Origin of the sequence: Micromonospora echinospora (genome assembly GCF_014203425.1) — a bacterium.
Taxonomy (GTDB): Bacteria; Actinomycetota; Actinomycetes; order Mycobacteriales; family Micromonosporaceae; genus Micromonospora; species Micromonospora echinospora_A.
The window spans coordinates 2,382,498-2,496,940 of the sequence record NZ_JACHJC010000001.1; the positions used below are offsets into that span (position 1 = coordinate 2,382,498).

Sequence of the window (114,443 nt, forward strand, 5' to 3'; positions counted from 1 at the left end):
GACATGCCGCTGCAACAGGGGCGAAATGGTCAACCGGCAGGCTGGGCCCCAGCCTGTCGGCCGCCCGGCCGGCCCGCCGAGCGGAGGGGATCAGACATGCTGCTGAGAGTTCGGGTGACCCTGCCGGACCGACCGGGCACGCTCGGCCAGGTGGCCCGGACACTCGGCGTCTCCGGTGCCGACATCGTGCAGGTGGTGGTCCTGGAGCGGCTCGGCGGCCGGGCGGTGGACGACTTCACAGTGGTGTGGCCGGGCGCGGCGCGGGTGGAGCGGATGCTCGCCGGGCTGGCCGCGATCCCCGGCGTGCGGGTGGACGGCGTGTGGCGGGCGATCGGCGCGCCCACCACCACCGGGCAGGACGCGGAGCTGCTCGCCCAGGTGGCCGCCAACCCGGCCGACGGGGTGGCCACGCTCGTCGACGCGGCCCCCGGGCTGCTCGCCGCCGACTGGGCGGTGGCCGCCGTCGTACCCCTGGACTGGGCCTCGCGCAGCGGCGAGGCGGGCGTCGCCGCGATCGGCCACGCGAGCTGGCGGGCGCCGACGCCGCCGCGGCTGCCCGAGGTGACCCCGCTGCGGGCGCGGTCCATCACCAGCCCGGAGGGGCACCACTACGCGGTCGCGCCGTTCGGCCGGGCCGGCCTGGTGCTGGTGGTCGCCCGCGACCACAGCGAGCCACTGGCCGCGGCCGGGTTCCACTCCACCGAGGTGGACCGGCTCGCCCAGATCGTCCGCGCCAGCGCGGTGATCCTCGGCGACCGGCTGGACCTGGTCGGCGCGCCACCCGTGACCACCGTCACCTGACCGGACGGGCCGCGTCACCGCGGGGCAACGGGCCCGCAACAGGGGCACGGCATGGTCGGTGTCGAGGAAGGGAGACAACCATGGCGCTGTGGCGGATCCGAGCCACCGTGGACGACCGGCCGGGTTACCTGTCGGTGCTCACGGCGAGCCTCGCGTTGCGCGGGGTCAACATCCTCAGCGTGCAGGTGCACACCACCGAGGCCGGCGCGGTCGACGACTTCCTGGTCGACGCCCCCGAGCACGTCACCGAGGCGGAACTGCGGGCCGCCGTGGAGCGCGGCCGGGGCCGGGACTGCTGGGTCGCGCGCAGCGAGGCGCGCGGGCTGGCCGACGAGCCGACCCGGGTGGTCGGGCTCGCCGGGCGGCTGGTCCGTGACCCGGAGGCGACCGGCGTGGCGCTGCGCACGCTGCTCGGCGCCGACACCGTGACCTGGCGTCCCACGCCCGCCGCCGCGCCGGGCGGGGTGGGCGGCACGACCATGGCGCTCGCGGACCCGGCCGGCGGCGCGTACGAGCTGCGCCGCCGGGAGCCGAGCTTCACCCCGGCCGAGTACGCCCGGGCGCAGGCCCTCGTCGAGCTGGCGGCGATGCTGGCCCGCCGGGACACCGACCGGGTCACGCTGGTGCTGCCCGACGGCGGGGAGGTGTCGGTGCGGGCGGCGACGGCCGAGGACGTCCCCGGCGTACGTGAGCTGCACGCGGCCTGCTCGCCGCAGAGCCGGCAGCGGCGTTACCTGAGCGGGGCTGCCGACCCGGCGCCGGCGCGGCTGCGCCGGCTGCTGGAGCCGGCCCGGGGCGTGACACTGCTCGCCACGGCGGGCTCCGGCGGGGCGGCGGAGCCGGTCGTGGCGATGGCGAACCTGCTCGGTGAGGGCGACGAGGCCGAGGCGGCGCTGCTGGTCCGCGACGACTGGCAGCGCCGGGGCCTGGGCTCGGCGCTGCTGCGCCGCCTGCTCGGCCACGCCGACCGGGCCGGGTACGCCGCCGTGCTGCTGCACGTGCAGGCCGAGAACACCCCGATGCTGCGTACGCTGCGCCGCCTGGACCGGCCGGTGGCGATGGAACGTGACGGCGCGGTGCTGACCGTGACGCTTCCGCTGGTTCCCGCGCCGCCGACGGGCGAGCCGGCGTCCGGCGGTGACGTGGTGACCGGCGGACCGGCGGTGGCCGGTCACGGCGCGCGTGCCGGCGCGGTCGTGCCGGCGCGGCGGCCAGGATGAGCTGACGGCCGTCCGGCCGGATCACGGAGGTGAGCCGCAACGGCGCGGCACGCCCGAGGGATCCGACCGGAGGGCCGCAACCGGCGCGTTCGCGCGCCACCCGGACCGACCTCCGATGCGGGGGACGGTGACACGGCGGGGCCCCCGATGCGGGGGCCCCGTCCGTGTTCGCGGGATCAGGTGGCGGGGTAGCTGCTGTAGTCGGGGAAGTTGCCGTAGAGCCGGCCGTCGCCGCCCACCGTCACCGCCTGCACCAGCAGGTCGCCGCCGACGAACGCGCCCTTCCAGGAGGCGCCCCGGCCGCCGAACGGCTCGTCCCGGTCGCCCCGGGAGCGCGGCTTGTTGATGCCCACCTTGAACGCCTGGAGGTCCACCGCCAGCTTGCCGGCGAGCTCCTCGTCGTCGCAGGCCAGCGACGCGACAAGCGCGCCGTTGGAGGCGTTCATCGCCGCCAGCAGCTCGTCGGTGGTGTCCACCACGACGATGGTGTCGACCGGGCCGAACGGCTCGGCGTGCATCAGGCGGGACCGGCCGGGCGGGGCCAGCAGCACTGCGGGGGCCACGTACGCGGACGTGTCCTGCCCGTCGAGGAACGGCGCGCCGTCGAGCTTGCCCCGGTGCAGCGGCACGGCGCCGCCGCGTACCGCCTCCTCGACCTTGCGGCGCAGCTCCTCGGCCTTGGCGGCGCTGATCAGCGGCCCGAAGTCCAGCTCCGGCAGCGGGTCGCCGGCCCGCCACGTCTCGTCCACCGCAAGTGGATGGCCGAACCGGATCGAGCGGACCACCGGCAGGTACATGTCGAGGAACTCGTCGACCAGGTCGCGCTGGACCACGAACCGGGGGTACGCGGTGCAGCGCTGCTTGCCGTACTCGAAGCCCTTGCGCAGGTGCGCGGCGAGCGAGTCCCACTGGGAGAAGTTCCAGATGCCCCAGGCGTTGAGGCCCTCCTGCTCGATGAAGTGCCGCTTGTCGCAGTCGAGCAGCGCGGCGGCGACCTTGCCGCCGTTGGAGCGGCCGCCGACGAACGCCACCGCGCCGATCTCCGGCGCGCGGACGAGCACCTCGGACAGTTCCTCGCCGCTGCCGGACAGCAGGGTGGCGGGCAGTCCGGCGCGGCGCATCAGCGCGTGGGCGACGGTGAGGCAGACCGCGCCGCCCTGGGACGGGGTCTTGGCGATCACCGCGTTGCCGGCCAGCAACTGCACCAGCTCGGCGTGCACCAGCACGCTCATCGGGTAGTTCCAGGAGGCGATGTTGCTGACCGGGCCGGGCAGCGGCTCCCGGCCGTCGGCGAGCATCCGCTCGATCTCGCCCACGTACCAGCGCACGCCGTCCAGCGCCCGGTCCACGTCGGCGCAGGCCAGCCGCCACGGCTTGCCGATCTCCCAGACCAGCAGCAGGGCGAGCAGGTCGCGGTGCTCGGTGAGCGCGTCGAGCGCGTCGGTGACCCGGGCGATGCGCTCGGGCAGCGGGGTCCGCGCCCACTCCCGGTGCGCCGCCGCGGCGTGGGCGACAGCGCCGCGCGCCGCCTCGGCGTCGAGCCGGGCCAGGTGGATGAGGACCGTGTTGTCGACCGGGGTACGGACCGGAGCCGGTGTGCCGAGCGCGCGCCACTGCCCCTGGACGAGATTGTGGAGCGTGGGTACGCCCTCGGGTGTGGTGTCGAATGCCTCGGGTGTGGCGGCCACCGCCCGGGCGAGCGTGTCGGACCAGGAGGTGCCCTCGGCGAGTCGTAGAGCCATCGCGATCTCCTCAGGGTTGTCCGGGGAGCGGCGGCGTCGATGGCACCGCAGGTGAGGCGTACTGTCGCGCGGTGCCGAGCGGGCGGGCAACCGTACGCTCGTATGCCAGGACGGCGGCGGCCCGGACGGGGCCGTCAGCGGTGCGTTCGTCGCCACCGCGATGCCGCTGAGCTGGGAACGAGCCGCCTCAATATCGATGCACATCGATGTTGTGATCCAGCTCCCGTTGGTTACCCGCCAGTACGTCCGGCGAGGTCCACCGGCGACGGCCTTCCCAACGTGTTGCGTGCCCATTACATTGTCGCTTATCCATGGGAGCGCTCCCGAGGCTCCTGCGGTCACCCCACCACCACTGCCTCGCGGCAGCCGGAGCCTCAAGCGCCGTCCCCGCTCCGGCTGTCGCGCGGCGCCAGCCACAGGAGCTCGCCATGCCCCGTCCGATACCGCCGCCCGGAGGCCGGTCGCGGCTGCGCCGGCTGCTCGCCGCCGGCGCCGCGCTGGCCGTCGGCCTGGCCACGGCCGTCGCCGCCGCGCCGCCCGCGTCGGCCATGGAGGTACCCGCCGCCGCGCAGGCCGCGGCCACGTTCAACTACGCCGAGGCGTTGCAGAAGTCGCTGTTCTTCTACGAGGCGCAGCAGTCCGGCCGCAAGCCCTCGTGGAACCGCGTCTCCTGGCGCGGCGACTCGGCGCTCACCGACGGCGCCGACGTCGGCGTCGACCTCACCGGCGGCTGGTACGACGCCGGTGACCACGTGAAGTTCGGCTTCCCGATGGCGTTCAGCGCCACCATGCTGGCCTGGGGCGCGGTCGAGTACCGCGACGGCTACGTCGCCTCCGGGCAGCTCACCCACCTGCTGAACAACCTGCGCTTCGTCAACGACTACTTCGTCAAGGCGCACCCCGCGCCGAACGTCCTCTACGGACAGGTGGGCAAGGGCGACGACGACCACAAGTGGTGGGGCCCGGCCGAGGTGATGCCGATGGCGCGGCCCGCGTACAAGATCGACGCGAGCTGCGGCGGCGCGGACCTGGCGGGGGAGACGGCGGCCGCGATGGCCGCCTCGTCCATGGTGTTCCGCCCCACCGACGCGACCTACGCGGACAAGCTGCTCGGCCACGCCAAGCAGCTCTACACGTTCGCCGACACCGTGCGGAAGAACTACCACGAGTGCATCACCGACGCGACGAGCTTCTACAAGTCGTGGAGCGGCTACCAGGACGAACTGGTCTGGGGCGCGATCTGGCTCTACCGGGCCACCGGTGACGCGACCTACCTGGCAAAGGCGGAGAGCGAGTACGACAAGCTCGGCACCGAGCCGCAGTCCACCACCCGCTCCTACAAGTGGACGATCGCCTGGGACAACAAGCAGTTCGGCGCGTACGTGCTGCTGGCCAACCTGACCGGCAAGCAGAAGTACGCCGACGACGCCAACCGGTGGCTGGACTACTGGACGGTGGGCGTCAACGGGCAGCGCGTGCCGTACTCGCCCGGCGGAATGGCGGTGCTCGACTCGTGGGGCGCGCTGCGGTACGCCTCCAACACCGCGTTCGCCGCGCTGGTCTACAGCGACAAGACCACCGACACCACGCGCAAGGCGCGCTACCACGACTTCGCCGTCCGGCAGATCAACTACGCGCTCGGCGACAACCCGCGCAACTCCAGCTACCAGATCGGCTTCGGCGCGAACTCGCCGCGCAATCCGCACCACCGCACCGCGCACGGCTCCTGGTGGGACAGCCAGACCGTGCCCACCGAGACCCGGCACGTGCTCTACGGCGCGCTCGTCGGCGGCCCGTCCTCGGCCAATGACGCGTACACCGACAGCCGGTCGGACTACGTGATGAACGAGGTGGCAACCGACTACAACGCCGGCTTCACCTCCGCGCTGGCCCGCCTCGCCAACGAGTACGGCGGCAGCCCGCGCGCCGGCTTCCCGTCCGCCGAGACGCCCGACATGGACGAGATGACTGTGGAGACCACAGTGATGCAGGCCGAGCCGCGCGCCACCGGGCTCAAGGCGATCATCTACAACAAGTCGGCGTTCCCGGCCCGGGCGCTGACCACCGGTAAGTTCCGGTACTTCTTCCGGCCCGACGGCACCGGACCGGTGACCGTCACCCCCGGCTACACGCAGGGCTGCCCGTCGCCGTCGACCGCGAAGCAGTTCTCCGGCGACATCTGGTACGTCGAGGTCGACTGCACCGGCTACACCATCGCGCCGGCCGGGCAGTCGCAGCACCGGATGGAGGTCCAGTTCAAGATCGGGGTGCCGGAGGGCGGCACCTGGGACCCGACGAACGACCCGTCGTACCAGGCCACCGCCGGGCCCAACCCCAAGGTGCCGCTCTACTCCGGCGGCGTACGGGTCTGGGGCGAGGAGCCCGGACCGGTCACCCCGGACACCACCGCGCCCACCGTGCCCGGCACCCCTGTCGCGTCCGCCGTCACGTCGAGCGGGCTCACGCTGACCTGGGCCGCGTCCACCGACACCGGTGGCAGCGGACTGGCCGGCTACGAGATCACCCAGTCGCAGACCGGCAGCGACGCGCTGGTGCTGCGCACCGCCACCACCAACACGCTCGCGGTGACCGGGCTGCTGCCCGAGCGGACGTACCAGTTCACAGTGCGGGCGCTCGACGGCGCCGGCAACCGCTCCGCGTCGTCGGCGGCGGTCAGCGTCACCACGCCGGCCGGCCCGGCGCCCGACACCACCCCGCCGACCGCGCCCGGCACCCCCACCGCCTCCGCGATCGGCCCGACCGGACTGACGCTGACCTGGGGTCCGTCCACCGACGCGGTGGGCGTCACCGGCTACCGCGTCTACCGGGGCGGGAACGTCCTGGTCGGCTCGGCCACCGGCACCACGCTGGCGGTGACTGGGCTGACCGCCTCCACCACGTACACCTTCACTGTGGTGGCGGTGGACGCGGCCGGAAACGTCTCTCCCGCCTCGCCCGGCGTCACGGTGACCACCACCGCGCCGCCTGCCGGCGGGAACTGCGCGGTGACCTGGACGGCGAACACCTGGGACACCGGGTTCACCGCGAACATCACCGTCGCCAACACCGGCACCACGGCGATCAACGGCTGGACCCTGGCGTTCACGTTCGGCAACGCCGGGCAGAAGGTCGGGCAGGCATGGTCGGCGAACGTGACCCAGACGGGCGCGGCGGTGACCGCGTCGAACCTGTCCTACAACGGCACGCTGGCGCCGGGGGCGTCGACGAGCTTCGGCTTCAACGGCACCCACACCGGCGCCAACCCGAGGCCGGCGAGCTTCACGCTGAACGGGACCGCCTGCACGGTCTCCTGACCGTCGACGTGGCGTGGCCGGCACCGCACCCCGGGTGACCGGCCACGCCGCACCGGGCGGCGCGCGGCCAAAAACGTTCCGAAACTTTTCCGAAACACCATTGTCCCCGTCGATGCGTGGTGGAAGCATCGACAAAGCTAGATACCCAACCGAAACGTCCAGTCGTCCCGCCCCGACGGCCTGGGTGTTGGCCAGCAAGGAGGCCAAGATGGCAATGAGCCCATCCGTTCATCGCGGCGGGAGTCGGCGACGGCGATCGCCCGCCGTCCGAGCGCTGCTCGCCGGCGCGGTCAGCGTCGTGACGGTGGCCGCCGTCGCGGTGATGATGCCGTCGGCGAACGCGGCCGCGAGCACGCTGGGCGCGGCCGCCGCGCAGTCGGGCCGGTACTTCGGCACCGCCATCGCGGCGGGCCGGCTCGGCGACTCGACGTACAGCACGATCGCCGGGCGTGAGTTCAACATGATCACGGCCGAGAACGAGATGAAGCCGGACGCGACACAGCCCCAGCGGGGCCAGTTCAACTTCAACTCGGGCGACCAGATCTACAACTGGGCGACCCAGCGGGGCTTGAAGGTCCGGGGGCACACGCTGGCGTGGCACGCGCAGCAGCCGGGCTGGATGCAGAGCCTGAACGGCAGCAACCTGCGTCAGGCGATGATCGACCACATCAACGGCGTGATGGCCCACTACAAGGGCAAGCTGGCCGCGTGGGACGTGGTGAACGAGGCGTTCAACGAGGACGGCAGCCGCCGCAGCTCCAACCTCCAGGGCACCGGCAACGACTGGATCGAGGTCGCGTTCCGCACCGCGCGGGCGGCCGACCCGTCGACCAAGCTCTGCTACAACGACTACAACATCGAGAACTGGTCGTACGGCAAGACGCAGGGCGTCTACAACATGATCCGGGACTTCAAGTCCCGGGGCGTGCCGATCGACTGCGTCGGGTTGCAGACCCACTTCACCGGCGGCAGCTCGCTGCCGGGCAACTTCCAGACCACGCTGTCCAGCTTCGCGGCGCTGGGTGTGGACGTGGCGCTGACCGAGGTGGACGTCACGAACTCCTCGACCAGCCAGTACGCCGGGTTGACCCAGGCGTGCATCAACGTGCCGCGCTGCATCGGCATCACGGTCTGGGGCGTGCGCGACAGCGACTCGTGGCGTTCGAACGAGAACCCGCTGCTGTTCGACGGCGGCGGCAACAAGAAGGCCGCGTACAACTCGGTCCTCAACGCGCTCAACGCGGCCGCCCCGACCTCGGGGCCGACCACGACCCCCACCACGGGACCGCCGCCGAGCGGTGGCGCCGGCCGGATCGTCGGCGTGCAGTCGGGCCGGTGCATCGACGTGCCGAACGCCACCCAGACGAACGGCACCCGGGTACAGCTCTACGACTGCAACGGTCAGTCGAACCAGCAGTGGACGTACACCTCCAGCAAGCAGCTGATGGTCTACGGCACCAAGTGCCTCGACGCGAACGGCGCGGCCACCGCCAACGGCACCGGAGTCATCATCTGGGACTGCAACGGCCAGTCCAACCAGCAGTGGAACATCAACTCCAACGGCACGATCAGCGGCGTGCAGTCCGGCCGCTGCCTGGACGTCTGGGGCACCGGCAACGGCCAGCAGATCCAGTTGTACGACTGCCACGGACAGACCAACCAGCAGTGGCGGACCGACTTCGGTGGCACCACGCCCCCGACCACGCCGCCGCCGACCACGACGCCCCCGCCGGGCGGCTGCTCGCTCCCGTCGACCTACCGGTGGTCGTCCACCGGCGCGCTGGCCAACCCGCAGAACGGCTGGGTCTCGCTCAAGGACTTCACCAACGTGGTCTACAACGGCAAGCACCTGGTCTACGGGTCGTACGTCAACAGCAGCGGCCAGTACAGCTCGATGAACTTCAGCACGTTCACGAACTGGTCCGACATGGCCTCGGCCGGCCAGAACGGAATGAGCCAGGGCACCGTGGCGCCCACGCTGCTGTACTTCGCGCCGAAGAACATCTGGGTGCTGGCGTACCAGTGGGGACCGACCTCGTTCAGCTACAAGACGTCGAGCGACCCGACGAACGCCAACGGCTGGTCCTCGGCGCAGACGCTGTCCACCGCCACCCTGCCCGACGCCCCGTACGGCGTCATCGACCAGACCCTGATCGGTGACGACCAGAACATGTACCTGTTCTTCGCCGGGGACAACGGCAAGATCTACCGGTCGAGCATGCCGCTCGGGAACTTCCCGGGCAGCTTCGGCTCGAACTACACGACGATCATGACCGACTCGACGAACAACCTGTTCGAGGGCGTCGAGGTCTACAAGGTGGCGGGCCAGAACCAGTACCTCATGATCGTCGAGGCGATCGGAAGCCAGGGACGCTACTTCCGGTCCTTCACGTCCAACAGCCTCGGCGGCTCGTGGACCCCGCAGGCCGCCACGGAGAGCAACCCCTTCGCGGGCAAGGCCAACAGCGGCGCGACGTGGACCAACGACATCAGCCACGGTGACCTGGTCCGCACCAACCCCGACCAGACCAAGACCGTCGACGCCTGCAACCTGCAGCTCCTGTACCAGGGCAAGAACCCCAGTGCGGGAGGCGACTACAACCTGCTGCCGTGGCGGCCGGGTGTGCTGACCCTCCAGCGCTAGGCGCCACACCGTTCGAGGAAAGCGTGCCCGGCACCCGTGCGGTGCCGGGCACGCCCTTTCCGGTGGGCCGGCCCGGCCGGCGCGCGGACGGCGGCGAGCCGGGGCAAGCTGGGGCGGTGGAGCGCGAGCTGCTGACCGTCGGACACGGGGCCGCCCACCGCGACCAGCTCGGGGACCTGCTGGCCGGCGCGGAGGTCGCCCTGGTCGTGGACGTGCGCCGCTACCCGGCCAGCCGGACCAACCCGGACGTCCGCCGCGAGGCCATGGAACGCTGGCTGCCGGAACGCGGCATCGGCTACCGCTGGGAGCCGCGCCTCGGGGGCCGCCGGCACGTCCCCGCCGGTGAGCCGGAACCGGACACCTGGTGGACGGTCGCGGCCTTCCGGGCGTACGCCGCGTACACCCGCACGCCCGACTTCGACGCCGCACTGGACGAGGTGCTGGCCGACGCCGCGCTGCGGAGAACCGCTGTGATGTGCAGCGAGAGCGTCTGGTGGCGCTGCCACCGGCGGCTGATCGCCGACGTCGCCGTACTCGGCCGCGGCGTGCCGGTGTCGCACCTCATGCCGGACGGCCGGCTCAGCCCGCATCGGCCCGCCGAGGGCGCCCGCCGGCTGCCCGACGGGCACCTGCTCTGGGCCGGCTGACTCAGCCCGCCAGATCCTCGGCGAGCAGATCCATCAGCAGCGCGTCGTGCCAGCGCCCGTCCGCCCCGCGCTCGTAGCGGCGCATGATGCCCACCGGACGGAAACCCACCTTCGCGTACGCGCGGATCGCCGCCGTGTTCGCCGCCGCCGGGTCGATGGTGAACCGGTGGTGGCCGTACTCGTCGATCAGGTGCCGGACCAGCGTGCGGACCGCGTCGCCGCCCAGCCCGGTGCCGCGTACCGCCGGGTCGAGGAAGACGTCCAGGCTGGCGTGCCGGTAGTCCGGGTCGGTCTCGGCGTACCACTGGATCGCGCCGACCAGCCGGCCGTCGTGCTCGACGGCGTAGACGGTCAGCTCGTCGTCGGCCAGGTCGGCCCGCACCGACTCGGCCAGGTCGTCTCCGCCGCGCCACCAGCGGCGCACCTCGGGGTTGGCCCGGATCGCGGCCAGCGCGGGCACGTCGGCGTCGGTCACCGGCCGCAGCGTCACCGCCCGCCCCCGCAGCACGCCTCAGCCCCGCCGCTCGCCGTGCTCGACGCAGACCGCCGACCAGCCGGCCGGTACGACCTGCACCTTCATCCGCCGCCGGCAGGACGCGCACCAGCGCGGCGGCTCCCACGCCCGGGCCGCCTCGCACGCCGGATGCGGTCCGGCCGCCACCGACTCGCCGCACCTGTCGCACCAGAGCGCGGCGAGGGCGGCCGGGGCGGGGGAAAGATCGGTCACCGCTGCCTCACAGGGTCGCCGAGAGCGCCTTCACCGGCATCTTCAGGTCTTCCAGCAGCTTCAGGTCGGCCGTCGCCGGGCGACCCAGCGTGGTCAGGTAGTTGCCGACGATCACCGCGTTGATGCCGCCGAGCAGGCCCTCGCGGGTGCCCAGGTCACCGAGGGTGAGCTCGCGGCCGCCCGCGTACCGCAGGATGGTGCGCGGCATGGCCAGCCGGAACGCGGCGATCGCGCGCAGCGCGTCCTTGCCCTCCACCACCGGGCGGTCACCGAGCGGGGTGCCCGGCCGCGGGTTGAGGAAGTTCAGCGGCACCTCGTGCGGATCCAGCTCGGCGAGCTGCGCGGCGAACTCGGCGCGCTGCTCCACCGTCTCGCCGAGCCCGAGGATGCCGCCGCAGCAGACCTCCATGCCGGACTCGCGGACCATCCGCAGCGTCTCCCAGCGCTCCTCCCACGAGTGCGTGGTGACCACGTTCGGGAAGTAGGAGCGGCAGGTCTCCAGGTTGTGGTTGTAGCGGTGCACGCCCATCTCGACCAGCTCGTCGACCTGCTCCTTGGTGAGCATGCCGAGCGACGCGGCGACCTGGATGTCGACAGCGGCCCGGATGGCGGCCACACCCTCGCGCATCTGCTTCATCAGCCGGGCGTCCGGGCCGCGCACGGCAGCCACGATGCAGAACTCGGTCGCCCCGGTCGCGGCGGTCTGCTTCGCGGCCTCGACCAGCGCCGGGATGTCCAGCCAGACCGACCGGACGGGCGAGGTGAACAGGCCGGACTGCGAGCAGAAGTGGCAGTCCTCCGGGCATCCGCCGGTCTTCAGCGAGACGATGCCCTCGACCTCGACCTCCGGACCGCACCAGCGCATCCGGACCTCGTGAGCGAGCTGGAGCGCGGCGGGCAGGTGTTCGTCGGGCAGGTTCAGCACCGCGAGGACACCGGCCTCGTCGAGGCCGACACCGTTGCCCAGCACCCGGTCCCGGGCCTGGTCGAGGATCTCTGGCATGGCTCGTAACCTAACAGGCCACCGAGGGCCCGGGAAACCGCCGCCAGCAGCCCCGGCGAGCCGGGACCGCGCCACGCCGGGGCCCTCGGGACGGGTGGTAACTTCGCCCCGCGGAAGCGCCCGGCGGGGCGGGGGGTCGGCGGGAGGGGACGGCACGGTGGCGGACTGGCTGGCGGCCCTGGACCGCCGCGCCGAGCTGCGGGCCCGGGCGGGGCTGACCCGCACGCTGCGTCCCCGGGCCGCCGACGACCCGGTGGTCGACCTGGCCGGCAACGACTACCTCGGCCTGGCCACCCACCCGGAGGTCACCGCCGCCGCGGCGACGGCCCTGTCCGCGTACGGGCTGGGCGCCACCGGGTCACGCCTGGTGCGCGGCTCCACCGACGCGCACCACGCGCTTGAGGACGACCTGGCCGACTGGCTCGGCGTCGACCGGGCGCTCGTCTTCTCCTCCGGCTACCTGGCCAACCTCGCCGCCGTCCGGGGACTGACGCAGCCGCGTACGCTGCTCGTCTCCGACGCCCACAACCACGCCTCGCTGATCGACGGCTGCCGGATCTCCGGCGCAGAGACGCTCGTGACGCCGCACGCCGACGTCGCAGCGGTGGCGGCGGCGCTCGCCGCCGCGCCGGGCCGCCCGGCCGTGGTGGTGACCGAGTCGGTCTTCTCCGTCGACGGCGACCTGGCCCCGCTCACGGAGCTGCACGAGGTGGCCCGCCGCCACGGCGCGCTGCTGCTCGTCGACGACGCGCACGCGCTCGGCGTCACCGGCCCGGCCGGGGCCGGCGGGGTGGCCGCCGCCGGGCTGGCCGGCGCGCCGGACGTGGTGGTCACCGCGACGCTGTCCAAGGCGCTCGGCGGTGCCGGTGGCGTGGTCGCCGGGCCGGCGGAGTTCGTCCGCCACCTGGTGGAGACCGGCCGGACGTTCATCTTCGACACCGCGCCGCCGCCCGCCGTGGTGGCCGGGGTACGCGCTGCGGTGCGCCTGGCCCGCGACGGCGACGCGCTGCGCGCCGAGCTGGCCGACCGGGTCGCGACGGCGGTGCGCCGGCTGGGCGGTGCGGGACTGCCCGTCTCCGCCCCGGACGGCGCCGTGATCTCGGTGACCGCGCCCGGCCCGGAGGCGGCGACCGCCTGGGCCGCCGCCTGCCGGGAACGGGGCGTGGCGGTCGGCTGCTTCCGGCCGCCGTCCACGCCGGACAGCCGTTCCCGGCTGCGCCTCACGGTCAGCGCCGGGGTGCGGCGGGCCGACTTCGAACGGGCCCTGGACGTGATCGTGGAGTGTGCGCGGGAGGTCTCATGAGTGACGGCTGGACCGGGCCGGTGCTGGTGACCGGCACGGACACCGAGATCGGCAAGACCGTGGTGACCGCCGCCGTCGCCGCCGCCGCGCAGGCCGCCGGACTGCGGGTCGCGGTGGTCAAGCCCGGCCAGACCGGTACGGCCACCGGTGAGCCCGGCGACGTCGACTCGGTGACCCGGCTGGCCGCCCCGCTGACCGGCCGGACGCTCGCCAGCTACCCCGATCCGCTCGCGCCGCTCGCCGCGGCCCGGGTGGCCGACCTGCCGCCGCTGGAGCTGTACAACGCCGTCGACGCGATCCGCGAGGAGGCCGACAAGCACGACCTGGTGCTGATCGAGGGCGCGGGCGGTCTGCTCGTACCGATGGGGTTGCGCCCGTCCGGCGAGCCGTGGACGGTGGCCGACCTCGCGGTGTCGCTCGGCGCGCCCGCGGTGGTGGTGGCGCGGGCCGGGCTCGGCACGCTCAACCACACCGCGTTGACGCTGGAGGCGCTGGAACGGCGGGCCGTGCCGGCCGGCGTGGTGATCGGAGCCTGGCCGGCCGAGCCGGAGCTGGTGCACTGGCTCAACCTGTCCGAGCTGGTGCCGAACCTGCTCGGCGCGGTGCCGGCCGGCGCGGGCGGGATGGACCCGGGCGTGTTCCGCCGGTCCGCGCCGGGCTGGCTCACCCCCGCCCTGTACGGCGTGCTCGACGACTGGCGCGCCTGGGCCGAGGAGACCTGACTTTCGTCGGTGCCCGGCCCGGCCGGGCGTGGGTAGCGTGACCGCCGTGGAATCCCGCGAACGACAACGCCGGGCCGGTGACCTGCTGGTCTGGGCGGTGCTCGCGACGCCGGTGACGGCCGGCCGGATCAGTCCGCCGTGGCAGGCGCACGACCTGCCGCTGTACGGCGTCGTGCTGGCCCTGCTCGCGCTGGCCGTGGCGGTGAGCCGCCGATGGCCGCTGGCGGCGGTGCTGGTCGTGGTCGCCGGTTCGCTCGTCGACGGAAACGTGGTCTTCGCCATCCCGGTCTTCGGTTACCTGGCCGGGCTGCGCAGCGCCCGGGCCGCGCCGGCCGCTGTCGTCTTCGCCGCCATCGCGGTGACCGGCACCGTGCTCAACCTCGGGCTGCTCGGCACCGACCCGGCCACCTGGTTCATGCTCGCCTCGGTGCTGCTGTTCGCCGGGGTCTTCCCCTGGCTGCTGGGCCGGCTGCGGCGCCAGCAGCAGGCGCTCGCCGACGCCGGGCGGCGGCACGCGGAGGACGAACGGCGGGCGGTGGTGGAGCGCGTGCGCCTGCGGGAGCGGGCCCGGATCGCCCAGGACATGCACGACTCGCTCGGCCACGACCTGAGCCTCATCGCGCTGCGGGCCGGGGCACTGGAGCTGGCGCCGGACCTGTCCCCGGCACATCGGGCGGCGGCGGGGGAGCTGCGGGCCAGCGTGGCCGCCGCCTCGGAACGGCTGCACGACGTGGTCGGTGTGCTGCGCGAGGAGCACACGCTGCGACCGCCGGGGGAGTCGGTCGCGGACGTGGTCGACGGCGCGCGCGACGCCGGGATGGCGGTCGAGCTGCGTGCCGACGCCGCCGAGCTGCCGCCGCTGGTGGCGCACGCCGTGCACCGGGTGGTCCGGGAGGCACTCACCAACGCCGCCCGGTACGCCCCGGACGCCCCGGTCGTGGTCGAGGTGACCCGGGCCGCCGACGCGGTGACCGTCGCGGTGGTCAACCCGGCGCCGCCGGCCGGCCCGCTGCCCGGACCGGCGTCGCACGGCTCCGGCCTGGTGGCGCTGCGCGAGCGGGTACGCCTCGCCGGCGGCGTGCTGGACGCCGGCCCGCGCGACGGCGGCTGGGCGGTCACCGCACACCTCCCGCTCACCGACGCGGGCCGTCCCGCCACGCCGCCGCCCGGCCGCGCGGACGCCGGTTCACCGGTCGCCGGCCCGATCCGGGCCTCCGGGACGCCGGCCCTCGCCGACGCGGGTCCGCCGGTCACCGGCCTGGCTGACGGTTCCGGGGCCGCCGCCCCGAGACCCGGCGACGACGACCTCACGGAGATCGACCCGCTCGGCGCCGGACGCGTCGGCGTACGCGGCCGGGACGGACGCGGGGACGCGGAGCGCCGGCTGCGGGAGGCCCGTCGGCGGCTGCGGCGCAGCCTGCTCGTGGCGTTCGGCGCGCCCGCCGGACTGGCCCTGGTGCTGACCCTGGTCTACTACCCGCTCGCCACGGCCGGGGCGGTGCTCGACCAGGCGGGCTTCGAACGGCTGCGGCTGGGCGAGCCGCGCGACGCGCTCGAACTGCCCCGCCGCCAGGTCGATCCACCGGGGACCGGTGCCCTCCCGGGCTGCGAGTACTACACCGACCGCAACTTCCCGTTCGCCCAGGCGACCTGGCAGCTCTGCTTCGCCGACGGGCGGCTGGTCAGCAAGGAGCAGATCGCACCATGAGCGACGAGCGCGGGCGTCCGGTGCGGGTGGTGCTCGCCGACGACGAGGCCCTGGTCCGGGCCGGGGTCCGGACGATCCTGGCCGCCGACCCCGGCGTCGAGGTGGTCGGCGAGGCCGAGGACGGCCTCGCGGCGGTCGAGCTGGTCCGCGCACACCGGCCCAGGGTGGCGCTGCTGGACATCCGGATGCCCCGCTGCGACGGGCTCAGCGCCGCGGCGCAGATCCGCCGGCTGGTGCCGGAGACGGCGGCGGTCATGCTCACCACGTTCGGCGACGACGACCTGATCGCCCGCGCGCTCGGCCACGGCGCCGCCGGGTTCCTGCTCAAGTCCGGCGACCCGCGGGAACTACTGGCCGGGGTGCGGGCGGTGGCCGACGGCGGGGCGTACCTGTCGCCGCGGGTCGCGCGCCGGGTGATCGAGCTGAGCGGCGGCCGGCTCGCCCGTGGCCCGTACGCGCGGGACCGACTGGCCGGACTCACCGACCGGGAACGCGACGTGCTGGCGCTGGTCGGTGCGGGACTGTCGAACGCCGAGATCGCCCGCCGGCTGCACCTGGTCGAGGGGACCGTGAAGAGCTACCTGACCAGCATCTTCACCCGGCTGGACGTGCGCAACCGGGTGCAGGCGGCGATCCTCGCGTACGAGGCGGGGCTGGTCCCGCCCGCCGGCTGACCAGCCCTGCCCCGCTCAGGCGTCGCGCCGTGCCAGCGCCCACCGGCCCAGCGCCAGTGCGGCGGCGCTCCAGGCGGCGAGCACCAGCAGGCCCACGGCCGCCGGGTACGGCGCGGTGTCCCCGGCCAGGAAGTGGTTGCCGGCCACGCCGGGCAAGGCGTCGGAGATCCGGGTGAGCACGGTGATGTCCGGCTCCCGCAACGACAGCGGCACGATCATCAGCAGCGCGAACAGCACTGTCAGCGTGAGCACCGCGCCGCGCAGCGCGCACGCCAGGCCGAGCGCCAGCACACCGGCCAGCGCCAGGTACGCCGCGGCGGCCACCACGTCGGCCACCGTGCCGCCCAGCGGGGCGCGGCCCCACTCGCCGAGCACCGGCCGGGCCGCCGCCGCGCCGACGACGCCGAGCAGCAGCCCGAGGCCGAACGTCACCGCGCCCACCACTATCGCCTTGGCCGCCAGCACCCGCCCCCGCGATGGGGTGCACCGCAGCGTGGTGCGGATCGTGCCGGTGGTGAACTCGCTGGTGATCGCGAACAGGCCGAGCGCCAGCACCACGTACTGGGTCAGCTCCAGTGACCCGGCAACGATCTCGCCGACGTCGAGCACGCCCGGGTTGTTCGTCGGATCGTCGTCGGTGTTGGCATTGCGCGCGTAGATGGCGAGCTGGGCGTTGCTCGCCGCCATGGTCAGCACCGCCGCGAGCAATGTCCACCAGGTGGAGCGCACCGACCAGAGTTTGGTCCACTCGGCGGCCACCGCCCCGGCGAGCGGATTTCCGGCCGGTGCGGGCCGGGTGGTCCGCCGGGCCGGGTCGAGCGTGGACGGTGCGGTCATCGCGTTCCACCTCCGGTCGGGCCGGCGGCGTACTCCACGCTGTCGGCGGTCAGCTCCAGGAACGCCTCCTCCAGGGAGGGGGCGACGGGCGTCAGCTCGTGCAGGCGTACCCCCATCTCGTGCGCCAGGTCACCGACCCGGCCGGCGGTGCTGCCCGCGACGGACATCCCGCCCTCGTCGGCGGTGACAGTCGCGCCCTCGGCGGCCAGCCGGTCGCCGAGCGCGGCGAGCGCGGCCGGCTCCGGCCCGCGTACCCGCACCGACGCGGCGGGCCGGGCGGCGATCAGCTCGGCCAGCGGCGCGTCCGCCACCAGCCGGCCGCGCCCGAGCACCACCAGCCGGTCGGCGGTCTGCTGCATCTCGCTCATCAGGTGGCTGGAGACGAGGACTGTGCGTCCCTCGTCGGCCAGGCGGCGGGTGAACCCGCGGATCCACCGCACCCCGTCCGGGTCGAGCCCGTTGACCGGCTCGTCGAGCAGCAGCACCGGCGGGTCGCCGAGCAGCGCGCCGGCGATGCCGAGCCGCTGCCCCATGCCCAGCGACAGCGCCCGGCCCGGCTTACCGGCGGCGCGGGCGTCCAGACCGACCAGGTCGAGCACCTGCGCCACCCGCCGCTCCGGTACGCCGTTGCTGCGCGCCATCGCCCGCAGGTGCGCCACGCCGGAACGGGCCGGGTGCACACCTGTCGCGTCGAGCAGCGCGCCCACCTCGTACAGCGGGTGCCGCAGCGTGCGGTAGTCCCGGCCGTTGACGAGCGCCTGCCCCGCGGTGGGCCGGTCCAGGCCGAGCACCATCCGCATGGTGGTGGACTTACCCGCGCCGTTCGGGCCGAGGAACCCGGTGACCTGGCCGGGGCGGATCTCGACGGTCAGGTCGTCCACGGCGGTGACCCCGCCGAACCGTTTCGTCAACCCACGAAGTGTGATCATGCGGCGACGCTATTGCGCGGCGGTGCCGCCGCACTGCCGTCGAACGGCAGCCCCCCACCCTGACTTTCGTAAGGAAGGGCCCCTTATTAACGCCTCCGGTAGAGGAAGGGCCCCCTGTTAACACCCGCAGGGCTCAGGCGCGGCGGACCACGAACGCGTCCGGCATCCGGAACGTCAGGTTGTCCGGGCACCACGGTGGACGGACCACAGTCACGCCGTCCAGCAGCGCGGTCGCCTCGGCGACCACCACTGCGGCCTCCATCCGGGCCAGCTGCGCGCCGACGCAGCGGTGCGGCCCGGCGCCGAACGCCAGGTGCCGCCGCGAGCCGGGCTGCCCGGGGCGGAACTCGCCCGGCGCGCCGACCACGGCCGGGTCGCGCCCGGCGCGGGCCAGCCACGCCACCACGCTGGTGCCCGCCGCCACCGGCAGCTCGCCGAGCGTCGTGTCCACGGCTGCCACCCGCCGCCAGGTGACGATCGGCGGTTCCAGCCGCAGCCCTTCCTCGACCACGTCGTCCACCGCCACCGTGCCGGCGCGCAGCCCGGCCCGTACGGTCGACTCCCCGGCCAGCCGGTGCAACAGCAGGGTGAGGAACTGCGAGGTGGTCTCCTGACCGGCGACCAGCAGGAAGAACAGCGCGCCGACGACCACGTCGGGGGAGTGCCCGGCGTCGCGCAGCCGCGCGGCGAGCCCGCCCCCGGTGGCGGCGAACTCGCGCAGCACGGTGTGGAACCGGCCGACTTCGGCGGCGAGTGCGAGCTGCCGGGAGGAGTCCAGCGGCGCCCAGAACAGCTCCAGCGCGGCCCGGGCGAAGTCCTTCACCGCGCCGACCGGGGCGTCCGGCAGCTCGACCAGCCGGGCCAGCACCAGCAGCGGCAGGTCGGCGGCGAGACCGGCGTACAGGTCGACCGGGCGGCCCGCGTCCAGCGCCGCCGCCAGTGCGGCCACCCGCTGCCGGACCAGCCCGGTCAGCCACTGGCGCTGCGCGGCCACCCGGTGCGGGTGCAGCGCGTCGGCGACGATGCCGCGGATCTCCGGGTGGCTGGCGCCGCCGTTGTTCGCCAGCGTCGGCGGCAGCCGGAACCGGTGCCCGGCGAGCACCCGCAGCGCGGCCACCGGGACCGGGGTGACCGCGTCGAGCGCGTTGTCCGGCCGGAACGTCACCGGGTCGGTGAGCACCTGGCGTACGAGCGCGTGCCGGGTCACCACCAGGTGCGGCACGCCGATGTGGTCGACAACCGTGGCCGCGTCCGGCCACTGCTCGTCGACGGACTCCCCCCAGCCCCGGAACAGCACGCGGTAACGCTAGCGGCGGGCGCCGGGCGGGTTCGGGTCCAGCTCCCACACGGTGGTGTGCTTCACCCGTACGCTCTCCAGCGCCTCGGACACCGGCACGTCGTACGCGGCCAGCTCGTGGAACCGTTCGCGGGGAAGGAACACCCGGCCCGGGTCGCCCACCAGCACCCGGGCGCCGGAACGGGCGGCCCGGAGCAGGAAGCGCAGCATCCGGCGGGCCATCGCCTCGCTGTAGAAGACGTCCCCGGCCAGCACCACCTCGGCGTCGCCCGCGTCGGAGTCGAGGATGTCGCCGAGTTCGGCGTCGACGCGTACCCCGTTGGCCCCGGCATTGAGCGCGACGGCCGCGACGGCCCGCTCGTCCACCTCGACGGCCCGGACGCCGGCCGCGCCGGCGCGGGCGGCGGCGATGGCGACCAGGCCGGAGCCGGAGGCCAGGTCGAGCACCCGGCGGCCGGCGACCACCTCGGGGTGGTCGGTCACGTAGCGGGCCAGACCCTGCCCGCCGGCCCAGGCGAACGCCCAGAACGGCGGCGGCTGGGCGCTGCGGAACTCGCCCTCGGTCAGTTCCCACAGGCCGATCGGCTCGTCGGCCTGGTGCAGCAGCACCTCGGGCACGAACGCCACGGGGGCGAGGCGGGCGTGCAGCCGGACGAACGCGGCGGACAGCTCGGACACCGGAGAATTGTGTCCCACCCGGGGTCTCGGCCCGCATCCCGGGCGTGTCGCGGTGAGGTCGTGACCGGTTCACCACGTTCGGTGAAATGGCCCTCGTGTTGTGGCGTTGGATGCGAACACGCCCGTCTACCGGCGTGCCCGGCGCGCTCCTAGCGTTGCCTGTGGATACGACCGAGGGTGAGGAGGCGTGGTGAGCGAGTGGCGGCACGCGCTGCGGATCGGACTGGTGCTGACCTTCGTGGCCGGGACCGGGTACGGCGGAGCCCTGCCCGCCCGGGCGGCGGCCGCCTTCTCCACCGAGCTGAGCGGCCTGCCGGACGAGTTCACCGCAGGGAACCGGGTGGAGACGCTGTCCGCCGTGGTCTCCCGCTCCGACGGGGGCGGCTGTGTCAAGGTGCGCTGGTCGATGGTGGTGCGGGTGCAGGGCCTGCGCCTGGACCAGCTGAAGGTCGACCGGGTGGAGGACAGCGGGTCGTTCCCGCTGGAGATCCGCACCGAGGGAGACACCGCCCGGCTGACCGACAGGCAACTCGATCCGGGTGTGCTCTGCCCGGGCCGTACGGTGACGGCCCGATACCGGGTGGCGTTCGCCGAGGACGTGGCGCGCGGGCGGGTGAGCTTTGCCGCCGAGGCGTACGACCCGCAGTTGCGCCTGCTGGCCCGGCGGACCGCCACCCGGCAGGTGGTGGGTGAGTCGGCCGAGCCGACGCCGAAGCCGTCGCCGACCAGCGCGGAGCCCACGGAGGTGCCTTCGGAGGAGCCCGCCGACGATCCGGTGACCGACGAGCCGACCGACGCGGCAGTGGTGGAGCCGCCGCCCGGGGGTGTTGCCGGTCGCCCGGTCGCGGACAGCGGTGGCTTCGGCCTCGTGCAGGCCGCGTTCCTGCTGGGTGGTCTGCTGCTGTTCCTCGGCGCCGGGTTGCTGCTGCGGATGCGCCGCCTGCTGCGCCCCGCCGCCGCCACCGAGCCGGAGACCCTGCCACCGCCCTTCGAACGCCCCCGCCCGACCTGGCCCTGACCGGCGGGCGCGGTCAGTCGAGCTGGCTCGGTTCTAGGCCCAGTTCGCGGGCGGCGACGAGGCGGATCCACTCGGCGATCTGGCGGCGCGTGATCACCCGCTCGTGCACCGCGAGCTGGACCGCGAGGCCGTCCATCACCGCGCTGATCCGCCAGGCCGCGCCGGCCGGGTCGGGGCAGTCGAACGTGCCCTCGGTGACCCCGTCCGTGATTACTGCGGCCAGGTCCTGCCGCCATCGCAGGTCCAGCCGCCGGGAGAGCTTCTCCAGTTCCGGGGTGCGCAGCGACTCCGCCCAGCCGTCGATCCACATGGACCAGGAGGTGGCGCGCCCGGTCGGCGCGTACAGGCGCAGCATGCGGCGCAGTTTCGCCAGCGGCGGCGCGGAGGAGCGGAGCACCGCGTCGAGTCGGGTCAGGTCCTGGTCGACGGCGTACGCGAACGCCTGGGCGAGTAGCCGGTCCTTGGTGGCGAAGTGGTAGAACACGAGCGCCTGACTGACCCCGGCGGCCTCCGCCACGTCGGCCGTGCGGGTGTTGGCGAGCCCTCGTTCCGCGATCACCTCGCAGGCCGTACGCAGCAGCGCGTCCAGGCGGATCTCGGCGGCTCGTCTCGTCACGGCGTTACGGTAACCCATCCGGATGACCACGGGGAGTTACCGAGGCGGCTGGTCGGCGGTCGGACAGTCGGATGCCGGACACTCGACTCGCCGGTCTGCTTCCGCAGGTGGGAGCGCTTGCCAATGCCCTCGGGAGCCAACCACCCAGGCTCCTAGGAAGCTGAGGGCGAGCGCCGCCCGCCACCGTCGGACGCGCCGGAAACGGGACCCGATTTGGCAACCGTTCCCGGGCTCGGCTAAAGTTCTCATCCGTCACCGGATAACACCGGGGGCGTGCGGACGTAGCGCAGCTGGTAGCGCATCACCTTGCCAAGGTGAGGGTCGCGGGTTCGAATCCCGTCGTCCGCTCGGAGATGCCGCCACGCAGTTCGGGGGCAACCTCGGTGGAGTGGCCGAGAGGCGAGGCAACGGCCTGCAAAGCCGTGTACACGGGTTCAAATCCCGTCTCCACCTCGGCAGTAGACGAGGGCGATTGGCGCAGTGGGAGCGCGCTTCCTTGACACGGAAGAGGTCACTGGTTCAAACCCAGTATCGCCCACCAGCGGAAAGGCCGTGTCGATCATTCGACACGGCCTTTCTCGTCGTCATCGATCAGTCCAGTGCCCCGCCGCTGGCCATTGCCGCGCCCGCGCGGCCGCACCCAGACTGGCCCGGTGGACGATCAACAGACCCGAGCCCAGCGGTTCCGCGCCCTGCACCGGCCCGGTGAGCCACTGATCCTGGCCAACGCCTGGGACGCGGTGAGCGCCCGGCTCGTCGCCGCGGCCGGCGCCCGCGCGATCGCGACCACAAGCGCCGGCGTCGCCTGGAGCCGCGGCGCCCCGGACGGCGACCTGCTGGCCCGGGAGACCGCCGTCGACGTCATCCGCCGCGTCGCCGACGCGGTCCGCCTTCCGGTCACCGCCGACATCGAATCCGGGTACGGCGACAACCCCGAGCAGGTCGCCGAGACCGTCACCGCCGTCCTCGCCGCCGGAGCCGTCGGCGTCAACGTCGAGGACGCCCGGCACGACGGCGGCGGTCCGCTGCGCCCGGTCGACGAGCAGGTCGCCCGGCTCGCCGCGGTCCGGGCCGCCGCCGACCGCGCCGGCATCCCGCTGTACGTCAACGCCCGCGTCGACACGTACCTGCGTGGCGCCGGAGGCGTACCGGAGACGGTCGCGCGCGCCGAGGCGTACCTGGCCGCCGGCGCGGACGGGATCTTCGTCATCGGGACGGTGGAGCCGGAGACGGTGGCCGCGCTGGCGGCGGCGATCCCGGCCCCGCTGAACGTGCTGGCCGGGCCGGGCGCGCCGCCGGTGGCCGAGCTGGCCCGGCTCGGGGTGGCCCGGGTGAGCCTCGGACCGGCGCTGGCCGAGTCGGCGTACGCGGTGGTCCGGCGTGCGGCGGCGGAGGTGTTCGGCGCCGGGACGTACGAGGCGCTCGCGGGCGGGCTCGACTTCGGCGAGCTGAACGAGCTGATGCGGGACTGACCCTGCCGCACGGGCCGGCCGGATCACCCGATCCGGCCGGCCCGGTTCCGGGACCGATCAGCTCCGTCGGCCCCGCTCGCGATCACATCGGCGGTGCGACGTCCCGGCGCTCCTCGACCCGGCGGTACTCCACCGGCTCCTCGGCGGTGGTGGCGACCACCGGACGGCGCCGGCCCCAGACCAGCGTGGTCATGATCAGGCCGAGGACGCCGGCCGCCATGAGGATCCAGCCGACGACGTCGAGGTCGACCCCGCCGACGCTGGCGTTGAGCGCGAACGTGAGGATCGCGCCGACCGCGATCAGGAAAATGCTCGTACCGATACCCACGACAGCCTCCTTCGGGGGGATGGTTGTGCTGTCACCGGCCTCAATACCCCGGCGGCGAGCGGCGCAACCACCTGCCGCCCGGCGCGGCGGGGGCCTGGCGCGCGGCGATCTTGGCATCGGGTAGAGTCTGCTGTGTCGCCGGTGCGAACCGGCGGCACGCGGACGTAGCGCAGCTGGTAGCGCATCACCTTGCCAAGGTGAGGGTCGCGGGTTCGAATCCCGTCGTCCGCTCGCGGTTGCCCGGGCGATTGGCGCAGTGGGAGCGCGCTTCCTTGACACGGAAGAGGTCACTGGTTCAAACCCAGTATCGCCCACCGAGAGTCACCACGCCGCCGGTCGACAGGCGGTCGTCTCCCACCGGACAGCCGGCACCGGCTACATCGGTCACCCAGGTCCACCGTGCGGATTATTCTGCCGCTGCCACCGCGCGTGCCACTGTGAGGCCCGATGCGCAGGGAGGCGGTCACATGGCAATGATCGAGCGGGGACGGTGGCGGCGGACGGCCGCGCGATTAGGGGTGGCGACCGTCGTCGCGGCGGCCGGGGTGACGGTCTTCGCCGCGCCCGCGCAGGCCACCGCGACGCGGACGGTGGCGTTCTACAGCATGGACGAACCGGCGTCGTCGTCGACGGTGCTGACCGACTACAGCGGCAACGGCCGCCACGGCACCATCGGCGGCGAGGTGGCCACCGGCGCGCTCTACGCCGGGGCGACCGGCCACCGCTTCGCCACCCACCTGCCCACCGACCAGGAGTACGTCCCGGGCCACGTCGACCTGGTGCCGCACACCACCGACTTCAACCCGGACGCCGGGGACTTCTCGGTGACCATCCGTTACCGGACCACGTACTCCTTCGGCAACATCCTCCAGAAGGGACAGGGCAACACGGCCGGCGGCTACTGGAAGTTCGAGGCGCCCAACGGCAAGCCGAAGTGCCTGTTCCGGGGCGCGGACGGCGCCTCCCGTACCGGCTACACCGATGTGCCGATCTCCGACGGCCAGTGGCACACGATCACCTGCAACCGCACCTCCGCGTACGTGGAGATGTACGTCGACGGCGTGCGGACCAGCCGCCTCAACGGGCCGACCGGAACCATCGCCAACACCTGGCCACTGTCCGTGGGCGGCAAGAGCCAGTGCGACGGTACGAAGGTCACCTGCGACTACTTCGCGGGCGACATCGACTACGTGAAGATCCTGAAGGGCTCGGGCGGCCCGGCGAACCAGGCGCCGGTGGCCGCGCTGACGCCCACCTGCTCCGGGCTGGTGTGCACGTTCACCGGCGCGGGCTCGACCGACGCCGACGGCGCGATCCAGGACCACAGCTGGAACTTCGGCGACGGGGACACCGCCGGCACCGCCTCCGTACCGACCACGTCCCACACGTACGCGGCAGCCGGCACCTACCCGGTCACGCTCACCGTCACCGACGACCGGGGCGCCACCGGGGCCGCGACTGTCGAGGTGACTGTCGCGCCCGTACCGGAGCGGATCTCGTTCGTCGGCCAGGCCACCGCGAACGCCAACTGGACGAGCCACACGGTGACCGTCCCGGCGGGCGTGCAGGCCGGTGACATGCTGCTGCTCCTGCTCAGTCAGAACACGCACACCGGCACCGGGGAGCCGACCGGCGTGACCGGCTGGAGCAGACTCGACCGGCTCGACGGCGGCTTCGCCACCACCTCCGCCTGGTGGAAGACGGCCGGCGCCGGTGACGCGGGCACGGCCGTCCGGGTGACACTGGACAGTCAGGCGAAGGGCAACCTGGTGCTGGCCGCGTACCGGGGGGTGGCGCCCGGCGCGCCGGTCTTCACCCGGGCCACCGACCCGGCGAGCACCGCCACCCGCATCACGCCGTACGCGCCGGTGACCACCGCGCAGAGCTGGGCCGTGTCGTACTGGCTGCACGGCGACAGCACCTCCACCGCGCTCACCCCGCCGGCGGGCGTGGCGGTGCGCAGCAACACCTCGCAGACCGGCGGCGGACGGGTGACCGGCCTGCTCGCCGACTCGGCGAGCAGCGTGCCGACCGGCAGCTACGGCGGGCTCACCGCCACCGGCGCCGCGGCCAGCACGACCACCACCACGTGGACGTTCGTCCTGCCCCCGGCCTGACCCATCGGGTACGCGGAAAGGCCGGCACCCCGTCTTGGGGGTGCCGGCCTTTCACGTGTGTCTGTTACTTGTTCCAGTGTTCGGCGACGAGGTCGGCGGCCTGCTGCTCCCACTGGGCGTAGTGGTCGGGGTAGGCCGAGACCTGGACGGTCTGGGCGGCCTTGGTCAGTGGCATGTCCTGCCAGCCGTCGACCTGCTTCAGGCCCTTGAGGAACGCGGTGGTGGAGTATTCGGGGTCGGTGATCTGCTCGACCGTGCCCCACCCGCTGGAGGGGCGCTGCTGGAACAGGCCCTGCGAGTCGTGGTCGTTGCGGTCACCGAGGTGGCCGAGGTTTTCCAGCTTCGACTCCTGCAGGGCGGTGGCGATGGAGACGACGGCGGCGCGTTCGTCCATGCCGGCCTTCTTCGTGGCCGCGATGATCGCCTTCACATTCGTGGTCTGCTCGTCGTTCAGCTCGATGCGCGACTGGTTGCCCTGCACACCGTGCGGGATCAGCTTGTCCGACTGGACGGTGGCCGTGACCGGCTTGGCGTTGGCCGTGGTGTCAGCCGCGTGGGCGGCGACCGGGCCGGCGAACACGCCACCGGTGAAGGCCAGACCAGCAATACCCAGGACGCTCTTACGCAGAATCGTGTTCATGATGGGGCTCCATTCGGGGGATCGACGCCCACACCGACAGGGGGTTCGGCGCGGGTGCGAGCACCGTCAGGCGCTCAAGAAAAGTCTTCGCGGGGGTTTCCGGCTGCTCGCGGGGCGCGGGGGGCCTCGGCGCGGCGCCGGAAGGATGTCCAACGACCCGCGGCCCGGCGTCATTCCCGGGGCGCCTCGCGCCACCGGCAAGGCGGCGCGGGTTCACGTCGTCGGAACCATACTCAACGACTGACCGGGCGAGATGATTCCCGGCGGCTCACGCCGCCGGAACCATGCTCAACGACCGGCAGCCCCCGGACTGTTTCCCTACCCGGGTGCCACCGCCTCGAGTGGCGTGGCCTTGCTCGGTCGGTCACCTGATTACAACGCCACCGGCCCGCCCACGATTCCGCCACCAGAGTGCCGCCGACCACCCCCGAACCGGACACCTACGCCCACACCCCCCACATCCTCACCGCGCCCCAGCTGGGCACGTCGCTCTGCGGCCCCCGTGATCAAGGAGTTTGCGGCACCTTCCGGGCGCCCGCGAGACCACAAACTCCTTGATCACCTCTAAAGAGGCCCTCCCCGGGCACCCACCACAGGGTTGATCATGACGTTAGCGGCGGCAAAACGGACACCAAGCGCCGCCAAGTTCATGATCGACGCGCTCGGGGGCGGGCCGAACCGGAGGCCGAACCGTGGGGCGGAGCGAGAGGTGGAGCGAGGCGGCGCCGATCTTGCAGTTCGAGCCCTGCGGGTGTCCCATTCGCGCGTTATGCGGGGCACAGAAGTGCAAGATCGCGGGCGACTCCGGGGAGGGCTGTTCGGGGGTGCTCGGAACCCGCCCGTGATCTTGCTTGAGCCCGCCGATCTTGGAGTTGTGGCACCTCGCGAAAGGTGTCAACCGGGCATCCTGGGCGCCACAACTCCAAGATCGGCGGTCAGGGGCGAGGGGCCGTGGAGCCCGGCAGCGCGGCAGCTCCTCCGGTCACTGCGTGCAGCCGCAGGCCCGTCCGCGCAGCGCGGCCGGCTGCCGACCGCGGGGTTCTGCCGTTGGCAGATCCGCTGACCGTGAACAGGGCACGCCGTACCCGACACGGGGCGGCACTCTGGGACGCATGCGACTCCTGATGCTTGGCGGTACGGGCTTCGTCGGTGGTGCCGTGGTGGCCGAGGCGGTACGCCGCGACTGGCAGGTGACAGTGTTCAACCGGGGCGTACACGGGCAGGCGCCGCCCGGCGTACACCGGTTGCGGGGTGACCGGACGATGCCGGACGGGCTGGCCGCGCTGGCAGGCGGCGAGTGGGATCTGGTGGTGGACACCTGGGACGGCGCGCCCCGGGCGGTCCGGGATGCGGCACTGGCCCTGGCCGGCGCGGTGCCGCACTACGTCTACGTGTCCAGCGGCTCGGTGTACGCGCCACCCGTCGAACTCGGCACCGGCGAGGAGGCGCCGACGGTGGCGGCGGACCCGGACGCCGACGACGGCGACTACCCGGCGAACAAGGCGGGCGGGGAACTCGCCGCGACCCGGGTGTTCGGTGACCGGGCGCTGCTCGTGCGCGCCGGGCTGATCCTGGGGCCGGGGGAGGACATCGGGCGGCTGCCGTGGTGGCTGCACCGCATCGCCCGGGGCGGGGACGTGCTGGCGCCCGGGCCGCGTGACCTGCCGATCCAGTACGTGGACGTCCGCGACCTGGCGAACTGGCTGCTGGACCGTGGGGCTGAGGGCGTCGGCGGGGCGTACAACGTGATCGGTCGCACCGGGCACGCGACGATGGGCGAGCTGCTCGACGCTGCGGTGGCGGCGACCGGATCGGACGCGACGCTGCGGTGGACGGCGCCGGAGCCGATCCTGGCGGCCGGGGTGGTGCCGTGGAACGACCTGCCGGTCTGGGTGCCGCGTGGGCACGAGTACCGGTGGTTGCAGGAGCGGAACGTCGAGCGGGCGTACGCGGCGGGGCTGGTGTGCCGGCCGGTGACCGAGACGGTCGCCGACACCTGGCGGTGGCTGCGCGAGGTGGGGCGCGTGCCGGACCGCGCGGGGCGGCCGGCGCGGGCCCCGGTCGGCCTGGAGCCGGAGCGGGAGGCCGCGTTGCTGGCCTCGCTCCCCGCCTGATCAGGCACCGGGCCGCCGCCGGTACGCGGGGCCATGCGGTCGGCCTGACCTGCGGAGGGATACGGGTCAGGCCGGCACGACCGGCAGGTCGAGCACCTCCTCGACCGAGCGACGCGGGGTGGCGCGGCCCGGCTGGCCGTACCCGATCCGCATCACCATCTGCGGAGTGCCGAACCGGCCCAGCGACATCCGCAGCGCCTCCCGCGCGGCCGGCACCTCGATCGGCTGGGACAGCATCGACGCGCTGAGCCCGGCGTCGGTGGCGGTGAGCAGCACCCGCTGCAACGCCTGCCCGGCGAGGATCTGGTCGGCGGAGGTGTTGCCGGCCGAGCCGAGCACCGCGACGAGCGGCTCCGGCTCGAAGTCCCGGCCGGGTGCGCGGTTGCGGCCGCCGAAGCCGCGCTGGGGCAGCAGGTCCTGCGGCTCGCTCTGCGGTCCGCCGGCGACGGCGGGCACGCCGTCGGCGGCCGGCTCGGAGCGGATCCACTCCGTCCGCTCGGCCACGTACGCGGGGTCGCGCTCCAGCACCCGGTGGGCGCTGCGGGCGACCTCGGCGACCGCGTTCACCGCGCTGGTGCCGATCACCAGCTCCAGCCAGCACTGCTCGGCCCGGGCCGCCTCGCCGAGCCGCCAGCGGGCCTCGGCCGGCACCGGGTCCGGCCAGAACGGCGCGCGGTTGCTGAACCGGCGGCTGATCGCCCCGTACAGGCTCTGCTCGGTCGGGGTGGGGCGGCGCGGCACGTCCGGCACGAGCCGGGCCACGACGTCCGGGTCGGAGGGGTACGGGCGCAGCCGCACCGTGGCCGGGGTGCCCGCCACGGCGAGCGCGAGGCGCAGGTTGAACAGCGCCGCGCCGGCGGCCATGCGCGCGCCCCACCCGGTCGGGTCGGTGGCGGGCAGACCGCGCAGCGGGTCGACGGACACTTCGATGCCGCCGTCGACCACCCGGAACCGCCACGGCTGGGTGTTGTGCAGCGACGGCGCCCGGACCGCGTCGGCGACCGCGGCCCGCAGGTCCGCGGTGGTGTATTCGGTCGTCATGGTGGGCTTCCTCTCGTGCGGCGCCGGCTCCCCCGTCCGGTACGTCACTAACGGTGCGTCAGCGGGCCGCGCCCTGAGCAGGGCCGGAGGTCCCCACCTGGGCCCGGCCGTCGGTCCTGGCCGGCGCGTGCAGGACGGGACTTTCGACCCGTGCTATTGAGGCGGGAAAGCGGGTAGAAAGGACTGATGATCCGGGTGTTCCTGCTCGACGACCACGAGGTCGTCCGTCGTGGCCTTGCCGACCTGCTGCAGAGCAGCGGCGACATCGAGGTGGTCGGCGAGTCCGGCCTGGCCCAGGAGGCGGCGCGCCGCATCCCCGCGCTGCGCCCCGACGTGGCGATCCTCGACGCCCGGCTGCCCGACGGCAACGGCATCGACGTCTGCCGGGACGTCCGCGCCGTGGACTCCTCGATCAAAGGGCTGATCCTCACCTCGTACGAGGACGACGAGGCGCTGTTCGCGGCGATCATGGCGGGCGCCGCCGGGTACGTGCTCAAGCAGATCCGCGGCACCGACCTGGTGGACGCGGTCCGCCGGGTGGCGGCCGGGCAGTCGCTGCTCGACCCGGCGATCACCACCCGCGTGCTGGAGCGCATCCGCAGCGGCGTGGAGCAGCCCCGGGAGCTGAAGTCGCTCACCGAGCAGGAGCGGCGGATCCTGGAGTACGTGGCGGAGGGGCTCACCAACCGGGAGATCGCCGGGAAGATGTTCCTGGCCGAGAAGACGGTGAAGAACTACGTCTCCAGCGTGCTGGCCAAGCTCGGTCTGGAGCGGCGCACCCAGGCGGCGGTGCTGGCGACCCGGCTGCTCGGCAAGAACACCTGACGCCGGTCAGTCGAGCGGGACGCTCCAGCGCAGCTCGGTGCCGCGCGGCTCGGCCCGGCGCAGCGAGAACTCGCCGCCCAGCCGCTCGGCCCGCTCGCGCAGGTTGACCAGCCCGCTGCGGGCCGCCTCCGGGTCGCACCCGACCCCGTCGTCGGTGACGGTGATCTCGACCCGGCCGGAGTCGACGCGGACACACACCCAGACCCGGCCGGCCTGCGCATGGCGTACCGCGTTGGACAGCGCCTCGCGCAGCACGGCGGTGAGTTCGGGGCGCATCTGGTCCGGGACGGCGCTGTCGATCGGGCCGACCAGTTCCAGGTCGGGCCGGTAGCCGAGCGACTCGGCGGCCACCTCGATGGCCTCGCGGATCTCGGTGCGCAGCGCCGCGCTCATCGGGGTACGCAGCTCGAAGATGGTGCGGCGGATGTCGCGGATGGTGGCGTCCAGGTCGTCCACGGCCTGGTTGATCCGCTTGGCTGCCTCGGGGCGGGCGTTCATCGCGCCGCTCTGCAGTTGCAGGCCGGTGGCGAACAGCCGCTGGATCACCACGTCGTGCAGGTCGCGGGCAATGCGTTCGCGGTCCTCCAGGACGACAAGCAGTTCCCGCTCCTCCTGCCCGCGGGCCCGTTCCATGGCGAGCGCGGCCTGTCCGGCGAAGCTGGCCAGCAGCGCGAGGTCGTCGTCGGCGGCGGGGCCGTGGTCGGGCCGGTAGCCGATCACCAGGACGCCGTGCAGCGTGTCGGCGGCGGCGAGCGGGGAGACCACGGCCGGCCCGGCGACCACGGGCCGGGGCCAGGGCGCCGCGGCGGCGAGGTTCTCCACCTGGTCGTGCCGGCCCGACGTGGCGGACGCGGCGAAGCTGGTCTCGGCGGCCGGCAGCACCACGCCGACCAGTTCCCGGGTGACCGGGTCGGCGCCGTCGACCACCTCGACTGTGAACTGTGCCTCGTCCTCGTCGTAGAGCAGCACCAGGGCCAGCTCGGCTTCGGCGACCTCGCGGGCGCGGCGGGCCACGAGGGTCAGCGCGTCGGTGCGGCGCACCTCGCCGAGCAGCACGGAAGTGATCTCCGCGGCGGCGGCGAGCCAGCGTTCCCGCCGGTGCGCCAGCGCGTAGAGGCGGGCGTTCTCGATCGCCACGCCGGCCGCGGCGGCCAGCGCCACCACGATCTCCTCGTCGTCCTCGGTGAACTCGGCGGCGCCCTGCTTCTCGGCCAGGTAGAGGTTGCCCCAGACGTGGTCGCGGATGCGTACCGGCACGCCGAGGAAGCTGTGCATCGGCGGGTGGTGCGGCGGGAAGCCGTACGAGTTGGGGTGCTTGGTGATGTCCGGCATGCGTACCGGCTTCGGCTCGTCGATGAGCAGACCCAGCACGCCGCGGCCGTGCGGCAGCTCGCCGATCTTCTCGTGCAGTTCGGGGCTGATGCCGTGGACGATGAAGTCGTGCAGCATCCGGTCGGGGCCGATCACGCCCAGCGCGCCGTAGCGGGCGCCGGCCAGCTCGCACGCCGACTGCACGATCCGCTGCAGCGTGCTGCGCAGGTCGAGGTCGGAACCGATGCCGACGACGGCGTCCAGCAGCGCCCGTAGCCGCTCGCGGCTGGTCACCACCTCGCCGACGCGGTCGAGCATCTCCTGGAGCAGTTCGTCCAGGCGGACGCGGGACAGCGGGGTCAGCCCGAGCGACGGCGCGACGTGCTCATGCTGGGGCTGGGGTGCGGCGGCCACCGGGCGATCGTATCGCCCGGTGGCCGCCCTGATCGAGACCGGTCAGGTGAGCCGGTCGCGGACCGCCGAGGTGTCGACGGTCTCGGTGACGTCCAGCCGGGGGGTGTGCGGCGGTCCGGCGTGCGTCGGGTCGGCCATGCCGAGCCGCATGCTGATGTACGGGAAACCGAGGCCGGCGAGCATCTGCCGCAGCACCTCGCGGGTGCCCTCGACCTCCACCACGCCGGACAGCGGCACCAGCGACACCCCGTGCCGGGTGGCGGCGAGCCAGGCGGCGGAGAGCGCCTCACCGGCGCGCAGCCAGCTCATCAGCTCGTCGTCGGCGCCCCAGAGGATCCCGTACACGGCGGTCTTGTCGTGGCCGGGGCCGATCGGCAGCGAACCGGCGCGGCCGAAGTCGCGGGCCGGAACGGTCGTCTGCGGGGCCTGCTCGGGCAGCACCTCCGGCGGCAGCCCGGTGCCGGTGCCGGCCCGGCTGGTCCAGTACGCCAGTTCCTCGCGCAGCTCCGGGCTGTCCGCCTCGACGGCGGCGGCCTGCTGGGCGGCGCTGGCGAGCTGGATCTTCTGGGTGTCGTCGAGCAGTTGCAGGTTCACGCCCTCGAGCGTGGCGGCGCGGTCGATGTCGCCGAGCGCGGCGGTCGGGATCTGCTCGTCGCTGACCGGCCGCCGGTCGGTGTGCCGGACCTGCATGCACTGCACGACGCGCATGGCGTCGGGGTCGGCGCCGGTGTGCTTCAGGCTGGTGATCCGGGCCAGCAGGTCGGGTTCCTTCGGGTCGGGCAGCCGCTCCACCACCGGGGTCCAGCCCTCGGCGGCCAGCGCCACCCGGGCGTGGTGCAGCGCGGCGCCGCAGCTCACCACCAGCAGGTGACCCTCCGGGTCCATGGCGCTGAGGTGCCGCTCGCGTACCACCCGCAGCTCCAGCGCGTCGGGCAGAACCGTCCAGTGCCACGGCTGCGTGTTGTGCACCGAGGGGGCGTGGCCGGCCATTCCGGCGGCCTCCGCGAGCGCGGTGGTCAACGGGCGATCGCCGGCCGGCGTCTCGTGGCTCATCGTCACGACCTTTCCTGTTTTCCCCATCGTGCCCCACGCCCGGGACGCCCGGGTGGGGGATGCCGCTCCATCCTCGGGCATGCCCGGCCACCCCGCAGGCGTCCCTCGCCGCTCGGATCGCCAGCGTCGTCCCGCCCGGACTGGGACGATTCTCGGGTGGGAACCGAGCCACGCGAGTGCGTACCCGAGCAGCCGGCCCGCGCCCGGCGGTGGGCGTGGACCGAGTGGGCGCCGTTGGTGCTGCTCACGGTGGCCGTGCTGGCCGGGGCGGCGCTGTGGTTCGCCGGCGCGCACGACGCCGCCCGGCTGCTCTGGGCGGCGGTCACACTGGTCGCGCTGGTCCCGGCCGCGTGGACCACGCTGCGCCAGCTCTGGCTGCGGCAGTTCGGGGTGGACGTCATCGCGGTGCTGGCGCTGCTCGGCGCGCTGCTGGTGCGGGAGTACCTGGCCGGCGCCGTCATCGCGGTGATGGTCGCCACCGGGCGGGCGCTGGAGGAGTACGCCCAGCGCCGCGCCACCCGCGACCTGCGGGCGCTGCTGGAACGCGCGCCCCGGCAGGCCCGCCGGCGAACCCCGGACGGCGGGATCGAGGTGGTGCCGCTGGACCGTGTCGCGGTCGGGGACCGGCTCCTGGTCGGGCCGGGCGATGTGGTGCCTGTCGACGGCGTGGTCGAGGAGGCGGCCACGCTCGACGAGTCGGTGGTGACCGGCGAGTCGCAACTGGTCACCCGCGCGGCGGGGGAGCAGGTCGCCAGCGGCGTGGTCAACGCGGGCGCCGGGTTCGGGCTGCGGGCCCGCCGCAACGCGGCGGAGAGCACCTACGCGGGCATCGTCCGCCTGGCCGGCGAGGCCACCGCACGCAAGGCGCCGATGGTACGGCTCGCCGACCGGTACGCCGCCGCGTTCGTGCCGTTCACGCTGGTGCTGGCGGGGCTGGCGTGGCTGCTGTCCGGCGAGTTCACCCGGGCGGTGGCGGTGCTCGTGGTGGCCACCCCGTGCCCGCTGCTGCTGGCCACCCCGATCGCCGTGGTCTCCGGCCTGTCCCGGGTGGCCCGCCGCGGCGTGCTGGTCCGTGACGGCGGCTCGCTGGAGCAGCTCGGCCGCGCCCGTACGCTGCTGCTGGACAAGACGGGCACGCTCACCGCGGGCCGGCCCCGCGCGGCCGAGGTGGTGACGGCGCCGGGCGGCGACCGGGACGAGGTGCTGCGGCTGGCCGCGTCGGTCGAGCAGCTCTCCCCGCACGTGCTGGCCGCCGCGCTGGTCCGGCAGGCCCGCGAACGCGGGCTGCCGCTGGCCGAACCGACCGGCGTCACCGAGGAGCCGGGGCACGGGGTGAGCGGGCGCGTGGACGGGCGGACGGTGCACGTCGGGCAGCTCGCGGGCGAGCCGCCGGAGTGGGCGGGCCGGCTCGGTGAGCGCGCCGAACGGGCCGGGCGCTCCGCGGTCTGGGTCAGCGACGACCACGGGCCGCTGGGCGCGATCCTGCTGGAGGACCCGGTGCGCCCGGATGCCCGGCGGACCGTGCGGCGGCTGCGCGAGGCGGGCCTGACCCGGCTGGTCATGGTCACCGGCGACCGTCCCGGCACGGCCCGCCAGGTGGCGCAGATCGTGGGCGTGGACGACGTGATCGCGCGCTGCTCGCCGCAGGAGAAGGCCGAGCGGGTACGCCAGGAGTCGGCGCACGCGGTGACGGTGATGGTCGGCGACGGCGTGAACGACGCCCCCGCGCTGGCCGAGGCGCACGTCGGGGTGGCGATGGGCGCGACCGGGGCGACCGCCTCGGCCGACGTGGCCGACGCGGTCCTCACCGTGGACCGCCTGGACCGGCTCGCGGACGCCGTCGAGATCGCCCGGTACGCCCGCCGCATCGCGGTGCAGAGCGCCACCGTCGGGATGGGCCTGGCGGTGCTGGCGATGCTGGTGGCGGCGGCCGGCCGGCTGCCACCGGTGGCCGGCGCGTTCCTCCAGGAGGGCATCGACGTCCTGGTGATCCTCAACGCGTTGCGCGCGCTCGGCGGCGGCCTGCGGCGGCGGGACCTGCCCCCGCACACGGTGGAGCTGATCGACAGGTACGCCGGCGAGCACGGCGGCGTGCGCGACGTGCTGGCCCGGCTGCGGGACACCGCCGACCTGGTGGCGACCCGCCCGGACGACCCGGAGTGCCTGCCGGCGCTGCGGGAGGTGCACCGCCGCCTGGTCGACGAGGTGCTGCCGCACGAGGCGGCCGAGGACCGGCAGCTCTACCCGGCGCTGGCCGGGCCGCTCGGCAGCGACGAGGCGACCTCCACGATGAGCCGGGCGCACGTGGAGATCGTGCGGCTGGTGGAGCGGATCGGCGGGCACCTCACGGCGCAGCCGGACGGCCGGCTGCGCCGTGACGAGGTGCCCGACCTGCTCGCCGCGCTCTACGGCCTGGACGCGGTGCTGCGCCTGCACCTGGCGCAGGAGGAGGAGGACTACTTCTCGCTCAACCCGGAGGAGGGCTCCACCGCGTCCGGCCGCTGAGGGCGGTCAGCGCTCGCGTACCACGGCTACCGGGCAGTGCGAGTGCTGGATGAGCTGCTGACTGACCGAGCCGAGCAGCATGCCCCGCAACCCGCCCCGGCCCCGGCTGCCGACCACCACGAGCTGCGCCGACCGGCTCGCCTCCACCAGCAGCGCCGACGGGCTGCCGGGGACGGCCTCGACCTCCACCGGCACGTCGGGGAAGCTCTCCCGCCAGGTGACCAGCTCCGCCTCGGCGGCGGCCCGCTCGGCGGCGGCGGTCTCCTCCGGGTCGAAGTCCGGCGACACCCACCTGTCGCCGGGCGGCTCCCAGACCCGCAGCACCCGCAGCGGCACGTCCCGCTGGGCGGCCCGCTCGACCGCGAAGCCGAGCGCCCGCAGCGCCGTTTCCGAGCCGTCCGAGCCGACCACCACCGGCCCGGACGTGGCGGGCTGACCGTCGCGGACCACCACCACCGGGCAGTGGGCGTGCGCGGTGACCGAGACCGCCGTGGAGCCGGCGAGCAGCCCGCCGAAGCCGCCGTGGCCCCGGCTGCCGAGCACCAGCATCCCGGCCTCGGCGGAGCGCTCCTGCAGCACCAGCGCGGGCGGGCCGTCGAACACCTCGCCGTGCACGGTGAGGCCGGGCCGGTCGGCGGCGGCGTCCGCCGCCGCCCTGCGGACCAGTTCCTCGACCTGCCGGCGGGCGGCCTCGTCCGGCCACACCCCCGGGGCCACCCCGGGACCGATCCAGCCGGTCACCGTCAGCCACTCGAAGACGTACGCCAGCCGCACCGGCCGGCCCGAGCGGCCCGCCTCGTCCAGCGCCCAGTTCAGGGCGACAGCCGCGTCAGCGGAGCCGTCGTACCCGACGAGGATCTCCTCCTTCATTCGCCACTCCTTACCGCCGGATCGTTCTCGCGGACCCAGCGCCACTCGGCGACCCGGGGATCGTCCTCGCCGTGGCGCCGGGTGTAGTCGCGGCAGGACTGGCGGGCGTCCACCATGTCCTGACGCAGGTGCGCGGCCCTCGACCGCAGCCCCGGCACCCGGTCGATCACGTCGATGACCAGGTGGAAGCGGTCCAGGTCGTTGAGCATCACCATGTCGAACGGCGTCGTGGTGGTGCCCTCCTCCTTGTAGCCGCGGACGTGCAGGTTCTCATGGTTGGTGCGCCGGTAGGTGAGCCGGTGGATCAGCCACGGGTAGCCGTGGTAGGCGAAGATGACCGGCTTGTCGCGGGTGAAGATGGTGTCGAACTCGTTGTCCGGCAGGCCGTGCGGGTGCTCCGACGGCGGCTGCAGGCGCATCAGGTCGACCACGTTGACCACCCGCACCTTCAGGTTCGGCAGGTGCCGGCGCAGCAGATCGGCCGCGGCGAGCGTCTCCAGCGTCGGCACGTCGCCGGCGCAGGCGAGCACCACGTCCGGCTCGGCGCCGTCGTCGCTGCTGGCCCAGTCCCAGATGCCCAGGCCGCGGCGGCAGTGCTGGACCGCCTCGTCCATGGTCAGCCAGTTCGGCGCGGGCTGCTTGCCGGCCACCACCACGTTGATGTACTGCCGGCTGCGCAGGCAGTGATCCATGGTGGACAGCAGCGTGTTGCCGTCCGGCGGCAGGTAGACGCGGACCACTTCGGCCTTCTTGTTCATCACGTGGTCGATGAAGCCCGGGTCCTGGTGCGAGAAGCCGTTGTGGTCCTGCCGCCACACGTGGCTGGACAGCAGGTAGTTCAGCGAGGCCACCGGCTCCCGCCACGGGATGTGCCGGGTCACCTTGAGCCACTTGGCGTGCTGGTTGACCATCGAGTCGACGATGTGGATGAACGCCTCGTAGCTGGTGAAGATGCCGTGCCGGCCGGTCAGCAGGTAGCCCTCCAGCCAGCCCTGGCACAGGTGCTCGGAGAGCACCTCCATCACCCGGCCGTCGGGGGAGAGGTGGTCGTCGCCGGGGACCTCCGCGCCGACGAACGCCCGGTCGGTCACCTCGAACGCCGCGCCGAGCCGGTTCGAGGCGACCTCGTCCGGGCCGAACAGACGAAACGTCTCGGGGTTGCGCGCGATCACGTCGCGTACCCAGGGGCCGAGCACGCCCGTCGCGCCGGCCATCGGCTCGCCCGGCGTCGGTACGTCGACCGCGTAGTCGCGGAAGTCGGGCAGCTCCAGGTTGCGCAGCAGCCGGCCGCCGTTGGCCACCGGGTTCGCGCTCATCCGGCGGTCACCCGTCGGCGGCTGCCCGGCCACCTCGGCGACCGGCCCGCCGGTGGCGTCGAACAGCTCCTCCGGGCGGTAGCTGCGCAGCCAGCGCTCCAGCTCGGCCAGGTGCTCCGGGTTGTCCCGGACCTTGGAGATCGGCACCTGGTGGGCGCGGAACGTGCCCTCGACCTGCTTGCCGTCGACCCGGGACGGGCCGGTCCAGCCCTTCGGCGTGCGCAGGATGATCATCGGCCAGCGGGGGCGTTCCACGCGCCCGCCGGAACGGGCGCGGCGCTGGATCTCACCGATCTCGTCGACCGCCCGGTCCAGCGTGGCGGCGAGCAGCTGGTGCACGGTCCCCGGGTCGTCGCCCTCCACCACGTACGGCTGGTAGCCGAAGCCGCGCATCATGTCCCGCAGATCCTCGCCGGGGATCCGGTCCAGTACGGTCGGGTTGGCGATCTTGTAGCCGTTGAGGTGCAGGATCGGCAGCACCGCGCCGTCGCGGGCCGGGTTGAGGAACACGTTCGACAGCCAGCTCCCGGCCAGCGGGCCGGTCTCCGCCTCGCCGTCGCCGATCACGCAGGCCACCAGCAGGTCCGGATTGTCGAACGCGGCGCCGTACGCGTGGCTCAGCGCGTACCCCAGCTCGCCGCCCTCGTGGATCGAACCCGGCACCTCCGGCGCCACGTGGCTCGGGATGCCGCCCGGGAAGGAGAACTGGCGGAACAGCCGCTGCATGCCGGTCTCGTCGCGGGGGATGTGGTGGTACAGCTCGCTGTAGGTGCCCTCCAGCCAGGTGTTGGCGACCAGCGCCGGGCCGCCGTGGCCGGGGCCGGTGACGAAGATGGCGGACAGGTCCCGGTCGACGATGACCCGGTTGAGGTGTGTGTAGAGCAGGTTGAGCCCAGGGCTGGTGCCCCAGTGGCCCAGCAGGCGCGGCTTGACGTGCTCGGGTCTGAGCGGTTCGCGCAGCAGCGGATTGTCGAGCAGGTAGATCTGGCCGACGGTCAGGTAGTTCGCCGCGCGCCAGTAGGCGTCCAGCCGACGCAACTCTTCCTCGGTCAGGGGGCTGTGCAGGTTCACCGCGGTGTCCATGCTGTCTCAGCCTCTCGTGGCTCGGGGTCGGCCGCCACTCGGGGACCACATTTTCTTCCCCGGCGCGTCCAGCTTCGCCCCTGCCCGGAGTCGCCGGTCAGGGCCGTAGGTCCCGCCTCGCGCGGGCGTCACGATCCGTCCTCGTCGCCCGGCCTGAGCCCTCGTACGACGATCAGCGGGGCCGGCGAATGGTAGAGCAGGGACTGGCTGACCGCGCCCAGAGTGGACGTCACCGGCCCGTCGCCCCGCGCGGCGACCACCGCGAGCTGCGCCGCGCGGGACCGGTCGAGCAGGACGGACTTCGGCTCACCGTGGACGGTGAGGCAGTCGGCGGTGACCCGGGGATGCCGGGCCGCGTGCCGGTTCACCGCCTCCTCCAGCAGTCCGTCGTCGCCGTCGCCGCACTCGGGCTCGATCACCCGGACGGCGAGCAGGCGCGCGCCGCGGCTCTCGGCGCAGTCGAAGGCGTACCCGAGAGCGGCGCGGGAACTGGACGACCCGTCGAAGCCGACGATCAACGGTCCGGGCGGGGCCGGCTCGACGCGGCCGATCAGCACCGGGCAACCGGCCCGGGCGGCCACCTCGACGGCCGGCGTGTCGGTCGGTACGCCTTTGGGTCGGGTCGACATGCCGCCGTCACCGAGCGCGACCAGGAACGCGGTGTCGGCGGCCCGCAGCAGCGCCTCGACCGGTGAGCCCTCGACGATCTCACCGCTGACCGGCACCTCCGGCGCGCACTCGGCGGCCGCCTGGCCGGCGGTCTCCAGCAGGTTCTCCGCGTCCGTGCGGCTACCGCCGGCCGGGGCGGGCCCGGGCGTCGCGGCCCAGTTGAACGCGTGCAGCAGGTGCAGCGGCAGGTGGTGGGCGGCGGCCTCGGCGGCAGCAGTGCGGACCACCGCCAGATCCTCCGCCGACCGGCCCACGCCGACCACCACCGAACCGTGGCTGGGTGCGGCCACCCCGGCTCACCTCCCCGACCCCGCTTTTCACTCACCGTAGTCGCGGGACCGGGTGCGCCGGACCGGGTCGGCGGAACTGGCGGTCAGCGCGGGGCGGGCAGGGTGGGATGGACGCGCAGGACGACGGCTGTGGCGTTGTCCTCGCCGCCCTCGTCGAGGCTGGCGGCGAGCAGAGCCTCGGTGGTCCGCGCCGGGTCGCGCCGGGTGGCGAGCAGGTCGCGCAGCCGGTGGTAGCCGAGCTGGTCGCTGATCCCGTCGGTGCACAGCAGCCAGGTGTCGCCCCGGCGCAGTGGCACGGCGAGCAGGTCCGGCTCGGGCCGGTCCGGGTGCCCGACGTAGCGCAGCAGCTGGTAGCGGGCCCGGGCCGCCTCCGGCGAGTCCGGCGGCCACCAGCCGTGCAGCAGGCCGAGCCAGGCCATGGTGTGGTCGACAGTCACCAGCTCCAGCAGCCCGTCGCGCAGCCGGTAGGCCCGCGAGTCGCCGAGCTGGACCAGCCAGCCCTGTTCGCCGTCGGGCTGGACCACGAGCGCGGTGAGCGTGCATCCGGTCAGGCCGGACTGCGCCGCCCCGGCCTGGCGTACCCGCCGCTGGGTCTCGGCGACGGCGGCCCGCAGCCCGGCGGGGCCGACGGTGGGCCAGTCGGCGCGGACCTGCGCCACGAACGTCTCGGCCGCGGTCGTGCCGGCGATCCGGCTGCCCTCGCCGTCGCCCATGCCGTCGCAGACCACCGCCAGTGGCAGCTCCGGGTCGACGTGCAGCACGTCGTAGTTCTCCGGGTAGCGGTGCCCGACCACGCCGCCCCCGGCGATCTCCAGGGTGAGGCGGCCGGCGGTGAGCCGGCACGAGGGCTCGACCGGCCGGTCCAGCGGACGGCGGCGGAACACCAGCGGACCGTAACACCGCCGCGGGCCGGGGATGGTAGGCCACGACGAGTGTCAACCAGGGTTGACAAGACTCATGCTGTCAACCTACATTGACAGCATGAGTCAAGCGACGGAACTCGCGGCGGCGGCCGGCAGCACCGACCCCAAGGTCGGCCTGCGCGCCGTGCTCGCCCTGCGCCGGCTGCTCGAACGGCTCGAGGTGATCCAGGTGGACAACGCCCGGCGACAGGGCTGGTCCTGGCAGGAGATCGCCGACGCCCTCGAGGTCAGCCGGCAGGCGGTCCACAAGAAGCACGCCGGGCGACCGGCGGTACGCGACAGCTGGGAGGCGTGATGTTCGAACGATTCACCGACCGGGCCCGCACCGTGGTGCGCCACGCGCTCGACGAGGCCCGCGCCGAGGGGCGGCGGCCGGTCGGCACCGAGCACCTGCTGCTCGGCGTACTGGCCGACCGCGACAGCCTGGCCGCCCGGCTGCTGGCGGCCGGCGGCATCGAGGCCGACGCCCTGCGCGCCGCGCTGGCCCGCCACGCCGCGCGGGGCGTGGACGGGCTCGGTGAGGCGGACGCCGCGGCGCTGCGCGAGATCGGCATCGACCTCGCCGCGATCGTGTCCCGGATCGAGGAGTCCTTCGGCCCCGACGCGCTGCGCGAGGCGACGCCGCGTCCGCGCCGGTGGTGGCGTCGCGGGACGGACCACGGCACGTTCTCGCCCCGGGCGAAGAAGGCGCTGGAGCTGTCGCTGCGCGAGGCGCTGCGGCTGCGCCACCGGCACATCGGCACCGAACACATCCTGCTCGGCCTGCTGCGCGAGGGAAACGGCCTGGCCGCGGTGGTGCTGACCGAGGCCGGCGCGGACATCGACGACCTGCGCCGCCGCATCGACGCGGCGCTGCGCGAGGCCGCCTGAGGCCACCGGAGGTTTCAAACCTGTTTGCGGTCCTCGCAACGTCCCGCTGCGCCGGGTCGCCGTCACGCCCCGTGTCCTGCACACTGACGCCGTGGACGGTGCAGACGACAAGCGCCCGGTGAACGCGGAGAACCGCACCCCGCGCTCGGCAGTGGTGGTCAACCCGGTCAAGGTGACGGACCTGGAGGAGTTCCGCCGCACCGTGGACGGCGCGCTCGCCGCCGCCGGGTGGCCGGCCCCGACCTGGTACGAGACGACAGTCGAGGACCCGGGCCGCGGGCAGGCGGAACAGGCCGTCAAGGCGGGCGCGGAGGTCGTCTTCGCCTGCGGCGGCGACGGCACGGTGATGGCCTGCGTGACCGCGCTGGCCGGCACCGACGTGGCGCTCGCGGTGCTGCCCCAGGGCACCGGAAACCTGCTCGCCGCCAACCTCGGCCTCTCCGGCGAACTGGCCGCCGGGCTCCAGGTCGCCGTCGAGCGCGGGATGCGCCGCCTCGACGTCGGCGTGGTCGGCGACCAGTGCTTCGCGGTGATGGCCGGGATGGGCTTCGACGCCCAGATGCTCGACTCCACCTCCGAGACCACCAAAAAGCGGATCGGCTGGCCGGCGTACGTGGTGGGCGCCGCCCGGCACCTGCGGGACCGGCCGATGCGGGTCTCGGTGCGCATCGACGGCAAGCCGCCGCTGCGCCGCCGGGCCCGCTCGGTCCTGGTCGCGAACGTCGGGCGCCTGCAGGGCGGGGTACGCCTGCTCACCGACGCCGAGCCGGACGACGGCTGGCTCGACGTGGCGGTGCTGACGCCGCGCACGCTGGGCCACTGGCTCGCCATGGGCTGGGCGGTGCTGCGCCGACGCGACCGAGTCCCCGGGATGGAGGTGTTCCGGGCCCGCTCGGTCGAGATCACCAGCACCCGGGCACAGCCCCGGCAGCTCGACGGCGACCTGATCGAGCCGGGCCGGTCGCTGAAGGCCACCATCCGCCCCGAGTCGCTCTGGCTCTGCGTACCGCGCCCGGAGGAGCACCCCGACCTGGCGGAGGACGCCGACGCGGTCGGCGAGCGCGGCGAGCACCTGGTCGAGGAGGCCCGCCGTGAGTAGCACCAAGCTGGTTCCCGAGACCCGGTTGATGACCGAGAACGAGCTGTCCGCCGACGACGCCTGGCACACGCTGCGCCGGCACGGCGGCTGGTGCCTGCTGCGGGACGCGTTCGTCCGGTTCCGCTACGGCGACGGCTTCAGCCACTCCCGGGCGCTGGGGTTCCAGCTCTGCCTGGCGGTGGTGCCGTTCCTGATCGCGCTCACCGGCCTGATCACCGACCTGGGCGTGGACGAGGGCGGCAAGGTCGTCGCCGACACCGTACTGGCCATCACGCCCGGCCAGAGCGAAGCCATGGTGCAGCAACTGCTGACCGACAGCGAGCGCAGCGAGAGCGCCGGTGAGCTGGCGCTGACCCTCGGCCTGCTCACCGGGCTGGTCGCGCTGACCACCACGATGGCGCAGATCGAGCGGGGCGCGAACCGGATCTACGGCGTCGAGCGGGACCGCCCGGCGCTGGGCAAGTACCTGCGCGCCACGGTCCTCGCGGTGGTCGCCGGCGTGCCCGCGCTGGCCGGCTTCCTCATCCTGGTCGGCGGCCGGGCGATGGGCGAGTCGGTACGGCGGCACTACGAGTGGGGCGACGTCGCGATGGCCGGCTGGGACGTGATCCGCTGGCCGCTGAGCCTCGGCCTGACAGTGCTCGCCGTGGCGGTGCTGTTCCGGCACGCGCCGCGACGCCGGCAGCCCGGCCTGTCCTGGCTCGTCTTCGGCGCGGCCATCGCCATCGCGATCTGGTGGCTGGCCAGCCTGCTGCTGGCCGCCTACGTGAAGTACAGCGGCGGATTCGGCCAGACCTACGGCGCGCTGACCGGCATGATGGCCCTGTTGCTCTGGGCCAACCTCACCGGGATGGCGCTCTTCGGCGGGCTGGCCTTCGCCGCCCAGCTGGAGGCGATGCGCATCGGCGTGGACGAGCCGGCCCAGCCGGATCTGTGGCAGCCGGAGGCGCACCGTGAGGACCTGTTCGACACCGGTGAGATGACCTCGCTCTGACGCCGCGCCGGTCCGGCGTGTACGAGTCACGCGGATCGGGTACAGCGCGCCTCGCAGAGGAACGAGGGAGGTGCGGTGTGACCGCGGTCAAGGAAGCCGGGCGCCGGCCGCTGAGCCATTTCGCCGAGCGGAGCCTGGTGGGTCTGCTCGCCGTGGCCGGTGCGGGAGTCGGGTTCGGGCTGCTCCTGATGCTCGTCCGGTTCCGCTGGAGCCCGTTGCGCGACGCCGACCATGCGGTGGCCGAGTGGTTCAACGACCTGGTGGCGCCGCACGGCCCGCTGGTCACCGTGCTCCAGGCGATCACCGACCTGGGCGGCCGGCCGGTGCTGATCTGGCTGGTCACCATCGCGGTGGTGGGCCTGCTGATCCGCCGCCAGTCCCGGCTGGCGGTCTACCTGATCGTCACCGGCGTGGGCGGGCTGATCCTCGACCCGTCGCTCAAGGCGCTCGTCGGACGGCTGCGCCCGGTGGTGGACGTCCCGATCGCCGCCGCCCCGGGCAACAGCTTCCCCAGCGGCCACGCGCTCGGCTCGTTCGTCGCGTACGGGGCGCTGCTGCTGGTGTTCCTGCCGGCCATGTCGCCGCGCTGGCGCAAGCCCGCCATCGCCATCGCCGCCGTGCTGGTCTTCCTGGTCGGGCTGACCCGGATCGCGCTGGGCGTCCACTTCGTCTCGGACGTGATCGGCGGCTGGCTGCTCGGCGCGGCCTGGCTCGGTGTCACCGCGTACGCCTTCCGGCTGTGGCGGCGCGAGCGCGGCCGGCCGGTGCCGCCGCTGCGCGAGGGCCTGGAGCCGGAGGCGGGCGAGGAGCTGGCGCTCGCGCCGGACGAGGAGAAGGTGCTGGAGCACCCCCGCTCCGCGGTGGCTGAGCTGCTCGTCGGCTGGGTGCTCGTCTTCGGCGCGCTCTACGCGTTCGGCATGTTCGTCAGCTACCACGCCAAGGGCACGTTCTTCGACACGCTCGACACGAAGGTGCCGCGCTGGTTCGCCGAGCGGCACACCGATCTGCTCACCGACGTGAGCTGGTGGTGGAGCAAGTTCGGCGACACCCACGCGATCCTGCTGGTGTCGCTGGTGTTCTGCCCGATCGTGCTGGCCCTGTGGCGGCGCTGGCGGCCGGTGCTGTTCGTGGTGCTGGCGATGTTCGGCGAGCTGAGCCTGTTCCTGGCCAGCGCCCGGGTGGTGGACCGGCCCCGGCCGCCGGTGGACAACCTGGACGGGCAGATGCCCACCTCGTCGTTCCCGTCCGGGCACATCGCGGCGACCATCTGCCTCTGGGCGGCCATGGCGATCATCGTGTTCCCGCGTACCGACAGGTGGTGGCGGTGGCTGTTCGTGGGCATGGCCGTGCTGATGCCGGTCGGAGTGGCCACCTCCCGGATGTACCGGGGCATGCACCACCCGACGGACTTCATGGGCGCGATCCTGCTCGGCGCGCTCTGGCTGTCGCTGTTGTACTGGGTGATCAAGCCGAACGCCGACGTGGCCGAGGGCAACCAGCCGGCGATCGAGTCCGAACAGGTGGACGAGCTGGACGACGAGCTGGCCAAGGCCGCGCGGCCGGACTGAGCCGATGCTGCGGGTGATGACCTGGAACATCCGGACCGGCGGGCGGGACGCGGGCGGCGCCGACCGCCGGGACCGGATCGTCTCGGTCGTCACCGCGCAGCGCCCCGACGTGCTGGCCCTGCAGGAGCTGCGCGGCATGGACGCCACGCTGGGCGGCCTGGCCGAGCGGCTCGGGATGGCGCCGTACCTGGCCCGGTCCTGCCTCGGCCAGCCGGTGGCGGTGCTGGTCCGCCCGCCACTGCGGGTGCTGCGCGCCGACCGGGTCCGCCGCCCGTTCCACCACGCCGCCGCCCGGGTCCGGGTGGCCACCGGCGCGGGACCGCTGACCGTGCTCAGCACGCACCTGTACCCCTACTCGGGCGGGCGGCGGCGGATGGAGGCGGACTGGCTGGCCGCCGCGCTGCGGCGTACCGGGGGAGAGCTGGCCCTGCTCGCCGGGGACCTGAACACGCTGGAGCCCACCGTCGACCACACCGCCCGGCTCGCCGGGCTGGCCACCCCGTACCGGCGGCGGCACCTGCGCCGCGACGGCCGTACCGTGGACACCCGCGCGGTGGCCCGGCTGCTCGACGCCGGGCTGGTCGACCTGTGGCCGCGCTCCGGCGGCGACGAACCCGGCGGCCGGACCGTGCCGACCCGGCACGGCGGCGCCGAGTTCGCCGGGATGCGGCTGGACTATCTGCTCGCCACGCCGGCGCTGGCCGATCGGGTACGCGCGGTGCGGGTGGTCCGCGACGGTGACGCCGACTCGGCCTCCGACCACTATCCGGTGCTGGCCGAGGTGGACCTCACGGCCGGCTGAACGACGTCGACGCCAGGTCGGCCACCACGAAGGCCGCGAAGATCAGGATGACCGCCTCGCTGACCAGCCAGGAGTGCCGGTCGGTCCAGGCGCGGAAGGCCGGCAGCAGCCGTTCGGCGCGGTCGCCGAAGACCAGCAGCGTGAGCAGCGGCAGCGCCAGCAGCAGCACGGTGAGCGCCACGAACGGCAGCAGGTGCCACCAGGGGCGGCCGTGCCCGGCCATGCTGCCCGCGACCGACGCCATGACCAGCTCGTCGCTCGGCACGGCGACGGCGAGCAGCAGCCCCAGACCGAAGGCGTACGCGGGCCGGGGGTCCTGCAACCGGCGCAGCCACCCGGGCGGCCGGTCGCGCCGCCGCCTGCGGAACGTGACCACCATGAGGACGGCCAGCAGCGTCAGTACGATCCAGTCGATGAGCCGGCGGCTGCCGCCCACCCCGATGCCGTGCACGGCGGTGTGCCGCACCACCCGGAACGCCGCGTACCAGAGCGTCAGCGGCCCGAGGACGCCGACCGCCACGCCGCCGAGGAAGGCCGCCGAGCTGCGCCGCGGGTGGTGGCCGGCGGCGAGGACGACGGCGCTGACGAGCTTCGACCCGGCGACCATCTCCAGCGCCAGCGGCAGCGCGGTCAGCAGGGGCATGCCCCATTCTGGTGCCGCCCTCGCGGACGCCGGGCCGGGTTCTACAGGACCAGGTTGAGCAGCACGGTGAGCACCACCGAGGCGACGATCGAGAAGAGGATCATCAGCAGGCAGCCGAGCCCGCCCCCGGCGGGGCGGATCTCCGTGTTCCCGATACGCATGGCGTCAACTCCTCGTGGTGATGGTGAGCAGGTCGTGGACGGCGGCGGCGACCTGGGCGGGCGCGGTGGTGACCACGTTGTGCGCCGCGCCCGGCACCACAGCCGAGCGGGCGCCCGGCACCAGCCGGGCCACCTGGTCGCGCCAGGCGGCCGGGGCGACCGGGTCGCGGGCGCCGGTCAGCACCAGCGTCGGCGCGGTGACCCGGACCAGGTCCTCCTCGACTGCGTTGCGGACCGAGTGGGACAGCGTCGCGAACACCCGCCACGGCCGGGCGTCGGCCACGTCGCGCAGCAGGATCGGCGTCTGCCACGCCGCCTCGCGCAGCGTGTCCACCAGCCAGCGGCCGGCCAGGCCGCGCCGGGACCGGGCGGCCGGGTCGCAGGTCGGTCCGGCCAGCACCAGGGCCCGGACCAGGCCGGGGTGGCGGGCGGCGAGCGCCGCGGCCACCTCCGCGCCGAAGGAGTGGCCGAGCAGGCAGACCGGACCCAACCGGTACGCGTCGAGCCAGTCGACGAGGAACGCCACGTGCCGGTCCACGTCGTACGCGGCGCCGGGGCGCCCGGTCAGCCCGAAGCCGGGCAGGTCCGGCACGTACACCGGCAGGCGTGACGCCAGCGCGACCGCCAGCGGGGTGAGGTAGCGGTGCGACACGGCCAGGCCGTGCACCAGCACCACAGGCGGCGCGTCGGCGTCCGGGCCGGCGGCCCGGCGGGTGTGCGCCAGCAGCCCGCCGACCTGCCGGAAGTCGCTGGTCAGTCCGGCGGCCGGCCGGGGCGCGGCGAACGCGAGCCGCAGCTCGGCCCGGCTGAAGCGCCCCGGCGGGGACGACGGGACGGTCACAGCTCCCGCAGCCGGGGCAACAGCTCCTCCTGGGCCCAGTCGAGGAACATCGGCTGGTTGTCGCCGCCCACCTGGATCAGCGCGACGTGGGTGAAGCCCGCGTCGACGAACTTCTTGAACGCCTCGACGTGCCGGTTGGTGTCCGGGCCGCAGGGGACGCCCTCGGCCACGTCCTCCTCGCGCACGAACTGGGTCGCGGCGGCGAACGACTCCGGACCGGGCAGGTCGGCGTTGACCTTCCAGCCCAGGCCGAACCAGCGGAACTGGTCGTGCACGATCTTGCGGCACTCGTCCTCGTCCGGGCCGTAGCAGATGGCCACCTGCCCGTAGCGGGGGCGGCCCGCGCCACCGGCCTCCTCGTACATGTCGATCAGGTGCGGCAGCGGGTCGGTGGCGATCATCGCGTCGGCGTACTCGGCGGCCAGCGTGGCCGACTGCCGTCCGGACGCGGCCACCGCCATCGGCACCGGCCGGTCCGGGCGGTCCCAGACGTACGCGTCGGGCACGTCGAAGTGGTTGCCGGAGAACGTCAGCGTCTCGCCGTTGAGCAGCGGCCGGATGATCTGCAGCGCCTCCTCGAACATCTCGTGCCGCTGCTGCACGTGCGGCCATCCGCCCACCACGTGCTCGTTGAGGTTCTCCCCGGCGCCGAGGCCCAGCGTGAACCGCCCGTCCGAGAGCACCCCGATGGTGCTGGCCTTCTGCGCCACCACCGCCGGGTGGTAGCGCCGGATCGGGCAGGTCACGAACGACATCAGCTCGGCCCGGCTGGTGGCGTGGGCGACCGCGCCGAGCACCGACCAGGCGTACGGGGAGTGGCCCTGGGAGTCCAGCCAGGGGTAGTAGTGGTCGGACATGACCAGGTGGTCGAAGCCGGCGGCCTCGGCGCGTACGGCGTGGTCGACCAGTTCCTTCGGGCCGGCCTGCTCGCACATCAGGGTGTAGCCGACGTTGACCATGGCACGTCTCCTTCCCGGGCGGATCGTCCCCGGATACCCCGCCCGGCGCGGGTCAACCCTGCTGTCCGCTTCTCCGGCCCGCCGCGCCCCGATCCCTTAACCGGTTCAGCGAGTGCCGCCCGCCGAGTGCCGCAGCCTCCCGGGTTGTTTCGCTTAACCGGTTGCCTTCCGCGATCCATCGCCATACGCTGATGCGGCGTCCGCCGGGAACCGGCGGCGGCTGCCGGGCTCAGCCGCCACCACGTCGTCACCGTCACCGCACCCCCGCTCGGGCACGGGGGAGATCTTCCCCTGAGGACAGCCATGAAGAAACTGCTCTCCGTCGCGGGCGCCGCCCTGCTGACGGCCCTCGCCGCCGTCTTCGCCCTCGCGCAGCCGGCCCAAGCCGCCACCGGGTTCTCCGTCTCCAACGGGCGGCTCTACGACGCCAACGGCTCCGAGTTCGTCATGCGCGGGGTCAACCACGCGCACACCTGGTACCCGCAGCAGACCAGCTCGTTCGCCAACATCAAGGCGCTCGGCGCGAACACCGTCCGGGTGGTGCTGGCCAGCGGCGACCGCTGGACGAAGAACAGCGCCGCCGACGTGGCAAACGTGATCTCGCTGTGCAAGACCAATCGCCTGATCTGCGTGCTGGAGGTGCACGACACCACCGGGTACGGCGAGGAGGGCGCCGCCGCCACGCTGGCCAAGGCCACCGACTACTGGCTGAGCATCGCCGACGTGCTCAAGGGCCAGGAGAAGTACGTCATCGTCAACATCGGCAACGAGCCGTTCGGCAACCAGGGCTACAGCGCCTGGACCACCGACACCTCGAACGCGATCAAGCGGCTGCGCGCCGCCGGCCTGACCCACACGATCATGGTGGACGCGCCGAACTGGGGTCAGGACTGGTCGTTCACCATGCGCGACAACGCGAGCACCGTGTTCGCCGCCGACGCGCAGCGCAACACCGTCTTCTCGATCCACATGTACGGCGTGTTCGACACCGCCGCCGAGATCAGCGACTACCTCGGCCGGTTCCGGACCGCCGGGCTGCCCATCGTGGTCGGCGAGTTCGGCTTCAACCACTCCGACGGCAACCCGGACGAGGACGCCATCATGGCCTACAGCCAGGCCAACGGCATCGGCTACCTCGGCTGGTCGTGGAGCGGCAACGGCGGCGGCGTGGAGTACCTGGACATGACGACCGCGTTCAACCCGGCCCAGCTCACCAGTTGGGGCCAGCGGATCTTCAACGGCGCCAACGGCATCGCCGCCACATCCCGCGAGGCGTCGGTGTACGCCGGCAGCACCCCGACTGCCAGCCCGACGGTCAGCCCCACCGTCAGCCCGACGACCAGCCCGACCGTCAGCCCGACCCCGCCGCCGGCCACCACGCCCCCGCCGTCCGGTGGCTGCACCGCCACCTACACGGTCGGCAACTCGTGGCAGGGCGGATTCCAGGGCGAGGTCAAGGTGACCGCCGGAGCCGCCGCGATCACCGGCTGGACGGTGCGCTGGACGTACGCCAACGGCCAAACCGTCACCCAGGCGTGGAACGCGAGCGTCAGCAACAGCGGGTCCGCGTACACCGCCCGCAACGTCGACTACAACGGCCGCCTCGGCGCCGGAGCCAGCACCAGCTTCGGCTTCATCGGCACCTGGCAGGGCACCAACTCCACCCCCGCCGTTACCTGCACCCCCGCCTGACCCCCCAATAGGTGATCAAGGAGTTTGTGTCCCGTTCGGACGCCGGCGGTGACACAAACTCCTTGATCACCCGGGGTGGGGCGGGGTCAGGCCGCGACCACCTCCAGCAGCAGGGCCTGTTCGGGGTGCAGGGCCGGTAGTTGCAGGCCGACCGACCCCAGCACCGAACCGCTCACTGTGATCCCGTCGCCGGGCCAGGCCAGCCAGCCCGGCGGGGACAGCTCCAGCAGGGCGGGTTCCGGTACCCCGGCGGGCGGTCGGACCCGGTAGCGCCGGGCCGGGTCCAGCCCTGGTAGCCGTACCGCGCCCGGCACCTGCGCCGCGGAGGTGGCGACCCGGCTGATCGCGTACACCGCATGGGAGCTGTCGTGGGCGACCACGCCGTGGGCCTGCACGGCCGGGTCCGGGTGGTCGACCCGGACCACCCGGCCACCGTGCAGCAGCGGACGCAGCCGCTTGTGCAGCGCCACCCAGGCGGCGAGTTCGGCCCGCTCGGTCGCGTCGATCGCGGTGATGTCCCACTCGATGCCGTGGTGGCCGAACAGCGCGGTGACCGCCCGGAAGCTCAGGTCGTGCACGCGGTGCGTGGTGTGCGAGCGTTCCGGCCCGATGTGCGTGCCGATCAGTTCCGGCGGCAGCAGCAAACCGGTCCAGCGCTGGATGGACAGCCGTTCCAGCGCGTCGTTGCAGTCGCTGGCCCAGACCCGGTCGGTACGGCGCAGGATCTCCAGGTCCACCCGGGCGCCACCGGAGGAGCAGCTCTCGATCTCGACGTCCGGGTGCCGCGCGCGCAGCTCGTCGAGCAGCCGGTAGACCGCGAGGGTCTGCGCGTGCACCCCGGGCCGCCCGGCGTGCCCGGCCTCGGTGAGGTCGCGGTTGTGGTCCCACTTCAGGTACGCGAGCCCGTCGTGTTCGCTCAGCACCGCGTCGAGCCGTGCGAGCAGGTACGCGTACGCGTCCGGGTGGGCCAGGTCGAGCACCTGCTGGTGCCGCCACGGTGGTGGCAGCCGGCCCGGCGCCTGGAGCACCCAGTCGGGGTGGGCGCGGAACAGGTCGGAGTCGGGGTTGACCATCTCCGGCTCCACCCAGAGCCCGAACTGCATGCCGTGCCCGCGTACGTGGTCGATCAGCGGCTGCAACCCGTCCGGCCAGACCTCGCCGTCGACCCACCAGTCGCCGAGCCCGGCTTGGTCGTGCCGCCGACCGCGGAACCAGCCGTCGTCCAGCACGAAGCGTTCCACCCCGACCTCGGCGGCCCGGTCGGCGAGCGTCCGCAGCCGGTCCAGGTCGTGGTCGAAGTAGACCGCCTCCCACACGTTCAGCGTCACCGGCCGCGGCGTGCGCGGGTGCGACGGGCGGGCCCGCAGGTGGGTGTGCAGCGCATCGCTGAGCCCGTCCAGCCCGTCGGCCGAGTGCGCCGCGTAGAGCAGGGGAGTGGCGTACTCCTCGCCCGGCCCGAGCACGATCTCGCCGGGTGCCAGCAGCTCGCCGCCGCCGAGCGTGGCCTCACCGGTGGGGCGGCGCTCGGCAGCCGTGACGTGGTCACCGCTCCAGGCGGTGTGCACCGCCCACACCTCGCCGTGCCGGAACCCGAACCCGGCGGTGCCGGCGACCAGCAGCAGAGTCGCGTCGTGGCCGGTGCGGCCGTGCCGCCCCTCACGGACCCAGGCGCCCATCGGCCACGGGTGCCGCTGCGGGGCGCGTTCCCGGCACCAGCGGCCGGTCAGGTCGAGCAGCTCGGTGGCGACCGCCGGCACCGGCAGCACCGGCGTCAGCTCGCGCAGCTCGTAGCGGCCGTCGCCGTCGTTGCGCAGCCGGTGCCGCAGCGTGAGCACGCCCGCGGCGTCCAACGTCAGCTCGACGGTCAGGCTCAGCCCGGCATCCGCGTCCGCCGCCCGCACCACCACCCGCCCCGGGGTAAGGAAGGGCCCCTTGTTAACGCCTGGTGCAGGTAAAGGGTCCCCTCCTAACAGGTCGGGCGGCGGCGCCGCGAAGTCGTCGTGCACGTCGAGGTCGATCAGGCGGAACGCCGTCGACCAGTCCCGGCCGTCGCGGTGACCGGCGAGACCGGGCCGCCCGCTCCACCCGGCGCCGGCCTCGGGCAGCAGCGACAGCACAGTGGGCGCGTCGAAGCTGCTCGGCACCACCGGCGGCACCGTGGCGTCGACGAGCGCTGGCAGGTCCCCGTCGGGCAGCGGGCCGAGGTCGGTGCCCCAGTGCACGACCCGGGGCAGCCCCGGGCCGCGTGCGTCGAGCACCAGGCTGGTCCGCGCGCGGCGCAGGTGGACGATCGTCATCCCTTGGAGGCTCCCAGCGTCAGACCCCGGACGAACTGCTTCTGGAGCAGGAAGAAGATCACCAGGGTGGGGATCGCGACCAGCACCGAACCGGCCGAGACCAGGTTGTTGTCGGTGAAGAACTCGCCGCGCAGGTTGTTCAGCGAGCTGGTGACCGGGAACTTGTCGCCGGTACGCATGAGCACTGTGGCCCAGAAGAACTCGTTGTAGATCCAGGTGACCTCCAGCGTCGCCAGCGCGGCGAGCGCCGGGCGGCACAGCGGCATCGTCACCTGCCAGTACTGCCGCCACACGTTCGCCCCGTCGACCATCGCGGCCTCGTACAGCTCGTGCGGCAGCGCCTTCATGTAGTTGCTCAGCACGAACACGCAGAAGCCGCACTGGAACGCGACGTTCACCAGGATCAGTCCCCAGTAGCTGTCGTAGAGCAGCTCCGAGTCGCTCATCCAGGCCGGCAGCGGGATCTCGGTGAACATCCGGAACAGCGGGATGAGCAGCGCCTGCTGCGGCAGCAGGTTCGCCGCGGTGAACAGGCCGAGCAGCGCGATGTTGAGCTTCCAGCTGAACCGGGCGATCACGAACGCCACGCACGAGGCGAGGAAGAGCGTGAGCAGCACCGCCGGGACGGTGATGTAGGCCGAGTTGAGGAAGTGCTTGCCGAACTCGGCGGTACGCCACGCGGTGACGTAGTTGTCGACAGTCCAGCCGCCGAGGGACACGTAGCCGTTGGCTGCCGTGTACTCGTAGGAGCGGAACGAGGTGAGCACCGCCCACAGGATCGGGAACAGCCAGCCCACTGCGACCGTACCCAGGAACAGGTGCAGGGCGACCCGGGCGGGCCGCACGGGGCGGCGGCGGCCGGTGGAGACTGCGGCGGTCATCGCTTGCCCTCCCGCATCACGGTCCAGAGGTAGATGGTGATGAAGACGAGCGAGACGGCCAGCATGATCGTCGCCAGCGCGGAGCCGAAGCCGATCCGGCTGGCCTCGCCGACCACGTTCTGGGTGACCAGCGCGGAGATCAGCTCCAGCCCGTTGCGGCCCTTGTTGATGACCCAGACCAGGTCGAACGCGCGCAACGACTCGATCACTGTCACCACCAGCACGATGATGTTGATCGGCCGCATCACCGGGAAGACGACCCGGAAGAACGTGCTGGTCTCCGAGGAGCCGTCGACCGCGGCGGCCTCCCGCAACGACGGGTCGACGCCCTTGAGGCCGGCCAGGTAGAGCAGCATGATGTAGCCGACGTGCCTCCAGCCGGCCGCCACCAGTACGGCCCAGATGTTGACGTTGGGGTCCCCGTACCAGTCGGTCTCGCCGCCGAACACGCCGTTGAGCAGCCCCTGGTCGCGGCTGTAGATGAGCTGCCAGACGAAGCCGATGAGCGCCAGCGACAGCACCACCGGCAGGTAGAGCGCGGTCTGGTAGAAGCGGCTGCCGCGAATCTCCTTGTCGAGCAGCACGGCGAGGAACATGCCGAACGGGGTGGCCACCACGAACAGCGCGGCCAGCCAGAGCAGGTTGTTCTGCACCGCGGGGACGAACGGCGGGTAGATGTTCACCACGTCGTCGTAGTTCTTGACGCCGACCCACTCGATCTCGGAGATCGGGCCGATGCCGTCCCAGTTCGTGCCGGAGAGCAGCACCGTCGCCACCGCGGGCAGCCAGACCAGGCCGGCGACGAGCAGCAGGGGTACCAGCACCATGAGCGTGATGACCACGCGGTCGGTGCGGGACAGGAGCCGTAGCCGACGACCGCGACCACCCTTGGTGGTGGTCGCGGCCGGCGGCGGCACGGCGCGATCCGCTTGGATCAGGGGCAGGTCGGACATGATGTCCTTCCCCCTTCCGCCGTCAGCTGGTGAAGATCGACTTCTTCTGGTTCTCGATGCTGGTGAGCAGCCCGCTGATGTCCTTCGGGTCCTTGATGAACTGCTGCAACGCCGGGATCATCACGGTGGAGGCGAAGTCCGGCCGGGTGTCGCGATCGAGGAACTGGGCGATCTCGGTGGCGGAGCCGACCAGCTCGGCCGCCTTCTTCTGCAGCGCGGTGTAGGCGCCGGTGTTCGCGCCGCTGTTGGCGACGAGCGTGCTCGGGTCGTTCTTGACCGTGATGTCCGCCGCCTCCTTGGAGCCCAGGTACGTCAGCAGCTTCTCCGCCGCGTCCTTGGACTTCGGCTTGCGGGCCATCATGTAGCCGTCGATCGGGGCGTCCAGGGCCTTCGCGCCGATGGTGGAGTCGACCTCGGGGAACGTGAAGAAGTCCAGGTCCTCCAGGTCCGCGCCGCTGAACTGCTGGCCGACGAACAGGCCGAGCAGGTACATGCCGCTCTTCTTCTGCTGCAGCGACTGGGCGGCCTCCTGCCAGGTGCGGCCGAGCGAGTCCGGCTGGTGCAGGGGGAGCAGCCCGGCCCAGGTGTCGAAGACCTTCTTCACCTTGTCGGAGGTCCACGCCTCCTTGCCGGCCATCAGGTCGATGTGGAACTGGTAGCCGTTGATCCGCAGGTTGAGGATGTCGAACGTGCCCATCGCCGGCCAGCCGTCCTTGTCGGCGAAGGCGATCGGGTTCAGCCCGTCCTTCTTCATCTGCGCGCCGAGCGTGTTCAGGTCGTCGAGCGTCTTGGGCACCTGGTAGCCGCGCTGCTGCCACACCGACTTGCGGTAGAAGACGGCCCACGGGTAGTACGACGCGGGCACGAAGTACTGCTTGCCGTCGTCGCCTGTGGATGCCTTCTTGAACGCCTCGGAGTAGCCGTCGAGCTTGCCCCACACGTCGCTGAGGTCGCCGGCCAGGCCCTTTGCGGCGAAGAAGCGCATCCGGTACCCGGCGAACCAGGTGAACACGTCGTCCGGCTTGCCCTGCAGGTAGTTGTTGATGTTCTCCTGGAACGTGTTGTGGTCGACCGTGTTGATGTTGACGGTCACCCCGGAGGACGTCTTGAAGCCGTCCATCACCTTCGCGACGACGTCCTTGGGTTTCGGGTCGGACTGGTTGGAGCCGAGCGAGACGCTCTTGGCGTCACCGCCCGATCCGGAGTCGGAGTCGCCGCAGCCGGCGAGCAGCCCGGTGCCGAGCAGCGCCCCCGCGCCGGCCGCGCCGGCGAGCAGCGAGCGCCGGTTCAGACCGGCGACGGACGGGGGTACGAGCCGGGCGAGGTATTCGGCTTGCGAGCGGGGACGGGACATGGTGCCTCCTGCGTGGAAGAGGTGCGCTGCGCTCATGGACCGTGATCGTTGGCGGTGAGCGGTGTTCATGTCGGCCGCGGCAGATCCACCGAGAATCCACACGTCCGAACACAAACAGCCGGTGGCGCTTGAAGCTACCCCTTGGCGCGGCGCTGTCAAGAGGGCAAAAAGGCGGCACCGTTGCCGGTAAGGCAGGGCAAAGAGCCGGTAATCGTTGGAACATCAGTCGATGTTGGAAAGTGTTGACTTGGGTGCTGTTCGGAGGCAACCTCTGCTGTCATGCGGAACTGGCACGGCGAGGGCATCTGGTACGGCGCCGACTACAACCCGGAGCAGTGGCCCGAGCAGACGTGGGCCGAGGACGTCGAACTCATGCGACGGGCCGGGGTCAACCTGGTCTCGGTCGGCATCTTCTCCTGGGCGCTGCTGGAACCCGCCCCCGGCCGGTACGTCTTCGACTGGCTGGACCGGGCGATCGACCTGCTGCACGACGGCGGCATCGGCGTCGACCTGGCCACCGCCACCGCCAGCCCGCCACCGTGGCTGGCGCACCGGCACCCGGAGACGCTGCCCCGCCGCGCCGACGGCGCGGTGCTCTGGCCCGGCGGCCGGCAGGCGTACTGCCCCAGTTCGCCGGTGTTCCGCGACCACTCGCTCGCCCTTGTCGAGGCGGTCGCCCGGCGGTACGCGCGGCACCCCGCCGTCGTGCTCTGGCACGTCTCCAACGAACTCGGCTGCCACAACGTGCACTGCTACTGCGACGTCAGCGCCGAGGCGTTCCGCGGCTGGCTGCGCGAGCGCTACGGCGACCTGGACTCGCTCAACGCGGCCTGGGGCACCGCGTTCTGGAGCCAGCGCTACCACGACTGGGACGAGATCAACCCGCCGCGTACCGCGCCGACGTTCGCCAACCCGACGCAGCAGCTGGACTTCCTGCGGTTCTCCTCCGACGAGCAGCGCGCCCAGCTGCGCGCCGAGCGGGAACTGCTGAACCGGCTCGTCCCGCAGCCGGTCACCACGAACTTCATGATCGGCACCGGCATCAAGTACCTGGACTACCACTCCTGGGCCTCCGACGTGGACGTGGTCGCAAACGACCACTACCTCACCGCCGCCGACCCGCAGCCGCACGTCAACCTCGCGCTGGCCGCCGACCACACCCGGGGCGTCGCGGGCGGCGCGCCGTGGCTGCTGATGGAGCACTCCACCAGCGCCGTCAACTGGCAGCCCCGCAACGTGGCCAAGACGCCGGGCCAGATGCGCCGCAACAGCCTCGCCCACGTGGCGCGCGGCGCCGACGGGGTGCTGTTCTTCCAGTGGCGGGCCTCCCGGGCCGGCGCCGAGAAGTTCCACTCCGCGCTGGTCCCGCACGCCGGCCCGGACACCAAGGTGTTCCGCGAGGTCTGCCGGCTCGGCGCCGACCTGCGCGCGCTGGCGGAGGTACGCGGCAGCCACGTCGACGCCGACGTGGCGATCCTGTTCGACTACGAGGCGTGGTGGGGCGTCGAACTGGACTCCCATCCGAGCGTCGACGTCACCTACACCGACCGGTTGTCCGCGCTGCACGGCGCGCTCTGGCGGGCCGGGGTCACCGCCGACGTGGTGCACCCCTCGGCCGACCTGTCCCGCTACCGGCTCGTCGTGGTGCCCACGCTCTACCTCACCCGCGACGCCGACGCCGACGCGCTGCGCCGGTTCGTGGAGGCCGGCGGCACCGCCCTGGTCACCTACTTCAGCGGCATCGTCGACGAGCACGACCACATCCGGCTCGGCGGCTACCCCGGCGCGTACCGCGACCTGCTCGGCGTACGCGTCGAGGAGTTCTTCCCGCTGCGGGCCGGCGAGACGGTACGCCTCGACGACGGCGCCCGCGCCGACGTGTGGACCGAGTGGCTGCACGCCGAGGGCGCCGAGGTGCTCGCCGCGTACGCCGACGGGCCCCTGCCCGGCGTGCCGGCGCTGACCCGCAACGCCGTCGGCGCGGGTGCCGCCTGGTACGTCGGCACCCGGCTCGACGACGACGCCACCGACCGGCTGGTGGCCCGGCTGCTCGCCGAGACCGGCGTCCGGCCGCCGGTGGACGCGCCGGCCGGAGTGGAGGTGGTCCGCCGCCGCTCGGCGGCGGACCGGAGCTGGCTGTTCGTGATCAACCACACCACCGAGCCGGCCCGGCTGCCGGTCACCGGCGTCGAGCTGCTCGGCGGCGCCCGCTGCGACGGCGAGCTGGAGGTGCCGGCGGGGGAGGTGGCGGTGGTCCGCGAGGAGCCCGCGCCGCCACCCGCGACCGCCTGACCGGTACCCCGCCGTGCGCGCCGAGGAGGTTTCCATGCTCGCCCAGCAACGGCAGAGCGCCATCCTGGAGTTGATCCGCCAGCGTGGTGGCGTCCGGGTCAGTCACCTGGTCAGCCGCTTCGGGGTGTCCGACATGACGATCCGCCGCGACCTGGAGGTGCTGGCCGACCGCGGCCTGATCGACAAGGTGCACGGCGGCGCGACGCTGGCCGGACCCGGCTCCACGGAGGAGCCCGGCTTCGCCGCCAAGTCGGTCCGGCAGCAGGCCGAGAAACGCGCCATCGTGGAGCGTGCCGCCGGCCTGGTCGAGCCGGGGATGGCGGTCGCGCTCTCCGCCGGCACCACCACCGCCGCGCTGGCCGCCCGGCTGGCCGAGGTACGCGGGCTCACAGTGGTCACCAACTCGATCCCGGTCGCCGACGCGCTCTACCAGAACCCCCGGACCGACCAGACCGTCGTGCTGACCGGCGGCATCCGTACCCCCTCGGACGCGCTGACCGGACCGGTCGCCGAGGCGGCGATCGCCGCGCTCAACGTCGACCTGCTCTTCCTCGGCGTGCACGGGATGAGCCCGCGTACCGGGTTCACCACCCCGAACCTGCTGGAGGCGGCGGTGAACCGGCGGCTCATCGGCGCCGCCCGGCGGCTGGTGGTGCTCGCCGACCACACCAAGTGGGAGACGATCGGCATCGCCACGATCGCCCCGCTGGAGGAGGCCGACGTGCTCATCACCGACACCGGCCTGTTGCCGGAGGCGCGCCGGCAACTCGGTGAGCAGGTGGGCGAGCTGGTGGTGGTGCGAGCGGACTGACGGCCGGCCCGAGTGTCACTAAACCGACTGAGCGTCGGCGGGATGATCAATCGCGGACTCGGTCGACGCCGGCCGGCTGCGGAGCACACCGGTGAGCAGATAGATCGAGAGGCCGGTGGCGAGGAGTCCCACCGTCCAGACGGTGCCCAGGCCGACGACGGCCCCCGCGTGCCGGTGGGTGAACGTCGGCCACAGAGTCCATCCCAGGGCCAGTACGCCGGCGCCCGGAAAGCAGATCAGCAGAGGAATGAACCAGTCCAGGACCCGGGCCGGCCGACGATTCGCCTGCGACCAGGCTGCCCAGCCGAGTCCGCCGGGAACCCGTGGCGCGAGTTCCTCATTGATGTACCTCGTCGTCCAGCGCATTGCCGTCCGCTGTCCCACATATCTCCCGCAGAGCAGGTATGAGCTCAGCGGCACGATCAGCAGTACCGGTAGCAGGCCCGGGCTCGACAGGGCGAAAGCGACGATTGCGCTCGTCAGCGTCAACTGAAGGGCCAGGATCTGTTGTTGGAACTTCGCCCGCGAATCAATCTCCGCGCGAAGCGACTGGTACTCTGCCAACGCTCCGTGGACGTCAGAATCGGTCACGCCTTGTCCTCTCGACCGTAGTGACCGCCGTACGGTCACCACGCACCGTTCACCGACTGGTCACCGCTTCGATTCATCCCGGTAGTGTGACGGAAAGTCTCCACGCGGGCGATCGAGCGGAGATGAGGCATGATTCTCCTCAACTTTGGCACGCGCCTCAATGCCCGGTCCTGGGCGAACGCCCTGAACGTGCGCGCCGATTTTCTCGCCGAGTCCACTCTCTCAGCGGGCAAGTTCGCAGGTCAGCGCATTGTCGTAGATCTCTCAGAAGTCGGTTTTGCCGATTTCGTGAGCCTGGGCCATCTCCTCATCTTCCTGCGGGCCGCAACCAATGCGGGCGCGCAGTTCTCGGTGGTCCCGCCCCATCCGGGGGCACTGGCGCACGAGTCTTCCGGTGATGCCGCGTCCGGCTTGCGGAGGCTGGCCCGGCGCAACTGTCAGCTGTACCTCGAGCAGACCGGCTTCCAGGCCGCCTTCACCGAATTGCGAGGGCGGGTCGATTTCGATTCCTCGCGTGATGCCCGGCTTCTCCCCATCCCCGACAGTTCGCGGACCTCGGAGGGGGACGAACTCGGGCAACTACCGAAACGGCGTCGGCGTATCCTGCCTTATCGCTGGGTGGCAGTAGAAGACGCCCGCGGCCTGACCGAGTCGGATGCGGCGTCGCGCTGGGTGGGCGACCTCAAAGACCTGGGCCTGTCCGAGGAACAAGCAGCGGCTTTCGGCACCGGAATCATCGCCGAACTGCTGGAGAATGCGGCCGAGCATTCCTCGTTGATGGCCGACGGCCTGGATCGGCCGCAGATCCTCCTCGGTGGGGTGATCGTGCCGCCGGAGACCTACCAGGACCGTAGCGGGGACCTCGACGAGAGCCTGGGGGACCTGGTGACCACGGCGGCCGCCGTTCCCAGCCCGCTCGTGCGACTGGTCGTCGCGGACGCCGGTGTCGGCATGATCGGTGAGCTCGTGGTCGGGTCCGATCCCGGTCCGGCGACCGTGCAGCGGGCCATCCTGACCACGTTGGACCGCCGGCAGCCGGCGCGCACACCGAACGGGTCGATCGATCACCATGCCCGAGGGCTGTGGAAGGTCGCCCGCCTCGCCCGCGGCTACCAGGGCGGTCTGCTGATCGCGTCGGGCGGTCAGGTGGTCACCCGGACGTTCGGGAGCCAGCCGAGCCACCAGGACTCGGCTCGGAGCCAGGCCGCAGCCACCGCCGGCACCCTCGTCGAATGCGCCGTGCTGCTGCACCCGGACGACCGCCGGCTCGGCGCGGAGGAGGTGGCGACACCGCCACGAACCACCGGTCGCGAGGACGGTCGCCCTGACCTGCAATGCGTGATCGCGTCGCTGCGCCGTCGCCGCGGGCTCACCGGCGCCGACCTGCGCACCGTGCGCCGGGAGTTGAGCCGTCGGCCCACCGCCACCAGCGGTCTGGTCATCGCGGTCACCACCCCGGACGGCGACGTGCGGCCCGACGACGTCGACATCGGCGCCGCGATCGCCCAGGTCCTGACGGTGGCGAACACCCAGGACGACCTCGGCATGGTGGTCCTCGCCTTCCCCGGCGTGAATCGGCAGATGATGTCCGTCGCCGTGGAGTTCCTCAACGCCGGCTGCGGGCCCCGGCCCGTCGATGTCCCGTCCGACCGGCGGTCACCGATCCTGGTGCTCGGCCCGGACAACCGGCACTTCTGGGTGGGCGGCACCGCGACCGGCCGGCAGATCCTCCGCCGCCTGTCCGGCGCGCAGCGGCCCGTGCACCTGCACGACCTGGCGGACAGTGGCAGCCCGGCCGACGTGCTGCCCGCGATCCGCGAGCTGCAGGACCGGACCGGAGCCCTGCACGCCGAGCACGACGTGCTCCGCCTGCGGATCAAGCCACAGGACGCGATGAGCGCCCTGGCGAACTACGTCGGCCAGGAACTGCGGACCGCCATCCAGGACGCCACCTCCGACGGTGTGGTCCAAGGCGTGTTCCTGACCCCGAACCTCAGGGTGACCAACCGCTGGTGCGACCTCGGGCGCGTCCTCGCGGGGCTGGATCTCGGCGGCCTGGCCGGCTACGCGCTCGCCGCCCTGATGGAGGATCGCATCGGCCGCTTCGACCGGAAGACGGCGCCGCTCGTGGTCCGGGTCGGCGACGCGCCCCACGCGATGGTCGCGGCGTTCGCCCGCTCGTTCACCGGCCACGACCGATACCTCAACTCGCTGGAGGACGTACGGCTGGAGCGAGCCCGCCGAGGCACGGAGGGCGCGCCCCGGGTGTTGTTGATAACCGACCTCGCGTCCAGCCGCCGGACCCTCAAGCACGCGCTGCTGGAGGTCGTCGACCGCGACATGGTGCCCGTCGCCGCCGCTGTCGCGGTCGACACCGGCGCGCACGAGGACCCCGGGGAGCCGGGCGAGGTGCTGTTCCTCAACCGCCGGATGCCGATGATCAGCCTGGCGCAGGTGGACATGAGGGTGGCGGAGCCGCCTCCGCGCACACCGGACCCGATCGACCCGGTGCTGCGCCGGCCCACCACCGGTCACCGCGTCATGCCGAGGGCGCTGGTCGACCAGGACACGTACGTCTCCGCCATGGAACGGGCGAACGCCGCCCGGCTCGGTCACATCGAACGTCCGGCCGAGCGGCACTACACGGCGTACGTGGACCCCACTCGCCTGTTCCGGCAGCGGGACTGGGCCGAGATGGTGACCAGGCACATCACCAGGCGGGTGAAGGAGATGGACCGGGTGGCCTTCGGCGGCGCCGAGGCTCACGCGCCGGTGTGCGTTCTCTACCCGGAGGGCACTGTCGACGACCTGCCGCAGGTCGCGGCGATCGTCGCCACCGCGCTGAACCGGGCGGGCGTACCCGTCGTGGCGATGCTGGGCGTTCCCCGGGCCCCGCTCGGCGAGCGGTGGTGGTATCCGGGCTCGGTCAAGCTTCCCGCCGGGGCGCGGCATGCGGTGATCATCGACGCGGGCGCGGGCAGCACCCGCACGATCGGTCACCTGCAGCGCATTGCCACCAGTGGAGGCATCGCCGCGATCAGCGGTTTCCTGCTGCTCAACGGTCTTCCGCACGACGACGCGCTGGTGCTGCACCAGCCCAGCACCATTTCCCGCGCCCGGGGCGGATCCCGGCGGGAGGGAGTTCCGGTCGCCCTGCACTACGTCGCCCGGACGGCGATGAGCGGACTCGGGCGGTGGTTGTGCGACATCTGCTCGTTGCGCCGGACCTACGACGAGCTCGCCATGCTGGTGCCGATTCCGGTCCGGCTGGAAGCGCACCGGAACTGGCTGCTGCGGCTGCTGGAGCCGCGCTCCAAGCGGTCCGCGTTCGAGGAACAGGCCACCGACCTCTTCGGCGCCCACGTGGGCCCCAGGGACTGCACCGAGTACCTGCGCTGGCGATTCGAGCTGCGCGAGGCGAACGTGGACACCCTCCAGCGTCGTGCGGTCACCGTCAAGCTGGAGGCCGCCCGCGAGGAGACGGTGGTCAGGGATGCGCTGATCCGTCTCCTGGTCGCCGAGGCCCACTGGCTGGGTTCGGCGCCGCTGTGGTTCCCGGAGTGCAGGGACACCATCGCCGAACTGGCGCTTTCGCTGCTGACCAGCGACTCCGCGCGGTCGGACGACGCGATGCTGCGGGTGCAGGCGGTGATTCTCCTGGCCAAGGTCTCGGTGATCACGTTCGCCGACCAGCTCAGCCGGATCCTGCACGACAACCGGTACGACGAGCCGGTCGTCCTGCAGGTGATGCTCGAGGCGCTTCGCCTCGTGGCCGCCGTCCGGTCGCCGAACCGGTACTCCCGGGATCTGGTGATCAATCCGATCGTGCAGCGACTCGTGCGGCTGGAGGACGAACTGCGCGGGTACGGCTCGGACCGCGCCGAGGGGCCGTCCGTGCTGACGCCCAACCTGGTGCGCTATGTCCTCTCACACGGGCAGCGCACCGTCGCTCCCGAACCGGCCGACCCGCAGACCGCCTGGGCCGCGCTGCGGGGCAACCGGCGTTCGGTAGCCGACCACGACTACGAGAACGCGATGTGGCGCGTCATCCAGAACGTCACGCTGGTCGGCCGGGGACGACTGCCCGAGGATCTCGACGGCATCCGGGAGGACTGGGCGGTCTGCAGCAACTTCCTCAATCTCGACGTGCTGCCGAACATCTACCTGCTGCGTAACGCGCTGTTGACCCGTGACACCGCGGCGGGCCTGAGCAGGGACGACGCGGACCGCTTCGCGGAGGTGGTCAACACCGCGTTCGGGCGGAGCGCGGTGGACGAGACCACCGTGCAGCTGGACGCCCTGGTCGACCGGGCGAGGGCCAGCGTCGGACGAGCGCCGCACGACGTCGACCAACTGCTCCGCGACCTGCAGTGGTGGCACGACTTCTTTCTTCCGGCCACCGGCGCCGGCATCCATCAGGTGGTCGACCGGTGTCCGACCGACCTCATGCGGGTCCTGCGCAGCACCTTCCCCGACCATCAGGTGCTGCTTCCGGCCGGCGAACGGCACTTCCAGGTCTTCTGCACCCGACGGCTCGTCAAGGACGTGTTCACGCACATCCACATGAATGCCGCCAAGGTGCACCGGGTCGAAGGTGGCGAGCAACGTATCGAGGTCGCCGTCGAGATCCGGGACCCCGGGTTCGTGACCGTGTCGGTCCGAAACGACAGCAGCCGGCCGTCGCGTCGCGGCGGAGGGCGCGGCCTGAGCTCCCTCAAGGACGAACTCGCCGCCTTCGGCGGGCGGATCCAGCCGGTCGACCCCCCGGCGGAGTGGGCAACGTTCTGTGTCGAGGTCACGTTCGAGCGGTGGAGGCTGTCGACATGACGCTGGAGATCCGAGGGCTGCTGGTCGACGACGAAGCCGGCAACACCCCCGTCATCCGCGACTCCATGAACCTGGAGTTCGAGGAGATCGGGATGAAGGTCAGCTGGACAGTCGCCTCGGACGCGACCTCTGCGCGCAAGACGATCCGGGACGAGCCGACGTTCGAGTTCGCCATCGTCGACTACGGCCTGGGTGAGGGCCAGCAGAACGGCATCGCGGTCGTGGAGGCGCTGCGGGCGCGGGGCGCGGACACCTACGTCCTCGTCATCACCGGTCTCGGAAACCACTATCCGAACTTCCGGGAGGAGGCGATCAGAGCCGGCGCGGACGAGGCGGTCATCCGGTCCATCCTCAACATGGGCCGCCAGGGCGGCATGACCTTCCGCGACCTGGCGAACAAGGTTCGTCTGCACGTGGCCCGCAAGCGTGACTTCGAAGGGCTGAAGGTCACCTTCACCGACGACGATCTCGCGCTGGAATCGACCCTGCACCAGGTCGGCAGCCCGAATCCACCAGGGGCGGACTCGGTGGCCATCGGCAAGGACATCGTGCGCAGTCTGGCCCTGGACTGCCTCGCCCCCGACTACCGGCCCGGGGCGACGGCGCTCGCCGTCGGCTACCTGGCGCCGGGGCGGTCCGGCGCGTACGTGTGCCGGGTCGATCATCAAGAGGGGCGGGCCACCACCTCGTACGTCCTGAAGATCGGACTCGACCGGCGCGCGCTCGAGTTCGAACTCGCGGCCAACAAGAAGGCGTTGCACCTGCTCGGCGCGGGTGACCTCGTCGGCTTCTCCGGTCAGATCCGCAGCCACCAGGAGTCCGGCTATCACGCCATCGCCGCGCGGCTGGCCACCGGCGCGCACACCCTGGCCGACTGGCTGGACGATGCCACCCAGGAAGAGGCGGAACACGTGGCCCGCATCCTCTTCGGATCTCAGCTGATCAAGCTGTTCGCCCCCGGGCAGCGAGAGACGAGACCGTTCGACGAATGGCTCGCCGCGACGCCGGTACTGCGCCTGCGGGTGCTCGACACGCTGACCCTGTACGGCGACATGCTGGCGACCGTGCGGGCGGAGGCAGGCGAGGCGCCCGGCGAACCGGCGGCCTGCGACATCCTCACCACCTTCGTCAACCAGGGCGTCCTGCCCGGCGGGCTGCGTCCCGAAGGGACCACGACGTACATCGACGCCTTCGGCGACCTGCACTCCACGAACGTCCTCGTGTATCCCGCCCCGGACAACCGGCCCGTGCTGGTGGACGCCTCCATGTACGGGCCGCACCACTGGGCCACTGACGCGGCCCGGCTGGTGGTGGATCTCGTCCTTTCCGTGCGGCGGGCGGGGGTGGCCTCGCTGGACTGGGCGGACACGACCGAGGTGTCGGCGTACATTGCCGGCCTGTGCCGGACCGCCAGGTCCAGACGACACGTCCCGCCGGCCGATTCGGTCGACGCCTTCATCGGTCACGTGGTCGACAACCTGCCGACGTACGTCAACGCGGAGAAGCTGCAGATGACCAGCGAACAGTGGCACTGGCAGTGGCACGCCGCGTTGGCCAAGGAGTTGATCCGCCAGGGCACCCGGGCCGGACTGCCCGCTCCGCGGGCGGCGGCGGCGCTGAGCGCCGCGGTGCGGCAGCTGACCTTCGCGGCGGACGCCTTCAGCCGGATCGACTACGCCGGCCGGACCGCTGCCGTACCGCCGCCCGCCTGCGCGGCGGCCGAGCCAGATGTCACAGTGCCCCGACCGAGAGCAGGCGGGTCCGGCGCCGAGCCGGGAACGGACGCGCAACCCCGACGGTCCTGATAGACGTGCCGGCCTTACCTGGCGCGCCTCACAGGCAGTTCTCAGTCGCGCCATTTAGGGTGCCCTGACGAAGCGTCCGACGGTCCATGTCGGAATGCCGTTCAGCGGGAGTGACCGATGGTCTTCAAGAAAATGTTGAGCGCGTTCGGCGTGGGTGGCCCGAGCGTCGACACGGTGCTCACCAACCCGAACACCCGGCCCGGACTGACCCTGGACGGTCACGTCAACCTGGTCGGCGGCGACAGCCCGGCACGGATCGAGCAGATCAACCTCGGCCTGGTCACCCGCGTCGAGATCGAGAGCGGCGACCACGACTACGCGGGCGTCATGGAGTTCCACCGGCTGCCCGTCAGCGGTGCGTTCGAGTTGGCGCCGAAGCAGCAGCTGTCGATCCCGTTCCAGATGCCGGTGCCGTGGGAGACCCCGATCACCGACGTCTACGGCCAGCGGCTGCACGGCATGACCATGGGGCTGCGTACCGAACTGGCGGTGGCCCGCGCGGTCGACAAGTCCGACCTGGACCAGGTGTCGGTGCACCCGCTGCCGGTCCACGAGCGCATCCTGGAGGCGTTCCAGGCGCTCGGCTTCCGGTTCAAGCACGCCGACCTGGAGCGGGGCCACATCTACGGCGTGCCGCAGACGCTGCCGTTCTACCAGGAGATCGAGTTCTTCGCCGCGCCGCAGTACGCGCAGACGGTCACCGAGGTCGAGCTGACGTTCGTGACCAGCCAGCAGGGCGTCGAGGTGATCCTGGAGTGCGACAAGCGGGGCGGCTTCCTCAGCCCCGGGCACGACGTCTTCGGGCGGTACTCGATCCCGCACACCGACGCCGGCCGTACCGACTGGGTGCAGGTCGTCGACGGCTGGCTGCGGGAGACCACCGGCCGTTACGGCAGCATGCGCGCCCAGGGCTTCGGCATGCCGCACGGCGGCCACGGCTACCCGGGTCAGCGCGGCTACGCCGGCCACGGGCGCCGCGGCCCGGGCATGGGCGGCGTGGTCGCGGGTGCCGCGCTGGGCGTCGCCGGCGGCCTGGTCGCCGGTGAGATGCTCGAGGGCGCCTTCGAGGGCGGCGACGACTTCGGGGACTTCGGCGAGGAGTGAGCACACGCGACGACGCCCCCGGGACGGATCCCGGGGGCGTCGCCGTTCACGCGGCGTCCGATCAACGCCCGCGGCGCTCCTTGCCGGAACGGCGCGCGCTGCCCGCCTTCGACAGGCCACGGCTGACCAGGTACGCGCCGGTCAGCGCGGTCAGGTACCACCAGGCCTGGTTCGGGTTGTTGATGTTCAGGCCGTTGGCGGTGGTGCCCTTCCAGAACGCGGCGATCACGACGAGCGCGACCGCTGCGGCGTACACCCAGAACTCGGTGGTCAGGAACGCCTGCTTCGTCTCCGTACCCGGAGACGGCATCGGCTCCCGGTGACCGTCGTGCATCGACGGCATGTGCCGGGTCGACGTGTCCTGCATGCTCGCCCGGTTCTGGGCGTCGGACATCGGCCGGTTCATCGGCCTGGTGGATGCAGCCTGCGTGCTCATCTGGTCCTCCTCAAGGATTTGATGAGTCGTTAACCTGCACACCCTCGCCCCGCTACCGCAGGTCGGCCACGGCGCGGTTCGCGCTCTGTGGCGGGGGCACCCTGGGTCTACCCGGGCCCGGAGACAAGCTAACCGCCGGTCGTCATCTGATGGCCGCCACGCTCCCGAACCGGACATCCGGGCACGCACCCGGCCCCCGCCGCCGGCTCCGGTTTCAGCCACCCGCCGTCGGGCACGCAACACCGATACCCCGAGAGAGCTGCGAGGTGGTTGACGTGCGTGAGGACGACATGCGGCAGGACGCCGCCCGGCGGGCCGAGCAGCGGGTCGCCGGCGGCGTGTACGGCGAGGGCGCGCTGGACGAGGTCACGGTGCCGCAGACCGACGTGGAGCGGATGCGCCAGGAACTCGACCCGGACGACCCGGCGGACGTACCCGTCGACCCGACGGTGCTGCGCGACGGCGGACCGACCCGGGGCCAGGGCGCGGTGACCACGACCGGTGGCACGGCCGGCCCGGCCAGTGTGCGCCGGGTGGCCCGGCAGCCGGAGAAGCACCCGGGCAAGGTGGCGCCGACGACCACCGGGGACGCCGGCACGGGTGGCCTGAGCACCCCGGCGGGCGGCTCCACGAGCGACAACTCGGCCACCGGCGCCCAGGTGGGCAACTTCACCAACAACCGCCCCAACCCAGGCTGACCGGAGGCGGCACGGCACGGCGGGGGCGGCCTTCGGCCGCCCCCGCCGTGCGACTTCTGCCACCGCCACTTCGGGGAAGTGGTGTGGTCAGGGCGGTCGTGATGTAGCAACTTCGCCGATCTGGTGCACGTGCCCGCCACTTCGGCGAACCGGCGCGAAACAGGCCGGCTGAACACGCGCCACCCCAGCCCACCCCAAGCCCGCACTCGCCGATCTTGCACTCCGCCCCGAAGAATGTCCGTTTGGTAGCTCTTTCCGGGGCCGCAACTCCATGATCGCGGAGCAGGGAGGGCGGACACCGTGGGACATGAGGCAGCACGTGCTCAACCCGGTCGATCATGAAGTTGGCGGCCGATATCGAGATCGACAATGCCGCCAACTTCATGATCAACGGGGCAGAGGGGAAGGGAAGGGGGTTAGGGGGTGCGGAGGATGCCCAGGCGCTGGGTGGCTCTTGTCAGAGCCACGTAGAGGTCGCTGTGACCTCGTGGGGACTCGGACACGATGCGGGCCGGGTCGACCACCAGCACCGAGTCGAACTCCAGGCCCTTGGCCTGCTCGGTGGTCAGCACCACCACCCGGTTCGCCAGCTCGGGCTGTTCGCCCACTGTCGCCTCCGGCAGCGCCGCCACGACCGCGCCGCCCAGCTCGCTCACCCGCCCGGTCGGCACCAGCACGCCGAGCCGCCCGTCACCGAGCGACGTGGCCTCCCGGGCGGTGGCCTCGACCAGCTCGGTCACGAGCCGGTCCGCCGGTACGGTCCGGTCCCAGGGCGGTACGCCGGTGGCGCGTACCGAGCGGGGTGGCCGCAGCGCCGGGTCGATCTCGGCCAGCACGTCGGCGGCGACGGCCATGATCTCGGCCGGGGTGCGGTAGCTGACGGTCAGCTCCTCCAGCCGCCACCGGTCCGCCACGTACGGCGCCAGCGCCTCGCCCCACGAGGGCGTGCCCGCGAGCGCGCCGGTCTGTGCCACGTCCCCGACGATCGTCATGGACCGGCTGGGGCAGCGGCGCATCAGCAGCCGCCACGCCATGGGCGACAGCTCCTGCGCCTCGTCCACGATCACGTGCCCGAACGCCCAGGTGCGGTCGGCGGCGGCCCGCTGAGCGGTGGTGAGCCGGTCGGACTCCTCCTGCCGCTCGGAGAGCCGGTCGGCGTCGATCAGGTCGGTCACGCCGAGGATCTCACCGCCGTCGGCTTCGTCCTCCACGTCGATGGAGCGGGAGCCGCGCCAGATCTCCAGCACGCCCTCGGCGTACTCGCGTTCCATCGCCCGGATGCGTTCCCGGCGCGCCACGGCGGCGCGCTCGTCCTCGCCGAGCAGTTCGGCGGCCTCGTCCAGCAGCGGCACGTCGGCGGGCGTCCACCCGCCGGGCTCGCGGTGCAGCGCGGCCCGCTCGGCGTCGGTGAGCATCGGCGCGGCGGCGGCGATCCGCTCCGGCGAGGCGTACAGGTCGGCGAGCAGGCGTTGCGGGGTGAGCACCGGCCACAGCTCGTCCAGCGCGGCCCCGATCTCCGGTTCCTCGCGCAGTTCGCGGCGGATCTCCGCGCGGTCGGCCTCGGAGAGCAGGTTCTCCCCGCCCAGCGGGTCGGCGCCGATCCGCTCGGCCACCTGGTCGGCGAGCGCGTGCACGATCTCCACGTCGAACAGGGCGCGGGCCAGGTTGTGCGGGCGGCCGGTACGGCGTACCCGGTCGCGGGCCTGGCGCACGGTCTCCGGGTCGAGCGTCAGCAGCTCCCGCTGCGGCAGTTCGATGGTGACCGGCTCGTCCGGCACCCACTGCCGGTCGCGGACGGCCGCGGCGAGCACGTCGGCGAGCACCGCGCGGCCTTTGAGCGCCGCGGTGGTGGCCGGCTCCGCGCGGCGGGCGTGCACGCCGGGGAACAGGTCGGCCTGGGTACGCAGCAGCACGCCGGTCTCGGCCAGCGTGGGCAGCACCTGGGAGATGTAGCGCAGGAACGTGGCGTTCGGGCCGACCAGCAGCACACCGCGGGTGGAGAGCTGCTGGCGGTGGGTGTAGAGCAGGTATGCGGCCCGGTGCAGCGCCACAGCGGTCTTGCCGGTGCCCGGCCCGCCCTGCACCACCATCACGCCGGGCAGGTCGGCGCGGATGATCCGGTCCTGCTCGGCCTGGATGGTCTCGACGATGTCGCGCATCCGGCCGGTACGCCCGGCGTTGAGCGCGGCGAGCAGCGACGCCTCGCCGGTCAGCTCCTCGTGGGCGGTGGGGGAGGCGGCGGCGATGTCCAGCACCTCGTCGTTGAGCCCGGTCACCTTCCGGTCGCGGGTGCGCAGGTGACGGCGGCGGCGTACGCCCTGCGGGTTGGCGGCGGTGGCCAGGTAGAACGGCCGGGCGGCCGGGGCGCGCCAGTCCATCAGCAGCGGGTCGTAGTCGCCGGAGGAGTCGAAGATCCCGATCCGGCCGATGTAGCGGGCCGCGCCGTCGTCGCCGTCGAGGCGGCCGAAGCAGAGACCGCTCTCCACGGCGGAGAACTGCTCGACCTGGTCGGCGTACATCGCGACTGTCGAGTCGCGCTGCGAGCGGGCCTGCTGCGTGCCGCCGGTGTGGCGCAACTCCTCGTCGAGCCGCCGGGCGGCCTGTTCCCGCATGCCGTCCAGCCGGTCGTACAGCATCGAGACGTATTCCTGCTCGCGGCCGATCTCGTCGTCCTGGCGCAGGTCAGCCGACACGTCGGAGTGCGTTGACAATCCGGCTCCTCATTGACTAAAATTGCCGCAGGAATGGCATTCAGAAGCCATTCCTTTTTTGTGCCTGAACTGAGAAAGATAGCGCGTCGACCGCCACCCGACCAAGCCCGGACACGACTCGGGGCCCGGTCGGCGTCCGCCGGCCGAGCCCCGAATACGGCATGTCTCAGCCCTTTGCCGCCTGGTAGAGCCGCTCCGGCGTGACCAGGCCGGCGATCACCCGGCCGTCGTCGGTGAGCAGCACGCTGAACAGCTTGCCGCTGAGCAGCCGGCCGCTGCCCCAGTCGCCGCTGACCTTGGGCAGGTCACCGAGCACGCCGGCCAGCATCTGCGCGTCCGGCGCGTCCGCGCCGGGCTTCGCGCCGGGCTTGGCGTCGCCGCCCGGCGCCGCGTCGCCGATCTTGGCGACCACCACGGTGGTCCACCCGGTGCCGACGGTACGCACGTCCGGCTTCTCGGCGTCCTTCCGGTCGAACCGCTTGCCCGCCGGTCCGGGCCGCTCGCCCTCGGCGGCCTCGGTGACCTTCACGCCGGGCGGCGGGTTGAACCGGAACTGGTCGGCCTCCGGCGTGCGGAAGTCGACCTGGGTGAACGCCACCTGGAACGCGGGCTCGTCCTGGCCGTCGGCGAGCACCTGCAGGCGCAGCGGCACGTGCTCCTTCGCGTCGAGCGCGATCCGTACCTGGTGCACCAGTGAGGCCTTGTCGCGCGGGGTGAGCACCAGCTCGTACGCGTTGCGCCCGGCCACCGTCGCGGTGCGGCCGACGGTGACTGCCGTGGTCGGGTCGATCGCCTCCAGCGCCCGGTCGGTGGCGTCGGCCGGGGTGGCCGGCACGGTGGCCCGGTCCGGGGCGTCGGCCGGCAGCGTCCGGTGCGTCGCGGTGTTCTCCCGGCTGTTCCAGGTCCAGACGTCCCGCCCGTTGCGCAGGATGTCCTGCTCGCCGAGCGTGTCGACCAGGGCGATCCGCTGCCGGTCCTCGCCGCCGTACCAGACGCGCAGCGTGTGCGTACCGGACACCAGGCCGGCCAGGTCGTTGCCGGCGGCCCGGCCGGCGAGCGCGGCGATCGGCGGCAGGCCGAGGTCGGCGCGCTGCACCACGGTGCCGGAGAGCCCGTCCAGGCGGGACGTGCGCAGGTCTTCCAGGAGCTGGGCGGCGCTGCGCGGCGGCAGCGCCGGGTCGGCGCCGGCGGCGAACGTGCCGACGGCGGCGCCACCGCCGATCACGGCGACCCCCGCGGTCACCGGGACCAGCCAGCGCAGCACGGCGCGGTTCTTCATCACGGACATAGTGTGCACCTCCTGCGCACCATGCTGCGCGATGGTCGCTGTGACCACGCTGAGGAGATCCCCTACGGGTGACCCCATGGTGGCACCCTGGACCGGTGCGATTGCTGGTGGTGGAGGACGAGACGCGGCTCGCGGCGGCGCTGCGCCGGGGCCTGTCGGCAGAGGGTTTCGCGGTGGACGTGGCGGCCACCGGCCCGGCCGGGCTGGACGCGGCCCGGCACGGCGAGTACGACGCGATGATCCTCGACGTCATGCTGCCCGGCCTGTCCGGCTACGAGGTGGTGCGCCGGCTACGCGCCGAGCAGCGCTGGCTGCCGGTGCTGATGCTCTCGGCCAAGGACGGCGAGTACGACCAGGCAGACGGCCTGGACTGCGGCGCCGACGACTACCTGACCAAACCCTTCTCGTACGTGGTGCTGCTGGCCCGGCTGCGGGCGCTGCTGCGCCGCGGCGCGCCCCGCCGGCCGGCCGTGCTCACCGTCGGCGACCTGCGCCTGGACCCGGCCCGCCGCCGGGTCACCCGGGCCGACGCCGAGGTCGTGCTCACCAGCCGCGAGTACGCGCTGCTGGACTACCTGATGCGCCGCCCCGGCGAGGTGGTCTCCAAGACCGAGCTGCTGGACCACGTCTGGGACGCCTCGGTCGACACCGCCCCGAACGCGGTGGAGGTCTACGTCGGCTACCTGCGCCGCAAGATCGGCCGGGAACGGCTGGAGACGGTACGCGGCGCGGGCTACCGGCTGGCCACGTGAGCTGGGTACGCGGCCCGCTGCCACGCCTCGGCCTGCGGGCCCGGCTGCTCGCGCTCGGCGTGCTGGGGCTGGCGGTCGGGTTCGCGTTCGGCGGGACGCTGCTGGTCGGCGCGTTGGGCTGGACGTTGCAGCGCTCGGTCGACGAGGAGGCGCTGCGCACCGCCGACGCGGTGGCGCTGCTGACGGCCGAGGACGCGCTGCCGGACCCGCTGCCGGTCGCCGGCGGGCAGCTGCGGGTGCAGGTGGTCGACGCGCAGGGCCGGATCCGAGCCGCGTCGATCGACGCGGACCGCCTCGTGCCGATGCTCGGCCCCGGCGACCTGCGGCCCGGGCAGCGGCAGCGGCTGGTGGTGGACGGGCGGCGCGTCGGCATGCCCGGCCCGGTCCGGGTGGTCACGGTGCCGGCCGGCACGCCGCAGGAGCCGCGTACGGTGCTCGTCGCCAAGTCGCTCACCGACGTACGGCACAGCCTGCGCGTGGTGCGCAACCTGCTGCTGGTGGGCTTCCCGCTGCTGGTGGCCGGGCTCGGCGTGGTGGCCTGGCGGGTGGTGGGCGCGACGTTGCGACCGGTCGAGCAGTTGCGCAGCGGCGCCGCCGAGATCACCGGGCGGGCCGGGGCGGAGCGGCTCCCGGTGCCGGCGGGGCAGGACGAGATCCACCGGCTCGCGGTCACGCTCAACGACATGCTGGACCGGCTGGCCGCGTCCCGGGACCGGCAGCGGGCGTTCGTCGCCGACGCCGCGCACGAGTTGCGCAGCCCGCTGACGAACATGCGTACCGAGCTGGAGGTGGCGCGGCGTCTCGGCGACGACACCGACTGGCCGGCGGTCGCCGACGACCTGCTCGCCGACACCGAGCGGCTCAGCCGCCTGGTGGACGACCTGCTGCTGCTGGCCCGCCTGGACGAGCAGGACGCCCGGCCGGCGCCGGTGGGCCCGGTGGAGCTGGGCGAGCTGCTGCGCGCGGTGGCGGCCCGCTATCCGTCCCCGCCGCTGCGGCTGACGCTTCCGGACGGGCCGCTGTGGGTCGAGGGGGACGCGGGGGAGCTGCGCCGGGTGCTGGTGAACCTGGTGGACAACGCGCTGCGGCACGCGCGTACCGGGGTGGACCTGGCCGTGTCCGGCCCGGACGGGGCGTACCACCTGGTCACGGTGACCGACGACGGGCCGGGCATCCCGGCGGCGGACCGGGAGCGGGTGTTCGCACGGTTCACCCGGCTGGACGACGCGCGGGCCCGCGACGCGGGCGGCGCGGGTCTCGGCCTGGCCATCGTGCGCGAGCTGGTGCGCCGGGCCGGCGGCGCGGTGGAGCTGACCGACGCGACGCCGGGCGCCGCCGCGCCGGGACTGCGGGCGACGGTACGACTGCCCGCGCTGGCCGAGCCGGACGCGGAGTGAGCGGTCAGCGGCGGCGCTTGGTGCAGACCGGGCCGCTGCGGGCGACGGTGTCGGTGGACCACACGAGCGCGACGGTGAAGCAGTAGTCGGTGGTGCGGTCGAGCCCGTAGGCGATGTAGTCGGCCGAGCCGGCGGGCAGCGTGGCGAAAGTGCCCTGCGGCTGCCCGGCCCGGCCTCCGGCGACCACCACCGGTCCTTCCGCCCCGGGCGGGTACGTCCAGCTCAGCACGATGCTGTCGCGCCGGTCGGTGAGCGTGAACCTCCCGGGTGGGGTGCCCGGCGCGGCGGCTGCCGCCGTGGTGGGCGCGGGAGCGGCGGAGGTCGGCGGCGGCGCGCTGGACGCGGGCGCGCCGGTGGCCGGTGGCGGGGCGTCGCGGCCGTCGTCCACCCGGGACACCCCGGCGATCACCGCGATGGTGCCCAGCAGCAGCGCCACCACCACGCCGAGCACCACGAGCGGCAGCCAGGGCAGCGTGCGCCGCTCGGCGGCCGGTGGCCGGGGCACGTGCACCGGCAGGTAGCGCGACGGCGGCTCGGGCGGCGCCTGCGGCACCCGGCGTACGCCGTCCGGCTCGTCGCCGGCGAGCCCGACCACTGTGGGCGGCAGCGGGTCCGCGCCGGGGCGCCACGGCTGCTCGGCCGGCTCGTCGGGCGGCCACGGGTAGTCGCCGAACCCGTCGGCGTCGTCCTCGGGCGCGGTACGCGGCGTCGGCACGTGCGCGGCCTCGGCGGCCCGGCCGGGCGGGTGGTAGAGCGGCGTGTCGACCGGTTCGTCCAGCGCGGGCGGGCTGTACGGCGGCAGGTCGTGCGGCCCTTCGGCGGGCGGGGGGACCCGCGCGGCGGGCACCACCGGCGTGGTGCGCGCGGGCGGCGGCTCGGGAGCGGGCGTGGGCGCGGGGCAGACGTGGTCCGGGTCGGCGGCGGCGCGGGCCAGCCCCGCCACCTGGGCGGCGAGCGGGTCGTCGGGGTCCAGGTGCTGGCGACACAGCTCCTCGGCGAGCGTCAGGTGCTCGTGCGAGTCGGCGTACCGGCCGCAGTCGCGTTCCATCGCGCCGAGCTTCGCCAGCATCTTGATGCCGCTGGGATGGCCGTCGCCGTATACCTCGTGGTGCAACTCCCAGGCGTCCTGCAACCGATCGCGGGCCACCTCGCACTGGCCGCGCGCGAACTCCACGGTGGCCAGGTCGGCGTGCGCGGCGAGCACCCGCTGCGACTCCGGGCCGTCGCGGGCGGTCAGCTCGATGATGACGTCGGAGTAGAGCCGGGCGGCCCGGGCGTCGCTGCCGACCCGGTGCAGCACCGCGGCGAGCGTCGCGGCGGCGGTGACGGTGCGCTCGTCGGAGCGGCCGTGCAGCCGGGTGGCCGCCGCGTACGCGAACGCCGCCCAGCCGCGGGCGGAGTGCGGCTCGCCGAGCGCGACGAGCACCCGGGCCTGGAGGCCGGCCGCCTCGGCCAGTTCGGGGGAGGCGTTGCCGGGGCGGGGATCGGCGTCGCTGAGCGCGTCGGCGAGCAGCCGCTCCGCGCCGGTGAGGTCGCCTTCGGACACCAGTTGGTGCGCCTGGACGGTCAGGTCAGCGAAGCCGGAGGACACGCCCCATCGTGCTCGTCCGGCGACGGTATGTACAAGACCCGGAGTGGATCAGTTTGGTCCCGAATCCGTCAAGTGGTCGGCGAGCGTCTCGCTGATCCGGCGGAGCTGGTCGACCTGGGCCGGGCTGAGCGCGTCGAACAGGTGCCGGCGTACCCCCTCGACGTGGCCGGGCGCGGCGGCGGCCAGGGTGGCGAAGCCCTCGTCGGTGAGCACGGCGATCTGCCCGCGCCGGTCGGTGGGGCAGTCCTCGCGGCGGATCCACCCGGACGCCTCCAGCCGGGCGGCGGCGTGCGAGAGCCGGCTGCGCGAGGAGCCGGTGAGCTCGGCCAGCTCGCTCATCCGCAGCCGCCGGTCCGGGGCCTCGGAGAGGCGGACCAGGATCTCGTAGTAGGCGTGCGGCATGCCCGCGTCGCGTTGCAGTTCGCGGTCGAGCGCGTCCGTCAGCGCCCGGGAGGCGGTCAGGAAGGCGCGCCAGGTCCGCTGCTCGTCGGGGGTCAGCCACCGGGTCATGACGCCCATCATAGCGGCAATAGTTGAACGCTCAACAAAACCCGGGTACGGTCGGTGGCATGGGCATCCACCGACTCAACCACGCCGTCCTCTACGTCAGTGACCTGGAGCGCAGCGTCGCCTTCTACCGCGACGTGCTGGGCTTCCGCCGGGTCCCGATGACGCCCGAGGGCTTCCGCGGCGCCGCGTTCCTCCAGGCGCCCGACTCCACCAACGACCACGACCTCGGCCTGTTCGAGATCGGCGCGGCGGCCGGGGCGTCCCAGGCCGGACGGGCCACCGTCGGCCTCTACCACCTGGCCTGGGAACTGGACACGCTCGACGAGTTGAGGGCCACCGCCGAGCGGCTGGCCGCTGCCGGGGCGCTGGTCGGCGCGTCCGACCACGGCACCACCAAGAGCCTCTACGGCCGCGACCCGGACGGGCTGGAGTTCGAGATCGTCTGGATCGTCCCGGCCGACCTGCTCGACGACGCCGCGCTCGCCGCGCGTACCCGCATCGGGCGGCTCGACCTGGACCGCGAGCGGCAGCGCTACGGCGGGCAGACCCGCGGCGGCGTGGGCATCTCCGTCCCGGTCTGAGCGGGGTTCACGGCCGGGCCGCCGCGCCGTGCGGTAGAAACGCACCATGTCGACCGACGCCGTCCTGCGCGAGCTGCTCGTCCGCCAGCTCGACCACTGGCTCCCCGCCGCGCTGCACCGGGCGCGGCGGGCCACGCTCGCGCTCGCGTACGCCGGAGGTGACGCCACCGGGGCGGAGGAGGCGTTGCGGGTGGTGGCCGAGTTCGCCGACCGGCTGCGGGGGCGGCGGCTGACCGTGCTGGTGGTGGCCGACGACGGCACCGACCTGGCGGTGCGGCTCGGCGCGGCCGAGGCCGCGCTGCCGGCCGACGTCGCCGTGCACCTGGTGCCCGGCGGGCCGGACCGGCTGCCGGTGGCGCTCAAGGCCGCGGGCGCGGCCGGCGCGCCGCTGCTCACAGTGGCCGACGGTGCCGAGCCGGACCCGGCCCTGCTGGCCGCCGCCGCGTCCGGCCGCCCGGCCGAGCTGCTGCTGGTCACCACGCCCGGCCGGTCGCTACGTCCGGCGCTGAGCGCCGCCGGGTTCCCGCTCGCCACCGAGGTCGAGCTGGTGCCCGAAGGAGACGGCCCGGCCCGGCTGCTCGGCTACGCCACCGGCTCCGACCGAGGGCTGGAGACGGTCAAGGAGGCGCTCTGGGCGGTCGACGAGTACGCCGGGGTGCGCTACCGCGACCCGGCCGACCCGCAGGGACGGCTGCTCGACATCTCGCTCGACCCGGAGCCCGGCCCGCTGCGCCGCGAGCTGCTGGCCGAGCTGGCCCGCTCCGGTCCGCGCCCGGTCACCGAGCTGCGCCGCTTCGCCACCACGGCGACCGTCTACCGGGCCGCCGACGCCAACCGGGCGCTGGCCTCGCTGCTCGCCTCCGGCGCGGTGACCCGCGATCCCGAGCACGGCCGGCTCGGCGGGGACGTGCTGATCAGCGCCGTCCCGCACGCTGGGTCATCTGCTTGACCACTATCGACGCTCCGGTGGCGACCACACCGATGCTGAACACCATCTGCGCGCACACCGCCACCCGGGCGATCTGCCCCTCGGCGTGCACGTCGCCGTAGCCGACAGTGGTGAGCGTCGCCAGCGCGAAGTAGAGCGCGTCGACCCGGGTCCGCAGACCGACGAACTCACCAGGCCGGGTGTTCGCCACCACGTAGTCGCCGAGTGCGAAGACCAGCAGCCCGGCGATCAGCGCGACCGCGAGCCGGGTCAGCGCGCGATCCTCGTCCCGGCCGGTCGGCTGGTCCTTGACGAGCTGTCGGCGGACCTGGCCGGTGACCAGGAACGCGATCACGGCCACCAGCACCACGGTGCCCGCCGAGCGCAGGAACAGCCGCAGGCCGTTCGGGTCGGCCGCGACCGGCACCAGGAAGTAGCCGACGAGCATGAGCAGGCAGGCCGCCACGGCCCGCCGTCGCATCCGCCGCAGGGACAGGTCCGCCATGCGGCGATTCTCCGGTCGCCGGGGCGCCGTGGTCGGCGGAACCGGAAAAGCCGGTACGGACGACGATCGGGGCGCCGGCCAGCCGCCGGCGCCCCGATTCACGTCCGGGTGTCAGGACGGGCTCTTGTCCTGCTTCCACGACAGCGGTCCCGGAAGGTCCACGCGGTGGGCGCGGGTGTTCGAGTTCCAGGACCAGCGGCCGATCTTGATGCTCCACGACGAGAAGCCGTTCTGGGTGAAGTGGAGGATCAGCGGCCCGTACTTCTTACGCTTGCGGAACTGGACGCCCATCGGGGGTGCCTCCTTCGTCTCCCTGCCTCTGCAGTCGTCTGCATGCCTTCGCGGCATCGAACATGCCCGGATCGACGATTCGCGAAACCCTGCCCGGTCCGCTCTGGACGGTGGGGCTGCCGCCCGGCAAAATCTCTATCCAACGGGTAGGTGTTAAGGAGTCGTAAATGCTGGTGGAGGCGGGTCGTAGCAAAGCCAGCGATGAAAGTCTCACTGAATGGAAGGGCATTGACCGGCGTGGAGAACGGTCGGCAGCATGAGGGCATGTCGCAGCGGGACGAGCTTCTCCTCACCGCTCGCGTGCACGTCGACCTGGTCCGGCACGCGAGCGCGCTCTGTTGAGCCGAGCGCTCGTCGTTCCCTCTCCGCCCGTCCGTTCCCGCAGCCGGCGCATCGTGGCCCGGCGCGGTACGGCGTGCTCCCCGGCCCCGCGCGGGCCCCCTCCACCGCATCGTGGACAGATCAGGAGACTCCGCCATGCCCTCGACCCGATCACCGCGGCGTGCCCTCACCGCCGCCGTCGCCCTGCTCGCCCTCACCACCGCCACCGCGTGCGGCGCCGACGCCGCCGACGGCGCACAGACCAAGGAACTGCGCTACCAGGGTTCGGTCGGCCAGGTGACCCTCCCCGAACTCGCCGCCGACCTCGGCTACCTCGGCGACGTCACGCTCGACTGGATCGGCAACGTCACCGGCGGCCCGGCCGACATCCAGGCCACCGCCACCGGCCAGAGCGACTTCGGCGGCGCGTTCAACGGCGCGATCGTCAAGCTCCAGGCCGCGAACGCCCCGATCACCGCAGTCGTCAGCTACTACGGCTCCGACGCGCAGACGTTCCAGGGCTATTACGTGCTCGACGACAGCCCGATCCGCGGCCCGCGTGACCTGATCGGCAAGCGGGTCGGCATGAACACGCTCGGCGCGCACGCCGAGGCCGTCCTGCGTACCTGGCTGGCCCGGGGTGGCCTCACCGCCGCCGAGATCGGCAAGGTCGAGCTGGTCGCGCTGCCGCCGGTGAACACCGAGCAGTCGCTGCGCGCCCGGCAGATCGACGTCGCCGTGCTCGGCGGCGTGATCCGCGACAAGGCGGTCGCGAACGGCGGCATCCGCACCGTCTTCACCGACTACGAACTGCTCGGCGCGTTCAGCGCCGGCAGCTACGTCTTCCGCGACGACTTCCTCACCCGTAACCCGGACACCGTCCGGACGTTCGTCACCGCGGTGGGCAAGGCGATCGAGTGGGCGCGCACCCAGCCGCGCGAGACGGTGGTGGCCCGGCTCAAGGCGATCATCGCCAAGCGCGGGCGCAACGAGGACACCACGCTCGTGGAGTACTGGAAGTCCAGCGGCGTCGCCGGGACCGGCGGCCTCATCACCGACCGGGAGTTCGCCACCTGGATCGACTGGCTGGCCGACTCCGGCGAGCTCAAGGGCGAGCGGCCGAAGCCGTCCGACCTCTACACCAACCGGTTCAACGCCGCCGCGGCCACCGGCGGTGGCGCATGAGCACCGACAAAATCCGCTTCGACCGGGTGCGCAAGGTCTTCCCGGGCCGGCGTGGCGGCGGCGCGGTCACCGCGCTCGACAACCTCACCCTCGGGGTACGCCCCGGCGAGTTCCTCGTCGTCGTCGGCCCCAGCGGCTGCGGCAAGTCCACCCTGCTCGACCTGCTCGGCGGGCTGGCCACCCCGACGGCCGGGCAGGTGCTCGTCGACAGCCGCCCGGTCACCGGGCCGGGCCTGGACCGGGGCATCGTCTTCCAGCAGTACGCGCTGCTGCCCTGGCGCACCGCCGCCGGCAACGTCGCGTTCGGACTGGAGGCCAAGGGCCTGCCCCGCGCCGAGCGCGCCGACCTGGTCGCGTACCACCTCGACCTGGTCGGGCTGACCGGCTTCGCCGACCGCTACCCGCACGAGCTGTCCGGCGGCATGAAGCAGCGCGTCGCCATCGCCCGCAGTCTCGCGTACGACCCGGACGTGCTGCTGATGGACGAGCCGTTCGCCGCGCTGGACGCGCAGACCCGCGACTCGCTCCAGGACGAGCTGGTGCGGATCTGGCAGGCCACCGGCAAGACCGTCGTGTTCATCACGCACGGCATCGACGAAGCCGTGCACCTCGGTCAGCGGGTCGCCGTGATGACGTCCCGGCCCGGCCGGATCAAGCAGGTCATCGACATCGAGCTGGGCGACCGGGAGGCCGAGGAGGACGTCCGCTCCACCGACGCGTTCCGCCACCACCGGCACCAGATCTGGACGCTGCTGCGCGACGAGGTCCGCGCCGCGCAGTCCGCCGTACGCGAGGAGGCCCGCGTTGGTTGACGTCGCCGCACCGCCGGCCCGGCCGGTGGCCGCCCCACCCGCCCCGGCCGTCGCGCCCCGCCGGCCCGGACGCCTGCTCGGCCTCGGCGGCCGGGCGCTGCACCGCAGCGCCGCGCTGCTGACGCTGGCCGCGATCTGGGAGACCGCGCCCCGCGCCGGGCTGGTCGACCGGGTCTTCCTGCCGCCGCTGTCCGAGGTGCTCGCCGCCTGGTGGGAACTGCTGCGCAGCGGGCAGCTCGCCGACCACGTCGGCGCCAGCGGAACCCGGTCGCTCACCGGCTTGGCGCTCGCGGTGGTCACCGCCATTCCGCTCGGCCTGCTGATCGGCTGGTACCGGCCGCTCGCGGACCTGCTCAGCCCGCTGCTGGAGGTGTTCCGCAACACCGCCGCGCTGGCACTGCTGCCGGTCTTCGTGCTCATCCTCGGGCTCGGTGAGACCTCGAAGATCGCCCTGGTGGTCTACGCCTGCTCCTGGCCGATCCTGCTCAACACCATCGCCGGCGTGAAGGGCGTCGACCCGCTGCTGATCCGCTCGGCCCGCTCGATGGGGCTGAACCACCTGCGGCTGTTCCAGAAGGTGATCCTGCCGGCGGCCGTGCCCACGGTGTTCACCGGCGTCCGGCTCGCCGGGGCGTACTCGATCCTGGTGCTCGTCGCCGCCGAGATGGTCGGCGCGAAGGCCGGGCTCGGCTACCTCGTGAACTACGCGCAGTACAACTTCGCGATCCCCGACATGTACGCCGGGATCATCACCATCTCCGCCATCGGGCTGGTGGTCAACCAGCTCCTCGTCGCCGGGGAACGTCGCTTCTCCACCTGGCGCGTCGACGTCACCACCGTCTGAGAGGAACCGCCATGTCCCGGACCCTGCACCTCAACGCCTTCCTGATGGGTGTCGGCCACCACGAGGCGGCCTGGCGGCACCCGCGCGCCGACCCGAGCCGCCTCGCCGACGTACGCCACTTCCAGGAACTGGCCCGTATCGCCGAGCGGGGCACGCTCGACTCGGTGTTCCTCGCCGACGGGCTCGCCGTCGGACCGGCCGTACGCCACAACATCCAGGCCGTCTTCGAGCCCATCACGCTGCTCGCCGCGATCGCCACCGCGACCGAGCACATCGGCCTGATCGCCACCGCCTCCACCACGTACACCGAACCGTTCAACCTGGCCCGCGCGTTCGCCTCGCTGGACCACCTCAGCGGTGGCCGGGCCGGCTGGAACATCGTCACCTCCGCCCAGGCCCGGGAGGCCCGCAACTTCAACCTCGACGACCACCCGGCGCACGCCGACCGCTACCGTCGGGCCGCCGAGTACGTCGACGTGGCGATCAAGCTCTGGGACAGCTGGGAGGACGACGCGCTGGTCCTGGACACCGCCGCGGGCGTCTTCGCCGACACCGCCCGGGTGCACGAGATCGACCACGCCGGGGAGCGGTTCCGGGTCCGCGGACCGCTGAACACGCCCCGCCCGCCGCAGGGCCGGCCGCTGCTGGTGCAGGCCGGCTCGTCCGCCGACGGGATCGCGTTCGCCGCCCGGTACGCCGAGGCCGTGTTCACCGCCCAGCAGACGCTCGCCGGCGGCCAGGCGTTCTACAGCGCGTTGAAACGGGCCACCGCCGACGCCGGGCGTGATCCGGAACTGGTCAAGGTGCTGCCCGGTATCGCGCCGGTCATCGGGGGTACGGAGAAGGAGGCCCGCGACCTCGCCGACGAACTGGAGGCCCTGATCGTGCCCGAGCACGCTCTCGCCCAGCTCTCCGGCATGACCGGGCTCGACCTGACCGGGCTGCCGCTGGACGGCCCGCTGCCGGACCTGCCCGACGCCGGCGCCGTGCAGTCCCACCAGAGCCGCTACCAGCTCGTCGTCGAGCTGGCCCGGCGGGAACGGCTCACCCTGCGGCAGCTCATCGGCCGTCTCGGCGGCGGACGCGGGCACCGCGTCGTGGTCGGTACCCCGGAACAGATCGCCGACCAGATCGAGCTCTGGTTCACCCAGGGCGCCGCCGACGGCTTCAACGTCATGCCACCGCTGCTACCCGACGGACTGGAGGACTTCGTGGACCACGTCGTACCACTGCTGCGCCGGCGCGGGCTGTTCCGGTCCGCGTACACCGGGCGTACCCTGCGCGAGCACTACGGCCTGCCCCGGCCGGCCAGCGCCTACGCGACCCGTGAGCTGGTGGCGTCGTGACCACAGTGGACCGGCCCGGCGCCGGAACCGTCGAGCTGCGCCCGGTCGACGTCGACTCGTTCCGCGGCCTGCTGCGCCGCCAGGCGTCCACCGTCACCGTGGTCACCACCCCCGGCCTGCGCGGCAACCGGATCCGGCCGGACCTGCCGCCGGCCGGCTTCACCGCCACCTCGTTCACCTCTGTGTCGCTCGACCCGCCGCTGGTCTCGGTGTGCCTGGGCCGCGCGTCGTCGAGCTGGCCCACAGTCGAGCAGGCCGAGCACGTCGCCGTGCACCTGCTCGCCTCCGGCCAGCAGGAGATCGCGCAGATCTTCGCCACCAGCGGCATCGACCGGTTCAGCGCCCACCCGGGCTGGACCACCGGACCGTTCGGCGTGCCGCTGATCGGCGACGCGCTCGCCGTGCTGCTGTGCCGGGTGGTCCGCCGGATCGAGGCCGGCGACCACACCATCCTGCTCGGCGAGCCGCTCGCGCTCGGCGCGGGCGAGGACGGCGACCCGCTGCTGCACCACCGGGGCAGCTACACCACCACGCTCGGCGACTGGTCCGAGGCGTGGTGACCGCCGCCGCCGACGAGCTGATCGCACTGGACCGGGCCGCCCAGGACCTGCTGTTCCGGGCGGCCCGCACGGCAAACGCGTTCACCGACGAGCCGGTCGGCGACGAGCAGGTCCGCGCCGTCCACGACCTGGTCCGGTACGGCCCGACAGCGATGAACGCCCAGCCGCTGCGGGTGCTGCTGCTGCGCTCGGCGGCGGCCCGGGCGCGGCTGCTGCCCTACGTCAGCGCCGGCAACCGGGACAAGACGGCAGCCGCGCCGCTGACCGCCGTGCTCGCCGCCGACGTGAACTGGCACGACCGGCTGCCCGAGCTGTTCCCGCACCGGCCCGGCGCGCGGGACTGGTTCACCGGCGACCCGGCCGGGCGGGAGGCGCAGGCCCGGTTCAACGCCGCGCTCCAGATCGGCTACCTGCTGGTCGGGGTACGCGCCGCCGGGCTGGCCGCCGGGCCGATGGCCGGATTCGACGCGGCCGGCGTGGAACGGGAGTTCTTCCCCGACGGGCAGCACCGGGTGCTGCTGCTGATGAACATCGGCCGCCCGGCGCCGGACGCCTGGCGGGAACGGCTGCCGCGCCTGCCCTACGAGGAGGTGGTCAGCACGCTGTGATCAGCGCGGCTCCCACGCGTCCGGCTGGGCGGTCAGCTTGCGCACGTGCGCCGGCAGCCGGCCGCTGACCAGCTCGTCCAGGCTCACCTCGTCGACCACCCGGCGCACCGAGGCGCGTACCGCCACCCAGAGACGGGGCAGGTTCTCCGCCGCGCCCTCGTACCGGGTCTCCTCCGGGCGCAGCCCGCGTACCCCGGCGAGCGGACCGTCGACGGCGCGCAACACGTGCCCGATGGTGATCTCGCGCGGCGGCCGGGCCAGCGTGTACCCGCCCTCGGCGCCGCGCTGGGCCCGGACGATCCCGGACCGGCGCAGGTCGGCCAGGACCGCCTCGAGGAACTTGCGGGGCATGTCCTGCTCCGCCGCGATGACCTGGGTGGACAGCAGGGTGGGGTACGCGGTGGCCAGGCTCAGGGCTGCCCGTACCGCGTAGTCGCCGCGCGCGGAGATCTGCACAGTGCCATCATGCCTGGCCGGTGGGCGCGGGGGAGTCGGCGGGCGGCCGGGGTCGCACCAGACGGACGGGCAGCGGGCGTTCCCGGTTGGCCCGGAACGTCCCCGGGCTCACCCCGACCTCCCGGGTGAAGAAGCGGCCGAAGTTCGTCGGCTCGGGAAAACCCAGGTCACGGCCGATCCGGGCGATCGACTCGTCGGTGGCGGCGAGCAGCCGGCACGCCTGCAACGCGACCCGCTCGTCGATGACCTGCTTGGCGCTGCGCCCGGTCACCGCCAGGCAGGCCCGGGTCAGGGTACGCACCGAACAGCCCAGCTGGGCGGCGTAGTCCTCCACCCGGCGGGTGTGCCGGTAGCCGCGCTCCACCTCGCGGCACAGCCGCCGGAACGTGTCGGTCTCGGCCCGCGGCGCGGACCCCTTCTCCGGATGCGGCAGCAGGCTGAGCCGCAGCAGCAGCACCGCGAGCTGGTGCCGCAGCAGCGCCGCGGCGGGAGGCACCATCGCGTGCCGTTCCGCGTCCACAGCCAGCTGGCTGACCTCGCTGATCACCGCGTCCTCGTCCTCGCCGGCGAGCTGGCGGTGGGCGGGCACCGCGTCCGGGTCGACGTCGAGGCCGGCCAGCGCGTCCGGCCGCCAGCTCACCACAGTCGCGTCGAGCTGCGCGCCGACGCACCGCAACACCTGACCGGGGTACGCGCGCAGCAACGTGCCGGGCCGGCATGGCACCGGCCGGAAGTCCAGCTCGGCAGTGCCGTGACCGTGGGTGACCAGGATCAGCACGTCGCGGTCGAGCAGGACCGGCCGGGGCCAGCCGGGCTCGGCGGCGAGGTCGTCGAGCGCGCCGGTGAGGATCTCGTCGGCGCCGGGGCGCGACTCCGGCGGGCCGGTGCGGGTGGCCGGGGAGGGCTGACCGGTAGTGACCATCACCCCGACGGTAACCGGCCCGGCCGCACGTTGCATCTCGACGCTTCCGCCCGCACGGACCGGTCTTGTCGGCACGTACGGCGGACCGTTACGTTACCGATCGGTAAGCCCGGGTCGGCCGACCGGCCCCCGGCCGGGCGACGGCGATGGGATGAGCATGACGGAACTGTTCTCGGTCGACGGCAAGACGGTGCTGGTCACCGGCGGTTCGCGGGGGATCGGGCTGATGATCGCGCGGGGCTTCGTGCAGGCCGGCGCAAAGGTGATCATCTCGTCACGCAAGGCCGACGTGTGCGAGTCGGTGGCCAAGGAACTCTCCGCCGAGGGGCACTGCGAGGCGATTCCGGCCGACCTCGGCAGCGACGCGGGCGCGCTGACGCTCGCCGAGGCTGTGCGGGAGCGCCACGACCGGCTGCACGTACTGGTGAACAACGCGGGCGCCACCTGGGGCGCGCCGCTGGAGGAGTACCCGGAGGGCGCCTTCGACAAGCTCTGGGCGGTGAACGTCAAGGCGGTCTTCCGGCTCACCACCGCGCTGCTGCCGCAGCTGCGCGCCGCGGCCGCCGCCGACGACCCGGCCCGCGTGATCAACATCGGGTCGGTCGACGGCATCCGGGTGCCGTGGATGGAGGTGTACGCGTACTCGGCCACCAAGGCGGCGGTGCACATGCTCACCCGCAGCCTCGCCCACCAGCTCGCCGGTGAGCGGATCACCGTCAACGCGATCGCGCCCGGACCGTTCGAGAGCAAGATGATGGCGTTCGCGCTCGACGACCCGGAGTCGCGCTCGGCGATCGAGCAGCAGGTGCCGCTGGGGCGGATCGGGCGGCCCGAGGACATGGCGGGCACGGCGATCTACCTGGCGTCGCGGGCCGGCGCCTACCTGACCGGCGCGGTCATCCCGGTCGACGGTGGGATCACCACGCGCGGCTGAGGCGCACCCCCGGTGAGACGGCCCGGGGCCGCGCGGACTCGGCAGATCCGCGCGGCCCCGGGTGTTGCCGTGTCAGCGACCGGCGAGCAGCCGGTTCACCGCGGTGTCGACGTCCAGGTGCTCGGCCTCGCGGCCGCGCGGGACGACGACGTAGGTCCGGCGCAGGAAGCGCACCAGCACGCTGCGCGGAACCTCGAACAGGGCGTTGCCGTCCGGGGACGACAGCGCGAGCGCGACGAAGTCGCCGCGCGGTGTGGCCCACGGCCAGACCCGCACATCACCGATGCCGGCCGGTTCGTCGAGCCCGGTGACCAGCAGTTCGCGTGCGAACGACCAGCTCACCGCCTCGCCGCCGGCGGACTCGGCGTGAAACAGGACATGGACCGCATACGGGTCAGCAGGGTCGTAACGCAGACTGGCACGCACCGGCAAGGCGGTGGCGTCAGGCGCGACGAGCCTTAGCGACGTCTCGACCTCTACGGTCGTCGGTCGGATGACACTCATGAACGTTCTCCCCCCGGCACCGCTGCGGAACGCGCGTGTCCCGCTTTTCCCATACTCAGGTGCTGCTCCTGGCTACGCTCCGCCATACGCTGACTTCACCCAGTGGTGGGAAGGGGTTCGGAAAGCCCTCGGGAACCCCTCGGCCCCACGTAGGATTTCCGGTTCCGCCCACTCCGTCGTCCCGCCCGGCAACGGGTGGTTCAGTCGTCGACTTACTCCGGTAACGTCCAGTCGTCAGCAGGGGTGACGGTCCCGCGCGACACTGGGGGTGGAAATGGTCACGGGGGGCTCGTCGGTGACGTCGCGGACCAGGGGTGATTCGCCGAAAGGTGCGGCCCGAGCAGCCGAAAGTCGGGGGTACGAGGTGCCGGTGGAAGGGCGGTCGCGAGGCGCTCTCGTGGAGCAGCGCCGGCGCCGACGTGGCTGGCGGCTGCGCCTGCACACCACGCTCGAACTCATCCGCGCCAACCCCACCGGCCGCGTCGCCCTGAAGATCTTCATCGGCATTCTCGGCGCGCTCGTGGTCACCATCGGTATCGCGCTGATCCCGCTGCCCGGCCCCGGCTGGCTGCTGGTCATCGCCGGCCTCGGCGTCTGGGCGGTGGAGTTCCACTGGGCGCGACGGCTGCTCGCGTTCACCCGCCGGCACGTCAACTCGTGGACGCGCTGGGTGAAGCGGCAGTCACTGGGGGTGCGGTTCGTGCTCGGCGCGGTCGGGCTCGTGTTCGTGTCCGTGGTGGTGTGGCTGTCGCTCAAGTACAGCCTCGGCATCGACGTCGTGGCGCAGGCGCTGCACTACCTCGCGACGCACTGAGGCCCGGTTTTTGGTCCGGGCTCTCGATCGGGTAGAGTCATGCGCGCTGAGGGCGATTAGCTCAGCGGGAGAGCGCTTCGTTCACACCGAAGAGGTCACTGGTTCGATCCCAGTATCGCCCACCGTAAATATTTGCAGGTAGCGAGCCCGTCACCGGAATCACCGGTAACGGGCTTTCGCGTTGTTGCCCCTTAAATTGGGAGCAGATTGGGAGCAGCGCCAACCGGCGCGCGATCCTGACCTCGGAAAACGGGGCACTCCTCCACGGCCGAGCAACATGCTCGTCGATCCCCGTCAACGACGTCACGGCGGCGTACCCAGTCGACCACGGGGGCCGCTGTCCAACCGGTCGCCCACCGTCTCCTTGGGGCGGTCCCTCCACGCGAGGCCGTCCCGAACGCGTTTCCGGCTCGGAGGGACCGCGCGCCGGCAGGGTATACTTGAGGGCATCGGTGGCGCTGCGCCACCCGTTCCTCCTGTTGCCCGTGGCCCACGCCCCAGCGCGACATCGAGAGACAAGGGCTCGCAACGCTCGTCGCAGACCAAACTCACCACTGACGGGTACTCCTATCGCACCCGGCGGTGGCGGCGTGGGCGCCACCCCGGGAGACATGGATACCGTCATGAGCAACAAGAATCCCAAGGCCAAGCGGCTCGCCGACGCGTACCGGCTCCGGTATGCCGAAGCGCTGAACGTGATGCGCGAGGACTCCGACCTCGCCGAAGAGTTGGCCGAAGAGCTGGAGATTTCGCGAGCTGAGGCTACTCGCCGCATCGAGGAGCAGTACGCGGCGGCGCGGCAGCGCGCAGACGAGCGCGGGGTTTCCTTTCGCACCGCTCTCGCCGAGATTCGGTCTGAGCAGTCGCTCAACATCCAGTTCGAAGCTCTGGCCAAGGCGGCGCCCTCGGTCGAGGAGATGCTGCGGGAGGAGATTCCGGCCCTCTGCCAGCGCCTGACCGGCGAGATGATCGAGGTGCCGGGCGAGGATGATCTCTACGTCCCCGGTCTAAAGTTCAGCGAGGTCGAGCTGCCGCGCGACGTGGTCGACGAGATCTCAATCCACAACATCGACCTCGATCTGGACACGCTGGTCTGGAACCGCGCCGACGTGTACGAGGGCGATACCCACGTCGGGACGGCAGAGGTTCGAGCGCAGGTCACGCTCGACGGGTTCATGTTCAAGCACGACACCTACGGTGAGCACGACGTGGAGGTCTGGATATTCGACTGGAACGACCAGATGTCCTACGTCGGTTTCGTCCGCGAGGTGGTCCTGGAGTTCGAGGTGACCGTGCGCCCCGGCATGGCGATCGACAACATCGAGTTCTCGGCGGCCACCGACGGCGTGCGCCGGTGAACCCGCACAGCATCTCCGGGTAACCTGGCCGGAAACGACGAAAAGAGGCCGCCGCCTCCGCCGGCCCGAAGGAAGGTGAAGGCGGCGGCCTCTTCGCGTGAAGGTGTCAGAGTCTGTTCTTGACCGTGGTGCGTACGCCGTCGTCCGTCGCGACCGCCTCACAGGTCAGGCCAACCGAGGTCGGCGTCTGGCCCAGCAGCGCCGACGTGAGGGTGTAGTTGGCGGTGCCGTTGACCGACCAGCCGTCTTCGGTCTCCCAGGTCTCCTGGAGCTCTACCCCGGTCATCGACACGAGGATGTTGTTGCCAAGGCCAGCGCGCCTCTCGGCCTCCCGCTCAATGGCGGTACGGCACTCCCGCTGCGCCTGCTCCTTGGTGAGGTCGTTGCGGCCGACGAACCACAGGGTGCCGCCGATCGCGATCGCGATCAGCAGCACGGCGGCGCCGGCGGCGGCCAAGATGAGCGGCAGCTTGCTCTTCTTCGGGGCCGGCACCGGCGTGTACGAGCCGTCGGCGGGCGGTGCCGGGTACGCATCGACGGTGGGCTGCGAGGACTCGGTGGGGGGTGGAACGTTGGAGGGTGGGGGTGTGGTCATCCGCGCCACCGTACCGGCGGTCGCCCGGGGCGACGACCCGAGGAACTGTCGGGTTCCGGTCACTCCCGCAGGGTGGTGTGCGTCGTCACCTCGTCCAGCGCTGGATCCGTGGTGGGCATCGGCCGGGTGTCGCCGGCCGGCACGGGCGCGGTGATCTGCGTCCGCTCGAAAATGCCCAGGACGACGGGGACGAAGCTCAGCAGCACGACCTGGTCCTCGGCGCTCATCTTGAGCCCGAAGCCGACCGCAGCGGCGAGAGCGGCCTGAGCGAGACCGAGCAGCGCGGCCACCTGGCCGTCCTTGCGGGCGATGAACGCGACGGCGACACCGTCGCGGCTGCTCACACAGGTGCCCGATGCCCTCGACGGCGTCGACGACCTGGCCGAGCTGCCGCAGTGGTGCATCTACGTCGCCGAAGCCGACGGTGATGGTGTCTTCGGCGGCGTGTGGATGGACCTGGAGCACGACACCAACACCGGACGGCCCGAGCTTCGGGTGCTGCTGGACACCAATCCCGAGATGGGCCTCGCGGGGCTCCTGGCTATTCCCCTGTACCTCGACCGCGACAACATCACCGAGGCGATCGCCAACTACATGGCGACCGCGGTCGCGAGCATCGGCCGCACCGGTGTCGACGTGCGAGGCGGCGAGCTGGACGCCACTGGTGCCGCGCGCGTCGACGGGTACCTGGCCATTGCCCGCTACCTGGCCCGACCCGAGACGGACATCCAGAGCCTGATTGGGGCGAGCGGAGCCCCGCCGGTATCGGTCGTCGGTGAAGGACAAGGAGATCTGGCTCGTCGGCTACAGCGATGCCTGACGGACGCCAAACCGCGAAGGGCGGGTGGCTATGGCAGGCACCGCCGGCGCCCGGCCAGAGTGGGCGGCGAGGGCGGGTCGGTGACCTGCGTGGAGTACGAACGGACCCAGGTGCGGGTGCGGCCCCTCCTTCGTGGAACTCGAAGTCCAAGCGCACGTTCACCGGCAACATGGCGTTCCAATCCAGGTACAGCACCAGGGTGTGCGCCGCCCCTGGCGCAAGGTCGGTCAGCGTGGTCGACGGGCATACTCTCATCCGCCCCGACTCTCGTGACGAACCCGTACACGTCAGGCTGCCCGGCCGCGCTGACGATGACGGTGTCGAGTGCCGTGCCGGCCAGCAGCTTGATGGGGATCTTCCCGAACCGTTGACCGCTGATTAGGTCCACACCCTGATCGACCTGGAAGCTTGGGCCGTCGGCCTCGTCCCGGGCGTTCGACTCGCTGTCAAACTGCCGGCGAGCAAGAGCCAACTGCTTCTCGGCGGCCAGTGCCTGCCGCTCCGCGAAGTCGGCCGACTCCTTTGCGCTTTTGGCCTGGGTCCTAGCGATTAGGCCGTGTTTGGAAGGGGTCGGCGGGTGGTTAGGTTCCGGCGTGGCGGTGATCGATAAAGGTTGAGGTCTGCGGTAGATCGGTTAGCGACCAAGCAAACCGAAGGCCGACCGGAGACCTCGTGCCCAGCGTAGCGGCGACGAGGCGGCACGACCTCACCGACGCGCAGTGGGCGGCGCTGGAGCATGCTCTGCCTGCCAGCTCGGGTATAGGGCGGCCGCCCAAGTGGACCAAACGGCAGGTCATCGACGGGATCCGGTGGCGAGTGCGCACGGGAACTCCGTGGCGCGACGTGCCCGAGGCGTACCCGCCCTGGCAGACCCTGCACGACTGGTTCCGGCGCTGGCAGCGCGACGGCACCTGGGCGAAGATTCTGGCCGAGTTGCAAGCTGACGCCGATGCCGCCGGGAGAATCGACTGGACGGTGAGCGTCGACTCGACGGTCAGCCGAGCGCACCAGCACGCGGCCGGCGCCCGCCGCGACGGCCACTTGCAGGAGGAGCCGCCGGGCGGGCTGCGGACCGAGCCCGCTGATCATGGACTGGGTCGGTCCCGGGGCGGACTGACCAGCAAGACGCATCTGGCTTGCGAGCAGGGCCGCAAACCCCTGGCAATGGTGATCACCGGCGGGCAGCGCGGTGACAGCCCGCAGTTCATCCCGGTCCTGCGCAAGATCCGTGTGAAGCGGGTTGGCGGTGGCCGGCCGCGGACTCGCCCGGAGCAGGTGCTGGCCGACAAGGCGTACACCAGCAAAGGCAACCGTGGTCACCTCCGCGCTCGCGGGATCAAGGAGTGCATCCCGAGCAAAGCCGACCAGGACGCCCATCGTAAGGCCAAGGGATCCAAAGGCGGCCGACCGCCCGCGTTCAATCCGGTCGTCTACCGGCAGCGTCACGCCGTCGAGTGCGGCATCAACCAGCTCTAACAGCACCGCGCCATGGCCACCAGGTACGACTCGCCGTGCGCTACGAAGCCACCCTGACCATCGCCGCCATCAACCAGTACCTCCGAGCCTTATGAAACACGGGCTAGTACTCCAGCCGCACTTTCGTGATTTAGAGTTTCAGCAGCTCAGCGGCATGGTCGACGTCCGGGTTATGTCGTCCGCGTAGCTGCGGATGTCGATGCTATTGGACGGATGTGTGGCTTGGTCGCACCGTCTGTCTGTTGTGGTCGATCGTACGGCGGGCAGGCTCCCGTGCTTGTGTTGATCGATGAGATCGTGGGCTGGCGGGCGGGTTTGGATGATCTGCTGGCGCGGTTCGCGCACCGTTTCGGGCGGGCGGAGCCGCGCCGGCAGGCGCTGGCGTACCTGGTCGGGTTGCTGTCGCCGTTGGCGAGCAAGAACGGCTGGACCCTCGCCGAGGCCGCCGGAGATACCACGCCGAATCGAATGCAACGGCTACTCAACAAGTCTGCGTGGAACCCGGACGCTGTTCGCGACGACCTGTTCGCCTACGTGGCGGAACATCTCGGCCATGACGACGGGGTGTTGATTGTCGACGAGACCGGGTTCCTGAAGAAGGGGGTCAAGTCGGCTGGGGTGCAGCGTCAGTACTCGGGCACGGCCGGGCGGACGGAGAACTGCCAGCTCGGGGTGTTCCTTGCCTACGCCGGCCCGCAAGGGCGCACCCTGATCGACCGGGAGTTGTATCTGCCCCGCCGCTGGTGCGACGATCCCGCCCGCCGCACCGAAGCCGGCATCCCCGCCAGCGTCGGGTTCGCCACGAAACCCGCGCTGGGGCTGCGGATGCTCGAACGCGCCGTCACCGCGGGCCTACCAGCGAAATGGGTGACCGCTGACGAGGCATACGGGCAGGACTCGAAGTTCCGGACGTGGCTGCAGCAGCAGCGCATCGGTTACGTCCTGGCCGTGCCCTGCAACCAGCGGGTCCCGACCACGGTGGGCAGTTCCCGTCCGGATGTCCTCGCCGCGAACGCGCCGGCACTGGCGTGGAAGCGGCGCAGTTGCGGCGACGGCGCCAAAGGGCCGCGACTCTACGACTGGGCCGTGGCCTCCCTGCCCGGCATGGTCGACGGATACGGCCACTGGCTGCTGATCCGACGCAGCATCACCGACCCCACGGACCTGGCCTACTACCTGTGCTTCGGCCCAGCAGGCACCCAGGACGAGCAGCTGATCCGCGTAGCCGGAACCCGTTGGGCGATCGAGGAGTGTTTCCAGACCGCCAAGACCGAGGTCGGCTTGGATCACTACCAGGTGCGCCGGTACGACGCCTGGTACCGGCACATAACTCTCGTTCTGTGCGCCCACGCCTACCTCACCGTCACCGCCACACAGGCCAAAAAGGGGGCACCGAATCCGATGACGGCCTCATTCCCCTCACCCTCGGCGAGGTCCGACGTCTCCTGGCACACCTGATCACCACCACCCGACCCTTCGACCACATCCATCGATGGTCACGATGGCGACGACGACACCAATACCGCGCCAGAACAGCCCACTACCAGCGAAGACTCCGGCTCCACCAGGTGCGACTGGAGTACTAGTACTGCAACGGCAGTTGGTCGGGGGTAGCCGCGTCGTCGGTAGTGGCAAGTTCGGGCTTGGTATTGGCGTCGTCGGCGCCATCGTGACCAAGCCCAGATCCGCTCTGGTGGGTGGGTTGATCGCACTACGAGTGCGGTGAGGAGCCTTCGGATCTCCGGTACCGTGTAGCCGATCATCATGTCGTCGCCGGGACTGGTTCCCCTTTTGCGGTAAGGGATCGGGCCACGGACAGCCAGGCGTGGGCGGCCATGGACAGGGTGATGTGGGCGTACCAGGCTCGCCAGTCGCGGACCTGGTACTCGTCGAGGCCGGCCTCGTTCTTGGCCTGTTGGAAGCACTCCTCGATCGCCCACCGGGCCCCAGCGATGCGGGCGAGGTCGAGCAGGCGGGTGCGGCGAGGTCCGTAGCAGACGTAGTAGGCGATCTCGCCGGTGCTGATGCTGCGCCGGGCGAGCAGCCAGTGCCCGCGGCCGGGCTGCCAGCCGATGCGCACCGGCACCCGCGCCCACCAATACTCGCGAGGCCCGTGGGCGCCGGCGCCGGCGGACAACCGGCACCACGCTCGGGCAGGCAGAGCGGCGATGAGCTGGTCGGCGCGGCAGATGCCCATGGTGGTGGTGATCATGTCGTCGTTGCGGCGGGTCGCGACCACATAACCCACATCCCGGTGCTCCAGCCAGACACGCAGGGCCTTCGACTGCCCGTAGGCTTCGTCCATCGTCACCCACCCCACCGGCACGTTGGCGTCCAACGCTCGAGCCAGCATCTGGCGGGCCATCTGCACCTTCGTGGCGAACTCGACCTCGTCCGGAATGCCGGCCGCCTGACACCGGTCCCGGTCATCGGTCCACGACGCCGGAAGGTAGAGCTGCCGGTCGATCAACGCGTGGCCCTTCGCTGAGCGGTAGGCCAAGAACACCCCGACCTGGCAGTTCTCGGTCCGCTCAGCAGTGCCGGAATACTGCCGTTGCACCCCGGCCGACCGGGTTCCCTTCTTCAGGAACCCGGTGTCGTCGACGATCAGCACACCGGCCGGGTCGCCGAGGTGCTCGATCACGTAGTCCCGCACATCGTCACGGACCGCGTCGACGTCCCAGTCCGCCCACCGCAACAACCTTTGCATCCCGTCCGGCGACACGTCCCCGGCCTGCTCAGCGAGGGTCCAACCGTTCTTGCGGCCCAAGCCGGAGACCAGCCCGCACAGGTACTGTCGCGCCCGCCACCGCGGCTCCGAGCGGCGAAACCGAGGCCCGATACGCCCGTGCAACCGGTCCAACTCGCCATGCCAACGATCGACATCAACATCCGTCACAGGCAGACCAACGAACGCGAGCCGAACTCGGTTCGTCTACTGCCGTTGCAGTACTACAGAGGTTGAAGGGCCAAGGTTCGAGCTATCTCGGTGGTTCGGGTTCGAGGGTCATGCCGGTGCTGGCGAAGAAGCCGGCGAGGAGATCGGTCTGTTGCTGACAAGCGCGTAGCCGACGTTTGACCAGTTGGGCGAGGTGGTCGACACCGCGGGCGGCGGTGTTGGTCAGGCCGCGTTTCATCCAGCGCCAGACGCCTTCGGTGGGGTTGAGGTCCGGAGCGTAGGCGGGTAACCGGATCACGGTCAGCCACGGCCGAGTGGCGATCAGGGCGTGCATGCGGCGGCTGACGTGGGTGTTCAGGTTGTCCCAGATCAGCACTATCGGTGCCTGCAGGCGCTGGTGGGTCTGGTCGAGGAAGGCGATGTAGTCGTCCTCGCTGAAGCTACCGCGTTCGCCTGTACGACCACGGTGCAGCCGGGTTCGCCACATCAACCGGCCTCGCTGTCCGGGCTTGAGGCAGACCAGGCCAGCGATCGAGACCCGGCCGGAGCCCTTACCGGAGACCTCGATGACCGGCGTGTGCCCGCGCCGGGCCCACGTCTTGGCCACCGGCGGTCGCATGACCTGACCTGCCTCGTCCTGGAAGCAGATCCAGGCACCTTGCGCCGCCGCTAACCTGGGTGATTCACCGTGATCGCCAAGATGCGCTGTTCGTCGGCGTGTAGATAAGCGGAAGTGCCTGCCCTGCAAGGGAAACTTGTGATTGCGACATCTACAGGTTTCTCTCTGGGGGAGGCACTTCCAAGGTGCAGCTTACGGCGTGGTCGCGGGGTCTGCGGGTCACCGCGGGTGGTTCGGGTGTGGTGTCGCACGTCGGTGCGGCGTTGCTGCGGTTGCTGGCGGACCGGGCCGGGTTGACCGGGGCGTTGTCCGCGGGGCTGGCCCGCGCCGGCCGGTGGCCGGTGCATGATCGGGGTCGGGTGCTGGTCGACCTCGCGGTGATGATCGCTGACGGTGGTGAAGCGATCGCGGACATCGACGTGCTGCGCCACCAGCGGGAGGTGTTCGGGTCGGTGGCCTCGGACACCACGGTGTGGCGGGCCCTGGACGAGATCGGCGCGGTGCAGCTGCGGCGCATCGCCAAGGCCAGGGCGAAGGTCCGCGCCCGGATGTGGCAGCTGTTCGGCGGCCCGCCGACGGCGAGGGCGGCGGGGCGGGACATCGGCGCCGGCGTGGTGGTCCTGGATGTGGATTCCACGATCGTGATCGCGCACAGCGACAAGGAAGGCGCCGCGGCCACCTACAAGCACACCTACGGCTTCCACCCGATCCTGGTCACCTGCGACAACACCGGAGAGCTGCTCGCCCTGAAGCTGCGGCCGGGCAACGCCGGCGCCAACACCGCCGCCGATCACCTCGACGTGCTCGCCCAAGCAATCGCGCAGGTCCCCGCACCGCACCGCCGGCAGCTGCTCATCCGCGGTGATTCCGCCGCGGCTACCCATGCCGTGCTCGACTGGCTCCACGAGCAGGACAGCAAGCGCGGCCGGCGGGTCGAGTACTCCCTCGGCTGGTCGATCGGCGAGGCCGAACGCACCGCCATCACCGCCCTGCCCACCCAGGCGTGGTCACCTGCGATCGACGCTGATGGTGGTGTGCGCGAGGGCGCCGCCGTCGCCGAACTGACCGGCCTGCTGCCCCTGCCCGGCTGGCCGGCCGGAATGCGGGTCATCGTCCGGCGGGAACGCCCCCACCCCGGCGCCCAACTCACCCAGTTCGAGCACCGCGACGGCTGGCGCTACACCGCCTTCGTCACCAACACCCCGACAGGAGCCTTGCAGTGGTTGGAGGCCCGCCACCGAGCCCACGCCCGCGTCGAGGACCGGATCCGCTGCGCCAAAGACACCGGCCTTCGCCGGCTACCCTCCCGCGAATTCGCCATCAACGCCGCCTGGTGCACCGCCGCCGCGATCGCCGTCGACCTGATCGCCTGGCTGCAGCTCATCGGCCTCGACAGCGACCTGGCCAAAGCCGAACCGAAACGACTGCGCTACCGGATCCTGCACACCGCCGCCCGCCTCGTGCACGGCCAACGCCGCCGCTGGCTACGCATCCCCACCACCTGGCCCTGGGCCGAACAGATCACCACCGCGTTCAACCAGATCACGGCCATCCCCGACCCCGGCTGACCCACTCAGCCACCGCCCCAACCACCGGAGGACCCCAGGAGACCACGCCCGCCGCCGCGACAGACGGCCCACCACCACGCCCAGAACCAAGACACATCGACAAACAGCGATCAGACGTGCCGGGCCAAAGAGGCCGCAGTCAGGCGCGAATCATCGAGGCTAACCTCTTACCGACGGCCACCGCCCGCGATGCCAGCCGGCGATCGCTTCCGGATCGCGTTCAATCGCCCGACGAGTGGGAACCTGCTGGCTGTACCCGATGCGATGCAGCAGATAGGACACCCCACGCAGCGTGTAGGAAACGCCGAAACGACGCTCGATCACCTCGGCCGCCCGCGCGAGGGTCCAGCGGGCATCGTCCCAACCGTGCACGATCGGACCCTCATCGAGCATCTCGGCCAGCTGTCTGCGCTGCTCAACGGAGAGTTTGCAGTCCGAACCGGCCGGCCCGGCCGACGCCAGAGCCCCCGTTCCGCCAGCAGTCCACCGCCGCCGCCACAAACGCACCGACTTCTCGGAAACCCGCAGCTCAGAAGCGATCTGCGCAGTCGGTACGGACCTCTCGAACATGGACGCGGCCTGGATCCGGACCTTCTCACGCCGAACCCGAGCTGCCGCATTCATGCCACCACCAGCCGGATACCTCATACCTCCGGCCTACCGAACCCATCGACCCAGATCACGCAGACACGCCGACGGACGTCAGCCTTTCAACCTCTGTAGTCGAGCTTTGCAGCGAACTGACCCTGTGTGGCCGTCGGTGCATCGGACCGTCATAATCGACCCATGGCACGCCCAAAGCGGAACGTCAATGTATCCGATCTCCTCGCTTCCGCGACGGTGCAGGCCGCGCACGCAACCCGAGCCGGCACTGTGCGCGCCGCTGCTATCTCCAGGGACGGCGTGGTCCGGGCCGCAAGAATCAACGCTGCTGCGGTGGCCGTCGCGGCACTGATCGGAGGAACCTGTGCGGTCGCGAGCACGGGAGTCGACGGCTACTTCTCGCTTCAAATCGCCAACGGCCCATTAACGCCGAGGCTGATCTCGCCAACCACTGCCGGCCAGGAAGATCTCTGGGAACCTAAGTGCCTGTCAAGTGACGGCCGGATTCACCCAGCCGCGCTCGTGCCCCCGTGGACCCCTATGTCCCGGCCAGCGCAAGGAGTCAGCATCGACGGAGCATCAGCGCAAGTCATCAGCTATGTCATCTGCGCTGATTCAACAGCCGAAATCTGGGACGTCCGAAAATCATGAACGACACCTTGACCCCTATGCCCGTACGCAGAGCGATGCGCTATGCCGCTTCGATGGAGGAGGCAGGGCCGAGGGGGGTGTCGCACACCCCCCCAGGGGTCACGGTCGGTAACCCTCGCGTCGAATCGATCACGACCTCGCGACGCTCGCGGCGACGACGCGGCGTGCCGGGCGTCCGGGTCGGCAGGGCGGCCCGTCGGGGTGGTGGGCGGTGCCGGGGTGTGCCGGTATGGGGGCCAGCGTGGGGCGGGTACAGCACGGGCCGAGGTTTGATCCCCGAGGGCCCGCGTCAGTCGGTCACCTCTGCTCGAACCGCAGCCGGCGGCCGTGGTTGTACCGGACTCGGTACGCCTCCTGACGCGCCCGGTCCGCGGCTGCGTACATCTCATGCCAGACCCCCCGGGTCGTGGCATCCGGCCCCGGCTTCTTCAGCGCGTCCGGATGCGGGACCGCTCCCGGGTCAGCCTGACCCAGGACGCCGAGGGCTTCGTGAGCCTGGCGGAGGTGATCGGCCGGGCTGCGGTGTTGACCCTCGGCGGCGCTGCATAGGCCCCACTCCGAATCGGCCCGGCTACGACCGCCAGGTGATGCGCATCGTGTCCGGGTCGCGCCCCTTGCGCCCACGTGGCGCGCGTAGCAGCTCCACCTATCGAGTCGGTGCAGGGCTTGTCCGACGACGAGCCGGGCCGGCGGGTTCTTGTGCTGGAGCAGCTCCGGTATCGCTGGTTGAAAAGATGTGAGGTCATGCGTCGACGCGCACAGCGAAGTGGTTGAGGCCGTCAAGGAATCGATGGTTCGCCTCCCACCCGTCGACCTCTGGTGTTGCGGCGCCGATCCATACGGGTTCGGTGTGGGGGTAGGCGTCAAGTTGCTGGCGGACGCCGTCTCGGGTAACGACGATGCAGGCTTGTCGATGGCGTGAGGCGAGGACGCAGAGCCGTCCCGCTTCGAGGTGAAAGGCGGAGGCATCGCGGCGCCCAGACAGCGGGTGCCAGGCGATCACCACTTCAAATTGCCGGCCCTGAAGCTTGTTTGCCCTTCCCCTCGTAGCGTGGAGGCCAGAGCTTGAGGGATAGAGGTTCATGGCTGAGACGAGACGCCAGTTCGATCCGGAGTTCCGGGCGGGCGCGGTGCGCATCGTGCGCGAGACGGGCAAGTCAATCGCTCAGGTCGCCCGCGACCTGGGGATCAACAGCGGGACCCTGGCGAACTGGGTGAAGAGGGACCGCGAGACTCGCGGTGAGGCCCCTGCTGGGCAGCTGGCAGAGGACGAGCGGGCGGAGCTGGCACGGTTGCGGCGGGAGAACGCGGAGCTGGCGATGGAGCGTGATGTCCTCAAGCGATCCGTGGTCCTGTGGGTCAAGGAAGCGACGGGCCAGTGAGCGTGGCCGCCTTCATCGCTTCCCAGAGGACCGAGCACGACGTGCCGCACGCGCTAGCCTGCCGGGCCCTGGGGGTGTCCGAGTCATGGTTCTACAAGTGGCGTGACCGGCCGCCAACGCGCCGCGATGACCGGCGTGCTCGATTGTCGGCCGCGGTCCAGAAGGTGTTCGACGACTCGGGTGGCACCTACGGCAGCCCGCGCATCGGCATCGAGCTGCGCGAGTCCGGCTGGCAGGTCTCCGACAACACGATCGCGCAGCTCATGGCCAAGCTGGGCTTGGCCGCCCGGGTCAAGCGCCGCCGGCGGGGCCTGACGCGCCAAGGTAAGCGTCCGGCCGCACCGGACCTCATCAAGCGGGTGTTCACCGCGCCGGCGCCGGATGTCGCCTGGTGCGGCGACATGACCGAGATCCGCACCGACGAGGGCAAGCTCTACCTGGCCACCGTCATCGACCTGTACTCCCGTCGCATCCTCGGCTACGCGATGGGCGCCCATCACGACGCCGGGCTGGTCGTCGCCGCGCTGAACATGGCCGCCGTCACCCGCGGCGGCTGCGTGGACGGGGTGATCTTCCACAGCGACAGGGGCAGCGAGTACACCTCGGCCGACTTCGACCGGGCCTGTGCCCGGTGGAAGGTACGCCAGTCGATGGGCCGGGTCGGGTCGTGCTTCGACAACGCCGTCGCCGAGGCCACCTTCTCCACCATCAAGGTCGAGTACGTCCACCGCCGTCACTTCCGTACCCGTACCGAGGCACGCCTGAAGATCGCCACCTGGATCACCGACTTCTACAACCGGCGCCGCCGGCACTCCGTCTGCGACTGGCGATCCCCCATCGACTACGAACGATCAGAGACCCGCGCCCTGGAGGCCCAGGCCGCATAACGGAGCCCTCCACGATTCCAGGGGATTGACAGTTTCGTTGAGGTGTACGCGAAGGGCGACGGCTTCGGCGGTGCGCCGCAGGAGGGCGTAGCCGGCGCCGCGAGCGCGTTCGTCTTCGTTCAGGGGGTAGCGTCGCCCGCCCGGGTAGGTGAGCAGTTTGCTCTTCAGGTGCGCGGTCAGCAGCCGCAGGCCGGCGCCGCCGCAGTCGACGTGTACCTGAAGCGCTCCGCGTCCCATGTGGGTGAGGGTGTCGCCGTCGACGTCGGGGACCGCAGGCAACCCGGAGGGCGGCAGCGCGATGATCTGCGCTTCCTCGGTGAGGGGATGCCGGGCGAGGACAGCGACGCGGATGCCGCGGCTGTCCGGGTGGGAGGACACGACGGCCTGCCAGGGCTCACCGAGGGCAGCCCGCAGGTCCTGCGCCGCCCGGAGGCTGCCGATCTCTTGAAGAGCGACGACGTCGGCGCCGGTGCCGGCGATCAGACCGGCGAGGTAGGTGAGCTTCGCGGTGTAGGTGTCGGCCGCCGGCGTGTCGGTGTCGTCGGGTGGGAACAGGTTCTCGACGTTCCATGTCATGACGATCAGGTTGTTGGCCACCGTCGCTCCCGGAATTGCAGGTGTCGTGCCAGCCTGAGAGTCGCACTCTAGGACGTCGGATTGTCGCTGATCGCCGGTGCGTCGCCATCTCGACAGGCGCGATCGGCGGCGGGGGAGAGGCCAGGCGAGTTCCTGCGGGGCGGTGGTGCGGACAGGGAGCGGCTGTGGCCAGTGTTCGCGGGAGCCTTCCCCGCTCTTCACAGTGGTGACCGTCGATGGACATGATGGGGCGAGATGGTCGCTGTCTACGACGGATGCCTGAGGAGGCCCTCATGCGACTCACCCGACGACTCACCACATCTGCGTTGGCGCGGCGTGTCCTGACCGGCGCGGCGGCGGTGATGGTGGCCAGCGCTGGCCTGGTCGCCGTCGACGCTTCGGTGGCTTCGGCGACACCTCCTGGTATTCCGTCCAAGGCGGGCGCCCAGTCGCAGCTCAACGCTCTGACGGTGAAGAGCGAGGGGTCGACGAGTGGGTACTCGCGGGATCTGTTCCCGCACTGGATCACCATCAGCGGTGCCTGTAGCACCCGCGAGACGGTCCTCAAGCGCGACGGCACGTCCGTGGTCACCGACAGCAGCTGCGCGGCGACCTCGGGCCGCTGGTACAGCCCCTACGACGGCGCAACCTGGACCGCCGCCTCCGACGTCGACATCGATCACGTCGTGCCCCTCGCCGAGGCGTGGCGCTCGGGCGCCAGTGGCTGGACGACTAGCCGACGGCAGAGCTTCGCCAACGACCTCAGCCGCCCGCAGCTGATCGCCGTCACCGATAACGTCAACCAGGCCAAGGGTGACCAGGACCCCTCCACCTGGCAGCCGCCCTTGTCGTCGTACCGGTGCACCTACAGCAAGATGTGGATCACCGTGAAATACAACTGGGGGCTGAGCCTGCAGTCGTCCGAGAAGTCCGCCCTGCAGAGCATGCTGAACACCTGCAGTTCTTGACGCCCCGAGGAGTCCGCGCGCTCACAGCCCCACACGTCGCCGCCGAACGGGCTACGACTGAAAGCAAGTGCGGGCCTCCGAAGCGAGGAAGCAGATGACCGGATGCCAGTAACGCGGTCAACGGGCGGCAAGCTCAACCCCGGGCTTGCCGCCTCTCACGCCGCCGCTGCCAGCTGCGACGTCAACGGCGGTGGACCGAGCCATATGACGAAGCCATCCGGAGGGCTGAGTGGCTGCGGGTCGATAGCGTCGGATCTATGGGGGCGAGAGGGCGTGACCGGGCGGGGATTTAGGGGAGCGTATGGAACCGTGGACCTTGGCGAAGGTGGATCAATGGCTTGACTGGGTGCACGACCGCCACGACGAGTTCGACTACCGCTACATCTACTTTGCGTACCTGGCAGCTCGTGTGCCTGATCCGCGTGCCGGCGAGATCACCCTGACTGTTGAGCCCGACGGTGGTGTCGTGTTGCAAGCGGGCACCGACGACCGTGGACTGCGGCTGGCGAACGACGACGAGCGGACCCAGTTCGTCGATCACCTGCAGCGGCGGTACTGCCGAGACCGGTACCCGAGCATGCGGGAGTGGGAGCAAGCCCGGCATGCGGACTTCGTTGAAGAAGCCCAGTGGCGGTACGGACGGTGATACGCGCTCCCATAGCCCACCAGCGCGGGTAAGCGGTTGGGATGCCGCCGCAACTCCTGTGACGGAGCGGTGCGTGCCTGCAGCACTATGCAGGCTAAGAGCGTGTCTTAGGTGGTGAGTTTTGAGGTAGCGCTTGTGGCAGGTAAGGGCGGCGGCGAGGGTCAGGAATGGGCAGTACAGGCTGGCCGAGCGTTCGTAGCGGATGGTCAGCCGACGGTAGCCGGTGAACCAGGCGAAGGTCCTCTCGATCACCCACCGGTGCTGTCCGAGGCGGTGTGAGGATTCGATGCCGCGGCGGGCGATGCGAGGGCGGATGCCGCGGGCGCGGAGCATGCGGCGCAGGTGGGGGTAGTCGTATCCCTTGTCGGCGTGCAGTTTGTCGGGCCGTCGGCGGCGTGGTCCGCGTCGGGAGCGCACGGCGGGGATGGCCTGGATGAGGGATTCGAGGCAGCGGCTGTCGTGGGTGTTCGCGGCGGACACGCCGACGGACAGGGGCCAGCCCGTTGCGGTCGGACAGGGCGTGGATCTTGCTGCCGGGCTTGCCCCGGTCGACCGGGCTCGGGCCGGTCAGGTCGCCCCCCCCCTTTTCGCCCGCACCGCCGACGCGTCGGCGGTGGCCCGGGACCAGTCGATCAACCCTTCGGCGCCGAGTTGGTCCAGGGCGGCCACGTGCATGCGCCGCCACAGCCCGGCCTTCGTCTAGGCGACGAACCGGCGGTGCGCGGTGGCCTTGTACACCCCGAACCCCGGCGGCGGTCGGCATAACGGCACAGTCAGCGTCCGAGCACCGCGCTCAGACGCACGAATGAGGGTTCCCAGGCCAGTCCAGCGCCCGAGCTGCGGGTCGGCGTGACGCACACTTCGGGGCAACTGCAGGCGGGGCCACGGCGTTTTCTGGCACCGGGGCCGAGGCGGCGATGAAAACTACGCTGATTCTCGACCTCGTGCAGAGCGTGGAAGCCGTGGCCGCGACTGGAGTCCGACGACGTGCTGATGAGTACCGACTCGGCCTTGCCGCTGAGGACGCGTAACGGATCAGCCAGCACAACCTGGCTTAGGTGCCGCGAGTCTGGGCGGTAGCGAGCGCTGAGCTGAGAACCGGCACGCCTATCGTGGCGATCCAGAGGTCGCCGACGGGTCTGCGACTTGCGAGATCGACGCGAGGCATGGGCTGAGTGCTCGCAGCCGGGCCGACAGCGCCTGGTCGGGGTAGTGCTGCTGTAGGATTAGACTAATTCGGTTGCGCCCGCCTGCCATCATGCGCCTATGGACGGCGATGACCGGTTTTCCCTCCTGGTGCAGCGGCTCTACGACGTGCACATGGCGCTCGAATTCCTCGCCAGGTCGTCTGTACGACCTGAGTGGTTCGAGGCCCGCGACGTGTTGGCGCACGAGGTCCTAGCCGGCGCCGCCGAGCGGCTGAGCCGACTTCTGAATCGACAGGTCTCAGTAGACGAGCTAAAGCAGCTCGGCCAAAGTGAGGCGTTAAGCCTACTGACGCCGGGGCTGATGCTGCAGCAGGACGCGGCGCGGGCGGCGCTCAGGAAAACCCTTGACGACCAGTTCCGCCGAAGGACGGCCGGCCAGGGTCAGGCGGGCCTGGATCCCGACGTCCGCCCGAACCGATGGCACCCCCTCGTAAGCATCGCTCTGGGCGTCGGCATCTCAGTTCTGGCGGCGACCGCCGCCGCGCCGATCGCGGCCCTCGCCGTGCAGGAGCCGATCACCCGAGAATTGGTGAAGGCAGCCATCACGGGCGTGGTCAGCGGGACGGTGACGGAGGTGGCCCGCCCAAAGCTCGCCGACCAGTCCGTCAAGGGTCTTAGCGACCGCGTGAGTGATCTCGAAAGACAGATACGGGGCCTCCTACAACCGCCGTCGCCCAACAACCCTCAAGGCCCTCAGCGGGCTGCCCTCCCGAACGACCAGCACGGGCAGCAACGCCCCCAGGGCCCTCAGCGGGCTGCCCTCCCGAACGACCAGCACGGGCAGCAACGCCCAGGAGCCGGCAGAGCGAAGCCCGAACCGCCGAAGAGCCCGGGAGCCGAAGGACCTCGTTTCCATGGCCCCTAAGGTCGCGCGACCGGCAGGCCCGGCAAGCGCCGCAGCCAGGGGCATTCGGCGTAGCGGCGCGCGAATATCATCTCCACCGTGACCGACAGTTCGACCCCTCACCCGCCAAGGCACGATACCTTCCGCCTGCTGCTCGAGTTGGCGTTTGGCACCCTGTCAGATACCGATCCGGTCGTCGTGACTACGAACGACGAGATGACCGCACATCTGAAACACGAGTGGCGGTCGTGCCTAGCCGAATCTGCAGGCGAGCTCCCGGACATCGCGAACACCATGCTCGGGACCGCTCCCGTACTCTTGATTCCGCCATGGTCGCGATCCTCTGACACTCTGGCGGCCGCAGCGGAGGGTCCATTGCGTTCGGCTCACGAGATTGCGGTAGCTGGAATCCGGCCCGAGGGTGATGATGCCCTATTGGCTGCCTTGCTGCCCGCCAGCGCTCTAACCTCTCCCCGATGCCGGGAGTTCCGCGAGATCGTCGATTACTCCTGGCAACCTTGCCTGGTCATCTTCGCAGCGGGAGTCTTCGACGGGGTGCATCAGCTGTTCGACACGGCCGCGGTGTTCTGGCGACCGCGGTCGTCAGAGGGCCAGCCCCTCAAGCTCTTCAGGTTCCCAGGGCGCGAGGATGAGAAGGCGGTGGAGAGCGACTTCCGCAGGCTCCTTAGCCGTGCGAGTGGCACGGGAAAGTTCGGCTACGTCCTGCCCGGCCCTCCCGGATCGGGCGAAAGCCTGTCCATCGAGCTGCACGATCCCGCCACCACCGCTCGCTGGTCAGAACTCGACGCATGGGGAGCGACAGTTCCTATGAAGGACTTGTTCGCGTTCCCGGCACCAGCTCTCCATCGAACTGCACACCGTCATCTGCTTCATGATCAGCGGCAGGACGGATCTGTGCGGGTCGTGGCGGCGCGAGACCTCAGGCACGACGGCACCTTAGCTGGCCTCGACGACTCCTCCCGGTGGGCCGAGGTTCCCCCGGACCGGCAACTGCGAGCGGGAGACGTCCTGCTCCGGCGGATGTTCCCACCACGGGCGCGAGGCAATCTGGTCGTCGTAGAGGTGGCCAGCGAGGACTTGCCCTTGGCCGCAGACGACAGCGTGGTGACGCTTCGCGCCAGCGGGCACCTAGGTGGTCCACAACGCCTCGTCGCTGTTCTGTTCCTCCGCTCGCCGCTTGTCCGGAAGTGGGCCGTCGGACTCTCGGTCGCCAATCTCACCGCGTCGGTTCTGCGAGACCTGCCCATTCCGCAGCCGGATACGGCGCTGGCCGTGACGATCGAGGGCCTTGAAGCCGCTAGATCCCAGTTGGAGAGCTGGAAGGACGAGTCCGAAGCGTTGCTCGCATCCGTTTTCGAGGAAGAGAGCGCAGTCACGGCGAGGCGCCGCCTACTGGAGTCCGGGCGCCAGCTGCGCATGCGTGTGGACGCGGCGGCGTTGCTGGACGACTTCAGCCATCGGGTACGGACCCGCTATCCGCACCCGATCGCTTACCGCTGGAGCGAGGTGCAGGTCCACCTCTCCAGGGGCGCCGATGAGGCGGCCTACGAAGCCATTGTGGAGACCGCGGAGGTGCTGCTGTGTTACACCGCGCTCGCTGTTTTGTCGCTGTCTCGGGGTGCAGGTCTTCGCTTGGGGGCGGTCGACGGCATCCGGGGTAGGCTGTCACGGGGAGGAAGCCACGGGCCCGGCTTCGGGGACTGGGCTGCCATCCTTAACGAGGCAGCGGAGAGCAAGGCGTTTCGGCGCGTACCCGACGGAGACCCACTCAAGGACTTCAGCCGCGTCTTCTCCGACCCGGAAGCGGCATCTGCCCGCCAGCGCCTAGCCGCACGACGCAACGCCAAGTCGCATCTCCGACGTGTCGACGCCCTTGACCTTCCGTCCGCCATCGACGAAGCGCATGCCGACCTGATGACTCTGCTGGAACACGCGTCTTTCCTCGCGGACCTACCCCTGGTGCACGTCACGGGCATTCGCTGGGACACCCTCCGGGGAACCGCCGAAGTGGATTACCAAGAGCTCATGGGTGACAACGCGCTGGTGCCGGGCCAACAGCGCCCTTATTCCAGCAGTGGCCTGGAGATCGGCAGCCTGTACCTGGCGAACGAGGACGGGCAGCTGCATCTACTCCGCCCCTTCCTGCTTCGACGCCGCTGTCCCATCTGCCGCAGCTGGGAAACTTTTCACGTCGACAACACCCCAGACGCCTCGTCTGTGACGGTCAAGAGCCTGGAACGCGGCCATACGGACACGGATCCATCACTGCGGCAGGTGCTCGAGCACGTGGGACTTGTCGAATAGCTGTTAAGAGGGCATCCGCGCCGTGTAGCGGCTATTAACATTCGGCCGTGGCAGGGGGTGGCGACGGTCGTTGCAGGATTATAGTTTTCGCTGCGCTGGAGCAATCTTGTGCGTGCGGCGCTAGATCTCTTCGCATCAAACGTCGCGAGTTGCCGTGGAGGTCGGCTTGGCCGGGATGTTGTACTACCCGTTCGCGAATGCGCCGGTGCACGTGCTGCAGCAGGCGATCTTGTACTGGGACGACCTCGCTACGGTTGTCGCACCTGGATGGGAGGAGCGACTGAGCAGACAGATGAAGGAGGTCCAAGACGCGGGGCTTTATCGGCCCCTCGAAGCGGACCGAGCATTCGGGCCCTTCGAGCTCCATGAGATCGAGACCGACCTTCGCCAAGCTCTGAAGCAAGTTCCGGACCACGCACTGAGGCCGCCAGCTGAACCGCCAAACGGCGAGTTCAGCACGCTTCATGTGGACAAGCTGCATGAGAGCGTCGTGGAAGAGTTGCTACACCAGAAGTTGGTGTATGCCCACCCGCACAGCCCCTCGCGGCTGGTGGCCGCGCCAGCCTTGCTGAACGTCGTCGTCAGCCTCATCGCACGCCGCATCGCCGCGGACATCAATGCTCAAGAAGGCTGCACTGGACCACACGGGCTCCGTCCTCATACTGACATCACCGCAGCGCATCGGCTTGGCACCGTCCCGACTTCCCGCCACGATGTCACGGCGTGCTGGGAGGTCAATCTGGGCCCACTCCTACCGGTACCACGCGACGAGGTCATGATCGGTGATCTCGTGCGCTTCAGGACAAAGTACGACGACGAGCGGAGAAGAATGATGCTCGCGATCGACGACCTCCTCCACCGGCTCAAGCAAGCTGACCGTCACCCGCAAGACGCTCTTCGCCTCCTAGGGCCTGTATCAAAGTCTCCGTGGCCGCGATGAGGTATCTACGTGCGTCAGTGATCGCTATCAGCGGGTGAGGGCGGTCAGCCGGGACGGCCTGGCGCGATGTAGCGCAACGCAAGGAACGAACCGTACTGGTTGGTCTCAGCCAAGGTCCACGGGGTGAATGCCCTCGCATGCAACAGTCGGGTGCCGGAGCCGACCAGGACTGGCGCGACGCCGATGTGCAGCTCGTCGACGAGGTCGGCCTGCACGAACTGGGTGGCAAGCTTTTCACCGCCGAGGATCCATACGTTCTTTCCCTTGGCCGCCTCGACCAGCTGCGGGTGCACGTCGGCTACGTCTGAAGCGGTGAAACGAAGGTCAGCGCCATCGTGGTGGGGCAGGGTGCGATGCGTAAAGACCCAGGTAGGCCGGTCACCATAGAACCAGGGGGCGTTGTGGCGACAAATGAACTCGTACGACCGCGACCCCATCGCGATCGCACCTACCTCGTCGAAGAACCGCTCGTAGCGCCGCCGTTTGCCCTCCAGGTTGCTGAACTGGGAAAGCCAGTCGAGCTGTTCGGCGGGTTCGGCGATGTACCCATCGATGCTCATGGCGACGAAGTACTGCGTCAGGGCCATACACGAGACACTAGGGCCTGTGTTGAAGGCGGTGCCAGGGTTTGATCGGGCTTGAGGATCTTCGCGTGTCGGAGATCGAGATATGGCGAGGCCTCCGGTAGATGGTTAACGACCAAGAAAAACCGGCGACCACCGGAGACCTCGTGGACACCCTCGCGGTGACGAGGCGGTTCGACCTGACCGACGCGCAGTGGGCGACGCTGGAGCCGCTGCTGCCAGCGCCGAAACGGCCGGGTCGACCGTCGTTGTGGAGCAGACGGCAGCTGATCGACGGGATCCGGTGGCGGATCCGGGTGGGCGCCCCGTGGCGGGACGTGCCTCCGCAGTACGGCTCCTGGTCGGCGGTGTACGCGTTGTTCCGCAGGTGGCAACACGATGGGACCTGGAAGCAGGTGCTGACTGCGTTGCAGGCCGTGGCTGATGCGGCCGGGCGGATCACCTGGGACGTGTCCGTGGACTCGACCAGCGCCCGCGCCCATCAGCACGCTGCCGGGGCGAGGAAAAGGGGGATCTGCAGGCCGAACCACCCGGCGGTGTCACGGTTGAGCCGGCTGATCACGCCCTCGGCCGCTCCCGCGGCGGTTTGACCACGAAGCTGCACCTGGGCTGCGAGCAGGGACAGAAACCCCTCGCCGTCGTGCTGACCGCCGGACACCGCGGCGACAGCCCACAGTTCATCCCGGTCCTGGCCGCCATCCGCGTTCCCCGCCTGCTCACAGGCCGCCCGAGGACCCGACCGGACCGCGTCCTGGCCGACAAGGCGTACACGTCGAAAGCCAACAGGGCCTACCTGCGCCGACGGGGCATCGCCGCGACGATCCCGAGCAAAGCCGACCAAGACGCCCACCGGCGAGCCAAGGGATCCAAGGGCGGCCGGCCACCAGCCTTCGACCCCCACCTCTACCAGCAACGTCACGCCGTGGAGTGCGGCATCAACCACTCAAGCGCAACCGGGCCGTGGCCACCCGCTTCGACAAGCTCGCCGTGCGCTACGAGGCCACCATCCATCTCGCCGCCATCAACGAGTGGCTGTGACCGACTTCGACACAGGCCCTAGAACGTGAACTGGTTGACGCGGCGGCTGACCTTGATGCCGCCGCGCGGAGCACGAGGTGGGGCTGGTTGACCCGTCCACTTGCAGCTTTTGTCGCCGTTGCTGCCGGCTACGGAGCGGCAGCCCAGCCAGACCTCAACGTTCCACTCTTGGCTCTCTCCGGCGGAGCCGTCAACGTCGCAACCACACGGATGCGACGTGATGTCAGTGGAAGGGCTGCGAGCTATACATACCTACATCAAGCGCAGAGACTTCTTCGTGAATCTGCAGGGCAGGGCTGATGCGTTCGAGCGGATCAGCTAGCCTGCCCCTGCGCCGGGTCGTTGTTCAGCGGAGGACCTTGATGACCGCTTGCACCGTGATCACGGCGCAATTGAACTCGATGTCACCCACGCATACCCGATTCAAGGTCGAGGGCCGGCCCAAACCTCGGGTCAGCCCTCGACGCTGTACCGGACGGGTCCCCGTTAGCGGCCCGGGGGGCCCGGGAACCCGCGCAGTCCGGGTAGGGCGGCCGTCAACCGATCGGGATGGCGCCAACAACGCACAGCCCGAGGTGGGCATCGATTCGTGTCGATCACCCCGATATGAACGCCCACGGCAGCCAGCGAGATGGCTCCGCTGCACGTCTGGCTGATCCCAGGGAGGTTGGTGGTGGCGGGGAAGCGGAAGTGGGGTACGGCCAGGGGCGCCCCGACGGCGTCGCAGGTACGCAGCAGGGTGCCGAGATTCGCACCGTGCATCGGCCACAACGGGGCGGCGATCAGATGGTCTCAACATCGGTGGGCGCGGCGTCGGCGGGCGGCCTGGATCTCTCGGCGGGGCCGTACCCGGATCGACGGGCTCACTGGACGGGAGCGCTCACGCTCCGAGGATCAACGTTGATGGGGGAGTGGTGCTTCGCGGCGCACCCGACCATCGACGAGTCGTTGGGAACAACGCGCATAGCGCGAGCCATCCTGCGGCCCATGTCAAGGCTGGGATCGGGCGTACTGATGCCTCTGGTCGGGAGTTGCAGGTGCGCTCCACAGTGGCTTACCGAAATTAACCGCGACCAGGCCTGCCGCAGTCGTCGGATAGCAGCCAGATGTCGCGGCGGGCGATGCGTCCCCAGCTGCCGTTCGGCCTGGCCGGCTGAGGGGTCTCGTGTTCGCCGGGTCAATAAGCGTCGGTCCGGCCCGGCCGCACGTGCTCGCCGATGTCGTGGAGGGCACGTCCCGCCGACCAGATCCGGTCGAACTCCTGCCGGAAGTGTCGGGTACGACTGCGGATCCCGGTCAGCCCGCAGCGTGAGTGTCGGCTCGACCCCGGCGGGGCGGTGCGAGTAGAGGTCGACCTGCATCTGGCCGTGCGGCTCGTCCGGGTCCACCAGGACGAGCCCGAACGCGGGCACGAAGCTCAGCAGACGGACCTCCACGCGCCCGGTGTGCCCGCGCTGACCGGCAAGGTAGGTGAGAAGGTCGATCGTCGGCCGGAGGCGGTGATGGAAGATCTCGGGGGTGTGCGGGACGCCGGCGCGGCGGGCTGCCTCTTGGACCGCTTCGCTGTGCGGTTCCACCAACGCAATCCTGACCACCGCTCCCTGCTCGAGCCGGCGCTGCAGGACGAGGGCGTTGCTGCGCAACGTGCGGCCGAGGGTGACCCCGACGATTCGGATGTCGGTGGCGTGAGCCACTCCGAGGTCGGCCCCGGGAGCCGCCGTCGACAGCAGAAGGTCGGCTGACGGGCGGTCAAGTAGGCGTTCCCGGGTCGCCTCGACCAGCTCGGAGGCGGCGGCCAGTGCGGACACCTGAGCGCGGCCGTGCGAGGACTGCATGGCGACAAGGCCGAGGGTGGCGAGGGTGGCGGCGCCGAGGACGTCGGCGTCGACGACGCTGAACAGGCCCAGCAGACCGAGTGTCACCGACACGAGCGAGGTGATGTAGGCGTCGAGCCGGATACCGATGCCCTTCGCTGAGATAGTCCGCAAGATTCGCACGTGGCCGTCCTCTGGAGGTTTTACACCCGGCCATCGGCGGCCGGGGCGGCGTTGACGGGTCGATGGGAACGTCACAGGCCGGACGGGGCAGTGCCGGCGGCCTCTGCATCGAAGATAGACGAGTTATTGTCAAAAGTACATGAAGCCTCGCGTTGAGGGATGCGGCAACGCCGTCGCGGTGTTCAGCAGGCGGATCACCGCGGGGTTGGTGCTGGGGCGCTCGCTGCGGACGACCTCCCACACGGCGTGCAGTGCATCTCGGGCGAGAGCCCAGGACACCTCCCGTGGGCCGAGCCGGGGCAGTTCGACCAGGGTGTCACCGGGAGGGATGGACGACAACCATCGCGCTCACCCGATGACCACCCGGTAGCTGTCGACTCCACCAGTTGACAGCGGTCGACAATGGGCCGATCGACCGACCGATGTAGACGCCATCGCAGTGAATTCGGCCGTCGGGTGCGGCCCCGTACCACCCGCCGGGCCACGCCACCGACTCGACGAGGATCAGATGCCGCCCGCGACTGACGGCGTGCGGCAGCGGCGGCGCGCTTCCGTCTGCGGTGCGTATGCCCTGGAAGATCCGCACCCCGGGCAGGTCGGTCAGGCCGGCGAGCAGCATGGCGGTGCGGGTCGCCGTCTGGCGGGTGGTGGCGTAGATGGAGCGCAGCGAGCGGTGCTCGCCGTCGGCGACCACGTCGAGAGTGCCGTATGTGTGGCCATGCCTGCGCGAGGACGGCTCACTTCCGTCGTTGTGGCGGGTCGGGACATTCATATGGCGGACCGGCCCTTTCGTCGCTCCGGTTACGGATGGCCGGTTGACGACTACCCAAGGCTATTTGGCCATGGGCAACTACCGATGCGCTTCCGTTTGGCTTCCGAAGATGCCGTGAAGCACCGCCGTGGTTGGCGGTGCTCGATCTCTCCTCATACCGTGCGTGAGCACGATTCCTCGATCCGTGAGGGGTGAGGCCGAGTGATCTATGGCTTGCTGGGCCAACTGGAGGTCCGACGTGACGATCGGCTCGTTGAACTGCCAGGCGGCCACAGCCTGATCGTGCTGGCCGCTCTCCTGGTGAACGTCAACCACCCGTTGTCGAAGACCGAACTCCTGCGGGTGGCGTGGGGCAGTCCCGACGTCAGCGAAGCCCAGTTGCACAAGTCGGTCGGCGTGCTGAGGGCACTGCTCGACCAGGTGGGACGTCGCGACGACCTCGTCACGCATGCCCGGCACGGGTACGAACTGCGGGTGACCCGCGACGAGGATCTGGACATGCTGCTCTTCCAGCGTCTGTTGCGCGCTGCCGACGAGGCGGGCGTGGGTGGGCGTATGGACGAGGAGGTCGACGTGCTCCGGCGGGCACTCCGCCTGTGGCGCGGCGCGCACCCGCTGTCCAACGTGCCGACCGATGCCTTCCGCCGTGAGATCGCCGGCCTCGAGCGGCGGCGCAAGCGTGGGGCCGTACGTCTGTTCGATCTGGAGCTGGTTCGCGGCAACCACGAACGCGTCCTGGACGACCTCCTGCAGATCACGACGTACGCTCCGACCGACCGGAGGCTGTGCGAACAACTGATGCTGGTGGCCTACCGGTGCGGGCACAGCAGCGATGCCGTCGAGGCGTACGAGCGGCACGCCGGCGCGCTCGCCGCCGAAACCGGAGGCGCGCCCGACCCCATGCTGCGCAAGCTCTACTACGCGGTCGCCAACGGTGACGAGGCGGTGGTCGCCACCGTGGAGTCAGCCATCGGCCAGCGGCTCGGGGTCGCCGAGACGATCGGCGCGAAGGCTCGTTCCGCGGCACCCTCGGCCGCGGTGCCCGTGCCGCGCCAGCTCCCACCGGACCCGCCCGACTTCGTCAACCGCAGTGACCTCCTTGCCGAGGCGTCGTGGCTGCTCACTCGCGAGCCGGGGCGCACGGTACCGGTCATCGTGATCTCCGGACCGGGTGGGATCGGCAAGACCGCGTTCGCCCGACGGGTCGCGCACCTGGCCAGCAACCGGTACCCCGACGGGCAGCTGTACGTCGAACTGCGCGGCACCGTGGGCGAGCCGCTCGACGTCAGCGAGGTGTT

98 protein-coding genes, 6 tRNA genes and 5 pseudogenes (1 of these 109 only partly in view) are annotated in these 114,443 nt (G+C 71.8%); 62 read left to right on the forward strand and 47 right to left on the reverse strand.

Annotated features, from left to right (window positions below; genetic code table 11):
• The first annotated feature begins 96 nt into the window (after positions 1-96).
• Together FHU28_RS11325 and FHU28_RS11330 are read left to right on the forward strand one after the other, a co-directional pair.
• Entirely contained in the window at positions 97-801 is a 705-nt protein-coding gene (locus tag FHU28_RS11325) for an ACT domain-containing protein (RefSeq protein WP_116505060.1), read from the forward strand.
• Between the two features lie 80 nt (positions 802-881).
• Positions 882-2,021, forward strand: a complete 1,140-nt coding sequence (locus tag FHU28_RS11330; protein ID WP_260412880.1) for a GNAT family N-acetyltransferase — start codon at positions 882-884, stop codon at positions 2,019-2,021.
• 176 nt (positions 2,022-2,197) lie between these two features.
• Here FHU28_RS11330 and FHU28_RS11335 read toward each other — a convergent pair whose 3' ends face one another.
• Entirely contained in the window at positions 2,198-3,763 is a 1,566-nt protein-coding gene (locus FHU28_RS11335; RefSeq protein WP_184683529.1) for an aldehyde dehydrogenase family protein, read from the reverse strand.
• Between the two features lie 428 nt (positions 3,764-4,191).
• On the opposite strand from FHU28_RS11335, the gene FHU28_RS11340 reads away from it, so the two are divergent.
• From FHU28_RS11340 to FHU28_RS11350, 3 genes are all read left to right on the forward strand, one after another.
• On the forward strand, positions 4,192-7,077 hold the full coding sequence (locus FHU28_RS11340; RefSeq protein ID WP_184683531.1) for a glycoside hydrolase family 9 protein: 2,886 nt from the start codon (positions 4,192-4,194) through the stop codon (positions 7,075-7,077).
• Between the two features lie 208 nt (positions 7,078-7,285).
• On the forward strand, positions 7,286-9,721 hold the full coding sequence (locus FHU28_RS11345; RefSeq protein WP_184683533.1) for a non-reducing end alpha-L-arabinofuranosidase family hydrolase: 2,436 nt from the start codon (positions 7,286-7,288) through the stop codon (positions 9,719-9,721).
• A 116-nt stretch (positions 9,722-9,837) separates the two neighbouring features.
• Entirely contained in the window at positions 9,838-10,368 is a 531-nt protein-coding gene (locus tag FHU28_RS11350; RefSeq protein WP_151500937.1) for a DUF488 domain-containing protein, read from the forward strand.
• Between the two features lies 1 nt (position 10,369).
• Here the strand turns inward: FHU28_RS11350 and FHU28_RS11355 are convergent, their stop codons facing one another.
• The 3 genes from FHU28_RS11355 to bioB are packed head-to-tail and all read right to left on the reverse strand — an operon-like array spanning position 10,370 to position 12,098.
• Positions 10,370-10,876 (reverse strand): GNAT family N-acetyltransferase, encoded by a 507-nt coding sequence (locus tag FHU28_RS11355; protein WP_184683535.1) that lies wholly within the window; start codon positions 10,874-10,876, stop codon positions 10,370-10,372.
• Positions 10,877-10,879: 3 nt separating this feature from the next.
• The gene (gene bsaP, locus FHU28_RS11360) at positions 10,880-11,095 is read right to left on the reverse strand and encodes a biotin synthase auxiliary protein BsaP (protein WP_184683537.1); all 216 of its coding nucleotides are present in this window, start codon (positions 11,093-11,095) and stop codon (positions 10,880-10,882) included.
• Between the two features lie 7 nt (positions 11,096-11,102).
• Complete coding sequence (bioB, locus tag FHU28_RS11365; RefSeq protein WP_184683539.1) at positions 11,103-12,098, reverse strand: biotin synthase BioB; 996 nt, start codon at positions 12,096-12,098, stop codon at positions 11,103-11,105.
• 157 nt (positions 12,099-12,255) lie between these two features.
• On the opposite strand from bioB, the gene FHU28_RS11370 reads away from it, so the two are divergent.
• The 4 genes from FHU28_RS11370 to FHU28_RS11385 are packed head-to-tail and all read left to right on the forward strand — an operon-like array spanning position 12,256 to position 16,505.
• Positions 12,256-13,401, forward strand: a complete 1,146-nt coding sequence (locus tag FHU28_RS11370) for an 8-amino-7-oxononanoate synthase (protein WP_184683541.1) — start codon at positions 12,256-12,258, stop codon at positions 13,399-13,401.
• Positions 13,398-14,123 carry a dethiobiotin synthase gene (gene bioD, locus FHU28_RS11375; protein WP_184683543.1) on the forward strand — a complete coding sequence of 242 codons (726 nt, stop codon included), beginning with the start codon at positions 13,398-13,400 and terminating at the stop codon, positions 14,121-14,123. The genes FHU28_RS11370 and bioD overlap by 4 nt, the downstream gene beginning before the upstream one ends.
• A 46-nt stretch (positions 14,124-14,169) precedes the next feature.
• Positions 14,170-15,831 carry a sensor histidine kinase gene (locus FHU28_RS11380; protein WP_311773567.1) on the forward strand — a complete coding sequence of 554 codons (1,662 nt, stop codon included), beginning with the start codon at positions 14,170-14,172 and terminating at the stop codon, positions 15,829-15,831.
• Entirely contained in the window at positions 15,828-16,505 is a 678-nt protein-coding gene (locus tag FHU28_RS11385) for a response regulator (protein WP_184683549.1), read from the forward strand. The genes FHU28_RS11380 and FHU28_RS11385 overlap by 4 nt, the downstream gene beginning before the upstream one ends.
• A 15-nt stretch (positions 16,506-16,520) precedes the next feature.
• Here the strand turns inward: FHU28_RS11385 and FHU28_RS11390 are convergent, their stop codons facing one another.
• From FHU28_RS11390 to FHU28_RS11405, 4 genes are all read right to left on the reverse strand, one after another.
• On the reverse strand, positions 16,521-17,342 hold the full coding sequence (locus FHU28_RS11390; RefSeq protein WP_184683552.1) for an ABC transporter permease: 822 nt from the start codon (positions 17,340-17,342) through the stop codon (positions 16,521-16,523).
• Positions 17,339-18,271 (reverse strand): ABC transporter ATP-binding protein, encoded by a 933-nt coding sequence (locus tag FHU28_RS11395; protein WP_184683562.1) that lies wholly within the window; start codon positions 18,269-18,271, stop codon positions 17,339-17,341. The genes FHU28_RS11390 and FHU28_RS11395 overlap by 4 nt, the downstream gene beginning before the upstream one ends.
• A gap of 133 nt (positions 18,272-18,404) precedes the next feature.
• A complete protein-coding gene (locus FHU28_RS11400; RefSeq protein ID WP_184683564.1) occupies positions 18,405-19,568 on the reverse strand; it encodes a cytochrome P450 in 1,164 nt (387 codons plus the stop codon).
• A gap of 9 nt (positions 19,569-19,577) precedes the next feature.
• Complete coding sequence (locus tag FHU28_RS11405) at positions 19,578-20,246, reverse strand: class I SAM-dependent methyltransferase (RefSeq protein WP_184683567.1); 669 nt, start codon at positions 20,244-20,246, stop codon at positions 19,578-19,580.
• Between the two features lie 190 nt (positions 20,247-20,436).
• Here FHU28_RS11405 and FHU28_RS11410 point away from each other — a divergent pair, with 190 nt between their 5' ends.
• Positions 20,437-21,264 carry a hypothetical protein gene (locus FHU28_RS11410; protein ID WP_184683569.1) on the forward strand — a complete coding sequence of 276 codons (828 nt, stop codon included), beginning with the start codon at positions 20,437-20,439 and terminating at the stop codon, positions 21,262-21,264.
• A 13-nt stretch (positions 21,265-21,277) separates the two neighbouring features.
• Here the strand turns inward: FHU28_RS11410 and FHU28_RS11415 are convergent, their stop codons facing one another.
• Positions 21,278-21,880, reverse strand: coding sequence for a TetR/AcrR family transcriptional regulator (locus tag FHU28_RS11415; protein ID WP_073830474.1), 603 nt, complete (start codon positions 21,878-21,880; stop codon positions 21,278-21,280).
• A gap of 275 nt (positions 21,881-22,155) precedes the next feature.
• Here FHU28_RS11415 and FHU28_RS11420 point away from each other — a divergent pair.
• The 4 genes from FHU28_RS11420 to FHU28_RS11435 all read left to right on the forward strand — a co-directional run bounded on the left by FHU28_RS11420 (position 22,156) and on the right by FHU28_RS11435 (position 23,352).
• Positions 22,156-22,228 (forward strand) — tRNA-Gly (locus FHU28_RS11420).
• Positions 22,229-22,262: 34 nt separating this feature from the next.
• A tRNA-Cys gene (locus tag FHU28_RS11425) sits at positions 22,263-22,333 on the forward strand.
• 13 nt (positions 22,334-22,346) lie between these two features.
• Positions 22,347-22,421: transfer RNA gene (locus FHU28_RS11430), tRNA-Val, on the forward strand.
• A 112-nt stretch (positions 22,422-22,533) separates the two neighbouring features.
• A complete protein-coding gene (locus tag FHU28_RS11435) occupies positions 22,534-23,352 on the forward strand; it encodes an isocitrate lyase/PEP mutase family protein (RefSeq protein WP_184683571.1) in 819 nt (272 codons plus the stop codon).
• Positions 23,353-23,434: 82 nt separating this feature from the next.
• On the opposite strand, the gene FHU28_RS11440 is transcribed toward FHU28_RS11435, so the two are convergent.
• Positions 23,435-23,680, reverse strand: coding sequence for a DUF6458 family protein (locus FHU28_RS11440; protein ID WP_116505082.1), 246 nt, complete (start codon positions 23,678-23,680; stop codon positions 23,435-23,437).
• Positions 23,681-23,838: 158 nt separating this feature from the next.
• Here FHU28_RS11440 and FHU28_RS11445 point away from each other — a divergent pair.
• The 3 genes from FHU28_RS11445 (at position 23,839) to FHU28_RS11455 (ending at position 25,797) form a co-directional block, all read left to right on the forward strand.
• A tRNA-Gly gene (locus tag FHU28_RS11445) sits at positions 23,839-23,911 on the forward strand.
• A gap of 11 nt (positions 23,912-23,922) precedes the next feature.
• Positions 23,923-23,994 (forward strand) — tRNA-Val (locus tag FHU28_RS11450).
• Positions 23,995-24,147: 153 nt separating this feature from the next.
• Positions 24,148-25,797, forward strand: a complete 1,650-nt coding sequence (locus tag FHU28_RS11455; RefSeq protein ID WP_184683574.1) for a PKD domain-containing protein — start codon at positions 24,148-24,150, stop codon at positions 25,795-25,797.
• A 64-nt stretch (positions 25,798-25,861) separates the two neighbouring features.
• On the opposite strand, the gene FHU28_RS11460 is transcribed toward FHU28_RS11455, so the two are convergent.
• Complete coding sequence (locus FHU28_RS11460; RefSeq protein ID WP_184683576.1) at positions 25,862-26,437, reverse strand: hypothetical protein; 576 nt, start codon at positions 26,435-26,437, stop codon at positions 25,862-25,864.
• A gap of 1,112 nt (positions 26,438-27,549) precedes the next feature.
• On the opposite strand from FHU28_RS11460, the gene FHU28_RS11465 reads away from it, so the two are divergent.
• Positions 27,550-28,551 (forward strand): NAD-dependent epimerase/dehydratase family protein, encoded by a 1,002-nt coding sequence (locus tag FHU28_RS11465; protein ID WP_184683579.1) that lies wholly within the window; start codon positions 27,550-27,552, stop codon positions 28,549-28,551.
• Positions 28,552-28,617: 66 nt separating this feature from the next.
• Here FHU28_RS11465 and FHU28_RS11470 read toward each other — a convergent pair whose 3' ends face one another.
• Positions 28,618-29,592: an Acg family FMN-binding oxidoreductase gene (locus FHU28_RS11470; protein WP_184683581.1), complete on the reverse strand. Its 975-nt coding sequence runs from the start codon at positions 29,590-29,592 to the stop codon at positions 28,618-28,620.
• A gap of 186 nt (positions 29,593-29,778) precedes the next feature.
• Between FHU28_RS11470 and FHU28_RS11475 the strand changes: the two genes are divergently transcribed.
• A complete protein-coding gene (locus tag FHU28_RS11475) occupies positions 29,779-30,417 on the forward strand; it encodes a response regulator (RefSeq protein ID WP_013284884.1) in 639 nt (212 codons plus the stop codon).
• 6 nt (positions 30,418-30,423) lie between these two features.
• On the opposite strand, the gene FHU28_RS11480 is transcribed toward FHU28_RS11475, so the two are convergent.
• Positions 30,424-32,091: a sensor histidine kinase gene (locus tag FHU28_RS11480; RefSeq protein ID WP_184689438.1), complete on the reverse strand. Its 1,668-nt coding sequence runs from the start codon at positions 32,089-32,091 to the stop codon at positions 30,424-30,426.
• A gap of 93 nt (positions 32,092-32,184) precedes the next feature.
• Entirely contained in the window at positions 32,185-33,195 is a 1,011-nt protein-coding gene (locus tag FHU28_RS11485) for an Acg family FMN-binding oxidoreductase (RefSeq protein WP_184683582.1), read from the reverse strand.
• A gap of 156 nt (positions 33,196-33,351) precedes the next feature.
• Here FHU28_RS11485 and FHU28_RS11490 point away from each other — a divergent pair, with 156 nt between their 5' ends.
• Positions 33,352-35,700, forward strand: a complete 2,349-nt coding sequence (locus FHU28_RS11490) for a heavy metal translocating P-type ATPase (RefSeq protein WP_184683584.1) — start codon at positions 33,352-33,354, stop codon at positions 35,698-35,700.
• Positions 35,701-35,706: 6 nt separating this feature from the next.
• On the opposite strand, the gene FHU28_RS11495 is transcribed toward FHU28_RS11490, so the two are convergent.
• The 4 genes from FHU28_RS11495 to FHU28_RS11510 all read right to left on the reverse strand — a co-directional run bounded on the left by FHU28_RS11495 (position 35,707) and on the right by FHU28_RS11510 (position 40,812).
• The gene (locus tag FHU28_RS11495) at positions 35,707-36,570 is read right to left on the reverse strand and encodes a universal stress protein (RefSeq protein WP_184683586.1); all 864 of its coding nucleotides are present in this window, start codon (positions 36,568-36,570) and stop codon (positions 35,707-35,709) included.
• Positions 36,567-38,969 carry a phosphoketolase family protein gene (locus FHU28_RS11500; protein WP_184683588.1) on the reverse strand — a complete coding sequence of 801 codons (2,403 nt, stop codon included), beginning with the start codon at positions 38,967-38,969 and terminating at the stop codon, positions 36,567-36,569. Before FHU28_RS11500 ends, FHU28_RS11495 begins: the two co-directional genes overlap by 4 nt.
• A gap of 128 nt (positions 38,970-39,097) precedes the next feature.
• Complete coding sequence (locus FHU28_RS33045) at positions 39,098-39,928, reverse strand: universal stress protein (RefSeq protein ID WP_184683590.1); 831 nt, start codon at positions 39,926-39,928, stop codon at positions 39,098-39,100.
• Between the two features lie 83 nt (positions 39,929-40,011).
• Positions 40,012-40,812 carry a PP2C family protein-serine/threonine phosphatase gene (locus FHU28_RS11510; protein ID WP_184683592.1) on the reverse strand — a complete coding sequence of 267 codons (801 nt, stop codon included), beginning with the start codon at positions 40,810-40,812 and terminating at the stop codon, positions 40,012-40,014.
• Between the two features lie 97 nt (positions 40,813-40,909).
• Between FHU28_RS11510 and FHU28_RS11515 the strand changes: the two genes are divergently transcribed.
• The 7 genes and pseudogenes from FHU28_RS11515 to FHU28_RS11540 all read left to right on the forward strand — a co-directional run bounded on the left by FHU28_RS11515 (position 40,910) and on the right by FHU28_RS11540 (position 46,184).
• Positions 40,910-41,146: an HTH domain-containing protein gene (locus FHU28_RS11515; RefSeq protein WP_043325563.1), complete on the forward strand. Its 237-nt coding sequence runs from the start codon at positions 40,910-40,912 to the stop codon at positions 41,144-41,146.
• Positions 41,146-41,349 (forward strand): annotated as a pseudogene (locus tag FHU28_RS33335) (Clp protease N-terminal domain-containing protein); the annotation flags it as partial. The gene FHU28_RS11515 and the pseudogene FHU28_RS33335, both read left to right, overlap by 1 nt.
• A 159-nt stretch (positions 41,350-41,508) precedes the next feature.
• Positions 41,509-41,721: pseudogene (locus tag FHU28_RS33340) on the forward strand (Clp protease N-terminal domain-containing protein); the annotation flags it as partial.
• Positions 41,722-41,812: 91 nt separating this feature from the next.
• Positions 41,813-42,820: a diacylglycerol/lipid kinase family protein gene (locus FHU28_RS11525; RefSeq protein ID WP_184683596.1), complete on the forward strand. Its 1,008-nt coding sequence runs from the start codon at positions 41,813-41,815 to the stop codon at positions 42,818-42,820.
• Entirely contained in the window at positions 42,813-43,814 is a 1,002-nt protein-coding gene (locus FHU28_RS11530) for a YihY/virulence factor BrkB family protein (protein ID WP_184683598.1), read from the forward strand. The genes FHU28_RS11525 and FHU28_RS11530 overlap by 8 nt, the downstream gene beginning before the upstream one ends.
• A 77-nt stretch (positions 43,815-43,891) precedes the next feature.
• Positions 43,892-45,382, forward strand: a complete 1,491-nt coding sequence (locus FHU28_RS11535; RefSeq protein ID WP_184683600.1) for a phosphatase PAP2 family protein — start codon at positions 43,892-43,894, stop codon at positions 45,380-45,382.
• Between the two features lie 4 nt (positions 45,383-45,386).
• Positions 45,387-46,184 carry an endonuclease/exonuclease/phosphatase family protein gene (locus tag FHU28_RS11540; protein ID WP_184683602.1) on the forward strand — a complete coding sequence of 266 codons (798 nt, stop codon included), beginning with the start codon at positions 45,387-45,389 and terminating at the stop codon, positions 46,182-46,184.
• Here FHU28_RS11540 and FHU28_RS11545 read toward each other — a convergent pair.
• The 3 genes from FHU28_RS11545 to FHU28_RS11555 all read right to left on the reverse strand — a co-directional run bounded on the left by FHU28_RS11545 (position 46,171) and on the right by FHU28_RS11555 (position 48,788).
• Complete coding sequence (locus FHU28_RS11545) at positions 46,171-46,827, reverse strand: GAP family protein (RefSeq protein WP_116508906.1); 657 nt, start codon at positions 46,825-46,827, stop codon at positions 46,171-46,173. The two genes, FHU28_RS11540 and FHU28_RS11545, sit on opposite strands and share 14 nt — an antisense overlap.
• 165 nt (positions 46,828-46,992) lie before the next feature.
• A complete protein-coding gene (locus tag FHU28_RS11550) occupies positions 46,993-47,829 on the reverse strand; it encodes an alpha/beta fold hydrolase (RefSeq protein WP_184683604.1) in 837 nt (278 codons plus the stop codon).
• Positions 47,826-48,788: a TIGR03557 family F420-dependent LLM class oxidoreductase gene (locus tag FHU28_RS11555; protein WP_116508908.1), complete on the reverse strand. Its 963-nt coding sequence runs from the start codon at positions 48,786-48,788 to the stop codon at positions 47,826-47,828. The genes FHU28_RS11550 and FHU28_RS11555 overlap by 4 nt, the downstream gene beginning before the upstream one ends.
• 303 nt (positions 48,789-49,091) lie before the next feature.
• Between FHU28_RS11555 and FHU28_RS11560 the strand changes: the two genes are divergently transcribed.
• Entirely contained in the window at positions 49,092-50,480 is a 1,389-nt protein-coding gene (locus tag FHU28_RS11560) for a cellulase family glycosylhydrolase (RefSeq protein ID WP_184683606.1), read from the forward strand.
• 86 nt (positions 50,481-50,566) lie between these two features.
• On the opposite strand, the gene FHU28_RS11565 is transcribed toward FHU28_RS11560, so the two are convergent.
• The 4 genes from FHU28_RS11565 to FHU28_RS11580 are packed head-to-tail and all read right to left on the reverse strand — an operon-like array spanning position 50,567 to position 55,965.
• Positions 50,567-52,777 carry an alpha-galactosidase gene (locus tag FHU28_RS11565; RefSeq protein ID WP_184683607.1) on the reverse strand — a complete coding sequence of 737 codons (2,211 nt, stop codon included), beginning with the start codon at positions 52,775-52,777 and terminating at the stop codon, positions 50,567-50,569.
• The gene (locus FHU28_RS11570) at positions 52,774-53,658 is read right to left on the reverse strand and encodes a carbohydrate ABC transporter permease (protein ID WP_116508913.1); all 885 of its coding nucleotides are present in this window, start codon (positions 53,656-53,658) and stop codon (positions 52,774-52,776) included. Before FHU28_RS11570 ends, FHU28_RS11565 begins: the two co-directional genes overlap by 4 nt.
• Positions 53,655-54,611, reverse strand: coding sequence for a carbohydrate ABC transporter permease (locus FHU28_RS11575; RefSeq protein WP_116508914.1), 957 nt, complete (start codon positions 54,609-54,611; stop codon positions 53,655-53,657). The genes FHU28_RS11570 and FHU28_RS11575 overlap by 4 nt, the downstream gene beginning before the upstream one ends.
• Before the next feature lie 22 nt (positions 54,612-54,633).
• A complete protein-coding gene (locus tag FHU28_RS11580; protein ID WP_116508915.1) occupies positions 54,634-55,965 on the reverse strand; it encodes an ABC transporter substrate-binding protein in 1,332 nt (443 codons plus the stop codon).
• A gap of 279 nt (positions 55,966-56,244) precedes the next feature.
• On the opposite strand from FHU28_RS11580, the gene FHU28_RS11585 reads away from it, so the two are divergent.
• Positions 56,245-58,257: a beta-galactosidase gene (locus FHU28_RS11585; protein WP_184683608.1), complete on the forward strand. Its 2,013-nt coding sequence runs from the start codon at positions 56,245-56,247 to the stop codon at positions 58,255-58,257.
• A gap of 34 nt (positions 58,258-58,291) precedes the next feature.
• Positions 58,292-59,068, forward strand: a complete 777-nt coding sequence (locus FHU28_RS11590) for a DeoR/GlpR family DNA-binding transcription regulator (protein WP_073830081.1) — start codon at positions 58,292-58,294, stop codon at positions 59,066-59,068.
• 18 nt (positions 59,069-59,086) lie between these two features.
• Here FHU28_RS11590 and FHU28_RS11595 read toward each other — a convergent pair whose 3' ends face one another.
• Entirely contained in the window at positions 59,087-59,659 is a 573-nt protein-coding gene (locus tag FHU28_RS11595; protein WP_116508918.1) for a hypothetical protein, read from the reverse strand.
• 618 nt (positions 59,660-60,277) lie between these two features.
• Here FHU28_RS11595 and FHU28_RS11600 point away from each other — a divergent pair.
• The 3 genes from FHU28_RS11600 (at position 60,278) to FHU28_RS11610 (ending at position 67,395) form a co-directional block, all read left to right on the forward strand.
• Positions 60,278-64,486 carry a hypothetical protein gene (locus tag FHU28_RS11600; RefSeq protein ID WP_184683609.1) on the forward strand — a complete coding sequence of 1,403 codons (4,209 nt, stop codon included), beginning with the start codon at positions 60,278-60,280 and terminating at the stop codon, positions 64,484-64,486.
• On the forward strand, positions 64,468-66,291 hold the full coding sequence (locus tag FHU28_RS11605; protein WP_184683610.1) for a response regulator transcription factor: 1,824 nt from the start codon (positions 64,468-64,470) through the stop codon (positions 66,289-66,291). Before FHU28_RS11600 ends, FHU28_RS11605 begins: the two co-directional genes overlap by 19 nt.
• A gap of 117 nt (positions 66,292-66,408) precedes the next feature.
• A complete protein-coding gene (locus FHU28_RS11610) occupies positions 66,409-67,395 on the forward strand; it encodes a sporulation protein (RefSeq protein WP_184683611.1) in 987 nt (328 codons plus the stop codon).
• Between the two features lie 61 nt (positions 67,396-67,456).
• Here the strand turns inward: FHU28_RS11610 and FHU28_RS11615 are convergent, their stop codons facing one another.
• Positions 67,457-67,738 carry a hypothetical protein gene (locus FHU28_RS11615; RefSeq protein ID WP_184689440.1) on the reverse strand — a complete coding sequence of 94 codons (282 nt, stop codon included), beginning with the start codon at positions 67,736-67,738 and terminating at the stop codon, positions 67,457-67,459.
• A 368-nt stretch (positions 67,739-68,106) separates the two neighbouring features.
• Between FHU28_RS11615 and FHU28_RS11620 the strand changes: the two genes are divergently transcribed.
• Positions 68,107-68,529, forward strand: a complete 423-nt coding sequence (locus FHU28_RS11620; RefSeq protein WP_073830078.1) for a hypothetical protein — start codon at positions 68,107-68,109, stop codon at positions 68,527-68,529.
• Positions 68,530-68,945: 416 nt separating this feature from the next.
• Here FHU28_RS11620 and FHU28_RS11625 read toward each other — a convergent pair whose 3' ends face one another.
• Both FHU28_RS11625 and FHU28_RS11630 read right to left on the reverse strand, forming a co-directional pair.
• A complete protein-coding gene (locus FHU28_RS11625) occupies positions 68,946-71,165 on the reverse strand; it encodes a HelD family protein (RefSeq protein ID WP_260413403.1) in 2,220 nt (739 codons plus the stop codon).
• A gap of 241 nt (positions 71,166-71,406) precedes the next feature.
• Positions 71,407-72,528 (reverse strand): LolA family protein, encoded by a 1,122-nt coding sequence (locus FHU28_RS11630; protein ID WP_184683613.1) that lies wholly within the window; start codon positions 72,526-72,528, stop codon positions 71,407-71,409.
• Between the two features lie 95 nt (positions 72,529-72,623).
• On the opposite strand from FHU28_RS11630, the gene FHU28_RS11635 reads away from it, so the two are divergent.
• Both FHU28_RS11635 and FHU28_RS11640 read left to right on the forward strand, forming a co-directional pair.
• A complete protein-coding gene (locus FHU28_RS11635; RefSeq protein WP_184683616.1) occupies positions 72,624-73,280 on the forward strand; it encodes a response regulator transcription factor in 657 nt (218 codons plus the stop codon).
• Entirely contained in the window at positions 73,277-74,677 is a 1,401-nt protein-coding gene (locus FHU28_RS11640; protein WP_184683618.1) for a sensor histidine kinase, read from the forward strand. Before FHU28_RS11635 ends, FHU28_RS11640 begins: the two co-directional genes overlap by 4 nt.
• A gap of 4 nt (positions 74,678-74,681) precedes the next feature.
• On the opposite strand, the gene FHU28_RS11645 is transcribed toward FHU28_RS11640, so the two are convergent.
• Together FHU28_RS11645 and FHU28_RS11650 are read right to left on the reverse strand one after the other, a co-directional pair.
• The gene (locus FHU28_RS11645; RefSeq protein ID WP_184683620.1) at positions 74,682-76,268 is read right to left on the reverse strand and encodes a tetratricopeptide repeat protein; all 1,587 of its coding nucleotides are present in this window, start codon (positions 76,266-76,268) and stop codon (positions 74,682-74,684) included.
• Between the two features lie 48 nt (positions 76,269-76,316).
• Positions 76,317-76,787 carry a MarR family winged helix-turn-helix transcriptional regulator gene (locus FHU28_RS11650; protein WP_116511726.1) on the reverse strand — a complete coding sequence of 157 codons (471 nt, stop codon included), beginning with the start codon at positions 76,785-76,787 and terminating at the stop codon, positions 76,317-76,319.
• Positions 76,788-76,837: 50 nt separating this feature from the next.
• Here FHU28_RS11650 and FHU28_RS11655 point away from each other — a divergent pair, with 50 nt between their 5' ends.
• Together FHU28_RS11655 and FHU28_RS11660 are read left to right on the forward strand one after the other, a co-directional pair.
• Entirely contained in the window at positions 76,838-77,359 is a 522-nt protein-coding gene (locus FHU28_RS11655) for a VOC family protein (RefSeq protein ID WP_116508933.1), read from the forward strand.
• 46 nt (positions 77,360-77,405) lie between these two features.
• Positions 77,406-78,308 (forward strand): hypothetical protein, encoded by a 903-nt coding sequence (locus FHU28_RS11660; protein WP_116508935.1) that lies wholly within the window; start codon positions 77,406-77,408, stop codon positions 78,306-78,308.
• On the opposite strand, the gene FHU28_RS11665 is transcribed toward FHU28_RS11660, so the two are convergent.
• Both FHU28_RS11665 and FHU28_RS11670 read right to left on the reverse strand, forming a co-directional pair.
• Entirely contained in the window at positions 78,274-78,792 is a 519-nt protein-coding gene (locus FHU28_RS11665) for a potassium channel family protein (RefSeq protein WP_184683622.1), read from the reverse strand. The two genes, FHU28_RS11660 and FHU28_RS11665, sit on opposite strands and share 35 nt — an antisense overlap.
• Positions 78,793-78,903: 111 nt before the next feature.
• Positions 78,904-79,083 (reverse strand): DUF4236 domain-containing protein, encoded by a 180-nt coding sequence (locus FHU28_RS11670; RefSeq protein ID WP_116508937.1) that lies wholly within the window; start codon positions 79,081-79,083, stop codon positions 78,904-78,906.
• A gap of 237 nt (positions 79,084-79,320) precedes the next feature.
• On the opposite strand from FHU28_RS11670, the gene FHU28_RS33050 reads away from it, so the two are divergent.
• The 7 genes from FHU28_RS33050 (at position 79,321) to FHU28_RS11700 (ending at position 84,759) form a co-directional block, all read left to right on the forward strand.
• A complete protein-coding gene (locus FHU28_RS33050) occupies positions 79,321-79,425 on the forward strand; it encodes a putative leader peptide (RefSeq protein ID WP_311773696.1) in 105 nt (34 codons plus the stop codon).
• Positions 79,426-79,560: 135 nt separating this feature from the next.
• Complete coding sequence (locus tag FHU28_RS11675) at positions 79,561-80,589, forward strand: ABC transporter substrate-binding protein (protein WP_116508939.1); 1,029 nt, start codon at positions 79,561-79,563, stop codon at positions 80,587-80,589.
• A complete protein-coding gene (locus FHU28_RS11680) occupies positions 80,586-81,401 on the forward strand; it encodes an ABC transporter ATP-binding protein (RefSeq protein ID WP_184683624.1) in 816 nt (271 codons plus the stop codon). The genes FHU28_RS11675 and FHU28_RS11680 overlap by 4 nt, the downstream gene beginning before the upstream one ends.
• Complete coding sequence (locus FHU28_RS11685) at positions 81,394-82,245, forward strand: ABC transporter permease (RefSeq protein WP_221453174.1); 852 nt, start codon at positions 81,394-81,396, stop codon at positions 82,243-82,245. Before FHU28_RS11680 ends, FHU28_RS11685 begins: the two co-directional genes overlap by 8 nt.
• An 11-nt stretch (positions 82,246-82,256) precedes the next feature.
• Positions 82,257-83,591: an LLM class flavin-dependent oxidoreductase gene (locus FHU28_RS11690; protein ID WP_184683625.1), complete on the forward strand. Its 1,335-nt coding sequence runs from the start codon at positions 82,257-82,259 to the stop codon at positions 83,589-83,591.
• On the forward strand, positions 83,588-84,151 hold the full coding sequence (locus tag FHU28_RS11695) for a flavin reductase family protein (protein ID WP_184683627.1): 564 nt from the start codon (positions 83,588-83,590) through the stop codon (positions 84,149-84,151). The genes FHU28_RS11690 and FHU28_RS11695 overlap by 4 nt, the downstream gene beginning before the upstream one ends.
• The gene (locus FHU28_RS11700; RefSeq protein WP_311773568.1) at positions 84,145-84,759 is read left to right on the forward strand and encodes a malonic semialdehyde reductase; all 615 of its coding nucleotides are present in this window, start codon (positions 84,145-84,147) and stop codon (positions 84,757-84,759) included. Before FHU28_RS11695 ends, FHU28_RS11700 begins: the two co-directional genes overlap by 7 nt.
• Here the strand turns inward: FHU28_RS11700 and FHU28_RS11705 are convergent, their stop codons facing one another.
• Both FHU28_RS11705 and FHU28_RS11710 read right to left on the reverse strand, forming a co-directional pair.
• Positions 84,760-85,215 carry an RrF2 family transcriptional regulator gene (locus FHU28_RS11705; RefSeq protein WP_116508945.1) on the reverse strand — a complete coding sequence of 152 codons (456 nt, stop codon included), beginning with the start codon at positions 85,213-85,215 and terminating at the stop codon, positions 84,760-84,762. It abuts the gene before it with no gap.
• Between the two features lie 7 nt (positions 85,216-85,222).
• On the reverse strand, positions 85,223-86,137 hold the full coding sequence (locus tag FHU28_RS11710) for a helix-turn-helix transcriptional regulator (protein WP_221453175.1): 915 nt from the start codon (positions 86,135-86,137) through the stop codon (positions 85,223-85,225).
• Between the two features lie 157 nt (positions 86,138-86,294).
• On the opposite strand from FHU28_RS11710, the gene FHU28_RS11715 reads away from it, so the two are divergent.
• Positions 86,295-87,071, forward strand: coding sequence for a glucose 1-dehydrogenase (locus tag FHU28_RS11715; protein WP_116511734.1), 777 nt, complete (start codon positions 86,295-86,297; stop codon positions 87,069-87,071).
• A 72-nt stretch (positions 87,072-87,143) separates the two neighbouring features.
• On the opposite strand, the gene FHU28_RS11720 is transcribed toward FHU28_RS11715, so the two are convergent.
• Positions 87,144-87,575: an SsgA family sporulation/cell division regulator gene (locus FHU28_RS11720; RefSeq protein ID WP_007457244.1), complete on the reverse strand. Its 432-nt coding sequence runs from the start codon at positions 87,573-87,575 to the stop codon at positions 87,144-87,146.
• Between the two features lie 274 nt (positions 87,576-87,849).
• Between FHU28_RS11720 and FHU28_RS11725 the strand changes: the two genes are divergently transcribed.
• The 3 genes from FHU28_RS11725 (at position 87,850) to FHU28_RS11735 (ending at position 89,747) form a co-directional block, all read left to right on the forward strand.
• Complete coding sequence (locus FHU28_RS11725; RefSeq protein ID WP_184689446.1) at positions 87,850-88,389, forward strand: TIGR02611 family protein; 540 nt, start codon at positions 87,850-87,852, stop codon at positions 88,387-88,389.
• Between the two features lie 50 nt (positions 88,390-88,439).
• Positions 88,440-88,511 (forward strand) — tRNA-Val (locus tag FHU28_RS11730).
• Positions 88,512-89,012: 501 nt separating this feature from the next.
• Positions 89,013-89,747, forward strand: a complete 735-nt coding sequence (locus FHU28_RS11735) for a hypothetical protein (protein ID WP_184683629.1) — start codon at positions 89,013-89,015, stop codon at positions 89,745-89,747.
• A gap of 106 nt (positions 89,748-89,853) precedes the next feature.
• On the opposite strand, the gene FHU28_RS11740 is transcribed toward FHU28_RS11735, so the two are convergent.
• Both FHU28_RS11740 and FHU28_RS11745 read right to left on the reverse strand, forming a co-directional pair.
• Positions 89,854-90,405, reverse strand: coding sequence for a hypothetical protein (locus FHU28_RS11740; protein ID WP_184683632.1), 552 nt, complete (start codon positions 90,403-90,405; stop codon positions 89,854-89,856).
• On the reverse strand, positions 90,402-90,686 hold the full coding sequence (locus FHU28_RS11745; protein WP_184683634.1) for a hypothetical protein: 285 nt from the start codon (positions 90,684-90,686) through the stop codon (positions 90,402-90,404). Before FHU28_RS11745 ends, FHU28_RS11740 begins: the two co-directional genes overlap by 4 nt.
• A 4-nt stretch (positions 90,687-90,690) precedes the next feature.
• Here FHU28_RS11745 and FHU28_RS11750 point away from each other — a divergent pair, with 4 nt between their 5' ends.
• The 3 genes and pseudogenes from FHU28_RS11750 (at position 90,691) to FHU28_RS11760 (ending at position 94,096) form a co-directional block, all read left to right on the forward strand.
• Positions 90,691-91,533 carry an AcrVA2 family anti-CRISPR protein gene (locus FHU28_RS11750; protein WP_184683636.1) on the forward strand — a complete coding sequence of 281 codons (843 nt, stop codon included), beginning with the start codon at positions 90,691-90,693 and terminating at the stop codon, positions 91,531-91,533.
• Between the two features lie 301 nt (positions 91,534-91,834).
• Positions 91,835-92,733: pseudogene (locus tag FHU28_RS11755) on the forward strand (IS5 family transposase).
• 202 nt (positions 92,734-92,935) lie between these two features.
• Positions 92,936-94,096, forward strand: coding sequence for an IS701 family transposase (locus tag FHU28_RS11760; protein ID WP_376700866.1), 1,161 nt, complete (start codon positions 92,936-92,938; stop codon positions 94,094-94,096).
• 304 nt (positions 94,097-94,400) lie between these two features.
• Here FHU28_RS11760 and FHU28_RS11765 read toward each other — a convergent pair whose 3' ends face one another.
• Together FHU28_RS11765 and FHU28_RS11770 are read right to left on the reverse strand one after the other, a co-directional pair.
• Positions 94,401-95,537, reverse strand: coding sequence for an IS701 family transposase (locus FHU28_RS11765; RefSeq protein ID WP_184683639.1), 1,137 nt, complete (start codon positions 95,535-95,537; stop codon positions 94,401-94,403).
• An 82-nt stretch (positions 95,538-95,619) separates the two neighbouring features.
• A complete protein-coding gene (locus FHU28_RS11770) occupies positions 95,620-96,285 on the reverse strand; it encodes a transposase (protein WP_260412888.1) in 666 nt (221 codons plus the stop codon).
• A 56-nt stretch (positions 96,286-96,341) separates the two neighbouring features.
• Here FHU28_RS11770 and FHU28_RS11775 point away from each other — a divergent pair, with 56 nt between their 5' ends.
• Positions 96,342-97,724 (forward strand): IS1380 family transposase, encoded by a 1,383-nt coding sequence (locus FHU28_RS11775; RefSeq protein WP_184683642.1) that lies wholly within the window; start codon positions 96,342-96,344, stop codon positions 97,722-97,724.
• Positions 97,725-97,883: 159 nt separating this feature from the next.
• Here the strand turns inward: FHU28_RS11775 and FHU28_RS11780 are convergent, their stop codons facing one another.
• Together FHU28_RS11780 and FHU28_RS11785 are read right to left on the reverse strand one after the other, a co-directional pair.
• Positions 97,884-98,348, reverse strand: a complete 465-nt coding sequence (locus FHU28_RS11780; protein WP_260412889.1) for a winged helix-turn-helix domain-containing protein — start codon at positions 98,346-98,348, stop codon at positions 97,884-97,886.
• A 1,372-nt stretch (positions 98,349-99,720) separates the two neighbouring features.
• Positions 99,721-100,062 carry a hypothetical protein gene (locus FHU28_RS11785; RefSeq protein ID WP_221453178.1) on the reverse strand — a complete coding sequence of 114 codons (342 nt, stop codon included), beginning with the start codon at positions 100,060-100,062 and terminating at the stop codon, positions 99,721-99,723.
• Here FHU28_RS11785 and FHU28_RS11790 point away from each other — a divergent pair.
• Positions 100,061-100,360 carry a transposase gene (locus tag FHU28_RS11790; RefSeq protein WP_184683647.1) on the forward strand — a complete coding sequence of 100 codons (300 nt, stop codon included), beginning with the start codon at positions 100,061-100,063 and terminating at the stop codon, positions 100,358-100,360. The two genes, FHU28_RS11785 and FHU28_RS11790, sit on opposite strands and share 2 nt — an antisense overlap.
• Before the next feature lie 2 nt (positions 100,361-100,362).
• Complete coding sequence (locus FHU28_RS11795; RefSeq protein ID WP_311773697.1) at positions 100,363-101,247, forward strand: IS3 family transposase; 885 nt, start codon at positions 100,363-100,365, stop codon at positions 101,245-101,247.
• On the opposite strand, the gene FHU28_RS11800 is transcribed toward FHU28_RS11795, so the two are convergent.
• Positions 101,212-101,844, reverse strand: a complete 633-nt coding sequence (locus FHU28_RS11800) for an endonuclease/exonuclease/phosphatase family protein (protein ID WP_260412890.1) — start codon at positions 101,842-101,844, stop codon at positions 101,212-101,214. The two genes, FHU28_RS11795 and FHU28_RS11800, sit on opposite strands and share 36 nt — an antisense overlap.
• Before the next feature lie 272 nt (positions 101,845-102,116).
• Here FHU28_RS11800 and FHU28_RS11805 point away from each other — a divergent pair, with 272 nt between their 5' ends.
• Together FHU28_RS11805 and FHU28_RS32545 are read left to right on the forward strand one after the other, a co-directional pair.
• Entirely contained in the window at positions 102,117-102,791 is a 675-nt protein-coding gene (locus FHU28_RS11805) for an HNH endonuclease family protein (RefSeq protein ID WP_184683649.1), read from the forward strand.
• 301 nt (positions 102,792-103,092) lie between these two features.
• The gene (locus FHU28_RS32545) at positions 103,093-103,437 is read left to right on the forward strand and encodes a hypothetical protein (RefSeq protein WP_184690090.1); all 345 of its coding nucleotides are present in this window, start codon (positions 103,093-103,095) and stop codon (positions 103,435-103,437) included.
• 153 nt (positions 103,438-103,590) lie between these two features.
• Here FHU28_RS32545 and FHU28_RS33245 read toward each other — a convergent pair.
• A pseudogene (locus FHU28_RS33245) lies at positions 103,591-103,941 on the reverse strand (transposase); the annotation flags it as partial.
• Between the two features lie 762 nt (positions 103,942-104,703).
• On the opposite strand from FHU28_RS33245, the gene FHU28_RS11820 reads away from it, so the two are divergent.
• The 3 genes from FHU28_RS11820 to FHU28_RS11830 all read left to right on the forward strand — a co-directional run bounded on the left by FHU28_RS11820 (position 104,704) and on the right by FHU28_RS11830 (position 108,754).
• Positions 104,704-105,510, forward strand: coding sequence for a hypothetical protein (locus tag FHU28_RS11820; protein ID WP_184683650.1), 807 nt, complete (start codon positions 104,704-104,706; stop codon positions 105,508-105,510).
• A gap of 78 nt (positions 105,511-105,588) precedes the next feature.
• The gene (locus FHU28_RS11825; protein ID WP_184683651.1) at positions 105,589-107,814 is read left to right on the forward strand and encodes a restriction endonuclease subunit S domain-containing protein; all 2,226 of its coding nucleotides are present in this window, start codon (positions 105,589-105,591) and stop codon (positions 107,812-107,814) included.
• Positions 107,815-107,968: 154 nt separating this feature from the next.
• Positions 107,969-108,754 (forward strand): hypothetical protein, encoded by a 786-nt coding sequence (locus FHU28_RS11830; RefSeq protein ID WP_184683653.1) that lies wholly within the window; start codon positions 107,969-107,971, stop codon positions 108,752-108,754.
• A gap of 44 nt (positions 108,755-108,798) precedes the next feature.
• On the opposite strand, the gene FHU28_RS11835 is transcribed toward FHU28_RS11830, so the two are convergent.
• Positions 108,799-109,341: a dihydrofolate reductase family protein gene (locus FHU28_RS11835; protein WP_184683655.1), complete on the reverse strand. Its 543-nt coding sequence runs from the start codon at positions 109,339-109,341 to the stop codon at positions 108,799-108,801.
• A gap of 158 nt (positions 109,342-109,499) precedes the next feature.
• On the opposite strand from FHU28_RS11835, the pseudogene FHU28_RS11840 reads away from it, so the two are divergent.
• A pseudogene (locus FHU28_RS11840) lies at positions 109,500-110,376 on the forward strand (IS5 family transposase).
• 863 nt (positions 110,377-111,239) lie between these two features.
• On the opposite strand, the gene FHU28_RS11845 reads toward FHU28_RS11840, so the two are convergent.
• Both FHU28_RS11845 and FHU28_RS11850 read right to left on the reverse strand, forming a co-directional pair.
• Positions 111,240-112,373: a hypothetical protein gene (locus tag FHU28_RS11845; protein ID WP_184683657.1), complete on the reverse strand. Its 1,134-nt coding sequence runs from the start codon at positions 112,371-112,373 to the stop codon at positions 111,240-111,242.
• Between the two features lie 316 nt (positions 112,374-112,689).
• Positions 112,690-113,067 (reverse strand): hypothetical protein, encoded by a 378-nt coding sequence (locus tag FHU28_RS11850; RefSeq protein ID WP_184683659.1) that lies wholly within the window; start codon positions 113,065-113,067, stop codon positions 112,690-112,692.
• Positions 113,068-113,427: 360 nt separating this feature from the next.
• On the opposite strand from FHU28_RS11850, the gene FHU28_RS11855 reads away from it, so the two are divergent.
• Positions 113,428-114,443, forward strand: partial view of an AfsR/SARP family transcriptional regulator gene (locus FHU28_RS11855; RefSeq protein WP_184683661.1) — the 5' end (the start) only. 1,981 nt of this gene lie beyond the right edge of the window; 1,016 of the gene's 2,997 nt are visible here — the first part of the coding sequence; it begins with the start codon at positions 113,428-113,430; its stop codon lies beyond the right edge, outside the window.

Excerpts from the sequence above, each read along its gene's own strand:
- FHU28_RS11325 (WP_116505060.1), top strand. The coding sequence starts at position 97 with ATGCTGCTGAGAGTTCGGGTGACCCTGCCGGACCGACCGGGCACGCTC.
- FHU28_RS11330 (WP_260412880.1), top strand. The coding sequence starts at position 882 with ATGGCGCTGTGGCGGATCCGAGCCACCGTGGACGACCGGCCGGGTTAC.
- FHU28_RS11335 (WP_184683529.1), bottom strand. The coding sequence starts at position 3,763 with ATGGCTCTACGACTCGCCGAGGGCACCTCCTGGTCCGACACGCTCGCC.
- FHU28_RS11340 (WP_184683531.1), top strand. The coding sequence starts at position 4,192 with ATGCCCCGTCCGATACCGCCGCCCGGAGGCCGGTCGCGGCTGCGCCGG.
- FHU28_RS11345 (WP_184683533.1), top strand. The coding sequence starts at position 7,286 with ATGGCAATGAGCCCATCCGTTCATCGCGGCGGGAGTCGGCGACGGCGA.
- bioB (WP_184683539.1), bottom strand. The coding sequence starts at position 12,098 with ATGCCAGAGATCCTCGACCAGGCCCGGGACCGGGTGCTGGGCAACGGT.
- bioD (WP_184683543.1), top strand. The coding sequence starts at position 13,398 with ATGAGTGACGGCTGGACCGGGCCGGTGCTGGTGACCGGCACGGACACC.
- FHU28_RS11385 (WP_184683549.1), top strand. The coding sequence starts at position 15,828 with ATGAGCGACGAGCGCGGGCGTCCGGTGCGGGTGGTGCTCGCCGACGAC.
- FHU28_RS11390 (WP_184683552.1), bottom strand. The coding sequence starts at position 17,342 with ATGACCGCACCGTCCACGCTCGACCCGGCCCGGCGGACCACCCGGCCC.
- FHU28_RS11395 (WP_184683562.1), bottom strand. The coding sequence starts at position 18,271 with ATGATCACACTTCGTGGGTTGACGAAACGGTTCGGCGGGGTCACCGCC.
- FHU28_RS11455 (WP_184683574.1), top strand. The coding sequence starts at position 24,148 with ATGGCAATGATCGAGCGGGGACGGTGGCGGCGGACGGCCGCGCGATTA.
- FHU28_RS11460 (WP_184683576.1), bottom strand. The coding sequence starts at position 26,437 with ATGAACACGATTCTGCGTAAGAGCGTCCTGGGTATTGCTGGTCTGGCC.
- FHU28_RS11465 (WP_184683579.1), top strand. The coding sequence starts at position 27,550 with ATGCGACTCCTGATGCTTGGCGGTACGGGCTTCGTCGGTGGTGCCGTG.
- FHU28_RS11470 (WP_184683581.1), bottom strand. The coding sequence starts at position 29,592 with ATGACGACCGAATACACCACCGCGGACCTGCGGGCCGCGGTCGCCGAC.
- FHU28_RS11475 (WP_013284884.1), top strand. The coding sequence starts at position 29,779 with ATGATCCGGGTGTTCCTGCTCGACGACCACGAGGTCGTCCGTCGTGGC.
- FHU28_RS11485 (WP_184683582.1), bottom strand. The coding sequence starts at position 33,195 with ATGAGCCACGAGACGCCGGCCGGCGATCGCCCGTTGACCACCGCGCTC.
- FHU28_RS11495 (WP_184683586.1), bottom strand. The coding sequence starts at position 36,570 with ATGAAGGAGGAGATCCTCGTCGGGTACGACGGCTCCGCTGACGCGGCT.
- FHU28_RS11500 (WP_184683588.1), bottom strand. The coding sequence starts at position 38,969 with ATGGACACCGCGGTGAACCTGCACAGCCCCCTGACCGAGGAAGAGTTG.
- FHU28_RS11515 (WP_043325563.1), top strand. The coding sequence starts at position 40,910 with ATGAGTCAAGCGACGGAACTCGCGGCGGCGGCCGGCAGCACCGACCCC.
- FHU28_RS11540 (WP_184683602.1), top strand. The coding sequence starts at position 45,387 with ATGCTGCGGGTGATGACCTGGAACATCCGGACCGGCGGGCGGGACGCG.
- FHU28_RS11545 (WP_116508906.1), bottom strand. The coding sequence starts at position 46,827 with ATGCCCCTGCTGACCGCGCTGCCGCTGGCGCTGGAGATGGTCGCCGGG.
- FHU28_RS11555 (WP_116508908.1), bottom strand. The coding sequence starts at position 48,788 with ATGGTCAACGTCGGCTACACCCTGATGTGCGAGCAGGCCGGCCCGAAG.
- FHU28_RS11560 (WP_184683606.1), top strand. The coding sequence starts at position 49,092 with ATGAAGAAACTGCTCTCCGTCGCGGGCGCCGCCCTGCTGACGGCCCTC.
- FHU28_RS11565 (WP_184683607.1), bottom strand. The coding sequence starts at position 52,777 with ATGACGATCGTCCACCTGCGCCGCGCGCGGACCAGCCTGGTGCTCGAC.
- FHU28_RS11570 (WP_116508913.1), bottom strand. The coding sequence starts at position 53,658 with ATGACCGCCGCAGTCTCCACCGGCCGCCGCCGCCCCGTGCGGCCCGCC.
- FHU28_RS11575 (WP_116508914.1), bottom strand. The coding sequence starts at position 54,611 with ATGTCCGACCTGCCCCTGATCCAAGCGGATCGCGCCGTGCCGCCGCCG.
- FHU28_RS11580 (WP_116508915.1), bottom strand. The coding sequence starts at position 55,965 with ATGTCCCGTCCCCGCTCGCAAGCCGAATACCTCGCCCGGCTCGTACCC.
- FHU28_RS11585 (WP_184683608.1), top strand. The coding sequence starts at position 56,245 with ATGCGGAACTGGCACGGCGAGGGCATCTGGTACGGCGCCGACTACAAC.
- FHU28_RS11590 (WP_073830081.1), top strand. The coding sequence starts at position 58,292 with ATGCTCGCCCAGCAACGGCAGAGCGCCATCCTGGAGTTGATCCGCCAG.
- FHU28_RS11610 (WP_184683611.1), top strand. The coding sequence starts at position 66,409 with ATGGTCTTCAAGAAAATGTTGAGCGCGTTCGGCGTGGGTGGCCCGAGC.
- FHU28_RS11615 (WP_184689440.1), bottom strand. The coding sequence starts at position 67,738 with ATGCCGTCGATGCACGACGGTCACCGGGAGCCGATGCCGTCTCCGGGT.
- FHU28_RS11625 (WP_260413403.1), bottom strand. The coding sequence starts at position 71,165 with ATGCTGTACGACCGGCTGGACGGCATGCGGGAACAGGCCGCCCGGCGG.
- FHU28_RS11630 (WP_184683613.1), bottom strand. The coding sequence starts at position 72,528 with ATGTCCGTGATGAAGAACCGCGCCGTGCTGCGCTGGCTGGTCCCGGTG.
- FHU28_RS11650 (WP_116511726.1), bottom strand. The coding sequence starts at position 76,787 with ATGGGCGTCATGACCCGGTGGCTGACCCCCGACGAGCAGCGGACCTGG.
- FHU28_RS11655 (WP_116508933.1), top strand. The coding sequence starts at position 76,838 with ATGGGCATCCACCGACTCAACCACGCCGTCCTCTACGTCAGTGACCTG.
- FHU28_RS11660 (WP_116508935.1), top strand. The coding sequence starts at position 77,406 with ATGTCGACCGACGCCGTCCTGCGCGAGCTGCTCGTCCGCCAGCTCGAC.
- FHU28_RS11665 (WP_184683622.1), bottom strand. The coding sequence starts at position 78,792 with ATGGCGGACCTGTCCCTGCGGCGGATGCGACGGCGGGCCGTGGCGGCC.
- FHU28_RS11670 (WP_116508937.1), bottom strand. The coding sequence starts at position 79,083 with ATGGGCGTCCAGTTCCGCAAGCGTAAGAAGTACGGGCCGCTGATCCTC.
- FHU28_RS11675 (WP_116508939.1), top strand. The coding sequence starts at position 79,561 with ATGCCCTCGACCCGATCACCGCGGCGTGCCCTCACCGCCGCCGTCGCC.
- FHU28_RS11680 (WP_184683624.1), top strand. The coding sequence starts at position 80,586 with ATGAGCACCGACAAAATCCGCTTCGACCGGGTGCGCAAGGTCTTCCCG.
- FHU28_RS11690 (WP_184683625.1), top strand. The coding sequence starts at position 82,257 with ATGTCCCGGACCCTGCACCTCAACGCCTTCCTGATGGGTGTCGGCCAC.
- FHU28_RS11710 (WP_221453175.1), bottom strand. The coding sequence starts at position 86,137 with ATGGTCACTACCGGTCAGCCCTCCCCGGCCACCCGCACCGGCCCGCCG.
- FHU28_RS11715 (WP_116511734.1), top strand. The coding sequence starts at position 86,295 with ATGACGGAACTGTTCTCGGTCGACGGCAAGACGGTGCTGGTCACCGGC.
- FHU28_RS11720 (WP_007457244.1), bottom strand. The coding sequence starts at position 87,575 with ATGAGTGTCATCCGACCGACGACCGTAGAGGTCGAGACGTCGCTAAGG.
- FHU28_RS11725 (WP_184689446.1), top strand. The coding sequence starts at position 87,850 with ATGGTCACGGGGGGCTCGTCGGTGACGTCGCGGACCAGGGGTGATTCG.
- FHU28_RS11735 (WP_184683629.1), top strand. The coding sequence starts at position 89,013 with ATGAGCAACAAGAATCCCAAGGCCAAGCGGCTCGCCGACGCGTACCGG.
- FHU28_RS11780 (WP_260412889.1), bottom strand. The coding sequence starts at position 98,348 with ATGAATGCGGCAGCTCGGGTTCGGCGTGAGAAGGTCCGGATCCAGGCC.
- FHU28_RS11790 (WP_184683647.1), top strand. The coding sequence starts at position 100,061 with ATGGCTGAGACGAGACGCCAGTTCGATCCGGAGTTCCGGGCGGGCGCG.
- FHU28_RS11785 (WP_221453178.1), bottom strand. The coding sequence starts at position 100,062 with ATGAACCTCTATCCCTCAAGCTCTGGCCTCCACGCTACGAGGGGAAGG.
- FHU28_RS11805 (WP_184683649.1), top strand. The coding sequence starts at position 102,117 with ATGCGACTCACCCGACGACTCACCACATCTGCGTTGGCGCGGCGTGTC.
- FHU28_RS32545 (WP_184690090.1), top strand. The coding sequence starts at position 103,093 with ATGGAACCGTGGACCTTGGCGAAGGTGGATCAATGGCTTGACTGGGTG.
- FHU28_RS11820 (WP_184683650.1), top strand. The coding sequence starts at position 104,704 with ATGGACGGCGATGACCGGTTTTCCCTCCTGGTGCAGCGGCTCTACGAC.
- FHU28_RS11835 (WP_184683655.1), bottom strand. The coding sequence starts at position 109,341 with ATGGCCCTGACGCAGTACTTCGTCGCCATGAGCATCGATGGGTACATC.